This window comes from Microcoleus sp. Pol11C3, assembly GCF_036701485.1.
Lineage (GTDB): Bacteria > Cyanobacteriota > Cyanobacteriia > Cyanobacteriales > Microcoleaceae > Microcoleus.
In genome coordinates, this window is the sequence record NZ_JAUBQW010000009.1 from 1 (window position 1) to 81,511 (window position 81,511).

Annotated in this window: 69 protein-coding genes and 1 tRNA gene; 42 read left to right on the forward strand and 28 right to left on the reverse strand. The window is 45.1% G+C overall.

Annotated features, from left to right (window positions below; all coding sequences use genetic code 11):
* Positions 1-580 precede the first annotated feature (580 nt).
* On the forward strand, positions 581-781 hold the full coding sequence (locus QUA40_RS04180) for a hypothetical protein (RefSeq protein ID WP_333122124.1): 201 nt from the start codon (positions 581-583) through the stop codon (positions 779-781).
* On the opposite strand, the gene QUA40_RS04185 is transcribed toward QUA40_RS04180, so the two are convergent.
* On the reverse strand, positions 689-958 hold the full coding sequence (locus QUA40_RS04185; RefSeq protein WP_333122018.1) for a Mo-dependent nitrogenase C-terminal domain-containing protein: 270 nt from the start codon (positions 956-958) through the stop codon (positions 689-691). The two genes, QUA40_RS04180 and QUA40_RS04185, sit on opposite strands and share 93 nt — an antisense overlap.
* Before the next feature lie 324 nt (positions 959-1,282).
* Here QUA40_RS04185 and QUA40_RS04190 point away from each other — a divergent pair, with 324 nt between their 5' ends.
* Positions 1,283-2,098, forward strand: coding sequence for a cobyrinic acid a,c-diamide synthase (locus QUA40_RS04190; RefSeq protein WP_333122021.1), 816 nt, complete (start codon positions 1,283-1,285; stop codon positions 2,096-2,098).
* Positions 2,099-2,254: 156 nt separating this feature from the next.
* On the opposite strand, the gene QUA40_RS04195 is transcribed toward QUA40_RS04190, so the two are convergent.
* Complete coding sequence (locus tag QUA40_RS04195; protein ID WP_333122023.1) at positions 2,255-3,298, reverse strand: AI-2E family transporter; 1,044 nt, start codon at positions 3,296-3,298, stop codon at positions 2,255-2,257.
* Between the two features lie 420 nt (positions 3,299-3,718).
* On the opposite strand from QUA40_RS04195, the gene gshA reads away from it, so the two are divergent.
* The 7 genes from gshA (at position 3,719) to QUA40_RS04230 (ending at position 14,486) form a co-directional block, all read left to right on the forward strand.
* Entirely contained in the window at positions 3,719-4,870 is a 1,152-nt protein-coding gene (gene gshA / locus QUA40_RS04200; RefSeq protein WP_333122025.1) for a glutamate--cysteine ligase, read from the forward strand.
* A 241-nt stretch (positions 4,871-5,111) separates the two neighbouring features.
* Positions 5,112-5,573, forward strand: coding sequence for a tRNA (cytidine(34)-2'-O)-methyltransferase (locus QUA40_RS04205; RefSeq protein ID WP_333122026.1), 462 nt, complete (start codon positions 5,112-5,114; stop codon positions 5,571-5,573).
* Between the two features lie 582 nt (positions 5,574-6,155).
* On the forward strand, positions 6,156-8,633 hold the full coding sequence (locus QUA40_RS04210) for a peptidoglycan DD-metalloendopeptidase family protein (protein WP_333122028.1): 2,478 nt from the start codon (positions 6,156-6,158) through the stop codon (positions 8,631-8,633).
* Between the two features lie 138 nt (positions 8,634-8,771).
* Positions 8,772-8,844: transfer RNA gene (locus tag QUA40_RS04215), tRNA-Met, on the forward strand.
* A 126-nt stretch (positions 8,845-8,970) separates the two neighbouring features.
* Positions 8,971-9,570, forward strand: coding sequence for a peroxiredoxin (locus QUA40_RS04220; protein ID WP_333122030.1), 600 nt, complete (start codon positions 8,971-8,973; stop codon positions 9,568-9,570).
* A gap of 112 nt (positions 9,571-9,682) precedes the next feature.
* Positions 9,683-10,222, forward strand: coding sequence for a redoxin domain-containing protein (locus QUA40_RS04225; RefSeq protein WP_333122032.1), 540 nt, complete (start codon positions 9,683-9,685; stop codon positions 10,220-10,222).
* Between the two features lie 214 nt (positions 10,223-10,436).
* Positions 10,437-14,486 carry a hypothetical protein gene (locus tag QUA40_RS04230; RefSeq protein WP_333122034.1) on the forward strand — a complete coding sequence of 1,350 codons (4,050 nt, stop codon included), beginning with the start codon at positions 10,437-10,439 and terminating at the stop codon, positions 14,484-14,486.
* 108 nt (positions 14,487-14,594) lie between these two features.
* Here the strand turns inward: QUA40_RS04230 and QUA40_RS04235 are convergent, their stop codons facing one another.
* Positions 14,595-17,063 carry an ATP-dependent Clp protease ATP-binding subunit gene (locus QUA40_RS04235; RefSeq protein ID WP_333122036.1) on the reverse strand — a complete coding sequence of 823 codons (2,469 nt, stop codon included), beginning with the start codon at positions 17,061-17,063 and terminating at the stop codon, positions 14,595-14,597.
* Between the two features lie 443 nt (positions 17,064-17,506).
* On the opposite strand from QUA40_RS04235, the gene QUA40_RS04240 reads away from it, so the two are divergent.
* On the forward strand, positions 17,507-22,855 hold the full coding sequence (locus QUA40_RS04240) for an AAA family ATPase (RefSeq protein ID WP_333122038.1): 5,349 nt from the start codon (positions 17,507-17,509) through the stop codon (positions 22,853-22,855).
* Position 22,856: 1 nt separating this feature from the next.
* On the opposite strand, the gene QUA40_RS04245 is transcribed toward QUA40_RS04240, so the two are convergent.
* A complete protein-coding gene (locus tag QUA40_RS04245; RefSeq protein ID WP_333122040.1) occupies positions 22,857-23,423 on the reverse strand; it encodes a hypothetical protein in 567 nt (188 codons plus the stop codon).
* Positions 23,424-23,545: 122 nt separating this feature from the next.
* Here QUA40_RS04245 and QUA40_RS04250 point away from each other — a divergent pair, with 122 nt between their 5' ends.
* The 3 genes from QUA40_RS04250 to QUA40_RS04260 all read left to right on the forward strand — a co-directional run bounded on the left by QUA40_RS04250 (position 23,546) and on the right by QUA40_RS04260 (position 26,330).
* Positions 23,546-24,559 carry a hypothetical protein gene (locus QUA40_RS04250; RefSeq protein ID WP_333122042.1) on the forward strand — a complete coding sequence of 338 codons (1,014 nt, stop codon included), beginning with the start codon at positions 23,546-23,548 and terminating at the stop codon, positions 24,557-24,559.
* 150 nt (positions 24,560-24,709) lie between these two features.
* Complete coding sequence (locus QUA40_RS04255; RefSeq protein WP_333122043.1) at positions 24,710-25,810, forward strand: glycosyl transferase; 1,101 nt, start codon at positions 24,710-24,712, stop codon at positions 25,808-25,810.
* Positions 25,811-25,913: 103 nt separating this feature from the next.
* Positions 25,914-26,330, forward strand: a complete 417-nt coding sequence (locus QUA40_RS04260; RefSeq protein WP_333122044.1) for a secondary thiamine-phosphate synthase enzyme YjbQ — start codon at positions 25,914-25,916, stop codon at positions 26,328-26,330.
* Here the strand turns inward: QUA40_RS04260 and QUA40_RS04265 are convergent.
* Entirely contained in the window at positions 26,317-26,832 is a 516-nt protein-coding gene (locus QUA40_RS04265; RefSeq protein WP_333122045.1) for a heme-binding protein, read from the reverse strand. The genes QUA40_RS04260 and QUA40_RS04265 overlap by 14 nt on opposite strands.
* 419 nt (positions 26,833-27,251) lie before the next feature.
* On the opposite strand from QUA40_RS04265, the gene QUA40_RS04270 reads away from it, so the two are divergent.
* Together QUA40_RS04270 and QUA40_RS04275 are read left to right on the forward strand one after the other, a co-directional pair.
* Complete coding sequence (locus tag QUA40_RS04270) at positions 27,252-28,454, forward strand: EAL domain-containing response regulator (protein WP_333122047.1); 1,203 nt, start codon at positions 27,252-27,254, stop codon at positions 28,452-28,454.
* Positions 28,455-28,508: 54 nt separating this feature from the next.
* Complete coding sequence (locus tag QUA40_RS04275; protein ID WP_333122048.1) at positions 28,509-29,354, forward strand: prohibitin family protein; 846 nt, start codon at positions 28,509-28,511, stop codon at positions 29,352-29,354.
* A 119-nt stretch (positions 29,355-29,473) separates the two neighbouring features.
* On the opposite strand, the gene QUA40_RS04280 is transcribed toward QUA40_RS04275, so the two are convergent.
* Positions 29,474-30,406, reverse strand: a complete 933-nt coding sequence (locus tag QUA40_RS04280; RefSeq protein ID WP_333122050.1) for a LysR family transcriptional regulator — start codon at positions 30,404-30,406, stop codon at positions 29,474-29,476.
* 392 nt (positions 30,407-30,798) lie between these two features.
* Between QUA40_RS04280 and QUA40_RS04285 the strand changes: the two genes are divergently transcribed.
* From QUA40_RS04285 to QUA40_RS04325, 9 genes are all read left to right on the forward strand, one after another.
* Entirely contained in the window at positions 30,799-32,301 is a 1,503-nt protein-coding gene (locus tag QUA40_RS04285; protein ID WP_333122052.1) for an APC family permease, read from the forward strand.
* A 213-nt stretch (positions 32,302-32,514) separates the two neighbouring features.
* Positions 32,515-33,219, forward strand: a complete 705-nt coding sequence (locus QUA40_RS04290; protein WP_333122054.1) for a cadmium resistance transporter — start codon at positions 32,515-32,517, stop codon at positions 33,217-33,219.
* Between the two features lie 20 nt (positions 33,220-33,239).
* Positions 33,240-33,902 (forward strand): cadmium resistance transporter, encoded by a 663-nt coding sequence (locus QUA40_RS04295; RefSeq protein WP_333122055.1) that lies wholly within the window; start codon positions 33,240-33,242, stop codon positions 33,900-33,902.
* A gap of 539 nt (positions 33,903-34,441) precedes the next feature.
* On the forward strand, positions 34,442-35,107 hold the full coding sequence (locus QUA40_RS04300; RefSeq protein ID WP_333122056.1) for a hypothetical protein: 666 nt from the start codon (positions 34,442-34,444) through the stop codon (positions 35,105-35,107).
* 145 nt (positions 35,108-35,252) lie between these two features.
* On the forward strand, positions 35,253-35,675 hold the full coding sequence (locus tag QUA40_RS04305) for a DUF202 domain-containing protein (protein ID WP_333122058.1): 423 nt from the start codon (positions 35,253-35,255) through the stop codon (positions 35,673-35,675).
* Positions 35,676-35,714: 39 nt separating this feature from the next.
* Positions 35,715-36,137 (forward strand): DUF202 domain-containing protein, encoded by a 423-nt coding sequence (locus QUA40_RS04310; RefSeq protein WP_333122059.1) that lies wholly within the window; start codon positions 35,715-35,717, stop codon positions 36,135-36,137.
* Positions 36,138-36,156: 19 nt separating this feature from the next.
* Positions 36,157-36,393 (forward strand): hypothetical protein, encoded by a 237-nt coding sequence (locus QUA40_RS04315; protein ID WP_333122060.1) that lies wholly within the window; start codon positions 36,157-36,159, stop codon positions 36,391-36,393.
* 170 nt (positions 36,394-36,563) lie between these two features.
* Positions 36,564-37,067 carry a hypothetical protein gene (locus QUA40_RS04320; RefSeq protein ID WP_333122061.1) on the forward strand — a complete coding sequence of 168 codons (504 nt, stop codon included), beginning with the start codon at positions 36,564-36,566 and terminating at the stop codon, positions 37,065-37,067.
* A gap of 307 nt (positions 37,068-37,374) precedes the next feature.
* Positions 37,375-38,169: a sulfite exporter TauE/SafE family protein gene (locus QUA40_RS04325; RefSeq protein WP_333122062.1), complete on the forward strand. Its 795-nt coding sequence runs from the start codon at positions 37,375-37,377 to the stop codon at positions 38,167-38,169.
* 140 nt (positions 38,170-38,309) lie between these two features.
* Here the strand turns inward: QUA40_RS04325 and cysK are convergent, their stop codons facing one another.
* Both cysK and QUA40_RS04335 read right to left on the reverse strand, forming a co-directional pair.
* On the reverse strand, positions 38,310-39,290 hold the full coding sequence (cysK, locus tag QUA40_RS04330) for a cysteine synthase A (protein ID WP_333122064.1): 981 nt from the start codon (positions 39,288-39,290) through the stop codon (positions 38,310-38,312).
* A gap of 18 nt (positions 39,291-39,308) precedes the next feature.
* Positions 39,309-39,746 carry an Rrf2 family transcriptional regulator gene (locus tag QUA40_RS04335; protein ID WP_333122066.1) on the reverse strand — a complete coding sequence of 146 codons (438 nt, stop codon included), beginning with the start codon at positions 39,744-39,746 and terminating at the stop codon, positions 39,309-39,311.
* Positions 39,747-39,856: 110 nt separating this feature from the next.
* Here QUA40_RS04335 and QUA40_RS04340 point away from each other — a divergent pair, with 110 nt between their 5' ends.
* On the forward strand, positions 39,857-40,090 hold the full coding sequence (locus QUA40_RS04340; protein ID WP_333122068.1) for a hypothetical protein: 234 nt from the start codon (positions 39,857-39,859) through the stop codon (positions 40,088-40,090).
* A 220-nt stretch (positions 40,091-40,310) separates the two neighbouring features.
* Here the strand turns inward: QUA40_RS04340 and QUA40_RS04345 are convergent, their stop codons facing one another.
* On the reverse strand, positions 40,311-41,432 hold the full coding sequence (locus QUA40_RS04345; RefSeq protein ID WP_333122070.1) for a sulfate ABC transporter substrate-binding protein: 1,122 nt from the start codon (positions 41,430-41,432) through the stop codon (positions 40,311-40,313).
* Positions 41,433-41,585: 153 nt separating this feature from the next.
* Between QUA40_RS04345 and QUA40_RS04350 the strand changes: the two genes are divergently transcribed.
* Complete coding sequence (locus QUA40_RS04350; RefSeq protein ID WP_333122071.1) at positions 41,586-41,864, forward strand: hypothetical protein; 279 nt, start codon at positions 41,586-41,588, stop codon at positions 41,862-41,864.
* A 121-nt stretch (positions 41,865-41,985) separates the two neighbouring features.
* Here QUA40_RS04350 and QUA40_RS04355 read toward each other — a convergent pair whose 3' ends face one another.
* The 4 genes from QUA40_RS04355 to QUA40_RS04370 all read right to left on the reverse strand — a co-directional run bounded on the left by QUA40_RS04355 (position 41,986) and on the right by QUA40_RS04370 (position 46,734).
* On the reverse strand, positions 41,986-42,570 hold the full coding sequence (locus QUA40_RS04355; RefSeq protein WP_333122072.1) for a Crp/Fnr family transcriptional regulator: 585 nt from the start codon (positions 42,568-42,570) through the stop codon (positions 41,986-41,988).
* Positions 42,571-42,657: 87 nt separating this feature from the next.
* Positions 42,658-43,389, reverse strand: a complete 732-nt coding sequence (gene cysE / locus QUA40_RS04360) for a serine O-acetyltransferase (RefSeq protein WP_445301121.1) — start codon at positions 43,387-43,389, stop codon at positions 42,658-42,660.
* Positions 43,390-43,542: 153 nt separating this feature from the next.
* Positions 43,543-45,486: an ATP-binding protein gene (locus QUA40_RS04365; RefSeq protein ID WP_333122074.1), complete on the reverse strand. Its 1,944-nt coding sequence runs from the start codon at positions 45,484-45,486 to the stop codon at positions 43,543-43,545.
* 216 nt (positions 45,487-45,702) lie between these two features.
* Positions 45,703-46,734, reverse strand: a complete 1,032-nt coding sequence (locus QUA40_RS04370; RefSeq protein WP_333122076.1) for a sulfate/molybdate ABC transporter ATP-binding protein — start codon at positions 46,732-46,734, stop codon at positions 45,703-45,705.
* Between the two features lie 201 nt (positions 46,735-46,935).
* On the opposite strand from QUA40_RS04370, the gene QUA40_RS04375 reads away from it, so the two are divergent.
* The 4 genes from QUA40_RS04375 (at position 46,936) to QUA40_RS04390 (ending at position 49,883) form a co-directional block, all read left to right on the forward strand.
* Positions 46,936-47,307 carry a hypothetical protein gene (locus QUA40_RS04375; protein WP_333122078.1) on the forward strand — a complete coding sequence of 124 codons (372 nt, stop codon included), beginning with the start codon at positions 46,936-46,938 and terminating at the stop codon, positions 47,305-47,307.
* Positions 47,308-47,346: 39 nt separating this feature from the next.
* Entirely contained in the window at positions 47,347-48,831 is a 1,485-nt protein-coding gene (gene gltD / locus QUA40_RS04380) for a glutamate synthase small subunit (RefSeq protein ID WP_333122080.1), read from the forward strand.
* 108 nt (positions 48,832-48,939) lie between these two features.
* Entirely contained in the window at positions 48,940-49,338 is a 399-nt protein-coding gene (locus QUA40_RS04385; protein WP_333122082.1) for a hypothetical protein, read from the forward strand.
* 2 nt (positions 49,339-49,340) lie between these two features.
* Entirely contained in the window at positions 49,341-49,883 is a 543-nt protein-coding gene (locus QUA40_RS04390) for an Imm30 family immunity protein (protein WP_333122084.1), read from the forward strand.
* Positions 49,884-50,103: 220 nt separating this feature from the next.
* Here QUA40_RS04390 and priA read toward each other — a convergent pair whose 3' ends face one another.
* Both priA and QUA40_RS04400 read right to left on the reverse strand, forming a co-directional pair.
* Entirely contained in the window at positions 50,104-52,689 is a 2,586-nt protein-coding gene (gene priA, locus QUA40_RS04395; RefSeq protein WP_333122086.1) for a primosomal protein N', read from the reverse strand.
* A gap of 79 nt (positions 52,690-52,768) precedes the next feature.
* Positions 52,769-53,839, reverse strand: a complete 1,071-nt coding sequence (locus QUA40_RS04400; RefSeq protein WP_333122088.1) for an ATP-binding protein — start codon at positions 53,837-53,839, stop codon at positions 52,769-52,771.
* Between the two features lie 614 nt (positions 53,840-54,453).
* Between QUA40_RS04400 and QUA40_RS04405 the strand changes: the two genes are divergently transcribed.
* Both QUA40_RS04405 and QUA40_RS04410 read left to right on the forward strand, forming a co-directional pair.
* Positions 54,454-55,398: a fused MFS/spermidine synthase gene (locus QUA40_RS04405; RefSeq protein ID WP_333122089.1), complete on the forward strand. Its 945-nt coding sequence runs from the start codon at positions 54,454-54,456 to the stop codon at positions 55,396-55,398.
* 39 nt (positions 55,399-55,437) lie between these two features.
* A complete protein-coding gene (locus tag QUA40_RS04410; RefSeq protein WP_333041499.1) occupies positions 55,438-55,608 on the forward strand; it encodes a YqaE/Pmp3 family membrane protein in 171 nt (56 codons plus the stop codon).
* A 156-nt stretch (positions 55,609-55,764) separates the two neighbouring features.
* Here QUA40_RS04410 and QUA40_RS04415 read toward each other — a convergent pair whose 3' ends face one another.
* Positions 55,765-57,045, reverse strand: coding sequence for a lipid-A-disaccharide synthase (locus QUA40_RS04415; protein WP_333122091.1), 1,281 nt, complete (start codon positions 57,043-57,045; stop codon positions 55,765-55,767).
* Between the two features lie 36 nt (positions 57,046-57,081).
* On the opposite strand from QUA40_RS04415, the gene QUA40_RS04420 reads away from it, so the two are divergent.
* The gene (locus QUA40_RS04420) at positions 57,082-57,558 is read left to right on the forward strand and encodes an ankyrin repeat domain-containing protein (protein WP_333122093.1); all 477 of its coding nucleotides are present in this window, start codon (positions 57,082-57,084) and stop codon (positions 57,556-57,558) included.
* A gap of 217 nt (positions 57,559-57,775) precedes the next feature.
* On the opposite strand, the gene QUA40_RS04425 is transcribed toward QUA40_RS04420, so the two are convergent.
* The 6 genes from QUA40_RS04425 to QUA40_RS04450 form a co-directional block, all read right to left on the reverse strand.
* Positions 57,776-59,380 (reverse strand): hypothetical protein, encoded by a 1,605-nt coding sequence (locus QUA40_RS04425; protein WP_333122095.1) that lies wholly within the window; start codon positions 59,378-59,380, stop codon positions 57,776-57,778.
* A 119-nt stretch (positions 59,381-59,499) separates the two neighbouring features.
* Positions 59,500-60,597: a calcium-binding protein gene (locus QUA40_RS04430; protein ID WP_333122096.1), complete on the reverse strand. Its 1,098-nt coding sequence runs from the start codon at positions 60,595-60,597 to the stop codon at positions 59,500-59,502.
* A 30-nt stretch (positions 60,598-60,627) separates the two neighbouring features.
* The gene (locus QUA40_RS04435) at positions 60,628-61,677 is read right to left on the reverse strand and encodes a calcium-binding protein (protein WP_333122097.1); all 1,050 of its coding nucleotides are present in this window, start codon (positions 61,675-61,677) and stop codon (positions 60,628-60,630) included.
* A gap of 290 nt (positions 61,678-61,967) precedes the next feature.
* Positions 61,968-62,144: a hypothetical protein gene (locus QUA40_RS04440; protein WP_333122098.1), complete on the reverse strand. Its 177-nt coding sequence runs from the start codon at positions 62,142-62,144 to the stop codon at positions 61,968-61,970.
* 6 nt (positions 62,145-62,150) lie between these two features.
* Complete coding sequence (locus QUA40_RS04445; protein ID WP_333122099.1) at positions 62,151-63,002, reverse strand: calcium-binding protein; 852 nt, start codon at positions 63,000-63,002, stop codon at positions 62,151-62,153.
* A gap of 268 nt (positions 63,003-63,270) precedes the next feature.
* Complete coding sequence (locus tag QUA40_RS04450; RefSeq protein WP_333122101.1) at positions 63,271-64,257, reverse strand: calcium-binding protein; 987 nt, start codon at positions 64,255-64,257, stop codon at positions 63,271-63,273.
* 533 nt (positions 64,258-64,790) lie between these two features.
* Here QUA40_RS04450 and QUA40_RS04455 point away from each other — a divergent pair.
* From QUA40_RS04455 to QUA40_RS04475, 5 genes are all read left to right on the forward strand, one after another.
* Positions 64,791-68,786: a magnesium chelatase subunit H gene (locus tag QUA40_RS04455; protein WP_333122103.1), complete on the forward strand. Its 3,996-nt coding sequence runs from the start codon at positions 64,791-64,793 to the stop codon at positions 68,784-68,786.
* A gap of 97 nt (positions 68,787-68,883) precedes the next feature.
* On the forward strand, positions 68,884-69,159 hold the full coding sequence (locus tag QUA40_RS04460) for a type II toxin-antitoxin system HicA family toxin (protein WP_333122104.1): 276 nt from the start codon (positions 68,884-68,886) through the stop codon (positions 69,157-69,159).
* Positions 69,143-69,355 (forward strand): type II toxin-antitoxin system HicB family antitoxin, encoded by a 213-nt coding sequence (locus QUA40_RS04465; protein WP_333122106.1) that lies wholly within the window; start codon positions 69,143-69,145, stop codon positions 69,353-69,355. The genes QUA40_RS04460 and QUA40_RS04465 overlap by 17 nt, the downstream gene beginning before the upstream one ends.
* A 378-nt stretch (positions 69,356-69,733) precedes the next feature.
* Positions 69,734-69,994, forward strand: a complete 261-nt coding sequence (locus tag QUA40_RS04470; RefSeq protein ID WP_333122107.1) for a type II toxin-antitoxin system HicA family toxin — start codon at positions 69,734-69,736, stop codon at positions 69,992-69,994.
* A gap of 121 nt (positions 69,995-70,115) precedes the next feature.
* On the forward strand, positions 70,116-70,454 hold the full coding sequence (locus QUA40_RS04475; protein WP_333122108.1) for a type II toxin-antitoxin system HicB family antitoxin: 339 nt from the start codon (positions 70,116-70,118) through the stop codon (positions 70,452-70,454).
* A 158-nt stretch (positions 70,455-70,612) separates the two neighbouring features.
* Here QUA40_RS04475 and QUA40_RS04480 read toward each other — a convergent pair whose 3' ends face one another.
* The 4 genes from QUA40_RS04480 to QUA40_RS04495 form a co-directional block, all read right to left on the reverse strand.
* Complete coding sequence (locus QUA40_RS04480; protein ID WP_333122109.1) at positions 70,613-70,978, reverse strand: type II toxin-antitoxin system VapC family toxin; 366 nt, start codon at positions 70,976-70,978, stop codon at positions 70,613-70,615.
* Positions 70,979-70,981: 3 nt separating this feature from the next.
* Positions 70,982-71,245 carry a hypothetical protein gene (locus QUA40_RS04485; RefSeq protein WP_333122111.1) on the reverse strand — a complete coding sequence of 88 codons (264 nt, stop codon included), beginning with the start codon at positions 71,243-71,245 and terminating at the stop codon, positions 70,982-70,984.
* Between the two features lie 31 nt (positions 71,246-71,276).
* Entirely contained in the window at positions 71,277-71,549 is a 273-nt protein-coding gene (locus tag QUA40_RS04490; protein ID WP_333122112.1) for a hypothetical protein, read from the reverse strand.
* Between the two features lie 155 nt (positions 71,550-71,704).
* Positions 71,705-72,916, reverse strand: coding sequence for a glycosyltransferase family 2 protein (locus QUA40_RS04495; RefSeq protein ID WP_333122114.1), 1,212 nt, complete (start codon positions 72,914-72,916; stop codon positions 71,705-71,707).
* A 123-nt stretch (positions 72,917-73,039) separates the two neighbouring features.
* Here QUA40_RS04495 and QUA40_RS04500 point away from each other — a divergent pair, with 123 nt between their 5' ends.
* From QUA40_RS04500 to glcD, 3 genes are all read left to right on the forward strand, one after another.
* On the forward strand, positions 73,040-73,432 hold the full coding sequence (locus QUA40_RS04500) for a transporter (RefSeq protein WP_333122116.1): 393 nt from the start codon (positions 73,040-73,042) through the stop codon (positions 73,430-73,432).
* A gap of 92 nt (positions 73,433-73,524) precedes the next feature.
* Complete coding sequence (locus tag QUA40_RS04505) at positions 73,525-74,409, forward strand: DUF6671 family protein (protein WP_333122118.1); 885 nt, start codon at positions 73,525-73,527, stop codon at positions 74,407-74,409.
* A gap of 13 nt (positions 74,410-74,422) precedes the next feature.
* Positions 74,423-75,898, forward strand: a complete 1,476-nt coding sequence (gene glcD, locus QUA40_RS04510) for a glycolate oxidase subunit GlcD (RefSeq protein ID WP_333122119.1) — start codon at positions 74,423-74,425, stop codon at positions 75,896-75,898.
* Between the two features lie 204 nt (positions 75,899-76,102).
* Here the strand turns inward: glcD and QUA40_RS04515 are convergent, their stop codons facing one another.
* Entirely contained in the window at positions 76,103-77,995 is a 1,893-nt protein-coding gene (locus tag QUA40_RS04515; protein ID WP_333122121.1) for a PAS domain S-box protein, read from the reverse strand.
* 474 nt (positions 77,996-78,469) lie between these two features.
* Between QUA40_RS04515 and purH the strand changes: the two genes are divergently transcribed.
* Complete coding sequence (purH, locus tag QUA40_RS04520) at positions 78,470-80,017, forward strand: bifunctional phosphoribosylaminoimidazolecarboxamide formyltransferase/IMP cyclohydrolase (protein ID WP_333122122.1); 1,548 nt, start codon at positions 78,470-78,472, stop codon at positions 80,015-80,017.
* Positions 80,018-80,133: 116 nt separating this feature from the next.
* On the opposite strand, the gene QUA40_RS04525 is transcribed toward purH, so the two are convergent.
* Positions 80,134-81,333, reverse strand: coding sequence for an IS4 family transposase (locus tag QUA40_RS04525; protein WP_333122123.1), 1,200 nt, complete (start codon positions 81,331-81,333; stop codon positions 80,134-80,136).
* Positions 81,334-81,511: the final 178 nt, after the last annotated feature.

Genomic DNA, 81,511 nt, shown 5'->3' on the forward strand with positions numbered 1-81,511 from the left:
TTTAAGTGGGCTTTTAGCTGTTGTTGGTCTGATGGTGTCATTTTATTTACCTCATCTTTATTTGACGATTTTACTAGCTTTTTCATTTTAACTCTTTTGTGACACATTCGCAAAAGTGAGATGCACCCTGGTCAATTAAGTATTGTCAAGAAGAAACAAAATATTTGATTTCTTCTCTATCTGGACTCTATCCGAAAGCTAAATGTATCAATAACTACTACACGATGAGATTGCCATCTCATCGAATCAATCAGATTCCCATTGCTCAAAAACTGGGAATTACTATCCCTCCAACACTTGTAACTAATTCATACGAAGCAGCTTGCAAATTTGTGGCACAACACGGAAAGTGCATTGTTAAATCGATGCGTTACTCGGGATTCTTAAATGATGAAAAACAGTAGGTTTGCTATACTCGTTCCATTGATGTCGAAACACTTGAAGCATTTCGAGACAGTATTCGATTGGCACCCGTCTTTATTCAAAAACGCAGTCAAAAAAAGCAGAATATCGCGTTACATTAATTGGCAAGCAAAGTTTTGTTTGCCGCATTGATGCCGAACATACCAAGGATTCAGACGTGACCTTAGATTGGCGCGTCACTGAACCAGACAAACTCGTTCACGTTCCCGACAAGCTGCCGATGGATTACCTCAACAAACTTCATCAAATGCTTGACGAGTTGGGTTTAAATTTTGGTGCATTCGATATCATTCGCGACGAGGACGACAGGATTAAGCTTGCACATAGGCGGTATGTGGAAAAGATGGTGACCCAATAGCTGGATATCTCTCTCAAAAGGACACCGCGCGGGTATAAGTTGGCACAACCACCGAGCTACTTGCGGATCTCCAACTGTAATGTTATCAAGCCACTGGCGCAGTTGTTGGACGAGCCGATCGCAAAAAGTTAAGTCTGGGCACTGATTTCCCGGGAAAATACTTATAGTCAAGTTCATGATTGATCTCAGTAATCATTACTAACAAAAACTGATGAATCACTCGACTTAATCCTCAACGAAACCCACTGTTGCTCCGGTGACCTGAATAAGTTTTATGGGTGACACTCACAGTCGCAAAATGTGATGCGAAGAGCTAGCATTGGTGATTTAAAACTCACTAAAGTGTGAGACAGATCACCCCATCAGTTCCCTCCAGAATGTATATTTAGATAGATGGCAAGAAAATAAGACAGAATAAGTGGCAGCCCTCCCTCGCAGATCGCCTCTCCCATCATCTGCGATCTACTACTCTGTATACTTACTAATATAAGGTTTCAGGCAATGATTAAACAAAAACATAAATATGCCGACCTTGCTCAACTCCCCCACACAGATACCGTGCTCCAAAAACTGCCTCTAGAAGTTAAAGAATGGGCCCAAAGCTTGCCTTGGAACCAACGGCGCTATGTATTGTCCCTCTGCTACATATTGTGTGCATCTACTCCCGACTTGCAAGCAGAATTTTTAGATGATTATACAGCCGACGGTTTAGTCTCAAAAATGTTTGAAGATGTAGATACTCTACACCGAGTCAAAGAGTATTTAATCAGATTTCGAGTCAAAAAACAATTAAACGAATCAGATTTAAGAAGCTACATCAAACAATTTTATATCCACTCTGCTCAACAATCCCGCCGAGAAACTGACCAATATTTAGAATCTGCACTCCGCTTCGTCTTGAATACAGAAGAACGCAATAATGTTTTTAACTACATTTTGGGCTTTGAATTTATTAAAATTGTGTTTCAAATGAGCTGGTTGCAACACGAAAGATTAGCGAGACTGCAAAAAAATCAGTCCCAGTTTATTGAAACCTATATTAAGCCGATTCAACACGCACACAGAATTAATGGCATAATTCTACCGAAAGATGAGAGAATTTTTTTTGCCAGACGCACCTATTACGTTCAACTACCTAACATTTCCTACAGAAAGCTCATTGAGTTAGTCATGGCAACTTTTACTACAGAAATGGTGAGTAATTGCGGATTTTCTATCAGCCGCCACTCTCAAGCTCTGCGTTTTGACTGCGATTACATTTATGATCCAGAACCAGAAGAAGAAAGATTTCCTACTGACTTGCAATTTATTCATTGACGTGACGCAGTAATGTGTACCATACGTTGCTTTTTTCTCTTTACTTTTAGTTTGGCGTTGGGTACAGGAGAGTTTTTGAAACATGGGACTTGTAGTCGGTAAGTTAAAACCGAATTTTTCAGCCTGATTTGATATAAAATAGGATGGCTGTATCAATTAACCTTCCGCTTGCATTTCTTCAATTTCAAACCAGCTAACTATCACTCCCGCGAGCGGAATAGCCAGAAATATGCCTAAAAGTCCTGCCGCTCTCGCGCCTACTAACAGTGCAAAAAACACCACTACCGGATTGAGGTTAAGGGAATTTTGCATGAGTCTCGGATTAATAAAGTTGTCTCGAATTTGCTGCAAAACAATGCAAGCTGCCAATACTTTTAAAGCTAGCCACACATTTTGAGACAATACAATAAAACACACTAAGCTAATTCCCAGCGTCGCTCCGATCCCCGGAACTAAATCAAACAATCCGACAATAAATGCTAAAACTAAAGGAAATCTCACATCTAACAGCAGGAAAATTACAAAGCTTGCTGTTGTCAAAAATAACATTAACAGAATTTGTGCCTGAAAAAATCCTAAAAAGTTTCGCTCTATTGTTAAACTTAAACGTCTATGCAGGTGGCGAGGTATAAATTTGAGAACCAACAGCCACAGCCTCTCTCCATCAAGTAACATGAAAGAAGCCACCACCATAATTAATATTAAATTCACTAAATTAGTTAAAAGTACTTGTAAAAAAGCAAGACTCGAAACAACTCCAGCCAAAGCTTGATTTCGCAGTTGTTCCTCAATAACTCGCAGGTTAACTTGCAGGTTTCTCGCCCGCAGGAATGCTTCGATGCGCTCGGACAGAGGCCCCAGAGCATTCACAAATTCAGTCATGCTGTCAATTAATTGCTGTCCTTGAGATAAAAGAGTGACGCCTACAGTGACGGTGAGACAGCCCAAAACAAAAATGGTGAGCAAGACAACGAAGGCGACAGCTAAACTTCGCGGTAAAAATCTTTGGAGAGTTCGCACCGGATAGTTGAGCAAAAAAGCTACGAGTGCAGCAATGGTGAAAACCGCAACTGCTGTTTCAAAGTAAGCTAAAAGTTGCAGTCCAGCCCAACCAGAAGCAAATAAAAGCAAAAACCGGACTAAGGCTAAATTGCTTAGCATATTCCAAAAATTGGGAGGGGTTCTTTCTTGCTCTTTCACAGGGATTTTTAGGGGTTAATATTATAGCTCAAAAATATTGCAGAGCCTTCTTTTAGAATCCCACCCAAGATATATCTGCGGCTATCCTCCTCTAGGCAGAAAACAGATGTCGAACTGAGGCAGGAGTGGGTTCTATTCACCATAAGTTCGATCGTCACGAATGCCCTATGAAACACGCTCGCGATCGAACAAACAGCCTTTTTGAGTCTAAAACCGCCTTGGAAACTCTTTGCGAGGGAAGTATTTGTCGCTGCCGACCCGCAACCAACTAACACACAAACGCTCAAACTTGCCGGCGCCGAAAAATCGGGTTTCAGTGCCAGTCGCGAAAAATTTCAACTCTGCCTTGTGGAAGATAGTATGAACAGGTCAATTTTTGGGATACTTGAAACTAGCACTCAACTTAGCTGAGGAATAAACGTGCTGCTATCAAAAGGCTTTGAAGTAGAAATGTATACCGGCACTCCCGAAGGTGAGGTTGTTGGCCTCTCCGATCGCATAGTTGCCGATCTAGAGGGATTTGTCCGGGAGCCTGATAGCCGTAATGTGGAGTACACGACCGCCCCGCTGTGCAGCTACGATCGCCTGTTGTGTGCCTTAGTCAAGCCACGAGTCCGGCTGCGCGAGTATTTAAAACAATTGGGCGACTATACCTTGCTGCCGGGAAGTACCTTGTCTCTCGGAGGGAGCGATCGATTTTACCGATCCGATCCCAACAACCCCTACCACACCTACATCGAGCAAACCTACGGCACCAAAGTCGTCACCGCCAGCATTCACATCAACATCGGCATCTCCCAACCAGAAATGCTGATGCGGGCCATCCGCCTTGCCCGCGTCGAAGCACCGCTATACCTTGCCTTGAGCGCCTCTTCCCCCTTCCTCGACGGCGAAGTAACGGGCTATCATTCCACTCGGTGGGGTTTGTTTCCCAAAACTCCAGCCATCGTCCCCCTGTTTGAGAGTCACAAGCATTACATTCAGTGGACTGAAGAACAGTTAGAACTCGGCACCATGCAAAATGTCCGCCATTTGTGGTCTGCCGTGCGCCCAAATGGCGATCGTCGCCCCTACTGTCTCAACCGCCTCGAACTGAGAATTTGCGACCTCGAAGTCAATCCTCTGGCTTTGTTAGCCATCACTGCCTTACTAGAAGCTCGCATTTGGCAGATGATGGAAGACCCCAGCTTAGACCCCTTAGAACTCAGTACCTTACCGGCGGCCACCCGCAACGAAGACTTAGTTGCCCTCACCGACGCCAACGAAATTGCTGCATCCCGGCAAAGTTTGGATGCCGAACTCACCCACTGGCAAGACGGCAGAACTATTCTGGCACGGGATTGGATTGAGGAAATTTACCGAGAAGTGTGGCCTATAGCCAAAAAACGCGGCTTTAGCTGCTTTCTCTCGCCACTCAAAAAGATTCTCCGGGAAGGCAACACGGCCCAGCAGTGGTTGAAGCTACACGAGGGCGGTTCGGACACCCGCAGTATTATTCTGCAAGGGATTAATGGCATGGCGCACCAAGAATGGGAGCTAGAAGACAACTTGTGCGCCCAGTTAGTTGCCTGAAGTACCCGCCGTTATTATAACGGGGGCTTTCACTAGCCCCCTGAGTATGCGTACTCAGCCAATAATAAAAATAGCCGGAACCTCCCGCGAAAAATTTGCAGAGCGCCGCCCTTAAAACAAATCAGAATATTTAATCAATGGAGCTCGACAAAGGTTATAAATAAAAGCTATAAGGTATATCTACCTGTGGGTAGTTTTATAAATTTCCCAATAGCTGTATTCTTCGCTTTTAATTAGCTTCATGCCCCAACTTGTCTTGATTCACCCGCAAATCCCCCCGAATACTGGCAATATCGCCCGCACTTGCGCTGCCACAGGCACTGAACTGCATTTAGTGGGCCCGCTGGGGTTTGAAATTAGCGATCGCTACCTGAAACGGGCCGGCTTAGATTACTGGCCCTACGTCAATCTCCACTGCCACGAAGACTTAGCGGCTTTTCAGGCTTGTCGGCAGCAGCGCGGGGGACGATCGATCGGATTCAGCACTGGGGGGCGATGCAATTACGCGCAATTCCAATTTCAGCCCAGCGACTGGCTGATGTTTGGCTCGGAAACTGTAGGCATTCCCCAATTCGTCTTGGATGCCTGCGACGCCACAGTTTTTATTCCGATGAGCCAGCCTGGAGTCAGGAGTTTGAACCTCTCCGTCAGCGCCGCTGTGGGTTTATTTGAGGCTAAACGACAGTTGGGCGAGCTGGGATAAATCATTATCAACACATAAATATATAGATATTTAATAGCTACCGGAGGTGGCAAAATCTCCATTTTAATATAAGAAATTTGTATCAAAGGGGTAAAAATCTAGATAGCCGACATTAATATATTTTATTCATTCAAAAACAGATTGTTATCAGCAACACCAAATTACTCACAAGATGATTCAGCAACAAAAACCGAGGATTTTAGAGATTTAGGGCGTGAGCGAGCACCAGCTTGGGTCTGAACACTATATCTAGTAAATATACGGTTGTAGGCTGTCCGGAAATTAGCATAAAGTCAGATAATAGGTAAGAGTTCAGAACCTTACCGGAACGAATATTTTATGTATTCGTTCCAGCTATTACGGTGTAAGGCTTGTGGGGTTAATTGCAGCAGGTTTGACCGAGAATTTTAAAATTTCTGACGGTTTGAGCTTGTCTAAATTAAAAAAGCAAGGTAATCTGGCCTAAGCATGATAGCTGTCAACAATCAGAATATTTTTGCTTGTTGATTTAAACTCAGCGTCATGCGATCCCCTTGAGTGTTTCCAAGGACAGTTAGCGCTTCTCAGTAGGAGGTCGTTTTTTTGAAACGAACATATCCCCAAATTAAGCCTGTTCAGGCTAGTGAAATCGACAGAGACGGTTCTGCGGAACCATCCAAACAGACAACGCTCAGCACAGGCAGAGTTCGCTCTCTCGCCACGCTCGGGCTGGCAATATCGGTAGGTGCTTCTGGCATCCTGCTACCGAGAAATGGAGACAGCGCTCGCGCGTCTGAACTCGCACCGACATCTGAATCCACCGCTGAAGTACAGCCATTCTCGGCCAACGGGCCTGCTACCTCGGCACAAGTTGACGGTTCCAGGGCCGAACAGCCCGGATCACCTTCTGACCCGGTGGCGGTGAATGTGCAGCAGGGGCAAAGCCTTTGGGAGCTTTCTCGGGACTATGAAGTTGAACCGTTGGCACTAGCAACTGCCAACGACATTAAACCCGATACCCTACTCCAAGTTGGTCAAGAACTGACAATTCCTCTGGCTCCGGGAGCCGCGCCACAACAGAACGCCGCCGATACCGCCGTGGCATCGCTAGAGCGCGCAGCGGCGGTCAATCCCGAAGAAAAGTTAAATCTGACTGGCTCCGAGCCGTTGGATAGTGCTGCCCTGACAGCGCAGCCATCAACCGCAGCGACCCCGCTGGTCACGACGGTACCGGAACAAAGTTCGATCGACATCCCGAATGCAGACGGGGCGATCGACAGTTTGAAAAAACAGGAAAACCGCACCACAGAATCTGGTCGGGCCCTGTTAGGGTATGAAGGGGGAGCAAATTTATCTACACCTGCGGCATCTTTGCCGGAGTCAGCACCGACGCTGACATCCCCCGGATCTGCAACTGAGACAACTATTCCTGACCTCAAGGCCACACCTGTAATTCCCAATTCCGGGGTCGGTCAAGCAGCATCGCCCGATCGAGCATTCGAGTCAATTGAACAGTCTTTGGCAACACCCAGTTTGCCCTCGGCTGTGGTAGTCCCCCCTGCGGGAAGTACCGCCGCGCCGGCTGAGGCTCTCTACAGCGTGCGTTCGGGAGATACGGTAGATGCGATCGCCAAAGGTCACGGCGTATCGCCCAAAGATCTGATCTCCGTCAACAAGCTCGGCAACCCCAACTTGCTGAATGTCAATCAACGGCTCAAAATTCCCCAAGTTGGGTTTAAAAATCCAGGGGTGCAGGCGGCAGCCTCTTATTCTGCCTCCAACTCTACATCTGTCTGGGCGGCGAGTTCGGTTCCCGCATCTTTGAACCCCAGCTCGTCTACCTCGGAAATAGCCGGTGCTGGCGTTGCAGCTCCCGCGCCCACAGTGCCTGTTGTCTCACCCCTGGAGAACCTGGAAGGTCTGAACAATATTTCAGCGCCGATGGTTCCCCAAATTAACAGCATTCCGCTGACTCAAGTTTCCCAAACCATTAGCGATCCACGGAAGCTGGAGCTTCAAGGCGAACCAACATTTACAGGTGCAGTTGACACCAGTGCCCTGCCTGGGCCAGCCAGTGCCAATGCTACTACCGCCATCGCTACGGGAGCATACCCGCAGCAGATCAGCTTCGTGGCAAATACTAGCGCTCAGGGTTCAAATGCCGATCCAACTAGCGCTTTACCAGAGTCGAATTCGGAGACTCTCCCCACCGCAGAAGCTCTCAACCCTTATTCAGAACGCTTGAGAGCAGAAGTGGTCAGGCTGCGAGAGGAATATCGTGCGTCGCGCAGTTCGATCGGCGCCAATGCGGTGTCCCTGACTCCAACTGACGGGCCCTCGGTCAACCCGTCTGAGGATAGGCCAAGTGTCAATCCATATCTCTACACCCCCGACTATACGGAGGCGGTGCAGAATGAAATCAGCAGACCGCCATCGAGAGCCTGGTCTGAGCAGGTTCAGAAACAGCAGCAAGAGCGTTTAGACCCCGCTCGCGCAGCGGAACTACAACCGATCAACCTGACACCGACCTCTGCTCAGCAGGGGCCTGTGGTAGCAACTGCTCCTTTGGGAGCCGACGGTTACGATCCCCTAAGCAACCCGTCTTTGGGACGCATGGTTTCTCCGGAACTGCCTCCGCTTTCGGGCGCTGATACTTATCTGCCTAACGGCAAACAACAGTCGGCTAACGGGTTTATTTGGCCGTCTAAGGGCGTTCTCACTTCTGGCTACGGTTGGCGCTGGGGACGGATGCACAAGGGAATTGATATTGCAGGGCCGATCGGCACGCCAGTTGTGGCAGCCTCTGACGGGGTGGTTACCTATGCTGAGTGGAACGACGGCGGCTACGGCAATCTGGTGGAAATCACCCATCCAGACGGCACTGAGACTCTCTATGCCCACAACAGCCGGATTTTGGTGCAAAAGGGTCAGAAAGTCGCTCAAGGGGAACAGATTTCCGAAATGGGCAGCACGGGCTTTAGTACCGGGCCACACTTGCACTTTGAAGTCCATCCCGCCGGACAGGGTGCTATCAATCCAATGGCTTTTCTGCCAGACGATGCGTCCAGCGCTTCTCGGTAACGACTGGTCGGAAGTTATGGGTTTTGAATGATTACCAAAACTCATAACTTTTACTAGAAGTTATTAGAAATTCAGTTGTTTAAAAAGAAGACATAGCTCGCCCTACCGTGCTATGATAGTAAATCGTGAAGTAGATTTGGCTCAGTGGCGCAGTGGTTAGCGCAGGGGACTCATAAGCCCAAGGTCGCAGGTTCAAATCCCGCCTGAGCCATGATTTAATTAAAAAAACCGCGCTCTCAAATTTGAGAGCGTCTTTTTTTGATTGATCGAGAAGATACTTGTAGTCGTTATGAGTATGATATATTTGTAACAGTTCGTAAAAAAGGAAACAAAATCTATGACCAGTGAATGCCTCCGGGTTGGTCAAGCTGCACCTGATTTCGCAGCAACAGCCGTAGTGGATCAGGAATTCAAGACAGTTAAACTGTCCGACTATAAAGGAAAAAAGTATGTAGTCCTGTTCTTCTACCCCTTGGACTTCACCTTTGTGTGCCCGACTGAGATTACAGCATTTAGCGATCGCTTCGAGGACTTCAAGAAAATCGATACCGAAATCCTCGGCGTATCCGTTGACAGCGAATTCTCTCACCTCGCTTGGATACAAACAGACCGCAAATCAGGCGGTGTCGGCGACCTTAACTATCCCTTAGTTGCTGACCTCAAAAAAACAATTAGTTCTGACTACAACGTCCTCGACCCAGAAGCAGGCATTGCCCTCAGAGGTCTGTTCATCATCGACAAAGAAGGCATCATCCAACACTCTACTATCAACAATCTTGCCTTCGGCCGCAACGTGGACGAAACTCTCCGCACTCTGCAAGCTATCCAACACGTCCAGTCTCACCCCGATGAAGTTTGTCCCGCCGGCTGGCAGCCCGGTGACAAGACCATGACTCCCGATCCTGTCAAGTCTAAGGTATTCTTTGCTGCGGTTTAAGCAGATTATATTTGTATGGACACGGCGCTGCCGTGTCCGTACCCGCAGAGGCATTTATTTAACCGGATTTTTAATTACCAATTAGCAATTAGCCATTACCCAATTAGGAAATATGCTGACTTCTACTAATTTTAGCGGCTTGTTAAATCAGCGGTTTTTCCAAAATTTATTGCCTGTTCCGGCGACTAATGTTCTGAACATGGGACAGAGGACGCCAGATTTTGAATTGCCGGATATTAATAATGGCAAATTGGTGCGACTGTCGAATTATCGGGGCGATAAGCCGGTAGTTCTGGCTTTTACGCGGATTTTTACTGAAAAACAATATTGCCCTTTCTGTTTTCCTCACATTAAAGCTTTGAATGAAAACTGGGAAAAATTTGCCGATCGCAATATAGAATTATTGATGGTTGCCAGTACCGACGATCGCCAAAGCCAAATTGTGGTTAGAGATTTAGGATTGAAAATGCCTCTGCTGTCTGATCCAGGCTGTCAAGTTTTTCGGGCTTATCAAGTCGGTCAGGCTTTAGGTGCTCCTTTGCCCGCTCAGTTTGTTTTGGATACAGATGGAAAACTCCTCTTCAAACATTTGTTTTCTTTCATAGACCACAATGCTAGTGTGGACACTTTGTTGAAATATGTTGATCGGTAAGGACACCGCTGCTGTGTCCTAATTTGGAGTTTTTAGCCGCTGATGCACGCTGGTGTAGGCCCATCAGCGGGATTTTTTCATAAATTGACACTGGCTGCTACAGCTCTTTAGTCATAAATACTTATTGTGCCAATTTAGATGGCTGAATGTTGCCATCTTCGATCGACATTAATCTAGGCTATAGCTTAAAGGTACTGAGTACAAGTTTAAGCCAATGTCGTCTCCCAAAGATCGATCGAGCAAAATTGAATTGAGCGTCTTAGGGTCGCATCCTGAGTTGTTGACAGGTTTAGATGCGTGGCTGCGGCTAGGTTTACTTTCGCCCGCTGAGGTTGAGGAATTGTGCCGACAGTATTTAGTCTGCCCACTCAGAGATCCCGCTGTAGACCTTTCTGAAATAGAGAACCAGCCAGCTCCTATTGGCGAGCCAAAAGTACCTGCCTTATCAACGCCTCAAGCATTACGTAGCAGCAGAGAAAGCGTTGCTACGCCCACAGAAACTACTCAAACCCCTAATTTTATAGCTCAAATTTTGCACTCGCTAATGGCAGAAATTAGCGTGGTGTGGCTGTTGTTTTTAGGAGTGTTCATGGTAGTTGTCTCCTCTGGAGTCTTAGCTGCCAGTCAGTGGGAAAGATTTCCTGCCGCCGGACAATATGGAGTTTTATTAGCTTATACTTTAACCTTTTGGGCGATTAGCAGTTGGGCAAACAGACAGCATAACTTGCACTTGACTGCTCAAACTTTGCAAGAAGTGACGCTGTTGCTAGTGCCGATCAATTTTTGGGCAATGGATACTTTTGGATTGTGGCGGTATCCTTGGGATTGGGCGGTAGCAATCGCAGCGGCACTTATTTTGACTTGGATAACTGCCCGGATTATAAAAGATCAATATCAAAGCTTTTCAGGAAAAAACATCACTCGGTCGATCGCCCTAAATCACTTGGGATTGAGTTATTTGCACTGGGGGTGGGCATTTGGAGGCTTTTCCCTGGCTGCGGTTTATTTGGGTACAGTGGGAACTGCTGCTGCTACAGTTTATCAAGTTCAGCAACAACGATTGCAATCTCTCCAACGCGGAGGAAATACTGAAACATTCCCCGCTGCTTTCAGTTTGAGCAGAGATTTTCTGACTTACAAAAAAGCGGCTTTAGTAGCTTATTCGTTAGGGATTTTACTGGGCAGGGCGATATTTGTCAAGAATGTAAATATCGCTGAAATGGGTTTAGCTTTGGCGATTTGTGGCGTGCTTTTAGCATGGCTAGATTGGCAGCACCCCCTCGCATCTGAGACTCTTGAAAATAATATATCCGACCAGCCAAATCCCAGCAATTTTTTTAAATGGCAATTAGCGGGAATGGGTTTGGTGGGTTTGGGATATCTGGTTTGTTTTCGCGACATTCCGCTACAGGCGATCGCAGTTAGCGGATTGGCTGTTTGGTTTTTTTATAACCGTTTAGTGCGGTTTTGGCAAGAGTTTGATTTGCTAATGCTTGAGGCGGTGGGACTTCAGAGTATTTGGCTGTTTTGGCGAGTGCTTCCTTTAGGGATTAAAACACCATTTGTTGCATTTTTAACTCAGCTTACAAACTCTCAGCAAACTCCTTGGGCTTTTTGGGGTGTTCTGCTGTTGCCTTATTTAATTTTAATGGTAAGTGTGGCCCAATGGCTCTACCGCAAGCGAAAGTTTCAACTTGCCCGTTTTGGCGAAAACCTTGCTCTCGGTTTCGGGAGTGTTTTAACTGTTATTAGTTTTGTCAATCCGTTTTGGCAATCGCTCAATTTATTGGTATCTACTTTAACTTTAGGTTGGATCACTTGGAAATACGTAATTCCAGATAATTACCGCCGAGTTGCGAGGCCGGCTTATGCGGCTGAAAAACTGGGAAATCCGGCAATTTTGGTTCCCATAACTCACATTATTGGTTTAAGCGCGATCGCTTCGGCAATTGACTTATTTGTCCCAAACCTGACGCCCAATATTTGGTCGGCAATATTATTAATATTCATGGCTAGTGAATGGGTATTTTTTGTCTGGATGAAAGCAGCAAATTCCCGAGAAAACTCTGCCTTTTTACGCTGGCATCCTGCATGGTTTCAAAGTTCCTGGTATCTGGGATTAGTATTAGCAGGATTCAGCTTTATCTTGTTACAAAATTATTTAATTACGGGTACTGCCACTCATCGCCCTCAGTGGAGTTTGCTCTGGCTGGTGACTCCTTTGGCTTTGACTGGTGTTGCTAAATATACTGGGAGTCCTCACAAACAAGTTGCCAGTACCTTTAGTACGATCGCCTTAATATTTGCACAAGTTCTAATTTTTATTTTTCCGGGATATCGGTTAATTGGTCTGGGTTTTGCAGCCGGATTAATGTTGGTCAATACTTACTATTTAGTCGAGATACCAGCGGCTGCAATTGGAGTGGGGTTTGGCTTGAGTTTCGTAGCTGCGGTGATTTATCAATTAGGTTTTGTGTCGGGTTGGGATTGGGGAATTGCCGGGGCGATCGCTGTTTTGTCTCTGTGGTTGCTTCGCAGTATGATTGTTCGTTTTTCCAGCCGTTTACCTGAGCCTTCTCAATTAGCTCAAATTTACGATCGAGCTTTAGATGAGTGGGCAATCTTACTGGCAGGCTTACTGTTAACAACTATTACTTTTTATTCCTTTGAATTATACGCAGGCAGTAGCTTGAGTTCCCCGCCCTCTGCTGAAGTTTTGGCTGCTATTTTGGTGATAATGGCTGCGATTGTTTTCCGAAGTTTACGCCAACTTTCCATTCTGGGAATTTATGCCTTGGCTTGGAGTTTGGAGTTGTTGACAGCAGTTGGTTTGAGTTTTGTCGATCGCACTACGATTAATTTGGCAGTGGCTAATATCGCTCTCGGATTGTCTACGCAATTATTGGGCGATGTGTGGCGGCGTCGCCACCCCGATCCAACAATTTTACCTAGCATTCATTTTATACCTTTGGCTTACGGCGTATTGGGTTTAACTTTCCGATCGCACACTTTTGCGAATTGGACTGGTTTAACTGTGTTGGGTGCGTCTTTAATTGCGATCGGCATTGGTAGGCGGGAGTCAGAATTCAAACCTTTAGTTTATTTGGGATTAATTGGCGTGTCGGTTGCTGCTTACGAATCGCTACTATATCAACTTTTTCAAACACCGGGAGGAGCTTTGGGCGATGGCTTAATTGTCCTGGGCACTCTCGGCACAACTTTAACATATATCTATCGCATTTTATCTCCTTGGCTCAGCAATTATTTACATTTAACTAATGCAGAGTTAAAAATATTTGCTCACCTGCACTGGGTTTTGAGCAGTGTGCTGCTGATTTGGGCTTCTACCGATGATATTAAGTCCGGCCTAACTTTAGGATTAGTAACTGGTGCTTTATTAGTTCAATATGCTTTCTTGCAAGGGCGAAATAATCTCGATCGCCAATGGGCAGAAATTTGGATTTACTTGGGTTGGCTAGAAGCCTTTGGCATCCGGCTTTACTGGATAAATACACCTTTAGTTAAGTATATTTCCGGGCCGCTGGGGCCTTGGAAAGTTGCCCTCGCTTCTCTATTAGCCTATTTGATTTACATTTTGCCTTGGGACAACTGGGGCTGGTCAAAAAAACCTTGGCAGGTAATTGCTTGGCTGATTCCAATAGTTACTATTTTGGAAAGTCCAGCAAAGTTTTATCCGATTAGCTTGCTGATAGCTGCCACCTTCTATGTTTTCCTAGCTTGGGAAAGGCAGGAAGTCCGTTTTACCTATGTGAGTTTGGCGATAATTGACTGGATAATACTGCGGTGGTTCTGGCAAATAGGATTGACTCAGCCAGAGTTTTATGTTACTCCTTTAGGACTTTCTTTCCTTTACGTTGCTCAGTTCGATCGCACTCTCAAATTACCAGCCCAAAAACCGCTGCGCCACACTCTGCGAATGCTCGCAACTGCGCTGGTTTGTGGAATACCTCTTTTGACTGAGCAAAGCCACGGTTTAGTTGCGGGAGCTTTTAGTTTAGTGGCGATTGCAGCGGGTTTGGCGCTGCGAGTTCGGGCATTTTTGTTTGTGGGAACGGGAATTTTTTTAATCAATGTTTTCTATCAGTTGGTGGTTCTGATATTCGATTATCCGCTGATAAAATGGGCGATTGGTTTGGCTTTTGGGATTGTGTTTATCTGGATTGCTGCTACTTTTGAAACTCGGCGCGATCGCATTTCTGCTTTCGTGCAGCATTGGGTTGTGCAATTGCAATCTTGGGATTAGATTTATCGATAAGTTGCTTTTTTTTAACCAGTATTTTTTAATTAAAAACCCGGCTTCTTCGAGAAACCGGGTTTTTAATCAACAGTATTTACCCGTTGGTAGAGTGCATTAATGGCTCAATGCGAATTCGGGCAATTTCGGCTCAGATGAACCATCGGGCAAGACCTTAACCTGACCGTTTTCATCTACATCAACGATCGCCTTTTGGCCGTCTTTCAGCTTCCCAGACAGCATTTCCTCAGCCAGCACATCTTCCAACAACCGCATGATGGCGCGGCGCAAAGGTCGAGCACCGTAGCTGGGATTGTAGCCTTCTGTAACTAACAAATCCTTGAACTTGTCTGTCACCGACAAAGTAATACCCTGTTCGGTTAAGCGGCCGAAGACTTGCTGCAACATGATGTCTGCAATCTGCTTCACTTCTGGCTTGTTCAACTGACGGAAGACGATAATCTCATCCAAGCGGTTGATAAATTCGGGACGGAAGAACTGTTTCAATTCTTCGTTGACCAAGCTGCGAACGCGGTTGTATTGACCGTCTGCGGCACTTTCAGCAAACTCGAAACCGAGACCGCCACCACCTTTTTCAATCACTCGCGAACCGATGTTTGAGGTCATGATCAGTAGTGTATTCTTAAAGTCTACTGTCCGACCTTTAGCATCCGTCAAGCGGCCGTCTTCTAAGATTTGCAGCATCATGTTGAAGACATCCGGGTGAGCTTTTTCGATTTCGTCGAACAAGATGACTGTGTAAGGACGGCGCCGGACTGCTTCTGTGAGTTGGCCACCTTCGTCGTAGCCGACGTAACCCGGAGGCGAACCGATGAGTTTGGAAACGGTGTGGCGTTCCATGAATTCGGACATATCTAACCGAATCATGGCTTCTTCGGAACCGAAGAAATAAGTTGCCAGGGCTTTTGTAAGTTCCGTTTTGCCGACGCCGGTGGGCCCGGAAAAGATGAAACTGGCGATCGGGCGATTCGGATTTTTCAAACCTACCCGCGCGCGACGGATAGCCCTAGAAACCGCGCTGACAGCTTCTTCTTGACCGATCAAGCGCTGGTGCAAAGTATCTTCCATGTGCAGCAGCAATTCCGATTCGGATTCTGTCAGCTTGCTGACCGGTACTCCCGTCCAATTAGCCACGATGTGGGCGATGTCTTCTTCTGTGACGATGGGAGAAGTTTTGAGTTGGCTTTTGTTGATCGTAGCTTCGGCGATTTCGGCTTCAATTTCTAATTCGCGATCGCGCAATTTTCCAGCTTTGTCGAAGTCTTGCTCGCGCACTGCTGTATCTTTTTCTTTTGTTACTGCAGGCAGTTGCTTTTTGAGCTCTTTAACTTCGGGCGGGGTTTGTGAATTCATCACGCGGACGCGGGAACCTGCTTCGTCAATTAAGTCGATCGCCTTGTCTGGCAAAAACCGATCGTTAATGTACCTGTCTGACAGTGTAGCCGCTGCTTCTAAAGCTGCGTCGGAAATTGTCAGTCTGTGATGCTGTTCGTAAGCCGATCGCAACCCGTACAATATTTCTATTGTTTCAGCGACGCTCGGTTCACCGACTTTGATCGGTTGGAAGCGGCGTTCTAAGGCAGCGTCGCGCTCGATGTGCTTACGATATTCGTCCAAGGTAGTTGCGCCGACACACTGCAATTCGCCTCTGGCAAGGGCTGGTTTGAGCATATTGGAGGCGTCCATGCTGCCTTGAATTGCGCCTGCACCGACTAAGGTGTGAATTTCATCGATCACCAGAATGATGTTGCCGGCAGCGCGAATTTCGGCCATGATTTTCGTTAGCCGTTCCTCAAATTCGCCTCGGAACTTTGTACCAGCAATCAGCGAACCCATATCGAGGCTGATTACTTGTTTGTCTTCTAAAATTTCCGGGACGTTTCTATTAACAATCCGCTGGGCTAGGCCTTCAGCGAGGGCTGTTTTGCCGACTCCCGGTTCGCCTACTAACACTGGATTGTTCTTGGTGCGGCGCCCTAACACTTGGATCACGCGCTCGATTTCATTTTCGCGGCCCACCACGGGATCGAGTTTGCCTGCTGCTGCTAACTTGGTCAGGTTTGTGCCAAATTCTTCTAAAGTCGGGATTTTGCGATCGCCACTTTCTCCCCTACCTCCGGGTACCGCCGCGACTTCTCCCACGGCACGAATTACCTGCGTGCGGACTCTCTGGCGATCGATCCCCAAGTTTTGCAGCACCTTCCCCGCCACCCCTTCGTCATCTTGGATCAGCCCCAGCAGGATGTGCTCGGTGCCGATGTAATTGTGGCCTAACTGCCGCGCTTCGTTGAGCGCCGTCTCAAAAATGCGCTTGACGCGGGGCGTAAAAGGAATTTCCGGCGGGAGGAACCCAGAACCTCTACCGATGATATTTTCGATTTCATTGCGCGCCTCTTTCAAGTTAAGGCCCATATCCAGTAATACTTTTGCAGCGATGCCAGTGCCTTCGCCGACGAGTCCCAGGAGGATTTGCTCGGTGCCTACAAAATTGTGGCCGAGGCGCCGCGCTTCCTCTTGGGCTAGCATGATTGCTTTAATGGCTTGTTCTGTAAAGCGTTCAAACATATTGTTTCTATCCTACTGTCTTGGCGAGGGCTGTATCGCTGCTGGTGAGGAGCGATTTGGAACACTACACAAATTATAGATGTAAATTTTTGTGTATTTCCTTCTTTAACAATGTATCTTGCTAAAGGGGGAGAGACAGTGGGGAGACCCGAATAGTAGGGGTGTGGTTGCCGTCCGCTGTCGATCGGATATTAATTGAGAATAATAGTAGCAAAATGGCTTGATTGCATGAATACTATCATTTTATCTATAAATTATCTTCTTGTACGAGTAAATAAAGCTTGATTTTTGTTGCCCTAAGTACATGGTTGAATTAAGCATACAACAGTTGCCATGTCAAGACTTTTGACGGTTGACAGTGGTCGTGCCGTCAGCAAACAGCCAACAGTCAACAGCGAACAGCGACTAGAATCAGATATATTTTCAACTTTGAGCAGAACTCCATGCAATTTCTCTCGCAATACCAAATCAAGTCCACTCTCCACGAAGGTATCGAAACGATTATTTATCGAGGAAAAATCCCCACCCACCAGGATACAACCGTACTCAAAATTCTGAAAGCTGAATATCCTACCCTCGATGCAATTACCCGGATCAAGCACGAGTATCGCATTCGCCAACATTTAGATCATCCGGGCCTAGTTAAAGTCATTAGCCTAGAAACCTTTGACAACCGTCTCGGCTTGCTTTTAGAAGACTTTAATGGCGAATCTATCGATCGCCTCATGTCCAGACAAAAGCTCGAAGTCATCACCTGTTTGAGGTTTGCCGTCCAACTCATAAAAACCTTAGAATATATACACCTTCAAAAAATTATTCACAAAGATATTAAGCCGAGCAATATCATCATCAACAGCCAAACAGGAATTATTAAACTGACAGATTTCGGGATTGCTTCACGATTGTCCAAAGAAAATCCCCAAATTAATAATATTAACTCGATAGTCGGTACTTTTGCTTATATATCTCCCGAACAAACCGGGAGAATGAACCGCACCCTAGACTACCGCACCGACTTTTATTCTCTCGGGATTACCTTATATGAAATGCTGACAGGTCAATTACCATTTATGAGTAACGACCCGTTAGAGATAGTTTACAGTCACATAGCCTCTCAAGCAATTGTACCCCATCAAATTAATTCAGAGATTCCACCAGCTATCTCACAAATTGTGATGAAATTGATGGCAAAAAATGCCGAACATAGATATCAAACAGCAGGCGGATTGTTAGCCGATTTAGAAATTTGTTTAAATCAGTTAGAAACTACAGGCCAGATAGTCGGTTTTACCCCCGGAAACTTAGATATATTGAGTCAGTTGTTGATTCCTCAAAAGTTGTATGGTCGGGAAACACAAGTAAGCGAACTATTGGCAGCATTTGAACGTGTAGCTCATCCTTGCGAAGAAAATTCTTCCCCTTCCCAAATTGAACTGATCCTAGTGTCTGGTTATGCAGGTATAGGCAAATCGGCCGTAGTTAGCGAAATTCAAAAACCCATCACCAGACAGCGGGGTTATTTTATTTCAGGTAAATTTGACCAATTCAAGCGGAATATACCTTACGCATCTTTAATTCAAGCTTTTCAATCTTTGATCCAGCAGTTACTTGCCGAAAATAGCAAAAAATTACAAGATTGGCAACATCAGCTTTTAGCCGCATTAGGCGATGCCGGACAAGTAATTATTGACGTGATTCCCGAACTAGAATTGGTAATTGGCAAACAGCCTGCCGTTGCGGAACTTGCCCCCACAGAAGCACAAAACCGCTTTAACAGGCTCTTCAAAGAATTTATCCACGTATTCGCGCAAAAAGAGCATCCATTAGTCATATTTATCGATGACTTGCAGTGGTCAGATTCAGCGACCTTGAAATTAATGGAATTGCTAGCGACTGACCCCGATAGCAAATATTTACTATTAATTGGAGCCTATCGAGACCATGAAGTTAGCTCTACACATCCTTTAATGCAAACACTAGATCACCTTCAAAAAACGGGGATTATTTTCAACAATTTAGTGCTGGAACCTCTTTCTTTAGCCCAGGTGACTGAGTTAATTTCTGAGACATTGAATGACTCAGAAAGAATTCAACCTTTAGCGGAGTTAATTTGGAATAAAACGGGTGGGAATCCTTTTTTCTTGACGCAATTGCTCAACACTCTTTATCAAGAAAAACTTTTGAGATTTGACTTTACCCGGCTCCTGTCTCCCGGAAGAAGAGGGGAGTGGCAGTGGAACATTGAGGAGATTCACGCTATTGGCATCACAGATAAGAGTGTAGTTGAACTGGTAGCCAATCGGATTCAACAATTGCCAGAGACTACACAACAAGTTTTGAAATTGGCGGCTTGTGTTGGGGACAAATTCACTTTAGATGTTCTCTCTACTGTCAACGCAAAATCTCCATCCGTCACTGCGAATGAACTCTGGGATGCTTTGCAAGCGGGGTTAATACTTCCCTTGAATGAGAGTTACCTCATTCCTTTATTTTTAGATGGAGAAGCAGGAGCTAATTTAAATTTCGATTCTTCGCGAATCAGCTATAAGTTTTTGCACGATCGCGTCCAGCAAGCTGCATATTCGCTGATTCCTGATGATGAAAAGAAAGCCACTCATCTTAGCATCGGTAAATTGCTGTTTGAAAATACGCCAGCCGAGCAAGTAGAAGAGAAAATTTTTGAGATTATCAACCAGTTGAATGTAGGAAGTGATTATCTAAGCCTGCAATCAGAAAAAGATGAATTAGCAGGATTAAATTTAATTGCTGGACATAAAGCAAAAGCAGCTAATGCTTACGAACCCGCTGTTAAGTATTTGAATGCGGGAATATCGTTACTAGCACCGGATAGCTGGGACCGTAACTATAGCATGACGCTGCGCTTGTATGTAGAGACGCTGGAAGCGGAATATTTAAACACCAACTTTGAGCAAGCAGAAAAGTTGGCGGAAATGGTTTTGCGATCGGCTAAAGACCAGCTTGATATAGTGAAAGTGTATCAGCTCAAGATCCTTTTTTATCAGGCTAAAAGTCAGATGCTAAAAGCTGTTGAAACAGGTCTAGAAGTGCTGCAAATGCTGGGAGTAAACTTATTAGACAACGAAACCATTGCAGTGCCAAAATTGCCGCGAATTGAGGAATTAGAAAATCTGCCAGTTATGACAGATCCTTATCAACTGGCAGCTATGGAAATCCTGACAGCCCTCTATCCTCCTGCTTATATTGCCAAACCAGAAATTGTGTCCTCCCTCGTCTTGACTATGGTCAATCTTTGTATTGAGCACGGTCATTCAGCATTAGCTACTTTTCCCTATACTCTTTATGGAATGATTCTATGCGGAATCGAAGGCGACATCGAAGCTGGCTACTACGCTGGACTAATTTCTTTAAAGCTGCTAGAACAATTTAATGCTAGCCAACAGAAAGCTAAGGTTTATGTAATGTTTAATGGTCATATAAGAATCTGGAAAGAGTCTACTAAAAATACACTTGCTTCTTTTTTAGAAGGAATGAAAGTTGGTATCGAAACTGGCGATTTAGAATGGGCAGTTTATAATTGCAAGCACTATATTACCAGTTTATTTTTGGTGGGAAACTCGCTAGAATATGTCGAAGATAAACAAGCCGTTTATATGGAGTTTTTAATTAAAAATAAACACGAATTTGCCATAGGTTATGCTCAAATTTGGCAAGTAATTGCTTCAAGCTTAATAAGCCAAACAGCAGAGCAAGTACGATTAGTTAGCGACAGGTTGGATGAACCTTCTGTAATGTCGCGTTGGCAGAAAGAAAATAATCGAATGTCGCTGTTTGCAGCTTATGTTGCTGAATTGATGCTGCTTTATTTATTTAAAGATTATGTTGGGGCTGTTGCCCGCGGTAAATTAGCGGCAGAATACGCAGATGGGGCGATCGGCTTAATTACTGTTGCGGTACACAATTTCTACTATTCACTAGCCCTCCTCGCTCACTATTCTGACAGTGACAATCAAGAAGCATCCCTAGCTATTGTTAACTCTAATCAGCAAATTATGAAAAAGTGGGCCTACCATGCACCCATGAATTATCAGCACAAGTACGAGTTAGTTGAAGCGGAGAAAGCTAGAATTTTTAGCGATAAACTTGTAGCCATGGATTATTATGACTTAGCTATTAAAGGAGCGGCTGCTAACGGTTACATCCAAGAAGAAGCATTAGCTTATGAATTAGCTGGAGAGTTTTATGAATCTTGGGATAAAGAGATAATTGCTCGATCTTATCTGACAAAAGCTTATTATGCTTACATCCGCTGGGGAGCTACAGCCAAAGTTAAAGACTTAGAATCTCGTTATCATTATTTAGTTGAGCGCCATCAAGACGCAATGTATAAAAATGTTGTCACCACTGCCCAAACTACTATCAACAATAGTTTTGTGCTGGACTTGTCCACAGTTGTCAAAGCATCTCAAGCTGTTTCGAGCGAAATTATTCTCAGCCGCTTGCTAGAGAAACTCGTACAGCTTGTAAAGGAAAACGCCGGCGCTCAAAAAGTATTATTTCTTGCCAAGACAGGTAATCAATTATTCATAGAAGCTGGACTTACAGGTAAGTTTAATAATGTTACCGTGTTACAATCTGTCCCGATCGCCGAATCGGATATCCTCCCAATTTCCTTGATTAACTATGTAGAAAGAACCCAAAAATACTTGGTTTTAGATGATGCTCCCCGATCCGAGCAATTCCAATTTGACCCTTATATTGCGCTCAATCAACCCCTATCTATCCTGGTATTGCCAATTATCCATCAAGGCAACCTTACGGGAATTTTTTATTTAGAAAATAATTTAACCAAGGGTGCTTTTACTAGCGACAGGCTAGAAATTTTGGGAATATTGTCTGCACAAGCAGCTATTTCTCTAGAAAATGCCCGTTTTTATACTATTCTGGAAACGCGAGTAGCGCAAAGAACTGAGAAATTGCAAACTGCACTGGAAGAACTGCGTCACACTCAATTGCAGCTAATCCAAAGTGAAAAAATGTCCAGTTTAGGAGAAGTGGTAGGGGGAATTGCTCACGAAATTAATAACCCCATTAACTTTATTTATGGAAATTTACATTACACCAATGAATACGCTCAAAACTTACTAGATTTAATACGTTTATACCAAAATAAATACCCAAATTCCGAACCAGAAATAGTAAATAAAAGTGAGGAAATAGATTTAGATTTTTTGATGAATGATTTCACTAAAATGATTGATTCCATGAGAGTGGGTGCTGCGAGGGTTCGCGATATTGTGCTGTCGCTGCGAAACTTTGCTCGGCTAGATGAATCCGATAGAAAATGGGTTAATCTCCACGAAGGTATGGACAGCACCTTGATGATTTTGGATCACAAATTAATTGATATTCAAGTGATTAAGGAGTACGGCAATTTGCCTTTAGTGAACAGCTATCCGGGAGAAATTAATCAGGTATTTATGAATGTCCTGACCAATGCGATTGATGCTTTTTGTCGCGAAAGAGGGAGTGAAGTTGACTCGAAACAGACTCCGACAATTCAGATTTGCACTGAAGTCGCGGAAGGAAATCAAGTAGCGATTCGCATTGTTGATAATGGTGTGGGAATGAATTCGGAGGTGCTGGGTAAAATATTCGATCCGTTTTTTACTACTAAACCTGTAGGTAAAGGGACTGGTTTGGGATTGTCTATCAGTTATCAAATTGTGGTAGAACAGCATGGAGGAAAGTTAATTTGTAAGTCGGAACCTGGAGAGGGAAGCGAGTTTACTATACTGCTGCCTTATTCATGAATTAAAGCCATCGTGGAAGCAACTGTTCAACTACTTTCACAAAGCCGATCGCAATTTGAATCAACGGCCAACCCACAAAACAAATTAACACCGCCCAGCGAGTTTGAATATCCAAACCTTGGCGAACCGCCACAATTACAGCTAGCAAACTCCACACAGTTAATATCCGCTCTATTCCTTCTCCCAGCAAAGGAATTAACGTTAAGAAATTCAGCACTTGAGGGGCGTAGGCAAAGCCGATCGGGACCAGCAACTCCTCATAAGTTACGTGTCCCGGTTTCAGCCACTCCCCGATTTTAAAGATAGTGAAAGTCCAAAAATAATAACCCCCTACGACTGCCAAACCATCTATCCAAAGTGCTAAAAATAACACTGATAGCTCAGTTCGATTGATTAACAAAATGACGGCACTGCCCAAAACGCGGGACACCGCAGCTAAAATCACAATTGTTAAAGCTATCCGCTTAGTTCTGCCAGTGTAGGGAGTTTTTTCGTAAAAATTGCCGTTCAAAGAAAGTGCGTTCCAAAGCGTTGCGCCCAAACCTGCAATTGAATCTTCTCCCTTCACGTTGAACTCCTGCTCCTCAAGATAGTTGACAATTTTTACAAAATAAGGTCTAATACAGCAGAATCACCGAACTATTTCTACGTAATTAGGTAATTAATTGGCATTCTACCAGATTTTCTTAAATGCTAAGATTGATTTTACGGATACTTGCATGGCTGCGCGGGGGAAGTTTAAATTTGTTGCTCATCGCAGGTGTAATCCTGATAATTTGGGGTATTCTTTCGCCGGTGGGGACTGTTATATGGTGGCTGAATCAAAGTGCCGAAACTTTTGGTATCAAGAAAAATCCGCCGGAGATATTGCCCTCTAAGAAGGCCAATTTAGAAGCGCGTAAGTCTTCGCCACTCAATTGTTATATCATTTTTTTACCGGGAGTTGGCGATTTTTCTGGGGACGAATTAACCCCTGGTGAAGAGTTTTTTCTCAAGCGTTTAGTTAAAAGTCACCCGCAGTGCGTAGCAGTAGGCGATGTTTTTCCTTATTCCGCGTCTAACAAAAGTTTAGGAGGAGAGCGGTGGCTAGCTCCTTTTTGGCGGTTTGCAGAACAGGCAAAAAGCGGGCCGATTGCGGGGGATATATTCATCAAAATTCGCAATCTCTGGAGGTTTGCAATTTCTCTAGATTATCGCTACGGCTTTGCATACAATCAGGGAATTGCTAATGTAATTATCGATCGCATGAATGCTCAATCTCCCATTTCAATTAATGCTCAACAACCTTTGAAAGTTATTTTAATTGGCACTAGCGGCGGCGCACAAGTTGCTTTGGGTGCTACTCGCTATCTTAAAGAATGGCTGAAAGCAGAAATTACGGTTGTTTCGGTTGGGGGCGTGTTTTCGGGAGAGAAGGGTTTTGCAGAGGCCGATCGCATTTTCCACTTTCGCGGCACTCGCGATTCAATTGAGGATATTGGAGGCATAGTTTTTCCGAGTCGCTGGTACTGGTACGCGACTTCTCCTTTCAACCAAGCTCGTTTGCAAGGCCGCTATGCAGCAGCTTTCAGCGGCCCTCACAAGCACGACGGCGATGAGGGATATTTTGGGGAAAATCTAGCAGCGGATGGTAAAAAGTATGTAGATATAACGCTGGACAAGATTAATCAATTGCCTGTTTGGTCTGAGGGCGCGTCCGATTGATGAGTTCTTGCATATTCGATAGTCATTAGTTATTAATTTTGTCATTGTTCGTTCTGCGTCTCTTGAAGCTTGGCCTTGTTGCCTTCCAGTCTCTACCTCCTCTTCGCAATTCCCGATGCCCGATGCCCAATTCCCTATTCCCTATTATCAATGTCTCGACCAACATTATATATTGCCATCACAAATCACGGATTCGGCCATGCTGTCCGAGTCTCTTCCGTAGCTGCAAGAATTCAAGAATTAAATCCAGATATTTTACTAATTATCACAACAACAGCACCTCGCTGGCTGCTAGAATCTTATATTGGCGGCGACTTTATCCACCGTCCCCGCGCTTTTGATGTCGGAGTCGTGCAAGCTGACAGTTTGAATATGGATAAAGACGCGACGCTGGAAAAATTGCGGGAAATTCGGAAAAAGCAAAATTCCCTAATTGCCAGCGAAGTTAATTTTATCAAACAAAATCGGGTGGGTTTGGTGCTGGCAGACATTCCTCCTTTGGCAACGCGAATGGCGGCAGCGGCTGGGGTTCCTTGCTGGATGATGAGCAATTTCGGGTGGGATTTTATCTATCGCGATTGGGGCGGGGAATTTGTAGAAATGGCAGATTGGATTGGTGAATGTTTCGGAATGTGCGATCGGCTTTTTCGTCTTCCTTTACACGAACCGATGGCAGCTTTCCCAAATATTCAAGATGTGGGCTTGACTGGCGGCAATCCTCGCTACAGTAACGAAAAAATTCGGGAAGTATTCGGCATCGAAACACCGCTGGAAAAAACTGTATTGTTGACTTTCGGCGGATTGGGTTTAGAGGAAATTCCTTATCAAAACTTACAGCACTTTAGCGACTGGCAATTTATTACTTTTGATGCGGAATCTCCCGATTTGCCGAATTTGATTAATGTCAAAAATCAGGAGTTTGCACAATCTTTCCCGATTTTACCGCGTCCAGTTGATATTATGCCTGTCTGCGGGCGCTTAGTTTCTAAGCCGGGATACAGCACTTTTGCGGAAGCTTTGCGCTTGGAAATACCTGTTATTTCTATAATGAGAGAAGGTTTTGCAGAAGCTGCGGTGTTGCTGGAAGGGATTCAAAATTATGCGAAACATCAAATCTTGACGGAAACGGAGTTTTTTGAGGGGGATTGGGAGTTTTTGCGACAACCGCTGCATCCGCCGCGTTTGTCGAGTAAATTGGAGAAAAATGGTACGGAGACGATCGCCCAAGCTGTTGTAGACTATTTTTCATAAGTCCGATTAGAAAAGGATCTTACAAAAACAAAGTCTACCTCCACCAACAGAAGAGTTTGGCATCAGTCTCATCCAAAATCTAAAATCTAAAATCTAAACTCGAATGAATCACTATCAACAGATACTCAAGATTCAAACTACAGGGAAATCTCTGTGCAAAATCACTCCTAAGATAGAAGATGCGGTGACGAATTCAGGTATTAAAACGGGACTTTGTAGCTTATTTTTGCGCCACACTTCTGCTAGTTTGGTGATTCAAGAAAATGCTGACCCGGATGTACTTAAGGATTTGGCTAACTTTTTGGCTAAACTGGTACCGGAGGGCGATCGCTACATTCACGATGCGGAAGGCCCAGACGATATGCCGGCGCACATTCGCACTGCGCTGACTCATACTTCTGAACAAATCCCGATCGATCGCGGCAGGTTATTGTTAGGAACTTGGCAGGGAATTTACCTGTGGGAACACCGCCAGCGGGGCCACATTCGCGAATTAGTTGTTCACGTCAGCGGCACTTGATGGGAATTTGTACCTCGCTGATTTTAGTTGCTTCCGGCGTCATCGGGGAATTGTAAAAAAAACGGCGCGGCGGCCCGACTATTTCGTATTCAGGATGTTCTTGAAGCCAATCTTTGAGTTTTTGGAGGTTATTTTCGTAGCTTTCCCAAGTGTAGGCCCCGCGCACGCCGATGCTGACAACCGTCATCGGCGAAGTATCCGTGACTTCTACAGCGGAGTTAACGCTGCTGGGGGCGATATTTGGTGCGGGATAGAGGAACGAAACTTCTGCTTGGGGAACTGCATCGATTTCCCCGGAAGTTGCAGTGTAGCGCGCTTCTACTGGCGTTGTCATCGCAATTTGGTTGTTGCTGATGTGTTGAAATAAGGGATTGAAGGCGATGCCAGTGGCTTGTCGCAAATCGCCCGCGTGGGTGTAGGTGACAGCGCGGTAGTGAGGATATTGCTTAACTTCTATGACACCAATCTGTGCGGGTTCAGGGAATCCAGTAGGTAATACCATTTGAGATTTAAAAGTTTAGATTTTACATTGAATAATGGGGAAGACTGACTCCGCAAGGGTTTGGAACTTGCTTGCAGTTGCATTATTTTTGGCAACTGGTATAAATAGGCTGAGATTGTTTGCAGACAATCGTTCAGGTGGCACAATTAGTTTAGCAGTTATTTAAGGCGGTGCTAACTATCGATCGCCTAGAATTAGTTTAGAGATTATTAATTAACCTCGTAATAATACGGACGGCACTGAGTAAGCAGAGAAACATTAATCTAGTGGTGCTTGAAAAATTAGTGTTTTCAGGCGTTTGCTATTTGTGTCGGAAAATATTCGGCTGTTGGGCCGATCGAGCTGTGCGTTCTCAGTTATTGGGACGCTTATCGCGTTCAGTAACGCCTATCAATTATACCGCTTTCAGGGAATGACGTATGAAAAAGATTCTAGTGATTGAGGACGAGCAAGTAATTCGGGAGAATATTCTCAAACTCCTCAAAGCTGAAGGTTTCGACGTGACGGGTGCAGAAAATGGAGCAAAAGGTTTATATGCGGCGGCATCAAATCTTCCCGATGTGATTATTTGCGACGTGATGATGCCAGAACTTGACGGATATGGGGTGCTGGTGGCCTTGCGATCGAATCCTGTTACTGCTACAGTACCTTTTGTTTTTCTGACTGGTAAAGCCGATCGCTCTGAAATGCGGCAAGGTATGGAATTGGGAGCAGATGATTACCTGACTAAACCTTTTAGTAAAGCTGAACTTGTGGGCGCGATATCGAGCCGATTGAAAAAACAAGAAGCTGTGGCCGAACAGTACCATAATTTGCGATCGCAAGGCAGCGAATTTATCCAAAATACTGCCGACAAATTAGATCAGATAAAAACTGGTTTGTGCAACGCACTGGAACGAGAAGAATTCCAAGTTTACTATCAGCCGCAAGTCAATGTCCAGACAGGTAAAATTATGAGCGCAGAAGCTTTAGTGCGCTGGGTACATCCAGAAAAAGGGTTGATTTCGCCCGCAGAATTTATTCCCCATGCCGAAGAAACTGGCTTCATTGTACAATTAGGCGAGTGGGTTTTGCAGACAGCTTGCAAGCAAATGCAAGTTTGGCAAAATGCTGGTTTTTCGCTTCGGATAGCGGTGAATCTGTCGCCACGCCAATTTCACCAACCGGATCTCAGCACCAGAGTTGCCCAAATTTTAGCAGAAACTGGCTTGGAAGCGAGCAGTTTGGAATTAGAGCTGACAGAAAGTTTGATGGTAGAAGATGCCGAAAGTGCGATCGCCACTTTGCAACACTTGAAAAATTTGGGAGTTTGTATATCTCTTGACGATTTCGGAACTGGGTATTCTTCTTTAAGTTATTTGACGCAATACCCCTTCGATACTTTAAAAATAGACCGCTGTTTTATCACCAATATCACTGATGGTTGTACCAATGCAGCGATTGTGAAAGCTATTATTGAAATGGCGCACAGTCTCTGTCTTGAAGTAATTGCCGAAGGAGTTGAAACAGAAGCCGAAAAAGATTTTCTCTGGCGCTATAAGTGCGATATAATGCAAGGATATTTGTTCAGTCCTCCTTTGGCCGCGGCGGATTTTGAACAGTTGTTGATGGCAGGGAAATAAAATATTTATTAAGTCAATATTTAGCAGATCATTAAGTGTGATCGGGGGTCGAATATGGTTTTAGAATCCAGCAGTAACGTTGACTCACTCAAATCCAGCAATAAAAACAATAAGGAGTTTTACCTAGCTGTTCAATTAGCTATAGTAATAGTGTTTCTAGCTATTTTGTCCAAATTTTTTATCATAGTCAACGCTGGAGAACGGGGCGTACTGATGCAGTTTGGTAAAGTGCAAGAACAGGTACTCGGAGAAGGACTTCACGTAATATTCCCCACAGTTTATACTGTAAAAAAGTTGAGCGTCAGGGTGCAAAAACAGGAAAGTTCCGCTGAAGCTTCTTCAAAAGATTTGCAAGATGTTTTCACGGATGTAGCGCTCAACTGGCATATTATCCCAGAAGAAGCAAATGCTATTTTTCAACAAATAGGTGACCAGAAAGAAGTCATTACTCGCATTATTGATCCGGCTGTTGAAGAAGTATTAAAAGCAGTTATGGCAAAATACACGGCTGAAGAAATTATTACTAGACGGGGAGAAGTTAAAGCCGCAGTTGATGATTCTTTGACCTTGAGGCTGGTTACGTATCACATTGCCGTTGACGATATTTCTTTAGTACACGTTCACTTCTCTGAGCGGTTTAGCGAGGCAGTGGAGGCGAAACAAATTGCCGAACAGGAGGCAAAAAGAGGGGAGTTTTTAGCGCTGAAAGCAGCTAAACAGGCTGACGCTAAGGTGAATTTAGCCAAGGGAGAAGCCGAAGTGCAAAGGTTGCTGCGGGACAATTTGACTCCCGAACTTTTGGAAAGGCAGGCTATAGAAAAATGGGATGGGAAATTGCCACTGATTGTTGGTGATGGGGGTAAAAATTTATTGGACTTGAGGAAATTGGTTGAGAGATAATTATAATGCAGGACGCACCGGTGGCCAGAAACCGGGTTTCTTTACAAAAATACACCACGTTTAGCTTTTTACGTCGGTAAAAAACCCGATTTCTTGAGTATTCGTGCGTAAGTCCTGAATTACGAATTACCAGTATCTTGACTTAATATCTGTTCAAAAGCTTTAGTAATTCCCGTTTGAAAACGCTGTCGGTGCTTCAGTTTTAAAACTGGTTTAATTATTTCAAAACATACATTAGAACTTGGTTGGCTATCTATAATTTTAATCGATCGTAGTGTAGATAGCTGCAATTCTTTTTTTACCATCAATTCAGGAATAGCCGCTGCACCTGTCCCACTTTCCACCACTGCTTTTACCATTTCACTGCTGTTCAAAACTAAAGTTACATTCAATTCATCGGGATTAATACCCCAACTTTGCAAAGCTTGTTCCAACATTTGCTGAACTCCAGAACCAGCTTCTCGCATCACCCAATCCGTTTTCCCAATTTCCGCTAAACTCACATCGGTTCGTTCAAACCAAGGGTGAGATTTACCAACTACAATCAGCAAGCGTTCGCTGCCTACCACTTCTTCCTCCAGAGTGCTCTTAAGCGAAGCTTTGATGTCTCCCGTCACTAAACCCAAATCAAATGTTCCCGTCGCTGTGCCTGCACAAATTTCTTCGGCATTTGCCAGAGTACAATTCACGCAAATACCAGGATATTTCTGTTTGAATGTGCTAAGTTTATCAGGCAACCAATAATTGCCAATCGTCAGACTGCAACCCAATTTTAAATCGCCTCGCTGCAAGTCGTTCAACTCCCGCAAACCTCTCTCAGTCAAAGCAACTTGGTCAAGAATTTTCTGCGTTTCAATTTGCAGCAACTTCCCGGCTTCAGTGATTTCGATGTGGCGGCCGATGCGGTGAAATAGTTTTACTCCATATTGCGCCTCTAAGCTTTGGATTGTCGCGCTGACAGCGGGTTGGGTGATGTAAAGTTCCTCTGCAGCGCGGCTGAAGTGCAGGTGTTCCGCTACAGCTAGAAAAACTCGCAGTTGGTCAAGCGTCATTCCGGCCATTCTGAGCGTTCCTTTACTAAATACAGTTATTTTTTGAGATAAAAATCTATTGCTGCTAAGCTTTGACCTGAACTTTTCGATCGACTCTATTATACAGGTTGGAATTGACAAGAAAGCACGGTTGCCAGCCGCTATTTAAACTTTCCTTTTAACGTCAAGGGTTTGAACTTTTGGGGACAGATAGATCTCGTATTCCAACAGTTATTTTCGAGGCGGCACTGCATCACTTGTATTTATTAATTCGATAAAAAACAACATTTGATTCTACCCCAGAAGAGCCTTAAGGTGATACTTAAGCTTCTAACGCAGGGCCCAATGCTGAAGCAGCACCGACAAGTTTAAGCCGATCGCCAAAAGTTGATCGACAACAAGAGAGAAGATAAATGACTAAGAAAACGCCAAAAAATCAGAGTGCCCACGGCTTAAAGCCGGACTGCCTTTCCTTCGGGGAGGTTTTAGCTCAATCCTTTGCCGTCATTGCACCTACAACGATACCAGCCTCTAATATAGGGTTAATTGTCGCTCTTTCAGGTAACGGGGCTTGGCTGAGTTTTGCGATCGGCTTGATGGGCCTAGTATTTGTCAGCATCAATATCAACCAATTTGCCAGTCGATCGGCTTCTGCAGGTTCTCTTTATTCTTATATTGTTAAAGGATTAGGCCCGACTGCCGGCGTAATTTGCGGCTGGAGTTTGGTACTGGCTTATTTATTTACTGCGATGTCCGTTTTGTGTGGTTTTGCCAACTTTACGGGTATTTTCATCGGTCATTTAGGCATCCATCCGTCACCGATTACGCTGTTAGCGATCGGGGCGGGGGTTGCTTGGTATGCAGGTTATAAAGATATCCAACTCTCAGCTATGGCGATGCTATGGCTGGAGGGGGCATCAGTGGCAGCTATTTTTATCTTGGGAATCATCATCTGGGCGCACAAAGGTTTTGCCCTGGATATGTCGCAATTAACTTTGGAAGGCGTAACTCCGGGGAACATAGCGACGGGACTTGTATTAGTAATGTTTGGTTTCTCTGGTTTTGAAAGTGCTACATCTCTGGGCGACGAAGCGAAAAAACCCTTAAAAAACATCCCCAAGGCTGTCATGGGCAGTGCTGTCATGGCAGGCTTATTCTTCATTCTGATGACCTATATTGAGGTTTTGGGTTTTAGCGGTACTGGAGTTTCTATTACTAATAGTGAAGAACCTCTGACTTTTCTAGCGCAACAAGTCGGGATGGGTTGGCTGGGAGAGTTAGTGGCTTTCGGCGCTTTATTTAGCTTTTTTGCTTGCGTGCTCGGCAGCATCAATCCAGCGGCGAGAGTGTTTTTTATGATGGCGCGGCACGGTTTGTTTCACTCTTCATTAGGTGTAGCGCATTCATCTAATAGAACTCCCCACGTTGCAGTAACGATGTGTACATTTCTGACATTTTTGGTTCCGGCTGTGATGTCTATGTTTAACATCAAGCTGTTCGATTGTATGGGTTATTTGGGGGCAATTTGCAGCTACGGATTTTTAACCGTCTACGTCTTAATTTCGATCGCAGCCCCGGTTTACCTGCACAAAATTGGTAAATTGCGTGTGCGGGATGTAGCGTTCTCGGCTGTGGCGATCGCATTTATGATGATTCCCATTGCGGGCAGCGTCGGCATTCCAGGCAGCACTATGTTCCCACCTCCAGAAGCTCCTTACGATGCCTTTCCTTACTTGTTCTTAATGTACTTGGTGGCTACTTGCGGATGGTTTTTCTGGCAGCGGCTGCGTTCTCCTCAACTGGCGGGCTCGATGCAGCAGGGTATTGACGCAATTCATGCCAAGTTCGAGGAAGAAAATGCAATTTATGGTGGTGTTCGATTGAAAGCCGTTCCCTTTGACAGCGATCGTTTTTGATTAACAGCTACCAGTTCGCTGTTCGGAAAAAGAGTTTTTAAGCAACTGGGTTTTTACTGAGATATTGCAGCATTGTCGCTCGGCATTTCAAGGGGATTGCTCAAGTCAACAGCCCACAATAAAATTTAATTTTTGTGGAACGGGCTTCTTGCCAGTTCCGAAGATACGATACCAGCAAGTACAACCAAATAAACAATCTGAGGAGACACAGAAATGAATGAATTACTAACAGCAATTTCTACGGGTATGACAGCTTTTACAGCTACGAATCTTGACGATATTCTGATTCTGCTGCTGTTTTTCTCGCAGGTGAATGCAGTATTTCGGCGCAGACATATCGTCTTCGGTCAGTTTCTGGGCTTTACTGCACTGGTTTTGGCTAGCCTTCCGGGGTTTTTTGGCCGCTTAATTTTTCCGCCAGATTGGATCGGAATGCTGGGTTTGCTGCCAATTGCGATCGGGCTTAGCTGCTTGCTGAATCCAGAAACTGACGATTCGGAAGCTGAGGAAGAATTAGAGCAATCTGAGAGATCTTTTTTTAGAAGTTTTCTGTCTCCTCAAACTTATAGCGTAGCAGCGGTGACGGTGGCAAATGGGGGCGACAATATCGGGATATATGTGCCGCTTTTTGCTAGCAATACTTTAGAAAGTTTGGCGGTGATTCTCGGCGTATTCTTCACGATGGTGAGCGTTTGGTGCTACGCTGCTTATCGGTTAATTCAGATGCGGGCGATCGCGGATAATTTGACTCGCTACGGCAATCAGCTTGTGCCTTTTGTTTTGATCGGATTGGGAATGGCGATTCTGGTGAAAAGCGGCACTCTGGCCAGTCCAACTTTAAGTATAATATCTTTAGTGGGTTGCGGTTTCTGTTTGATAACTATGAGCAGAGGTAACGCCAGGGAAACTGAAGTCTAGAAAAATTGCAGGGACAGCACATGAATTGGATTGCAGCAGCGATTATTGCCGGGATTACATCTTTTGCCGCAACCAATATCGACGATATGGTGATTTCGATGCTGTTCTTCGCCCAGGTAAATGATACTTTCCGCCCCCGGCATATCTTTGTGGGTAAGTACCTCGGATTTGCAGCACTCATCGCTGCTAGTTTGCCCGGTTTTTTTGGCGGTTTAATTGTGCCTAAAGCTTGGATTGGCTTGCTGGGTTTGGTTCCGATCGCGATCGGCATCAGTCACTTAGTCAAGAGAGAAAATGAGGAAAATGACGTACAAGCAGTATCGGGCGAATTTAAGCGTCAATCTAACTCATCTGCTGTGTCAAAACTCGCGAATCTTTTCAATCCCCAAACTTTGAATGTAGCTGCGGTAACAGTGGCGAACGGGGGAGACAACATCGGCATTTATTTGCCACTGTTTGCTAGCAGCGATTTGCCGAGCTTGGTGGTGATTTTGGCAGTTTTCTTGGTGATGGTAGGTGTTTGGTCTTATGCCGCTTACTGGTTAACTAGCCACAGGGCGATCGCCCCTGTTTTGACTCGCTATACTCAGGCTGTTGTCCCTTTTGTATTGATTGGCTTGGGAATATTTATTCTGATTGAAAGCGGTACTTATCGCCTGCTCCCGCCCTTTCAATCTAACTAAAAATTAGCCCCGGTTCCGCTACTTACATCCCTCTATAGATAGATAATTTTTACGACTTCATAAGTTCTAACTCATCATTTTTACCTTACAAATTATTTTATTAAAATGGTGTTTAAATTACTTGCCATATATTACCAAATATGCTAATTTAATAATGAAGTAATTGACCGAGCTAAAAGCAGCTTCAAACTAATTTAGCCTCGAATTTTTACGAAAGTTCAAGCCATATTGTGAGCTAGCGAGTTGCCCGACTTAGGCAAGAATATACCTGTCATTTCACTAAATCCTGTAGTGGTGAATCCAACTCAGCTAAAAACTTGAGGAGGAATCCTTAAAATATCGCCCGAACAATTCGCCACTACCCTACCGAGATTGAATTTGACAAGAGGTAGAATGCTAAAAAACCAGATTTTTCGATGCAGCTAAATTTGGCCGCTCAGGCAAACAAGTTAAAGAGAGCTGGTTTTGGCCTAAGTCCTAAAATAGCAAGCGAACAGAAAGTTGAAAAAAACCTGACCATCGAGAAAAGGAGAAAAATTGTGAAAATCTTCAAATTTGTTTTAGTGCTCTTGGTAATGACCGCCAATTTAGTATTCGTTCCCCCATCCTGGGCAGACGCTCCAAAAACGCCGAAATATGCGAGCAATCCCGATTACATAGAGGTGACTCAAGCCCTGAACACTCTCAAGACAGCGAAAGATGCGCCCAATCTCGCCCAGACTTATACCCCTGAGCAACTTCAGCAAAAAATCGCTCAATTGGAGTTTCAAAAATACACTTTAGAAACTGGAAAACCTTGGGGTCAATGCCGCAACGAGACCGGGAAAACCCTGGCAGTCTACGGCCCGAAAGGCAAAAAAGCCGCTTCTTCTACTTACGAGAATGGCCTTTATTTTCTAGCTGATGGCCAAACAACTGAACATAAATGGGATTGCGATGGAATTTATCTACCCAGCGATATCAAAGCAACCGATTTAAGAACGACCGATCAACCTTCAGAAGAATTGACGGGGGGTCTAGCTGTTAAGATAGTTGACGGAACTCAAGTTGTAGCCAGAGCTAATCCCGATACGGGGGCTGTAGAATTCAACGTTCCTACTGCTAAAGTTTTCCAGCCTGGGGATGCGAATTGGTTTGTTCCTGATGTGACTCAGGCTTACATAGATACGCAAGTTCCCAACGCACCTACTGAGGAAAATGATTAGTTTTGGTGAAGTTGTAATGCGATGGGCTATGTAAAGCCCGTTGCAACGCAAAATCCGCCGGGTATAGATACCAGGCGGATAATCGTCCCAGCGAAAATATATCGGTTTACCTTCTCATTTCCCGTTAAAATTAAAATGTTTCTGTATGCTATTAAATTGGAAATCCACAAAAGTAATTACAGAAAAGATTAAGCGACCAAATCCGTCGCGGGTGCGGGATCACTTGGCAAACGAGCGCACTTATTTAGCATGGATGCGGACAGCAATATCGCTGATGGGTTTTGGCGTAGTTATCGTGCGCCTTCGCGCCTTCCATCCCCCTCTGCTGCCAACTCCGGGCAATGGTTGGAAGTTGGGTTTGCTTTTTTCAACAGTGGGTTTGCTGACGGTGCTATTATCAACTAAGCACTACTTCGGCGTCCGCCACGATATCGATTACGATACTTATGAACCTACCGATCGCTGGGTAATTCTTTTCAGCCTCGCGATCGCCATCCTAGGGGCTGGCGTAATTTATTATATGTTCACCATTCCTTCTAGCTTAGAAGGTTTGATGGCACCAGAATAATGGCGGTGTTTTTATATCAATCTTCAAGAGTTCGATCGCGTGCAATTATCGTTCCAACCGATGCAAGTAGATGATGAGAAACCAAACCAGCAAAATCTGTCGCGGGCGATCGATCGATCGGCAAATGAGCGCACCTTCTTAGCATGGATGCGGGCAGCGATCGCCCTCATGGGTTTTGGCGTCGTCATCATTCGACTTCGCGTCGTGCAAATGCCCGTACATTACCGCCAGGCGATGGGGTGGAAGTTGGGTTTAATCTTCTCTCTAATAGGTTGGGCGACAGTCTTAATCTCAACTAAGCATTACTTCACCGTTCGCCACCAAATTGACCATGATACCTACAATCCCCCAGACGCCATGGTTTTATTTTTCAGTTTTGCTGTGGGCTTATTGGGGATTGGAGTAATTTATTCGATTTTGGCAGTCGCCCTGGGCCCAAGTAGTTTTGTAATACCCGATTGATTGTCAACAGGAGTTAATCATGAACAGCGATACAGTTGCCACGATCGCTTCCATTATCATCTTATGTGCTGCTATCTGGGCAGCATTCGCAGTGCTGGAGACTGTCGCGAAAATAGTCCCTAAATTGCTGGGGGTGACAGTCGCGATCGGGCTTTTGCTCGTTTACCTGCAATTTTACTGGGGCATCGACACTGCCTATCTTTGGCAAACTGTCAAGCATTTGCCTGAAACTTTCAATTTCTCGATCGGCGCCTAAACTATCACTAGCCAGCATTCTCTACTACCTCTTCCGGATAGATATTTTTGTATCGGCAACAAAGTATATTTAGCCGATCCCACAAAATACGGTAACTTGATTGACTTACTAGACATAACCGATTTGGGCTGTTAAACTACGGTAAGTCGATCGAGTTATGAGCTATAAACGTGGAAAACGCTAAAAAAGTAATTGAAGAGTACCAGCTTCCAGGACAACCGGCCCAACAGTTGCCAGAAGCTAAGGGCTTTAACGAAGTGTGGTTTAAGAAAATCCGAGGCGGGTTGCTTCTAGCAATTGGATATTTGCTATCACCGCTGTGTTGGTGGAACGACATATTTTTCAATCTGCCAATTGCCTACGCCTTTGGGTATATCTGTAGTTGGCTTTCCCCAGATTTACTGTTTCCTTGCACAATTGTCGGCTACTGGCTTTCCAATATTGCCGGAATTCTGTTGATGCAGCTAGGAACTTTAGATGTTTTGGCCGACAAACCGAAGGAAAAAAGCCTCAAAAAAGAGTTATTGACGGGTTTAGTTTCCTCAACTGTCTTCACGGTTGTCATTGTGGCATTGATTCATTTTAATGTTCTCGAAACTCCCGATTTCTTTTCTGGCCAGCAGTCTGTTAACCTCAGCTCTGCTTTACCTATGACGATCGTCACTGCCAGGTAGAAAGCCGAATATAAACCCCTAAATAAATCGAGGGTTTTTAATCAGTTACACAGGTACATTTTAAAAAAATCAGGGAGTTTTTACACTACAATTTCTGTAGTTTTGTTTATTGGCATTTACTTACTTGATACCAAAAAATTGTTGTTGAAGGTGCAACAAATGTAAATCCTTCAAAAGACAATTTTTGGGTATAAATATTGAAATGCAAGTGAATTTTAGCCTGTGTAGCTGTGTTGCAGGAGCCACCCAAGCAAGTTATCTATTTGTTGGTTGGCAACGCTTAAATACACACTTTTTGGGCATAACAGTGAACTACTTCTTACTATCCTTTCTCAGCTTTTTTGTGGGTATTATCGTTGGTTTGACCGGAGTTGGCGGAGCCTCACTCATCACCCCAATGTTAATTTTTGTTTTCCAAATTCCAGCATCAATTGCTATTAGTTCTGATGTCGTAGCTGCTACACTGATGAAAGTTGTTGGCGGCTTCAAACACTGGCAGCAAAAAACCCTAGACTTGCAAGTAGTTAAGTGGCTGGCTTTGGGCAGCGTACCCGGTTCGCTGACGGGCGTGTGGATTTTACACTGCATCAAATCCAGCGGAAGTCAGGACTTAGACAGCATATTGCTGCGTTTTCTCGGAGTAGCGATCGCACTAATTGTCGCTTTATCGCTGAGCCAATTAGTGGTCAAAACATTTTTCCCTAAGTTTAAATTGCCTTCGCCCGCTAAATGGGACTTAAATACTAATTATGGCCGTATTTGTACTGTGAGTGCGGCAGCAATTTTAGGCTGCATAGTGGGAATCACTAGCGTGTCTTCCGGTTCGATGTTTGCACTGTTGCTGATTGCTTTTTTCCGCCTGGATACTTCTAAATTGGTGGGTACAGATATTTCGCAGGCGGCAATTTTGTTGATGTTTACATCTCTGGGACACCTCAGCCTCGGAACAGTAGACTGGAGTTTAGTTTTGCCAATTTGGTTGGGTTCGGTGCCGGGAGTTTTGGTAGGGGCTAAATTCTGCCAAATTATGCCTCAACGCCCGCTAAAGTTTGTTATTTACGGAATGTTGGCGATGGCTAGTTGGAAGTTGTATCAAGTCTGAAAAGTAGGGTAAATGTCAGGAGTATTGCTGTCAACAAATATGCGCTTTCCCAGCAGTCCGCCAGGGAATTAATTCCCTGGCGGTCTTTCGGGTTAAGCTGATAGCAATATCGCAGTAATGACGATCGCCTAACCTACAATTTAATAATTGCTGACTAATGCTTCGAGTTCGCTGACTGTAGGCAATTCTAAGTCTTTGAACAAGGCTGTACTGAGGTAGCGTTCGCCATAAGAAGGCTGGACAAAAACTATCAATTTTCCAGCATTTTCGGGACGCTTGCCGACTTGAATTGCGGCATACAAAGCGGCGCCTGCAGAAATTCCTGACAACAATCCTTCTTCTCTGGCTAGTCGGCGACTGTAAGCGATCGCATCTGCGTCGCTAACTGCGATAGTTTCATCAATTAACTCGGTTTTCAAAACTTCCGGGATGAATCCTGCACCAATCCCTTGAATTTTGTGAGCACCAGATTTGCCTCCAGAAAGCACGGGGCTGCTTGCGGGTTCAACTGCAATTACCCTAAAACTAGACTTTCGCGGTTTAATTACTTCAGCAACTCCCGTAATCGTACCGCCAGTGCCAACTCCAGCAACTAAAAAATCTACTTTACCTTCTGTATCTTCCCAAATTTCCTCGGCCGTTGTCTCCCGGTGAATTTTTGGATTAGCGGGGTTGCGAAACTGTTGCAGCATGAAAGCGCCGGGGGTTTCTTCTACAATTTCTTCCGCACGGGCGATCGCGCTTAACATTCCTTCATGTCCCGGAGTTAATTCCAACCGAGCTCCGTAAGCTTTCAGCATAGATCGGCGTTCCGTACTCATCGTATCCGGCATTGTTAAAATCAGACTGTAGCCTTTCGCCGCCGCGATCATTGCCAAAGCTATTCCAGTATTGCCTGAAGTCGGTTCAACTAAAATAGTTTTCCCCGGTTGAATTAACCCCGCATCTTCTGCCGCCTGAATCATGCTCGCTGCAATCCGATCTTTCACAGAAGCAGCCGGATTCATCCCTTCCAATTTGGCCACAATTTGAGCAACTACTCCTTCGGTTTGGGGAATTTTATTGAGCTGAACTAAAGGAGTTCTGCCAATTATTCCTGTAACATCCTTAGCAATTCTCATGGCTTAATTTCTCTCCCCTTAAATGTAGTACATGGGATGTGCTTGTTTGCGAACATCCCGCTGTTCGCACAAATCTTGTAATGTGTATTTCCCCAAAACAGCCCAAGATGCCTGTTGAGCTTCCTGCCATATTTCTAGCACCGCAGTTTTTTCTATTGTTACAGATTCCGAAACTTTTTGGGTCTGGCCACTGCCGTCGCCTTCGAGTGTCGAAAACACCTCTAGCAAAGTAATCTGCCAAGGCTCTTTCGCCAGCAAATAACCGCCTTTAGCACCCCGCAGACTCTGGACAATACTTGCACGCCGCAGCACGGCAAGAATTTGGTCTAAATAGCGTTCCGGTATGTCTTGAGAAGCAGTAAGTTCGTTTACTGTTAGGGGCGAATCCTTCGGGTAGTGGCTCGCCAGTTCCAAGAGCGCTAACAGGGCATATTGTACTCTAGAAGATAGTTCCACATTCCCCACTGGCGATCTAGTTTAAATTGTACATTATATCATAGTACACAATTCCGGTAGATGTACAGGTGTTAAGATATTTTTATTACAAAAACGGTTGGAGAAATCCCGTGAGCAACGTAAATGTAGGTTTAAGCTGTCGTCACTGTCGGTATTACGAACAGCACGGGCACAGGGGCGGAAACTGCCTGATGCTCGGCGTGGGGGTACAGGGTGGGTGGAAAGCTTGCTCATTCTTGGTTCCGCCCTTTGCACCGTCTTGGGAATACCCAGAAGCGGGTAGATCCCGAAAGTCTCAAATGTTGCAGGGAGCGAGTATATTAGAGGCAATACCGCCCCCTTAAAGTAACTGCTAAGTAGGTAGGCGGATATATGCTGTCTCATCGTTAAGTTTATTCATACTCACCTACTTAACGGCAGTTAACAGGTGCGAGATATCGCATCTGTTGGCAGTGAGAAGAAATAAATTCACATAAATAAAAAAGCAAGTGCGATCGTCGCACTTGCTTTTAAACTTATTGACGAGTCGATGAGAAAATTTAATTAACGCACATTCGCTACAAATTATCTGTTGCCCAGACCATTCTGAATTTGATCGAAGATTGCACCGTCAGCAAAGAACTTGCTTTGCGCCCCCTTCCAGCCACCCATATCGCTGACTGTAAACAGTTTGCCAATTTTGGGAAACTGACTGCTAAATTGTCCGGCTACCGTCGAGTTAACAGGCCGAAAACCCACCTTAGCAAATTCTTGCTGAGCTTCCGGCGTGTAAAGATATTTCACAAAAGCCTCCGCTACTTTAGTAGTTCCATGTTTAGCTGCGTATTTATCGACTACAGCGACGGGGTTGTCAATGGAAATATTGACTTGGGGGATGACGAAGGGTTCGGTTTCACCCTTCTGTTTCGCCAACAGAATTTCGTTTTCATAGTTGATCAGCACATCCCCTTGGTTTTGTTTGTAGAAGACATCTGACGCTTCGCGGGCATCTTTGGGAAGCACTGGCACGTTTTTATAAACCTGGCTGACAAAGGTGCGGGCTGCTTGTTCGTTTCCTCCGTTTCGAGTTACGGAACCCCACAAAGCTAAGAAGTTCCAGCGCGCGACACCAGAGGTTTTGGGATTAGCAGTAATTACTTTGATACCGGGTTTGGCTAAATCTGCCCAGCCTTGGATTTTTTTGGGATTTCCCGGCCGCGCTACTAATGCTACGACTGATTTGCTAACAATCCCGCTATTTGGCACTTCTCGTTCCCAACCCGGTTTAATTAGACCAGCTTGTTGGATGCGATCGGTATCGAAAGCCAGGGATAGATGCACTACATCAGCTTCCAAACCATCAATCACAGCACGAGTTTGGGAACCGGAACCGCCGTAGCTTTGGCTAAACTTGACATTCTGGTTATTTTCTCGTTTCCACTTCGCCACAAAGCCGGGAATGATTCTTTCGTAGGCGGATTTGGTAACAGCAAAGGAAACTAAGGTAAGTTCGACATCTTTAGGTTGCTGGCTGATTGCAGGCTGAGGGATTAACCAGCTCAAGCCTAAACCTATTGCAAAAAAGAAAGTAAAAACTTTGAACAGGGACGATTCCAACAACTTTGCTGGCTTCAGAGAAAAATCTGCCGCAGGATTCTTTTTTCCCGATGGCAACAAAATTCTATCTTTTCGACGATGATACCACATTAAGGAGAGTTCCTTTTGTTGTTTGAGTTTCTGGTGAATTGAGCGCAAAACTTAACGTAATGCGCTGGCAAGCAGTGCAAATGCAATCCGATTATATTTGCCAGGAATATCTATAAGATTTCGCTAGGGCACGAATTTTTGCCAATGGTAACAATGACACTATTGAGAGAGTTTTTTGCCCGCATTTGGGCTTCGCACTCAAGGAGTGAGCGCCAACTCTCTCTACTTTATTTAACAGACTACACGATTAAATACTTAATGTCTATAGGTGAACAGTATTTTGTTGCTTGCTTAATTCTGGAGTCGGAGGAGCGATCGCACTTTAACTCCCGTAACACTAGCCACTTCATCAGCAGCAATCGACAGCCCACGGTGTCAACTGATGGAAGCAATGCCGATAAAAAAAGCGCCGAGATTGCAGCCAAAAGCTAGCAGCGCTCCAAAGGCAATCAAAAATATGTCACAAACTCCATAGAAGTTTTTGTGAAATAAAGATGATACAATATCTGGGGTTGAAAAGGTTAACAGTTAACTCTTAAGAGTTAATAACCTTTTATATTTCGTAGTGCCAAACCTCGGAAGGTTGTAGAATAATCTGGTGGAGCGGCAGACGATCGATCAAGCCTTGCTGCTCAAAATGACCGAGGGTGCGAGTGACTGTTACGCGACTTGTACCGATGATTTCTGCAATGTCCTGATGGGTTAAAATCATATCGATCAGATGTCCTTGCTCTACCTCAGAACCAAACCTCTTAGCCAGCCAAGTTAATAGTTGATAGAGCATAAAATCAACTCTTTTGTAACCTCGCATTACCATGAAATTTTCAGCCTGCTGAATGTGATTTAGCAAAATATCTCTATTTAGCCAGCGATCGCCCGATAGTAAAATTGCTTCGACTTTAGTGAGGCATTCAATTTGAAAAGGATCGCATTTTGATATCGGTTTGCCGATCGTATCACCAGGCCCCCACAATCCCAAGGTGATAATTGTGCCATCTTCAAGCCATGTTACAGTTCGCACTACTCCTGTTTCAATTCGCCACAGAGCATTGCTCCTGTTGGGCAAGCGCGAGCGACGAGAAAATATATGTCGGCTCGTTTCATCAAAAGTTTTAGTCGAAAGAGAAGCAATAGTCATAGCCAGTTACTGAAAGAATAAAAGTTATTTTGTCCAATGACAGCAGGATAGTGTGGTTGGCAAAAATCTATATAAATTAAAGCTTTACTAGATTCCTGCGCCGTCTAAAAACTGTGTAATGAATAAATCAGAAGACAGAAATAATTCATGTTTTTTGACCTCTGCTGGCTCTGATTCAGTTGTTTTGAGCGGAGATAATTGAGATTTCAAAAAAGCAACCTGCTCTTCTAAATCCTTAATTCTATCGAACAAAGCTCGAATCGCTTGAGCTTCCAAGTCCGGTATTCCTTGAGAATTTAGAGCATCTTCCACCTGCTTTTTCCGAGGGATGATGCGACCGGGAATTCCCACAACTGTGCAATCGCTAGGGACATCCCGCAGCACTACCGAACCCGCACCAATCCGAACATTATTGCCAATTTGAATATTGCCTAAAACTTTAGCACCGGCTCCCACCACTACATTTTCTCCCAGCGTTGGATGCCGTTTTCCTATTTCTTTGCCCGTGCCGCCAATGGTCGCTCCTTGATAAATTACAGCATAATCTCCAACGATCGCAGTTTCGCCAATTACCACCCCCATGCCGTGGTCGATAAACACCCCTCTACCAATTTTCGCACCTGGGTGAATCTCAATACCTGTTAAAAACCGACTCAGTTGGGAAATCAAGCGCGGTACAAACGGCAGACCAGCCGAATAAAGCCAGTTTGCTGTCCGGTGCAAAAAAAGTGCTTGCAGTCCCGGATAGCAAAATAATACTTCCAGCCAGTTGCGCGCCGCAGGGTCGCGTTCGTAAATAATTTGCAAGTCACTGAACATATTTAGTCTCGCCGTGTTTGGGTTATACAGTATCGGCAGTGCGGACGGTTTAAGCTGCATAAAGCAGTATTGATTGTGGCATTATTACATATATTACTATAATCCGACCGAATTACAGTAGTTAATGAGAAAAAAATTTTTCCCCAGCCTTTTCTAAGCTGCCTCCGATATTTTCCGCGAAACAAACGGTACAGCTTGTCTGGCTTCTTGCTGCAGCGGAATCTCGATCGAGAATTCCGTCCCCAATCCCGGTGTCGAATCGCAGCGCAGCGCACCCTTGTGCTTTTCTACGATAATTTTATAGCTGATTGACAGTCCCAATCCTGTCCCTTTTCCCACAGGTTTAGTCGTAAAGAACGGGTCAAACAGCCGTTTTTTGACATTTTCTGCCATACCGGGGCCATTGTCGGATATCCGCACAATTATTTTATCGGGACTTGAATATTCTGTGGTTATTGCGATCGCGATCGGATTGCCTTTCGCTGCTTCGGGCCCGCGATCGAGGTTGTAACTCTCAAGGGCGTCGATCGCATTAGCCAGAATATTCATAAACACCTGATTTAATTGTCCGGCATAGCACTCTACTAAAGGTAAATGGCTGTAATTTTTAACAATCTCGATCGCCGGGCGATCGCCTGTAGGTTTCAGGCGACTTTGCAGAATTAGCAGAGTGCTGTCAATGCCTTCATGGATGTTGACAGGTTTCATTTCGCTTTCGTCTAAGCGAGAGAAATTACGCAAAGATTTGACAATTTGAACAATGCGATCGGCTCCTATTTTCATCGAGGACAGCAGTTGGGGCAAATCTTTACTGAGAAATTCAAAGTCAATATTTTCTAAATACTTTGAAATTTCCGATGGAGGGTATAAATAGTGTTTTTGGTAGAGTTTTACCAACTCCAACAAATCGCTACTATATGCGCTGGCGTGTTGAATATTGCCGTAAATAAAACTAATAGGATTGTTAACTTCGTGGGCTACACCAGCAACTAATAAACCCAAACTAGACATTTTTTCCTGCTGAATCAGTTGAGTTTGAGTTTGCTGCAATTCTTGCAACGTTTGCTCTAGCTGTTTAGATTTAGCCGTGCGTTCTGCTGCTACTTTTTCAAGTTTATCGGTATAATTCAACAAGCTCATTAGATAGAGTGTCACAGCAAAACTTAAGATAGTCCCTAATATTAAAACAGTCAAAGAGCGCCAAAATCTTAGAGGATTAATGTACTCTGGCGTTAGCCGCAGTTGCAGCAGCCACCTGCGATTTTCAATATTGAGAATTCGGGTGCAACTGCTGCCGTCCGGGCAGTAAGTTTTTTCCCCAATATAGAGTTGATTTTTAATGTTTTCGTCAGTAATTATTCTTTTAGTCTTCGCTTCGTAAAAAGCGAGAAATTTTTCGGCTTCAGGAGCCATAGCATCTTGAAGATACACGTTAACAAAGTTAAGTTGGGTTTCCTGTAAAGCCGATTTAAAAATAGCATCAATGAGCAAAATTCCCAGAGTAAAACCTTTCAAATTTTCTGGATTTCTCGTCGGTAAATTTTGCGACAATGCTGGGGTATCGCCAGGAGACGTTTGACTAAAAATTGGCAGAAAGACGAAGAAGCTTGGGGGGTTTTGTGATGGCAATTTTTGGCGGTCAGTCGCGGTAATTTCTTGTCTTTTTGTGGCGTTTTCTAACGCTACCCTATTGGCCGTTAAATCTAAACTTAAATCTATTTCCTCTGTCAGGAATTGCGGAGAGTCAGAAACACGGGGCAGCCAAGCGATCGCCTTCAGGCTCGGATGGCGGTAGAGGGCCGAACCAACAAATGTCTTAATTTCTGGTTTGTTAGAGCCGTCAACTACGCTATAAAATGCTCCAGCAGCACGAATTATTTCTAAATTGCCGCTAACATCTCTCTGAATGTCTGTAGCTATTTTGTCCAGCCGATCTTGCAGTTCGGCTTGCATGGATTTGTATTCCCAATTGTACGCAACTGAAGAGGCGATCGCAGACAGTCCCAATCCTGCACAAAGTGTTAATCCTGCCTGGAGGTAACGGCGATAACTAAGTAAAGTGCTAGTTGCTACATTCTTGAATTTGTTAGCAGTCATATTCTTCACCTATCTTTTTTTTAGTTCTTCCAGCCTCGGCCTGGGATTTCTCGTTTTTCTCGTTCTCAGGCTCTGCCTGGGAATGAATTTCAGGAGACTTGGCCTCCGATTTAGAGCCACGAGACAGCATTACCAGGCACGAGCCTGGTAACGATGTGGGAGGAGTGTTTTGTAGAAGATCCCGGATAGTATTTTGAGTAAGATGCAGTCGCTGATTTAAATTGAATAAGCAGGGAAAGTCATCGCGTGTTTGGGCTTGACGTAAACCTGCTGATCTCGCGTTAACTGTAGAGAATCGAAGCGCTCGCGACTCACGTAAGCTGTTACTACCTGCTCGGATTCTAACACTAACTCGGTTTGTATTTCCCGCCCTAAATGAATGATGCGGCTGACTGTTGCTAATGAAAAACCCGACTCCGGCTTAGTTTTAATTTCCACGTCGTGGGGGCGCAAAAACACTACTTCCGAATGAGCGGCTCCATTATGGCGAGGCGTTGTGGCGTTGCTGGCGAACAAACCCGGAGCATTCGACAGTACATTGACTGGTCCAATAAAACTCATCACAAAAGCTGATGCTGGTTTGTCGTAAATTTCAGCAGGAGTTCCAACTTGTTCCACTCTACCTTTGTTCATTACCACAATTTCATCGGCTACTTCCATAGCTTCTTCTTGGTCGTGAGTCACAAAAACTGTGGTGATGTTAACTTCTTTGTGAAGGTTGTGCAGCCACGAGCGCAATTCTTTGCGGACTTTAGCATCTAATGCTCCAAAAGGTTCGTCTAGTAGCAGCACTTTTGGTTGAACTGCTAGAGCTCTGGCCAAAGCAACCCGCTGCCGCTGGCCGCCGGAAAGTTGCGAAGGATAGCGATCGCCCAAACCGTTCAACTGCACTAAATCCAACAGTTCATCAACCCGCCTGCTAATAGAGCCTTTAGGAACTTTGCGAATCTCCATCGCAAAAGCTATATTTTTCCGAATACTCATGTGTTTGAACAAAGCATAGTGCTGAAACACAAAACCGATATGCCTATCCTGCACCGACTGATGAGTAGCATCTTCACCGATCAGGTAAATCTGACCGCTGTCCGGCGGTTCTAGCCCCGCGATCATCCTCAGCAGAGTCGATTTCCCCGAACCGGAAGGCCCCAACAGCGCGACTAAAGATCCCTTTTTAATTTCCAAATTCACGTTGTCAATTGCGTGGAACGAGCCGAAGTGTTTCGATACGTTCTGAACTGTAATGCTCATGAGTTTATTTACCTATTTTAGGAGCTACAGATGTTAACTCCGAATACCAGACAGATTTACAGTAGTATATCCTGAAAATTATATTTTGCAACACTTGTAACTTTTTGTATTGTATTTCGAGAGCCTACCGATGGGGACTGCGCTTGAAAGTAGACGCTGGCGGGCCCTCCGAGTTAACCCGCTAGCGTTAACGCTTTTTTTGTGATTGCGAGGAACGAATCAATCGCAGTATCTGTTTTCACTCTCGTTTTGCGTTCGGGACGGTCTGATCCCAACCGTATTGGCATCAGGGTTAGAATCGCGGCCCAGCAGTTGCATTTAACGGGGGAACTGGTGGGCCGCAATGGTGAAATTATGCAGAAACCGGGTTTTTTCCGAAAATACGGCATCAAAACCTTTAATTTTTGTAAAAAACCCGGTTTTTTTGCTGTCGATCGATATTCCCTGACTCCCAAAAATTCGCGAGTCCCGGCGATATTGAAGATTTCAGGTACAATTGCTCAATCTGAACTGCGATCGCCCACAATTTATATGACAATAGTTAGTTCAGAACCATACAGGCTTCAGCTTTGACAAACTACCAGAATAGTAAATTCTAACCAGAACACCACTATGGGAAAACCAACAGGCTTTATCGAATTCTTGCGCGAATTACCCTCAGAACTCTCACCAGTCGAAAGAGTCCACAACTGGGACGAATTTCACCTGCCAATGGATGAGGACAAACTCCGCAGCCAAGGCGCGCGCTGTATGGATTGCGGCATTCCGTTTTGCCACACGGGGACAATAATCAGCGGCATGGCAAGCGGCTGCCCGATTAACAACCTCATCCCCGAATGGAACGACCTAGTATATCGCGGACTGTGGAAAGAAGCCCTAGACAGACTCCACAAAACGAACAACTTCCCGGAATTCACCGGCCGCGTCTGTCCCGCACCCTGCGAAGGCGCTTGCGTGCTCGGCATCAACAACCCGCCAGTCACGATTAAAAACATCGAAGCCTCGATTATCGACAAAGGCTGGGATGAAGGCTGGATTACCGCCGAACCGCCAGCCAAACGCACCGGCAAAAAAATCGCCGTGATCGGTTCCGGGCCCGCAGGTTTGTCCGCCGCCGCGCAACTAAATAAAGCCGGTCATTGGGTAACAGTATACGAAAGAGCCGATCGACCAGGCGGCCTGCTAATGTATGGCATCCCCAACATGAAGCTAGACAAAGAACAAGTCGTCATGCGCCGCCTGAAAGTCCTCGAAGACGAAGGCGTGACATTCGTCTGCAACACCGAAGTCGGCAAAGACTTACCAGCGGAACAACTGCTAAAAGAATACGACTCCGTTGTGCTCTGTACCGGCGCCACCAAACCCCGCGACTTAGGCATCGAAGGGCGGGAATTAACAGGCGTCCACTTCGCGATGGACTTTTTGACAGCCAACACCAAAGCAGTTTTAGACAAGAGCACAAACGGCAACTTCATCTCCGCCGAAGGCAAAGATATCGTGATCATCGGCGGTGGCGACACCGGCACCGACTGTGTGGGCACCTCCATCCGCCACGGCTGCAAAAGCCTGGTACAGCTAGAAATCCTGCCCAAACCGCCCTCGGAACGCGCCGCCAACAATCCCTGGCCGGAATGGCCAAAAGTCTACCGTCTCGACTACGGCCAAGAAGAAGCAGCAGCCAAATTCGGCGATGACCCCCGCGGCTATCTCACCACGGCGACAAAGTTCGAGGGCGACGAAAACGGCAATGTCAAAGCTGTGCACACCGTTGAGGTTGAGTGGGCGAAAAACGAGAAAGGGCAGTTCATTCCGAACCAAATCCCGGGCACGGAAAAAGTGTTGCCGGCGCAGCTTGTGTTGCTAGCGATGGGCTTCCTGGGCCCGGAACAGCCCTTGCTGGATGCCCTGGGATTGGAACGGGACGCCCGCAGCAACGTGAAAGCCGAGCACGAAAAATATACAACCAGCATTCCGGGAGTTTTCGCCGCAGGGGACTGTCGCCGGGGACAAAGTTTGGTGGTTTGGGCGATTAATGAAGGGCGCGGCGTGGCGCGGGAGTGCGACCTTTATTTGATGGGGAGCACTGATTTGCCTTAAAGCAACCGGGTTGACGCATTGGTTTGTAGTAAGGACTTCAGTCTTTTCAAACTCGGATTTAAGGACTAAAGTCCTTACTACGAACTTATTACAGAATTAACCCCAATTATGCCAAATTCATTACTTTCGGGTGAGGGTGCTGTCGGTACTTATAGTGAATTACTCAAAAAAGGATGTAGAGGCGATAACCTGACGCCACATCACATACCATCAAATGCGTTTATGGAAGCAAAAGTGCCTGCTTACACCAGAAACAAAGGGATAGCAATGATGATGGAGCATTTGTCACCAGGAATGGGCGGTCGCCACAGAGAAACGCTATCCTATGGACAATCCCCTAACTTAAATATATTACCAAGACAGGCTCTCGCTCGTGAAGTTTGGGATGTGCGATCGATTTATCTCTGTCAAGGACTTTACACCCCAGAAATTAAGCGGGGTTTACAGCAAGTCATTCAGCAAAACAAGTTAGCGTGGCAAGGTGTTTTCGATAAATGGAGGGTTTGATAATGAGCCATAATTCATTAATTAACGTTTTAGAAACTAATAGATTGATGCGTTCCGATGAGGAAGTCGCTGCATTTGAGAATGCTCTAGCCGAACTTGCCAAAAACTCACCAATAGAAAATCTGCGAGAACTGCATCTAGTCTTAGATGACAAATGTCAGCACCCGGAAGTCATGTTTAGTCTCATCCATTTTCTAGAGTCTTTTGACGTAAAAAAGCAACTTCAAGCATTTATTAATGCGGTTCCGCAGTTAATCGTTTCCGCACCGGAATGGACGAAAATTATCCACGCTCGCATCCTAAATGATGAGTCGGCGCGTGCGTGTTATCAAGATATTTTGTCTGCTGTTGACAGCCAAAGCTCACTGATGAAACAAACTATTGAGCTACCAAAAGAATTAGCTGACCTTTTAGAACAATATCTTAAAGAAATTCCTCCGAATCAATTAATTGTCTATTTGCGGGAGCAATTAGGCTTAGTCAAACCAGAATTCCAAGACCTTTCTGATTTGCTAGCAGTAGCAGGAGTCGCTAAAGATAAGTAGGTCACTCTAATTAAACCAAGACTTACGCAAAAATTGGCTTTACACACTACCAATAGCGGTAAGGTGCGCCCATAAGCACCCTAAATATAGAGTAAGTGCGTCCAGGACTGTAAACGTAAAACGCTCTCGCTGTTATATCCCCGACTTATTAAAGAAGTCGGGGATATGGGTATTCTATTTTTTCCTACCAACTAAATTACAACACAGCCCATCAAATTTTTTAACCAAAATTCAAGGGATCGACATCAATAGTTAAACTAACAGAACGCGGCCTGCGTGAAGCGAAGCTATCCCGAAGGGAATCGCGCAACCCGATCAAATCCGACAAATCCACCGACTCATCCAAAGGCAACTTCAGCAAAATCTGCCAGCGATAGCGATTTGCCACCCGCATAATCGCCGCAGGTGCAGGCCCCAACAACTCACACCCCGGTACAGACAATCGATCAATATACTCCTGACAAATAGACGCCAATTGTACCGCCGTCACCGCAACTTCCGCCGCATCAGCACTACTTAACCGCAACAAAATCAGCCGCCCCGAAGGTGGATAATTCAGCGCCGCCCTTTCTGCTAATTCTGTTTCTACAAAATCTGTATATTCGTGCCGCCTAACTGCTTGAATAACCCGATGTTCGGGAGTGTAAGTTTGAATAATTACCCGCCCCGCATCGTCGCCTCTGCCCGCACGGCCCGCGACTTGAGTTAATGTTTGAAAAGCTCGTTCGCTAGCCCGATAATCCGATAAATTCAGCAACCCGTCAGCAGACACAACTCCCACCAATGTGACTCCAGCTAAATCTAACCCTTTCGTCAGCATTTGCGTACCCAACAAAATGTCCGCTTCCCCATTAGCAAATTGCGTTAACAATCGGCGGTGATCGCCCTTATTTCTAGTTGTATCGCTATCAAACCGAATTGCCCGCAATTCTGGAAACAATCTCGTTAATTCCTGTTCGACTCGTTGAGTGCCACTACCAAAGTTTTTGAAGTAAGGAGAACTGCATTCCGGGCAGTTTTGGGGGTGGCGTTCCGTGTGATTGCAGTAGTGACAGCGCAATATTTCTGCTGTTCCTTCGCCGACGTGGTGATAAGACAGAGAAACATCGCAGTTCGGGCATTCCATCACATAGCCGCAACTTCGACAAGAGACAAAGGTACTGTGTCCTCTTCTGTGAATAAATAGAATACCTTGCTGTTGTCTTTCTTGCAATTGTTCCAGGGCATTTTGTAGGGAAACGCTGAAAATCGAGCGGTTTCCTTGCCGCAATTCTTGGCGCATATCGACTACTTCCACAGGCGGCATCGGCCGGGAATAAATACGATCGGGCAATGATAAATAATGGATAGTTGGTAATGAGTAATAATCTCTTCGCGTCCCGACAAAAGTCTCTAAAGCTGGCGTTGCGGAACCTAAAATTAGGGGACAATTTTCTAATTCGGCGCGCCATTTGGCAACGGTGCGGGCGTGGTAGCAGGGGGCTGGTTGGTCTTGTTTGAAGCTGCTGTCGTGTTCTTCATCGAGGATAATTAAGCCGAGGTGAGGTAAAGGTGCGAAAATGGCCGATCGCGTGCCGATGACAATTTGCGGTGTTCCAGTCAGCATCTGACGCCATGTATCGTAACGTTCGCCGTCGGATAGGGCGCTGTGGTAGACGCAAATTTGCTCCCCAAAACGGGCTCGGAATCTGTCGGTAAGTTGCGGTGTGAGGCCGATTTCGGGAACGAGTACGAGGGCGGATTTACCGCTGGCTAAGATTGGGGCGATCGCCTGCAAATACACTTCGGTTTTCCCGGAACCTGTAACGCCGTGCAGCAGCACTTGACGGAATCCCGAAAAAGAGTTAATAAACGCTAAAGCTTGAGCTTGAAAATGAGTTAAAGTTTTGGGTGCATCGGGTAATTGAGCAATGCCACGATCGCCCCTGAGCACTTCCCTTTGATCGATAACAACGCTACCTTTTTGCTCCAAAGCTTTGACAACCGAGGAACTCGTACTGCAAATTCTCAGCAAATCGTTCAGCCACATTTCACCGCCGCCGCGCCGCAACACTTCCAATACTTCTTGTTGGCGCTTGGTTAAATCTGTGACAAATGCACTAGCAATTAATGTCACGGCAGGTTTAAGTTGTGGTTTGGGAGGATGGGGCGGTTCTAAATAACTTTCTACCCAACCGCGTTTCAATAAATCTCGCAATCCCCGATAGCTTCCCTTGACTTGCCCCTGGAGATATTTCCAAGTATAATCGCCGTTTTTTTGAGATTGCAGCAATTGCAAAATTTGATTGGCTGAGGGATTGAGAAATGTTTCGGCATTCGGAGAAATTGCGTCCTTAATTAAACGAATTCGGCGCACAGAACGGCTTAACAAACCGGGCGGCAGCGAGGCTCTAATTACTTGAATTAAAGGTGTGCAATAATAGGTGGCAGTGCGATCGAGCAATTCCCAATAATTAGGCGGGAAAAAACCCGCACTGACCACATCTTCGACATCTTTAACCCGCGCCGGATCTAAGTCGGGCGGCAGTTGAGAAATGAACCGAATCGCGATCGCCCCTACCTGTTGACTGCCAAAGGGAACACTCAAAATATCCCCTGGTTGCACGGTAAGTTCCGCAGGTAAGCGATAAGTAAATAATTTGTTTTCCTCCCCAGGAGAGTCCCCCGCACTCCTAAAAGGAGAGTCCACCAATACCTCGATCCACTCTGCCCGCACGGTGGGGCGCTGTGGCGGTTCGCTGCTGCCGTAGGATGCCCCGGGCTCTGCCGCTATAGGGGTTGACAAACCAAAAGTGACAGTAGACATAGGGTTGCACATCAAACTAGGAGGAGCCGCGGTCAAAGGGAGTTTTCATTATCCCTCAGTTTAGCTCGATCGATCGATCTTAGCTGCGGGAATTGGCGATCGGAATCTCGATCACGAATTCAGTCCCTTCTCCAATTGCGGAGATGCACTCCAACCTCCCGCCGTGTTTGTCCACAACAATTTGATAGCTAATTGACAGTCCCAATCCCGTCCCGTGACCGACTGGTTTTGTGGTGAAAAACGGATTGAAAATTTTCCCTTTTACAGATTCATTCATTCCCAGACCATTATCTTTGATGCTAATTTTTGCCCAATTTGCGCCCATACTAGAAGTAGTAATTACAATCTGGCTAGGATTGGCTTCTATCTCGCCTAGGGAACGATTGTGGTCTTGCTCCCGCAGGGCATCAACAGCATTCTTAATGATGTTCATAAATACCTGATTTAATTGCCCCGGATAACATTCAATTTTCGGTAATTCTCCATAAGTTTTAATAATCTTTAGAGCCGGATGACCGGGTTTTTCTTTAGTTAAACTTTGCAAAATTAACAAGGTGCTGTCAATTCCTTCGTGAATATTAACTGGTTTCTTTTCTGCTTCATCTACCCGTGCAAAGTTGCGTAAAGTCAGCACAATTTCACGAATGCGCTCGGAGCCCACTTTCATTGAGGAAAGAGTTTTCAACAAATCTTCGCGCAGAAAGTTGAGGTCAATTTTGTCAATAAAAGCTTCAATCTCTGCATCTGTTTCGGGATAGCGATCCTGGTACATTGCGAGCAATTTTAAAATGTCGCCAGCGTAGTCATTGACATAGGTAATATTGCCGTATATGAAGTTGACGGGATTGTTAATTTCGTGGGCGATACCAGCTACCAAAATTCCCAACGCCGACATTTTTTCGGCTTCGATCAATTTGAGCTGCATTGTTTGCTGGTTTTCCAGAGCTTTTTCTAGTGTAGACATTCTTGCTTTTAAAATATTTTCGGAATCTCTAAATTCCTCAGTGACTATTTTTAGCAAAGATTCTATTTTTTGATTAAGGGCTGCTAATTGGTTGCGTTCGCTTTCCGAAGTTTCGAGTTTTTTCCGCAGGATTCGATTTTCCTTTTCCAGCTCTTTGATTCGGTTTTCCCAGTCTGTTGGTTCCATCGGCTATTATTTTGAACCTAAAAATAGTGTCAGAATAGTTTTATTAGGAAATTTAGTTGCACCCTTTACTTAGTTAGAACCTCGGCGCACATTGCCTAGCCAATTGTGTCCGAAAATTTCAACAGTCCTTTTACTTCGGTCGATCTAAAAATTTTATCTAATATACATTCAAAATGTCAACATATTAATAACAAATCTGGTTAAAACCGATCGCTACTTGTATTCCCCGCTCTCGCATTTGCGGGGTTTTCATCCGATTATTGATAAATAAGCAGGGCGATCGCAAACTTATAAAGGCGGGCACAGCGCGAAAAATTGCCCGATTCAGACAAACGTTGTACAAAACCCGTAGGCAAGGCCAAGCGAAAATATTAAATGTGAGTGCGATCGACCGGGGGCGACGGGAAAAGTGCGATCAACTGGGCGTGCGATCGCCCACAAGGAATCTCAAGTAACAAGCTAATTGCTCTCTCCCAGAACGCAATCACACTATACCATTCCTCCGAAATCTCACTGCAATGTGTCGATCGTACTCACACACCCGCACCATTTTGTGCTAATAACTACTACTTGTGACAACATCGACACAGCAGTTTATATTTGGAGAGTAATTGATGTCAGGTAGCGAAGTTCGTGCCGACTTTTGGATGAGCGAGTACATTACCCCTTGGGATATTTACGTTCACGGCATCATCGCGGTGCTCGCTTACAAGAAAACAGCCTATCAAGAAATGTACGTAGTTCAGACCGGTACCTACGGCAAAGGCTTAGTTTTGGACGGCAAATGGCAATCTTGTACAGGCGACGAGTTTCTGTACCACGAACCCCTGGTACACCCAGCCATGATTTGTCACGGTTCACCCAAAAAAGTCCTCGTTCTCGGCGGCGGAGAAGGAGCTACAATTAGAGAAGTGCTGCGCTGGAAAACAGTTGAAAAAGTCGTGATGATCGACATTGACGGCGAAGTAGTAGAAGCTTGCCGCGAACACCTGCCAGAAATGCACCAAAATGCCTTTGACGACCCCCGCTGCGAAGTAGTAATCGGCGATGCTTTGGACTATTTAGACAACACAGACAAAGATTGGGATATTGTCATTTCTGACTTGTCCGATCCCATTGAAGAAGGCCCATCTTTCCAGTTGTTTACCAAGGAGTATTTTGAGAAAGTTCGCAGCGTAATGTCACCTAACGGATATTTCGTAGTGCAAGCCGGCCCCGTTTCTCCGGCAGAAATGAAAATGCACGCTCGCATTGTAAATACCCTGAAATCTGTTTTCTCCAATGTTCAATCCTGCACCAGCTTTATTTCTACTTATGGAGCTCCTTGGGGTTTTGCGATAGCTTCTAATCAAGAAATAAATACGCGGCCCGAACCCGAAGTTACTGACAAATTACTCGCCGAGAAAACAACTGGCGGGTTGCGGATGTTCGACGGAATTACACTGTTGGGGTTGATGCAAGTTCCCGGTCACTTGCGGCAGGTAATCGGTGCTGAAACCGAAGTTTACACTATGGCAGCACCGCCTAAGTTTTTCGGGAAAGGTTCAGTCGGTCAGTGAAGTTAAATTGAAAGAGAAAAGTAGTTTGGAGTAACTGAGATGGACAATTTAATTCGCATAGTCGCTGCAATTTTTCTTCCCCCTCTGGGCGTATTTTTGACTGTCGGCATCGGTACTGATTTTTGGATCAACCTGGTTCTCACATTTTTGGGCTTTATTCCCGGCATCATTCACGCTGTTTGGGTGATTGCTAAGCACGATCGAGCTTAACTTGAGGGCAAATCCAGTTTTTGGATAATAAACAGGCTAGAGAAAATTTATTTTCTTTTGCCTGTTTTCACCAATTAATCGGTATTAAATCTGCGTTAATCCGCGTACCCTTGGGGAAGGCGAAGCGCCTACATCTGCGGTTAAAAATAAAAAAATCTAATTCATCTCAGAACTAGATTGCACCTCAATTTCTTCACAAACCAATTCAGCAATTTTTTTCGCCGCCCCTGATTTTCCTCGAACCGCCCGCAAACGATCGCCCATTTGTGCTAATTTTTCAGGATGGCTCAAATAGTCGATCGCCAATTGAGCCACAGCATCGGGTTCCAGCTTCCCAATTAACTCCGGCACAATCTCCTCCTGTGCCCAAATATTCGGCCAAGCATAAAGCTTTCCCTTTCCTAATTGCCAGATTAGCCAATTAATCGCCGTAGCAAAAACTGAACCTACTAACGGCAAATTTGCCAGCAATCCCGGCAATCCGTCCCAAGCTTTCATCGCATCCAATTGCTGCGTCGGAATCAAAACAATCATCGGTACAGCTAACGAACCCAATTCGGCAGTATTCGCTCCCACAGTAGTTAAACACAGGCTGCATTCTGATAGCAAATCGTAGGCGGGCGTCTGCGTCCAAAGTTCTACTTGCAACTTATTTGCTGTCTGCAAAAACGGCCGTTCTGTTAAATGAAGTTCGGCGCTGGCGTTCTCAAATAAATGCAGGCAAGGATTTTGTTTGGGGTCGGCAAAACCTGCTAAAGTTTGCACATCTATGGTAGGAGCAACGGGAATTATAAAGCGAGTTTGAGGGCGGAGGCGGTGGATGGATTGGGCGATCGACAAGCATAACGGTACACCTAAAGCTAATTTGGCGGCTTTAGAACCGGGTAACAATCCAATTAGTTCTATTTTCCGTAGGGGCGGTGCCCCCGTGCCCGCCCCGCCCAATTTCCGATTGCCTACTTCCGCAATCAAATCTCCCACAACTGTAAATTTATTAGCATATTTTTGGGGAATTTTAGCAAAAACTTCAGGTTTCATCGCCGCAAATTTATCAATCCAGCGATACCACCGCGCGTCCCATTCAGCATAAGTAACAGTGCGATATTTGAGCCTTTTGCCAATAACAACCGTAAAAAATTGATCGCCGCCTAAAAACAAAACAACTCCTGTTTCATACCAATCCCAATTTTCAGCAGTTTTGCCCGATAATAAGAATGGCAAAAAATGCTCCGACGCCTGCACTCTGTCCACTTCTGGGTAGGAACGGGCGATTTCTGCTTCTTTCCCCGTGGCGTGCGGACAGGGGGACAGCACTACAGAGATTCGCGCTTGAGTGCCCGCGTTTCCCAATTGCTGGCGCAAAGCTTGCACGGCGGGACGCACCCAAGTTGCTAATTCTCCGGGGCCGTTGGAGAGGATTAAAATATCGACTGCCATAGGATTTAATATTTGAGAGGATGCAACGGAGATTTTATGACAGATTTAATTAATGCCGTCAAGACGGGTGATGTTGCGGCTGTAGAAAGTGCGATCGAACAGCGTGCAGATATCAATGCCAAAGATGAGGAAGGTGCGACGGCTTTGACGACTGCGGCTGAGGCTGGCAATTCTGCGATCGTCAAAAAATTGCTGGCTGCGGGTGCGGAGGCAAACAGCCAGGATAATGACGGCTGGACGCCGTTAATGAGTGCCGCTGCTGCAGGACATAGCGAGATTGTACAGCTTTTGCTGGAGGCGGGGGCGGATGTGAATGCTAAAACTAATTTTGGTTTGACGGCTTTGATGAGTGCGGCAGGCAGCGGGCGCACTCAAGTTGTGGAATTTTTAATCGATAAAGGAGCTGATATCAAAGCTAAGGATAATAATACTTGGACTGCGTTAATTTGGGCGTCTTCGGAGGGTCACAAAGATGCGGTTGAGGTTTTGAAGCTAGCGCGCGATCGATCTTAATTATTCACAGGAATTACGAATTAAGGCCAGAGAAACCGGGTTTTTTATCTAATCTGTGAACTATAACGAATGATTATCGTAAAAAAACCCGGTTTCTGATTACCCCATGCGTCCAGACATTCAGAAATTGGGTTGATTCAAGAAACCCGATTTCTGATTAAACCCGATTTCTGAAAGTCTGTGCGTAAGTCCTGTTAAAATTTCATCTACCAGGTTTCTAGCCTACCAGGAAAGGACTAGGCCCAAAGTCAGTGCTAGGAAATGTCTTAGGAAATGTCTGTTGTTTCAAATTTAATCCAGCACTTCCCTCAAGAATTGCAATTCTATCTCCTGCTTTTGAGATAACTAAATCTGCACCCACTGGAGATATTTGATAGTCACTGAGTGCGCCTGATAGCTGGAGTGCATCTCCCTGACTGGGATTGAAGCCGCGAATACGCGCCTCCCCCTGGCCTAAATACAATTCTTGAGTGCTGTTGACGAAGCTGCTACCAGGAGAACCCGAATTATTGTCATAAGCCAAAATAAAAGTATCAGCACCTTCGCTACCAGTCAACGTATCAAATTCGTTGCTACCGTCGCTGGAATAATTGCCATCAAAATCAACTCCAATAATTGTCGTTTTTCCCTTACCAAAAGCAGTAACAATATCATTCCCCGAACTCCCGACAAAAGTTGCCGATCGATTGGTTTCAAATTGCCCAACTTTTGTATACTGGTCGATACCTGAAGCAAAACTTCCTGCTTGAACCGCCGCAGCAACATCAGGATTGCTTGCTAAATATCCAGCTTCCAAAAAGTTATTCACTACAGAAACTTTATCAAAAGAAATTAGGCGATCGAGCCCCTGATTTACCAGAAACGGCATATTCGCACCGCCCTCGACTATACCTACCGGTGCAAAAGCCCTAATCGGCACCACGCTAATCCTAAAATCTCCATTAGGAGTATTGTTATACAGATAGTTGCCTCTCCTTCCCGCTAGGTCGATCTTATCGGCTTGCGGGTTAAAGTTTTTAATCGTAGCGTAGTTGCTGTTGCTAACCCCTCCGTAAAAATTACCCCCATTCACATCGGCAAAATCCCCAACACCGAGCACGAAGGTATCAGCACCTTGACCGCCAATTAGGGTGTCGTTTACGGGGGGGGTAAAGTTAAAAGGTTTTTCATAAACTCTATCGCCCGCTGCATTCAAAGATACTTGAACGCCAGTGATTTCAACTTTTCCTACACCAAATCCCGTCACAATGTCAGTGCCTTTAGTACCGACAAATGTAGCCGAGCGCGTTGGCTCAAATTGTCCAAATTTTCGGTAGTGTTCTCCGCCAGTTTTAAAAAGTCCCGCATTGACTGCTGCTGCTATATCGGGGTTTTTTAGTAAGTATTCTGGTTCAAAAAAGGTGTTCGCGTAAAGGTTTTGTTTTGCTCCGAATTGGACAAAATGATCTAATCCTGATTTAAAAGTTCCGTTCTGTACAAACGGCACAAGTACGGGGTATCGTTTTAAATAAATCGCTTCGTCGTAGTCAGGGGATACTCGCGTGCGACCTTCTTCGTAACCAAACTGAACAAAGTGGTCTAAACCAGAGGCAAAAGGCGCGTTTGGATTGTTTGCGGTACGGACAAGGGGAGCAATATCTGGATTTTGAGCTAGATAGGTTTCTTCGTCAAAGTAACGCGATACTGCGGTGATCCCGCCGGCTTGACCGAATTTTTCAAAGTGTTCTAGTCCCGATTTGATGACTCCTGCATCAATGGCTGGTTTGACCCAAGGATATTGAGCAAGGTAGTATTTTTCGTCAAAAATTGCATAACTAGCCATGTTTTCCTCCTGCGGCTTGAATGAGCTGTTTATGCAATTTATCAATCATCAGTAACTGACACAATACCCGATCGGGTGATTTTAGCCAACAGTCAAATCTCACTTAAGCTCTATGCTTTCTAGCCGAGGAAAGTGATACCGACTGGAGGACTAAATGGATTTATCATCTCAATCGGTTGCAGAGTTAGATTTGATCCGCCCTGAATTCTGGCAAGTGTATCTCCCGATTTTTGAATTAATAAGTCCACCCCTGAGGGAAATATACTCAGTCCATTAAAGCTTTCCACCAACTGAATAAAATCTTTTCCTTTTTCAAAATTGACAATCCTGGCCTCCCCACTGCCCGTATAGAAATCTACCCGGCTGATAAAACTACGTCGGTTGTTGGGAACAGCATCTCCGAGCACGAAGTAATCAATGCCAGAAGTGCCAATCAATGTATCGAATTCAGTGGTAGTCAGGAAAGGCTCTCTCGTGATGTCATCCGAGTTCAAAGCGTCATACTTATTCTTATTAATGCCAAAAGGTGGATTTGGGCCGGCGAAAGCTACTTGCAGTCCGATAATTTGATTTTTTCCGGCTGTAAATCCCGTGACGATATCATTACCGTTGGTTCCTGTAAAAAATCCGTATCGATTTGACTCAAATTGCCCAAATTTTAGATAGTGTTCTCGACCAGTTTTTAAACTTCCAGCCTCCACAACTGCCGCCACATCTGGGTTATCTCCCAAGTAACGTGGTTCAAAGAAACTTGTGCCGTACCTACCTTCTATTTTTCCGAATTTGATAAAGTGTTGCAAGCCGGATTTAAAAATTCCGTTCTGCACGAAAGGAGTTATCTCCGGATGGCGCTTTAAATAAAAAACTTCCTCGTAGTCCGGCGATACTCGCGTGCGCCCTTGTTCGTAACCAAACTGGATCAAGTGATCTAAGCCTGTAGCAAACCGTCCGTTTTGGTTGTTGGCGGTGCGAACAAACAGTGCTATATCTTGATTTTGAGCGAGATAGGTATCTTCGTCAAAATACCGCGATATTTTTGTCAAGTCGGCTGCTTGAAACTGCCGATAGAGCGCAGGAAAGAGCTGATGAATCACAACAAAGAGCTGAGGAAATACAACAGCAGCTTGCCAGATACCGCGATCGCTTTGGTGATTTGCCGGAATAGGAAAGTGCGATCGCACATTTTGCGAAGGTGCGATCGCACTCCCCAGCAGCAATCAGGCAAATCCCCAATAGCTTCGAGATTTCTAGCCAAGTAAAAATCTCGAAAAACCAGCTCCTGGTAATAGATTCAAACTGAGATTTCCGCCGCCTTCAATAACAGCGAGTGTGTCAAACGGAGCAGTTCCGGGAACATCGAAGGGTGAAGCTTTCCTTTGGATAGCTAAATCTCGATTGTTGTTGATGGGCAATATCAAGAATTGATCTGAGAAAGGTGATAAATCATCTCCTAGCTGGATGCTATCCTGACCTTTGGTAAAGTTCCGAATTGTAGCAAAACCCGGCCCGATATAGAAAGTTGCGATTCCGGCCGGGTTCCCCTTACTGCCTTCTATAAGGTCACCGATTACGAATTTATCGCGGCCGCTACCGCCAATGAGAGTATCGAATTCATTGCTGCCGTCACCTTCATACACTCGGCCCTCGCCAAAGCCATTACCTGTACCTAAACCTACTTCAGTTCCAATTAATTCGACATTCCCCACCCCAGCACCGGCAATGATGTCATTCCCCGAACTTCCGATAAAAGTCGCAGAGCGGCTTGGATCGTTTTTGCCGAAATTGAAGTAGTGTTCCCGACCAGTTTTCAACGCTCCCGATTCGACAAAAGGCCGAACATCGGGATTTTTTTGTAAGTATTCTGTTTCAAAAAATGAAGTCCCAAACTGACCGTCTTTGATGCCGAATTGAATGAAATGCTGGTAGCCGTTTTTAAAAGTTCCGTTCTGAATAAACGGCTGTAACTGTCGGTTATTTGCGAGATAAAACGCTTCGTCATACTCAGGCGATACGCGAGTGCGACCTTCTTCGTAACCGTATTGGATAAAGTGGTCTAGCCCGGTTGCAAAAGGGGCGTTTGGGTTGTTGGGGGTGCGGACTAAGGCAGCGATGTCTGGGTTGCCAGCGAGGTAAGTAGCTTCGTCAAAATACCGCGATACTTTAGTTAAGCCGCCTGCTTCACCGAATTTTTGAAAGTGTTCTAGTCCCGATTTGATGACTCCTGCATCAATGGCTGGTTTGACCCAAGGATATTGAGCAAGGTAGTATTTTTCGTCAAAAATTGCATAACTAGCCATGTTTTCCTCCTGCGGCTTTAATGAGCTGTTTATGCAATTTATCAATAATCCATAACTGAGACAATTACCCGATCGGGTGATTTTAGCCAACAGTCTTATAGCACTTCAGCTCTATGCTTTCTCGCCGAGGAAAGTGATAACTGCTGGAGGGTTAAAGGGATTTATCATCCCAATCAATTGCAGATTTAGATTGGCTCCTCCCTGAATTATGGCAATTGTATCTCCCGAGTTTTAAATTAATAAGTCTCCCCATGATGGACTAAGGCAAACCCTGAATAGCAGCGAGATTTCTATCCAAGTAAAAGTATCCAAAAAGAAGATCCTGGTAATTGATTCAACTTGAGATTTCCGCCACCTTCAATAACAGCCAGCGTGTCAAAGCGACTAATTTCGGTAACTCCATTTTTAACGACGGGCAAGCCGTTTGTTTGAATAGCTAAATCTCGATTATTGTTGATGGGAAACACCAATAATTAATCGAAGGAAGTCATTACTAGCTGAATGTTATCCTGACCTTGGGTAAAGTTCCGAATTGTCGCAAAACCCGGCCCGATGTAGAACTGTTGGAGGCTCGACAAGCCCCCCCTAGTGCCTACTGGGAACTCTGACAAGTCGCCGAGCACGAATGTATCGCGGCCGTTACCGCCAATGAGAGTATCGAATTCATTGCTGCCATCACTTTCATACCGTCGCAGGCCCCTAGGGGCTTCTACTTCAACTCCAATTAATTCGACCTTCCCCACCCCTACATCAGTGAGGATGTCATTGCCGGAAGTTCCGACAAAAGTCACCGGCCGGCCCGTCGGATCGAATTGCCCAACCTTGAAATAGTATTCGCGAGGGGTTTTCAAGGTTTCAGATATGATAAGCCCACCGGCCTCGTTATTGAAGAATTGCGGTTCAAAGAAAGAAGTAGGCAACCGACCGTCTTTGGCCCCGAATTGAATGAAATGCTGGTAGCCATTTTTAAAAGTTCCATTCTGAATAAACGGCTGCAAATCTCGGTTAGTTGCTACATAAAATGCTTCGTCATACTCAGCCGATACGCGAGTGCGACCCTCTTCGTAACCGTATTGGATAAAGTGATCTAAGCCTGTAGCAAAAGGCGCATTTGGGTTGACAGTGCGGACAAAGGGTTTAAGGTCTGGATTTCCCTCAAGGTAAGTATCTTCGTCAAAGTACCGCGATATTTTTGTGAGGCCCGCGGCTTGACCAAATTTTTCAAAGTGTTCTCTTCCAGATTTGATGATTCCTGCATCAATGGCTGGTTTCAGCCACGGATATGAGGCAAGGTAGTATTGTTCGTCAAAGATATCGTAATTCATTAGACCTCTTGCAAAAATCCTTTTCATCAATTGATGGGACGGGCTCTCCGGCCCATCCCACAAGAAAACATAACTCTTGTGGGATGGGCCGGAGAGCCCGTCCTAATTATTTTTGCAAGAGGTCTATTGTTGCTCTTTTAAGAACGTAAAGTGCGATCGTACTTTTTCCTAGCACATTACCCTACAACCAACAAAAAAGTCATTAATCATCAGCATTAGCTAATGACTGATGACTGATGACTAATGACTAATTACTGATGACTAATGACTATCCAATCAAGAAAGTACCGTTACCGTTAGATTCTTGGAAAGTCAAACCCAAGGTTGCTCCTCCTTCAATCACGCCGAGCACATCTCCAAAACGTTGGATTGACAAATTGTTGCCAACCGGAGTCAGGCTGTAGCCGTTTAAAGAAGTTCCTTGCAGTTGGATAAAATCGTTTTCGATGTCGAAGTTGCGAATCGTAGCTTGACCGTTACCCAAATACAGCGGTGTCGGGGTGACATTCCCGGCTGTAGCAGGAACTCCCAGTACGAATATATCAGGTCCCGGACCGCCAATCAGGACATCGAACTCATTGGTACCAAAGCTTTCATACTGCCGGTTGCGGCTGGGATCGATACCTACTTCCACTCCAATCAGTTCGGTATTCCCCACACCAACACCAGTGACAATATCGTTGCTGCGGCTACCAACAAAAGTTGCCTTGCGACTTGGCTCGTTTTTCCCGAAATTGAAGTAGTGATCCCGACCAGTGTTCAAGGCTCCAGAGTTGACAAACGGTACAATGTCGGGGTTTTCTTTTAAGTATTCGGGTTCAAAAAACGAAGTTCCAAAACGACCTTCTTTTGAGCCGAATTGAATGAAATGCTGGTAGCCTGATTTGAAAGGTGCATTGGGGCCGATAAACTGTACCAGATCTGAGTTATTTTTTAAATAAAAATCTTCGCTGTACTCAGGTGATACTTGGGTGCGGCGCTGTCCTTCATCGTAACCGAACTGGATAAAGTGATCGAGGCCGGTCGCAAACGGTGCGTTTGGATTAACTGTGCGGACGAACGGTGCAATGTCTGGGTTGGCGGCAAGGTAAGTAGCTTCGTCAAAATAACGCGATACTTTAGTTAAGCCGCCTGCTTCACCGAATTTTTGAAAGTGTTCTAGTCCCGATTTGATGACTCCTGCATCAATGGCTGGTTTGACCCAAGGATATGAGGCGAGGTAGAATTGTTCGTCGAAAATTGCGTAGTTAGCCATGTTTCCCCTTCAGGTTTGGATGAGTTTGAGAGTTTATAGCAATTAGCTTTCCATGAACTAGATCGCCGATCAGGAATTTACACAAAACAGACATTATTAAATGGTTTTAAGTTCCTGGTAAAATGTCAACTTTTGTGACTCGGCAATTATCCGAAGGCTACATTATGCCTTCACAAATTATGCCTTTTTCCCATCAGTTAATTGGTGAGCGCAAGTTTGATATATTCTACAAAACTTGGAACTTTTTTCAGGATTTCTTCCTCAATGGTTGGTTAATTTTTAATTATTTTTATCCAATCCATTAATTCTATGCACATTATAAATTTATTGTCAAGTAAAATTTTGTAAATAAAATATGGAGTATTTGCTCAAGGAATTTATAAAAAAATGTAACGAAAAGTTGGCCTAAATTTGTCGAATTGTGTCATGTGCAGGCTCAAATCGCCTAATGGCAAGCATTTTCTGGTAAAAATGCTTATGGGATAAAAAAATTCCCGATTCCCGAAAACAGCATCTTAAAGGAGCCTAACCGGATGTTCACTCACGTCAAGCCCACCATTCGCCACGTCGTGCCGGAAAACTTGCAGGGGCGATCGCTCATGAAGGTGGTCTATGTCGTACTAGAACCGCAGTATCAAAGCGCCCTCTCCGCAGCGGTTCGAGCGATAAATAACAAAAATCCGAATCTGGCAATAGAAATCAGCGGCTACCTGATCGAGGAACTCCGCAGCCCGGAAAATTACGAGGCCTTCAAGCGGGATGTGGCGGATGCCAATGTATTTATTGCTTCTCTAATTTTCATTGAAGATTTGGCCGAAAAAGTGGTAGCGGCGGTGGAACCGCTGCGCGACAGCTTGGATGTCGCCGTTGTCTTCCCGTCGATGCCAGGGGTGATGCGACTCAATAAAATGGGCAGTTTCTCGATGGCACAGTTGGGACAAAGCAAAAGTGCGATCGGCGAATTCATGAAAAAACGGAAGGAAAAATCCGGGAGTTCCTTCCAAGACGGAATGCTGAAACTGCTGCAAACTTTGCCGAAAGTGCTGAAATATTTGCCCATCGACAAAGCCCAAGATGCCCGCAACTTCATGCTGAGTTTCCAGTATTGGCTGGGCGGTTCCCAAGAAAACTTGGAAAACTTCTTGCTGATGCTGTCACATAAATATGTATTCAAAGGCCAGGAACAGCTAACTTTTCAAGAGCCCGTTGTCTACCCGGATATGGGAATTTGGCATCCTTTGGCACCGTCGATGTTTGAGGATGTAAAAGGATATCTCACCTGGTATAATGCCCGCAAAGATATTTCCGCAGACCTCAAAGATCCCCTCGCACTTTGCATCGGTTTAGTGTTGCAGCGGACTCACTTAGTCACCGGAGATGACGCGCACTACGTAGCAATGGTGCAGGAATTTGAGGCAATGGGCGCGCGGGTTCTACCGATTTTTGCCGGCGGTTTGGACTTCTCGAAACCCGTTGAAACCTTTTTCTTGGAAGTTGGGGCGAAAGGTGTGACACCGCTGCCGATCGTTGATGCGGTGGTTTCTCTGACTGGTTTTGCCCTGGTGGGCGGCCCGGCGAAACAAGATCACCCGAAGGCGATCGAGACTTTGAAAAAGCTAAACTGCCCTTACATGGTGGCTTTGCCGTTGGTTTTCCAAACGACGGAAGAGTGGGAAAATAGTGATTTAGGATTGCACCCGATTCAAGTTGCTTTGCAAGTTGCCATTCCTGAGTTGGATGGCGCGATCGAACCGATTATTTTGTCGGGAAGAGATGGCGCAACTGGAAAGGCGATCGCCCTCCAAGACCGAATCGAGGCGATTTCCCAGCGCGCCTTGAAGTGGGCAATGCTGCGCCGTAAACCAAAATTAGATAAAAAAGTTGCGATCACAGTTTTCAGTTTCCCGCCCGACAAAGGCAACGTTGGAACAGCAGCTTACCTCGACGTTTTCGGCTCGATTTACGAAGTATTGAAAGCCCTAAAAGGCAACGGTTACGACTTGCCAGAATTGCCGGATTCCGCCGAAAAACTGATGCAAGAAGTCATCCATGACGCAACAGCCCAATACCAAAGCCCGGAATTAAATGTTGCTTACCGGATGTCCGTAGCTGAATACGAAGAATTCACTCCTTACTCGGAACGCTTGCAAGAAAATTGGGGTCCGCCTCCGGGACATTTGAACAGCGACGGACAAAATTTGCTGATTTTTGGCAAACATTTTGGCAATGTGTTTATCGGAGTGCAACCTACTTTTGGATACGAAGGCGATCCGATGCGGTTGTTATTCTCTCGTTCTGCTAGCCCGCACCACGGTTTTGCTGCTTACTATACATATTTGGAGCGCATTTGGGGTGCGGATGCGGTGCTGCACTTTGGCACTCATGGTTCGCTAGAATTCATGCCCGGTAAGCAGATGGGAATGTCTGTCGATTGTTATCCTGACAGTTTGATCGGCAAGATTCCTAACCTCTATTATTACGCTGCTAATAATCCGAGTGAGGCAACAATTGCTAAGCGCCGCAGTTATGCTGAAACAATCAGTTATCTGACTCCTCCGGCGGAAAATGCTGGTTTGTACAAAGGTTTGCAGGAACTCAGCGAGTTGATTGCTTCCTATCAAACTTTGAAGGATACGGGCCGGGGTGTGGCGATTGTTGATGCGATCGTCGAAAAATGCCGTTTGGTGAATTTGGACAAGGATATCGCCTTACCTCCCGAACAAGAAAGAGGGGTTGCTGCGGGAATGACTTCGGAGGAACGAGACAATTTAGTTGGCTTGGTTTACCGCAAGTTGATGGAGATTGAGTCGCGGTTGTTACCTTGTGGTTTGCATATTATTGGTAAGCCGCCGACTGCGGTGGAGGCGATCGCAACTTTAGTAAATATCGCCAATTTAGACCGCGAAGAAGACAACCTGATCAGCTTGCCGCGAATTATCGCTAACAGTCTGGGACGCGATATCGAAGAAGTTTATACCAACAGCGACAGAGGCATTTTAACAGATGTCGAATTGCTGCAAAACATCACCTTGGCCTGTCGGGATGCCGTTGGCGCTTTGGTGAAGGAACAAACCGATGCTGAGGGTAGAGTTTCCCTGGTTTCCAAGTTGAATTTTTTCAACATGGGCAAGAAAACACCTTGGATTGAAGCTTTGCACGCCGCCGGTTACAAAAAGGTCGATCCAGAAGCGATTAAACCGCTGTTTGAGTATCTGGAATTCTGCTTGCAGCAAGTTTGTGCCGATAACGAATTGGGCGCTTTGTTGCGCGCGTTAGAAGGCGAGTTTATTGTGCCTGGCCCCGGTGGCGATCCGATTCGCAACCCGGATGTTTTGCCGACGGGCAAGAATATGCACGCTTTGGACCCGCAGTCAATCCCGACGACGGGGGCGGTTAAGTCTGCTAAGGTTGTAGTCGATCGGCTATTAGAAAGACAGCGCCTTGATAACGGTGGCAACTATCCCGAAACCATCGCCGTTGTGTTGTGGGGAACCGACAACATCAAGACATACGGCGAATCACTCGCGCAAGTAATGTGGATGGTGGGAGTGAAGCCAGTTCCCGACGCTTTGGGCCGGGTAAACAAACTCGAATTGCTTTCTTTAGAAGAGTTGGGACGCCCTCGGATCGACGTAGTAATTAACTGTTCCGGCGTATTCCGCGACTTGTTCATCAACCAAATGAATTTGTTAGATAAAGCTGTGAAAATGGCAGCGGAAGCCGACGAACCGTTAGAAATGAATTTCGTCCGCAAACACGCCTTGAAGCAAGCGGAAGAAATGGGAATCAACCTGCGACAAGCAGCAACCCGGGTATTTTCCAATGCCTCTGGTTCCTATTCATCTAACATCAACTTGGCGGTGGAAAACAGCACCTGGGAAAGCGAAGCTGAGTTGCAGGAAATGTACTTAACTCGCAAATCCTTCGCCTTTTCTTCCGATAATCCAGGAACAATGGAACAAGACAGGAAGATTTTTGAATCCTCCTTGAAAACTGCGGAAGTCACCTTCCAAAACTTGGATTCTGCGGAGATTTCGCTAACCGACGTGTCGCACTATTTCGACTCCGATCCGACTAAATTAATCGGCAGTTTGCGCGCAGATGGGAAGAAACCGACATCCTTTGTTGCTGATACGACGACAGCGAACGCGCAGGTACGGACGCTATCAGAAACCGTGCGTTTAGATTCGCGGACTAAGCTGCTGAATCCGAAGTGGTACGAGGGGATGTTGTCGCACGGCTATGAAGGCGTGCGGGAGATTTCTAAGCGTCTGGTGAACACGACTGGATGGAGTGCGACTGCTGGCGCTGTGGATAATTGGGTGTATGAGGATGTGAACTCTACGTTTATCGAAGATGCGGAGATGCAGAAGCGTTTGCTGAATCTGAATCCTCATTCGTTCCGCAAGATTGTCAGCACTTTGTTGGAGGTGAACGGCCGGGGTTATTGGGAGACTTCGGAGAGTAATTTGGACAGGTTGCGTGAGTTGTATCAGGAGGTGGAAGACCGGATTGAGGGGGTAGACTAAGGTTCCGAATTAGTGTAGAATGGTGTCAGGGTAAGCAATTACCCTGACACTTATTTTTAGAGTATTAAAGCAAAGACAATAATGAAAATTTTAATTAATGGCTCAAACAGACAAACTAATAGCTAAGCTGATGCTTGGGGCATCGGATGCTAACTTTTCCTTTAGCGATTTATGTGAAGTTCTCCAGATTTTAGGATTTGAGGTAAGGATTAAGGGAAGTCACCATATTTTTAGTAAGGAAGGTGTCGAAGAAATTCTAAATCTCCAACCACAAAAAGGAGATAGCTCAAAAGCTAAGCCTTTTCAAGTTAAGCAAGTTCGTGCAGTAGTTTTGAAGTATAAACTGGTCAATCAAGATGATAATGAAGTATGAAGTAATTATTTACTGGAGTCAGGAAGACCAGACTTTTATTGCCGAAGTGCCTGAATTACCTGGCTGCGCCGCCGATGGTGAAACTTATCAAGAAGCTCTGCAAAATGTAGAGGTGATTATGCAGGAGTGGATTGAGACTGCTCAGGAATTAGGGCGAATTGTCCCTCAACCGAAAGGTAGATTGCTGTTTGCATAGGATTTGTGCTAAATCTTGAGTCGGTTTGCTAAAGTGCGATCGGGCTTACAGAATTAGCAGCAAAGTTAAATTAACCCGCTACGGTACATTTTTGCGGTCAAGGTGGTGTTTACTCCTGTCACAGGCGCTGAGATTACCTCGATAGCTTGACACTGATATCATATTATGATATCATATCAGGATATTTGTGCCTAAACCAAGTGTGATATGGTTGTTGACAAACCAGTAGAATCCTTTGCCAAACTGAATTATAGCCTCTCAGATTTCTGCTTCGAGGCGAGTAGAAGTTATGCTGTCAGTAGCTCCGCTGGCGCGCTGCAACTTATGCCGCACTTGGTTGAGTCACAACTCAGCATTAACATAACTAAGGAGCTATTTATGGAGCTGAATAATAAACAGCGCAAGATTTTAGAAGCAATTTTTACAGACCCTATACTCACTAATATTAATTGGCAAGATATTGAAAATCTATTTATAGCTGTAGGTGCTACTATTACTCAAGGACAAGGTTCGCGGGTTCGAGTTTTATTAAATGATTTTAGAGCAGTTTTTCACGAGCCACATCCTCAAAAAGAGACAGATAGAGGAGCGGTTAAATCTGTTAGGGAATTTTTGATTAAGGCAGGGGTTGAACTATGATGACTTAGCTGTTAAGGGGGCAATCCTGATTAATTGCCCCAAGTTAAGAAGGCTACATTTAATCGAAGATTCATCTACCATAACGTTCCCAAGTGTTTAGAGAGCAATAATTATTACAGCCATGATGACTTATAAAAGTTACACAGCCCATGTTGAAGTAGATTTAGAAGCGGAAATTCTTTTCGGGCGAGTGCTTGACATTAATGACGTAGTGACTTTTAAGGCGAAAACTATTGAACAAGCTCGCCAAGAATTCCAAAATTCGATCGACGATTATTTAGAGTTTTGCAAAGAATTAGGACAGGAACCGGATAAACCTTTTTCAGGTAAACTTCCCTTCCGCACTACTCCCGAAAATCATCGCAAAATCTTTATTGCTGCAAAGAAAGCTGGTAAAAGTATTAACAATTGGATGGATGAGGTTTTAAGTAGAGCAGCCGATCGAGCAATTAATACTTAATTAGCTAAGGATAATGAATGCTGTGCTGCGATCGTATGTTGAACATCACATCAAGAGCGGTCAATAAATGTGCGATCGCCCTTTTTTTCCCAAGTCCGCGCGAGCAAAGCTATCTTCCCGCATGGGTTCGGTGAAGGGTAGGGAATCGCCCATCTTTATTAAGCCTCAAACGGGTTAATCAGTGTGAGTTCAGCAATCCACTGAAAATCCCCTATATTTCTTGTTACTAAAGTTCTGTCATATACCAAAGCTGTTGCCGCAATAATAGCCTCCCCAAGTGTCATTATCCTTATCTGTCGCAACAGGACTGCGCGATCGAGTACAGCGTTAGAAATTGGTAGAACCTCCACCACACCAAAGAATTCCTCAAAGTACAATCTATACTCTTCAGTTAGCCGATGATAACCCAAGACTTCAAGGTAACTTATTGCCGATACAACTATGTCATTTTCGCCAATAAAATGCCTAATCTGCGAGTTTTCTGGCTGGGAAGCGTAGATAATAATATCACTGTCTAGCAGCATTCATTATTCATCCCTACCTGGAAGTGGACGGTCTTGACGCAAATCTCGCTGCCATTCCACTGGATCGCTAATATCAGCAAAGACATTATTTGCTGCAATTTTTTCCAATATTTCAACTATTCTCTGACGGCGAAACTCCGCACTTAAAGTCGATCGCTCTTCTTGTAAAGTAACGTAAACTCTGACAAGGCGATCGCCTTGTCTTGGAACCTCATTAGCCCATTCTAAAAGGTTTCCCTTCAATATAGCCTCGAATATTCGTTGCATAGCTAATATCAACTATTATTTATTTTTACTATTATAGCCCTTGGATTACTGGCTCGCCCTTTTCTTCCCTATCTGACTCATCCCATTCTGCTCTAAGTTGCAACTGTAATTCCAAAGCATCTACTCGTTTAGACAAAAAACCTCCCCATCTCTTTAAATTTGTCCTGGGCAATCTTTCACTACTACCCTCAGTCTGGGTTGTTACCCGATCGCGAACCAATGCTGACAATACTTCTAACAGTTGCTGTTGCTCTTCAAGAGTGAGATTTTGAGCCTGACTCAGTACCTCGCTATAAGTAGACATAGGCTTTATGTTGAAATTTTTTGGCTGATTGTTATTATAGCAATTTAGGATTGAGGGAAGTGCGATCGCCCTTTTCTTCCCAAAGTACGATCGCCCTGAGCTTCCCCTGCAGGGCAGTTTATTTTTGAGAAATATTGGCAGTAACTTTAATGTTATCACCTGCGCTTCAACCCCAGCACGCTGAGAAAAAAGCTCGACAAAACCATCTGCAAACCGACAGTAAGGCAAGTGAGCGAGGGAATAACCAAACGCAGAGTTTTAGAAGGGTAGAGAGTACCGAAAGCCGTTTTGCTCCAGATAGTTAATGACAAGAACGAGCCAACTATTCCGATTAAAATCAGCGTGACTCCGACAATCAATCCTGTCTCTAACGTGACATAGCGAAATATTTTGTTGAGTTTGGGGTCTTCGGGCAGGAATTTCTCGCTGATGGCAAAAATCTTGGTGAAAAAAGCGAAAGTTACTGCTTGAAAACCGATGATAATTGCGATCGCACCATACAGCAGCGTGTGCACATCAAAGCTGATACTCCCAATCTTTTGAGTACCGGGTAACAGCCAAACCACGATAATTAGACCCCAAATCATCAGCGCAGTACCCGGATACAAAAACAGCCACCGAGGACTGTAAAGCAGCAAAAATCGCAGGTGCCGCCAGCCATCTCGCCAAGTTCGCAAGTGCGGCGGCCGGCTGCGGCCGTCGGGAGAAAGTACAGTTGGGATTTCAGTTATCCGCAGCTTGTATACAGAAGCCTTGACTACCATTTCGCTAGCAAATTCCATCCCCGTTGTTTGCAAGTCGAGTTTCAAAATAGAGTCTCTCCTAAAACCCCTGAGTCCGCAGTGAAAATCGCCGACGGGACTTGCAAAGAATAGCCGCCCAACCCATGTCAGCACCGGATTTCCTAAATATTTGTGCAGCGGCGGCATTGCACCCGGTTTGATGCCCCCTTGAAAGCGGTTTCCCATTACTAAGTCGAAACCTTCTCGCAACTTGTTGACAAAAGCGCCGAGGTTTGAAAAATTGTAGCTGTCGTCAGCATCGCCCATGATAATATACACTCCGCGCGCTGCGATGATGCCTCCCATCAGGGCGCTGCCGTAGCCCTTGGCTGCTACGGGCACAACTCTGGCTCCCATTCGGGTAGCGATATCTTGAGAACCGTCAGTGCTGCCGTTGTCTGCTATGATGACCTCGCCGACAATATCAAGTTCGCGCAGGAACTTCTGTGCCTTCTCGATGCAGATTTCTAAAGTTTCGGCTTCGTTCAAACAAGGCATGAGTATCGATAGTTCTAGAGTGTATTCTCCGCTTTGGTTGGTCTGCTCTGCCATATATTTGTTTGACTCTCGATCGCGATCGACCATACTTGATTTTCCCGTATCTCTGCTTAAAATATTAGTGGTGAATAAAACCTAATAAAACTTAACTAAAGTTTTTCTAGTTCTTGGAAACGGCAATTCTTGATTGTACTATAGGTTAGTAAACTTATGAATAGAAGCGTTTTTCTGTTATTGCTTGCTGCAATATTGTGCGGCGTCGCAGGTCAATTCAGCCTGAAGGCAGGGGCTAAAATATTAGGGCCGATTGGCGCTGCTAATTTAATGGAAAAAATTATAGCAATGGCTACTCAGCCGTTGATTGTAGGCGGTCTTTCTTTGTATGCAATTTCTTCGATCGGCTTTATTGTAGTTTTGTCGCGGGCAAACCTTAGCATAGTCTCGCCTTTACTGTCAATTAGTTACCTGTTTACTGTTTTAGGCGGCAAACTTATATTTCACGAGCCTTTGCCACCGCTGCGGTTAGTAGGCGTGGGGCTAATTATGACGGGAGTAATTTTTGTACTCAGAGGTCAAGTAGGGGGAGTGAGCGGGGGCAACTAGCGATCGCTTTTAAGATTGACGCTTGAGTGCTTAATTGATAACTTAGGTCAAAGGGTGTATTTGAGCCTTCTGTTATGAAATGATGCTGCTGTATGTCTAATATTTCTGAGCCTGTGAATCCCCATCAATTATTGAGCGATCGCACCGCAGTTCTTGCTACCATGCACCAAAAAGAACGCGTGATGGCTCCCGTTTTGCAACGAGAATTGGGCGTAAAAATCCTAGTACCTGCGGAGCTTGACACTGACACTTTCGGCACCTTCACCAGAGAAGTTAAACGCTTAGGAACACAAATAGAAGCGGCTCGCCAGAAAGCACAAAAAGCTCTAGAAATTGCGGGCGAAACTCTTGCCTTTGCCAGCGAAGGTACTTTCGGCCCTCACCCAATGATGCCGTATCTACCAGCGAACAGAGAAATCGTAATTTTATTAGATCGAGCCAACAATCTAGAATTAATCGGCGAATCTTTGTCCGTGGAAACTAACTACAGTCACCAGTTAGTTTCCAGTATAGAAGAAGCAGATGATTTTTCTAAAAAAGCAGGATTTCCCGAACACGCACTGGTGGTTATAGTTGGCGATGCTGCACTCGGTAACGGCGAAATTGTCAAGGGCATTAGGACAGAAAAACAACTTTTTGACGCTGTGACAACAGGCTTAAAAAAATCGTCAACCGGTCGAGTTCACGTCGAAACAGATATGCGGGCGATGTACAATCCAACTCGGATGAAAAACATCGAAAATGCAACTCTCGATTTAGTTAAAAAATTCAAGCAATCCTGCCCGGAGTGCGGTTGGCCGGGATTCGATATTGCTGAGACGAAAATCGGATTGCCCTGCGGACTTTGCTATTTTCCGACTCAGCTAGTGCGATCGGCAATCTATAAATGCAAAAAGTGCGGTTATACTAAAGAAGAACTATTTCCAGACGGTCGAGAGACTGCCGATCCTTCTCTCTGTCAGTATTGCAACCCTTAAAAATAAATTACTAATGATAGCCGTAGAAACAGAACGCAATTGGAAACCCGTTATTAAAGAATTTGAAACTGTAGTCGGCAAAAAAGGCGTTGTACAGCGCCGCGAAGAATTGATTGTCTATGAGTGTGACGGACTCGCCAGCTACCGCCAGCGCCCCGCCCTGGTGGTATTGCCTCGAACTACCGAGGAAGTGGCGCAAGTTGTCAAAATATGCGATCGCAACTCAATTCCCTGGGTGGCTAGAGGCGCAGGAACCGGCCTTTCCGGCGGCGCTTTACCTGTAGAAAACTGCGTGCTGATTGTCACTGCCCTGATGCGAAAAATCCTGAAAGTAGACTTAGAAAATCAGCAAGTTGTTGTGCAACCGGGAGTAATTAATAACTGGGTAACGCAAGCAGTTAGCGGCGCCGGTTTCTACTACGCGCCCGATCCTTCCAGTCAAATTGTTTGTTCGATTGGCGGCAACGTTGCGGAAAATTCTGGCGGGGTTCACTGCCTCAAATACGGAGTTACAACGAATCACGTTTTAGGATTAAAATTGGTACTTCCCGACGGTTCTATTGTCGATGTCGGTGGCGAAATTCCCGAAATGCCCGGTTACGATTTAACTGGTGTATTTGTCGGTTCTGAAGGCACTTTAGGAATCGCCACAGAAGTTACTCTGCGAATTCTCAAAGCGCCAGAATCGATTTGCGTTCTCCTAGCGGATTTTTCCAGTATAGAAGCAGCGGGCGAATCGGTTTCCGATATTATCAGCGCGGGCATTATTCCCGGCGGCATGGAAATCATGGACAACATCAGCATCAATGCTGTGGAAGATGTGGTGGCAACTGGATGTTATCCCCGCGATGCGGCGGCTATTCTCCTCGTAGAAATCGACGGTTTAGAAGTGGAAGTTGCCACTAACAAACAGCGGATAGCTGATATTTGCAAGCAGAATGGAGCGCGAAATATCACAACGGCTCATGACCCGGAAACGCGCCTAAAAATTTGGAAAGGGCGGAAAGCTGCTTTTGCGGCGGCGGGTCATCTCAGCCCGGATTATTACGTGCAAGATGGCGTAATTCCACGAACCCAAATGGCTTATGTTTTGAAAGAAATTGAGGGTTTGAGTGAGAAATATGGTTATCGAATTGCTAATGTATTTCACGCGGGAGACGGGAATTTACACCCGCTGATTCTGTACGATAACTCGGTAAAAGGTGCGCTGGAAAAGGTGGAAGAATTGGGCGGAGAAATTCTCAGGCTTTGCGTGAAAGTTGGGGGAAGTCTTTCGGGGGAACACGGCATCGGTGCTGACAAGAAGTGTTTTATGCCGGATATGTTTTCGGAGGTAGATTTGGAGACGATGCAGTGGGTTCGTCAGGTGTTTAATCCGAAAGGTTTGGCGAATCCTGGGAAGATGTTTCCGACGCCGAAGACTTGCGGGGAAGCGGCGAGGGCTAAGGTTGAAACTTTTAAGAAGTTGGAGGGTGCAGAGGTTTTTTAATTCGCTATTTATGCGGGTAAGGTGAGCCGAAAAGCACCTGATAATTGTCTCTACAATGGGGAGGAAGAGCCTCTAAATATGCGTTCCCAGCCAGAGTCGGGGAACGAGAAAAAACGATTTTTATCGTTTTTGAGGAGTGCGAGCGTCCCGATCGCTTGTTTGCCTATATATCAAGTTGGTAAGGTGCAGATTGCACATTCCGTGCTAATGTGCGATCGGCATTTTGATAGTAAATTCCGTGCCCTTCCCCAATTCCGAAGTACAATATAATTCGCCTTTGTGTCTTTCTACAATAATTTGATAGCTAATTGACAAACCCATTCCCGTGCCTTTACCAATGGGCTTGGTAGTAAAAAATGTATCAAATATCTGCTGTTTGACTTGCTCAGTTATTCCCGGGCCGTTGTCGGCAATTTTAATTTCTACAAAATTGCTGGCTACTTCTGTGCAAATCCTAATTTGGCTGGGATTATCTCGCATTTCTTCACAAGTTCGCCTAGTGTTCGCATCTTCTAAAGCATCGATCGCATTGCTGAGAATATTCATAAAAACTTGATTGATCGGCCCAGCAAAACACTCAACAGTCGGCAATTCTCCGTATTGTTTTACAATTTGAATGGGCGGCTTTTCTCCGTTCCCTTTCAAACGGTGATTTAGAATTAACAGCGTGCTATCAATACCTTCGTGGAGGTTAACGAGTTTCATCTGTGAATCGTCATGGCGCGAAAAGTTCCGCAGCGACTGCACAATCTGGCAAATCCGCTCGACACCAACGCTCATTGAAGACAGTATTTTAGGTAAATCTTCTGCTAAAAAATCGAGCTCATTTTCTTCTCTTTTCTGTTGAATCTCCGCGACTGGGTTAGGATAGTGCTGTTGATAAAGTTCGAGGTGTTCAAACAAGTCTTGAGTATAATTTGTGAGATGAGCGAGATTGCCGTAAATGAAGCTGACTGGGTTGTTAATTTCGTGAGCGACGCCAGCAAGTAGCAATCCCAAACTAGACATTTTTTCGCTTTGAACTAATTGGGAATTAGTGGCTTTGAGTTGGTTAAGTGTGGCGGCTAGTTGAGCGGCTTGTTCTCTGCTTTGCGCTTCGGAATTATGCAAGGCTTCTTCGGCTTGTTTGCGCTCAGTGATGTCTCTCTGCACGCCAATAAAATGAGTTAATTTGCCCATGCGATCGCGCACGGGAGATATGGAGAAACAATTCCAGAAAGCGGTTCCGTCTTTGCGGTAATTCTTTAATATTACCTTGCATTCGCTTTCTGTTTGCAAGGCTTGGCGAATTATTTCTACTGCCGCCGGATCAGTATCGCTTCCGTGCAAAAATCTGCCGTTTTTTCCGATAATTTCCTGCCGCCGATAACCTGTCATGCTTTCAAATGCGGGATTGCAATAAATAATTGGATTTTCGGGGTGAGTGGCGTCATAAATCGTAACTCCGGTGCTAGTAGCTGCTATAGCCCGATCGTACAACCAAAGCATTTCTTCTGCCCGCTTGCGATCGGTAATGTCCCGCAGCGTAGCTAAATAAGCCATTTCTCCCTCCCATTCCGTTTCCACCAGCCGCATTTCTACTACAGCATTTGCTTTCTGCTTGCGAATAGCTTCAACTTCTGTTTGCACGACGCGCATTCCTGCTGATTCTGTTTCTCCAACTTGGGGAATCATATCCGTGTCCATCTCAATGTCGCAAGCTGAAGCTTCTACTACCAAATTGCCAAAAAATTCTTGACCTAAAAGTTCCTCTGCTTTGCAGTTAAACAGCGCTTCTGCTGACGGGTTGGCAAAACATACAAGTCCTCGCTTGTTAACGATTGCGATGCCGTCAGCATTTTTTTCGATCGCATTCCGAAACCGAGATTCGCTAGCTTTCAAATCCAGCTTTAGCTGTTCTATTGCTCGTTCCATCTGCTGCATTTCGCACAGACTAAGACTATAAGCTTCGGAAATATTGGCGTGTGTCGAGTTCTCGGCTGATTTTTGGGGCATCTGTTGGTAGCCTGTTCTAGTGGTCAGATTTGGAGCAGTTTTTTTATGGTTCCTGCTAATATTACTGAGCTTATTTTCTGGATCGGCTTCTTGAAAAAACATATTTCTACCCTACCAAATTCTTGTTTAGATTAAAGTGTTGCGATCACCCTATTTTCCGGGAAATTTAGGGATAGAGCAATTTACACCCGATGCTAGCACATGACTTTTAGAATTCATCATAAAACATCATTAAAATTCAACAGCTATCGCCCTATAATTATCTATTAAGTTTTATTAAGTAATTTCAACAACATTGACACTTACGTAGCGACACAAACTGTGAAAGCTGGATATGGCTTCAATCCCTCTCGCACTCATAAAATAATCAGTTCCACGCAAAAGTCGTAAATATTTAGAGGCCACTGGTCAGTATAAAATATTATATAATTTTGACAACAAATATACTTTATATTAGCGGACTCATCCTTAAATGTGCAAAAATAATCATAATTAGCCATTACCAAATCCTCTCCCTGCAGGCAGATGTGATATAGAATATAACCTGTCTATTTTTGCGATCGCAACTTCAAACCAATGGCACGTCTAGCACTTCTGAGCGTATCCAATAAAACCGGGCTAATCGACTTAGCGCGCAGTCTAGTAGAAGAATTTGAATTTGACATAATTAGCAGTGGCGGGACAGCAACGGCCCTCAAAGAAGCTGGGATTCCAGTCACCAAAGTTGCGGAATATACTGGTTCTCCTGAAATTTTGGGAGGGCGAGTCAAAACACTCCACCCGCGAATCCACGGTGGCATTTTAGCACGCCGCGATGTACCGGAAGACCTCGCAGATTTAACCGCCAATCAAATTCGGGCGATCGATCTAGTTGTAGTCAATCTTTATCCATTTGAACAGACAATTGCTAAACCGGGAGTAACGCTTGCAGACGCAATTGAACAGATAGATATCGGCGGGCCAGCGATGCTGAGAGCTTCCGCCAAAAACCACGCTCATTTGACAGTGTTGTGCGATCCAGAACAGTACAATACTTATTTAAAAGAATTGCGGGAAAATGGCGGCGAAGCATCCTTAGAGTTTAGGCAAAGATGCGCCCTAGAAACCTTCAAACATACAGCAAACTACGATCGCGCGATCGCAACTTATCTCAGCAGCAGCCAATCCGCTGAAGAATCTTCGCTACCCGAAGAGTTTAATTTATTAGGAAAAGAATTGCAAACTCTCCGCTACGGCGAAAATCCCCATCAAGCCGCCACCTGGTATCAAAGCGGAAGTACACCGACAGGCTGGACGACTAGCACCATCCTGCAAGGCAAAGAATTAAGCTACAATAATTTAGTAGATTTAGAAGCAGCTAGGCGGCTAATCGTAGAATTCCCAGACACACCAGCCGCCGCTATTCTGAAGCATACAAATCCTTGCGGCACAGCCTTGGGAACAACTATTTCTGAAGCTTATCAAAAAGCCTTCGACACCGATTCAGTCTCAGCTTTCGGTGGAATTGTCGCCCTCAACCGCCCGATTGATGCTGCTACGGCGACGGCGTTAACTAAAACATTTTTAGAATGTATCGTCGCGCCGGGGTGCGAACCAGAAGCAGAAGAAATTATCAAGAAAAAGGCGAAAGTGCGAGTATTAATTTTGCCAGATTTGACTCAAGGGCCGCCACAAACAGTTAAAATTATTGCAGGCGGTTTGCTGGTGCAAGACTCAGATCATGTAGTAGAAGAAACTAGCAAATGGCGGATTGTTACCGAGAAACAGCCGACGGCGACAGAGTTGGAAGAATTGCTGTTTGCTTGGAAAGTAGCGAAACACGTCAAATCAAATGCGATCGTTGTGACGCGCGATCGCACTACAATCGGTGTGGGCGCCGGACAAATGAATCGCGTGGGATCGGTTAAACTAGCATTGGAACAAGCAGGAGACAAAAGCAAAGGAGCGATTTTGGCCAGCGACGGTTTCTTCCCCTTCGATGATTCAGTCAAAACTGCGGCTGAGGCGGGCATAATTGCGATCGTGCAACCGGGCGGAAGTATGCGCGATCGAGATTCCATCGAAGCCGCCAACCAACTCGGAATCACAATGGTTTTCACTGATATTCGGCACTTTTTGCATTAGGAATAATACCTAGACCAATTCTCCAGTGTGTACCATATTGTAGGGATACAATAGTGTTTGTTGGTGTCAAAAAGCGCGTTCAAACCTCAGTCCGCCCTTAGCGGGTGACAACGTACCTATAATGCTTGCTGCATAAAGGATAGAGCCAAGAAGCCGCGCTGAAAATAGAGACGTTTATGGGGTTTGAGCGCAATTAGACTTGTTACCCAATCGTTCCATAATTCCATCCCATAGATCCACCGTTGTCCATAGAGGCTCAGACTAAATTCACTTTGGCGTGGGGTTTTGTCTTGATGCTCCTTGATCCGTCCAGCATAAATTTCTATCCCTAATTTCTTGATCCATTGCCCGTGAATCGTCGCCAAACTATAAGCTATCGCAATCAACAAGACTAAGGCTAAAAAGCGAGCTTCATTGACCTTGGTATTTTCTAAATTATAACCACCACTTTTGTAATCTTTGAACATCTGTTCGATACCCCACCGACAACAATAAACATCTAAAGTAAGCTTCAGATTGGGGAGATTGGTCAGAATATACCAAGGTTCTTTTTGCCCTGGCTTACGATATTTTCTTTTCCAATATACAGCCAGATTAAATGGTCCTAAACCGTCTCCTTTATTTGCCAAAATATTCTGATAAAAATTGGACATCCCAGGTTGAAAGCCAAGCTTTTTGAGCACTTGATAGTCTTCACCTAAATTCTCTTGAAATTGGAAGTCCTTTTTCTGACGTAGTGCAAAGGATACGCCCCTGGAATCAAGCCATGATGCGAGTTTGGGGCTATGGAACTCTCGATCACCTAAGACCAAGACGGGATAGTTCTTAAACAGAAGAAGGACTGTACCTAAAAGTCGTTTTTGAGTCTTGAGGTCACTGTTACCTGACTTCTTTAAGACTTCCCAATATATCGGAAGAGCATGAGTTCCCCAGACCAGACTAACCATAAATATATTGTGTCCTTTCCACTGTGTTCGGTCGATTGCAATGATCCAATAGCCATACTTTTGATGCTTGAGTTTTCGTACACAACGACGTTGTTCTCGGTTTAAGCGCTTTCCCGTTTGCTCTTGACGAATCCAATATTTAATCAGGGGAAACCACAACAGTTTGACGCACAACTGAGGCAACACTAAAAAGCGTTGTAAGTTTCGTTTGCGGCTTTGATATTGAATCGGTTGAGGAAAGACACTGGCTAATACCGAGAGTTTGACCTGACGATGAGCCTGAAGCAATAACAACAGCAGTTGCAAGGTTAAGTATTGGCTTTCATTGAGATGAGGGAGCAGAATTTTTTGGTATAATGGTGGCAACATTTTGTTTTTTGGGGAGCCCGTGTGGCTCCTTATTTTTTTACCTTACCATTCTCTCAAACCTTTGTCCTGTTTAGACTAGAGGTGCCTTGTCACCCGCTAAGCGAAACTAAGGGCGAGAGCTGTTACTGGAAAGACTATAAAGCCGTGTGTTTAGATAATGTTTATTCGGGAGCATTTT

Bases quoted from the DNA above. Each gene is read 5' to 3' on its own strand.
- QUA40_RS04185 (WP_333122018.1), bottom strand. From the start codon at position 958: ATGAACTTGACTATAAGTATTTTCCCGGGAAATCAGTGCCCAGACTTA.
- QUA40_RS04190 (WP_333122021.1), top strand. From the start codon at position 1,283: ATGATTAAACAAAAACATAAATATGCCGACCTTGCTCAACTCCCCCAC.
- QUA40_RS04205 (WP_333122026.1), top strand. From the start codon at position 5,112: ATGCCCCAACTTGTCTTGATTCACCCGCAAATCCCCCCGAATACTGGC.
- QUA40_RS04220 (WP_333122030.1), top strand. From the start codon at position 8,971: ATGACCAGTGAATGCCTCCGGGTTGGTCAAGCTGCACCTGATTTCGCA.
- QUA40_RS04225 (WP_333122032.1), top strand. From the start codon at position 9,683: ATGCTGACTTCTACTAATTTTAGCGGCTTGTTAAATCAGCGGTTTTTC.
- QUA40_RS04230 (WP_333122034.1), top strand. From the start codon at position 10,437: ATGTCGTCTCCCAAAGATCGATCGAGCAAAATTGAATTGAGCGTCTTA.
- QUA40_RS04235 (WP_333122036.1), bottom strand. From the start codon at position 17,063: ATGTTTGAACGCTTTACAGAACAAGCCATTAAAGCAATCATGCTAGCC.
- QUA40_RS04240 (WP_333122038.1), top strand. From the start codon at position 17,507: ATGCAATTTCTCTCGCAATACCAAATCAAGTCCACTCTCCACGAAGGT.
- QUA40_RS04250 (WP_333122042.1), top strand. From the start codon at position 23,546: ATGCTAAGATTGATTTTACGGATACTTGCATGGCTGCGCGGGGGAAGT.
- QUA40_RS04255 (WP_333122043.1), top strand. From the start codon at position 24,710: ATGTCTCGACCAACATTATATATTGCCATCACAAATCACGGATTCGGC.
- QUA40_RS04260 (WP_333122044.1), top strand. From the start codon at position 25,914: ATGAATCACTATCAACAGATACTCAAGATTCAAACTACAGGGAAATCT.
- QUA40_RS04265 (WP_333122045.1), bottom strand. From the start codon at position 26,832: ATGGTATTACCTACTGGATTCCCTGAACCCGCACAGATTGGTGTCATA.
- QUA40_RS04270 (WP_333122047.1), top strand. From the start codon at position 27,252: ATGAAAAAGATTCTAGTGATTGAGGACGAGCAAGTAATTCGGGAGAAT.
- QUA40_RS04275 (WP_333122048.1), top strand. From the start codon at position 28,509: ATGGTTTTAGAATCCAGCAGTAACGTTGACTCACTCAAATCCAGCAAT.
- QUA40_RS04280 (WP_333122050.1), bottom strand. From the start codon at position 30,406: ATGACGCTTGACCAACTGCGAGTTTTTCTAGCTGTAGCGGAACACCTG.
- QUA40_RS04285 (WP_333122052.1), top strand. From the start codon at position 30,799: ATGACTAAGAAAACGCCAAAAAATCAGAGTGCCCACGGCTTAAAGCCG.
- QUA40_RS04290 (WP_333122054.1), top strand. From the start codon at position 32,515: ATGAATGAATTACTAACAGCAATTTCTACGGGTATGACAGCTTTTACA.
- QUA40_RS04295 (WP_333122055.1), top strand. From the start codon at position 33,240: ATGAATTGGATTGCAGCAGCGATTATTGCCGGGATTACATCTTTTGCC.
- QUA40_RS04305 (WP_333122058.1), top strand. From the start codon at position 35,253: ATGCTATTAAATTGGAAATCCACAAAAGTAATTACAGAAAAGATTAAG.
- QUA40_RS04315 (WP_333122060.1), top strand. From the start codon at position 36,157: ATGAACAGCGATACAGTTGCCACGATCGCTTCCATTATCATCTTATGT.
- cysK (WP_333122064.1), bottom strand. From the start codon at position 39,290: ATGAGAATTGCTAAGGATGTTACAGGAATAATTGGCAGAACTCCTTTA.
- QUA40_RS04345 (WP_333122070.1), bottom strand. From the start codon at position 41,432: ATGTGGTATCATCGTCGAAAAGATAGAATTTTGTTGCCATCGGGAAAA.
- QUA40_RS04350 (WP_333122071.1), top strand. From the start codon at position 41,586: ATGACACTATTGAGAGAGTTTTTTGCCCGCATTTGGGCTTCGCACTCA.
- QUA40_RS04355 (WP_333122072.1), bottom strand. From the start codon at position 42,570: ATGACTATTGCTTCTCTTTCGACTAAAACTTTTGATGAAACGAGCCGA.
- cysE (WP_445301121.1), bottom strand. From the start codon at position 43,389: ATGTTCAGTGACTTGCAAATTATTTACGAACGCGACCCTGCGGCGCGC.
- QUA40_RS04365 (WP_333122074.1), bottom strand. From the start codon at position 45,486: ATGACTGCTAACAAATTCAAGAATGTAGCAACTAGCACTTTACTTAGT.
- QUA40_RS04370 (WP_333122076.1), bottom strand. From the start codon at position 46,734: ATGAGCATTACAGTTCAGAACGTATCGAAACACTTCGGCTCGTTCCAC.
- gltD (WP_333122080.1), top strand. From the start codon at position 47,347: ATGGGAAAACCAACAGGCTTTATCGAATTCTTGCGCGAATTACCCTCA.
- QUA40_RS04385 (WP_333122082.1), top strand. From the start codon at position 48,940: ATGCCAAATTCATTACTTTCGGGTGAGGGTGCTGTCGGTACTTATAGT.
- QUA40_RS04390 (WP_333122084.1), top strand. From the start codon at position 49,341: ATGAGCCATAATTCATTAATTAACGTTTTAGAAACTAATAGATTGATG.
- priA (WP_333122086.1), bottom strand. From the start codon at position 52,689: ATGTCTACTGTCACTTTTGGTTTGTCAACCCCTATAGCGGCAGAGCCC.
- QUA40_RS04400 (WP_333122088.1), bottom strand. From the start codon at position 53,839: ATGGAACCAACAGACTGGGAAAACCGAATCAAAGAGCTGGAAAAGGAA.
- QUA40_RS04405 (WP_333122089.1), top strand. From the start codon at position 54,454: ATGTCAGGTAGCGAAGTTCGTGCCGACTTTTGGATGAGCGAGTACATT.
- QUA40_RS04410 (WP_333041499.1), top strand. From the start codon at position 55,438: ATGGACAATTTAATTCGCATAGTCGCTGCAATTTTTCTTCCCCCTCTG.
- QUA40_RS04415 (WP_333122091.1), bottom strand. From the start codon at position 57,045: ATGGCAGTCGATATTTTAATCCTCTCCAACGGCCCCGGAGAATTAGCA.
- QUA40_RS04420 (WP_333122093.1), top strand. From the start codon at position 57,082: ATGACAGATTTAATTAATGCCGTCAAGACGGGTGATGTTGCGGCTGTA.
- QUA40_RS04425 (WP_333122095.1), bottom strand. From the start codon at position 59,380: ATGGCTAGTTATGCAATTTTTGACGAAAAATACTACCTTGCTCAATAT.
- QUA40_RS04435 (WP_333122097.1), bottom strand. From the start codon at position 61,677: ATGGCTAGTTATGCAATTTTTGACGAAAAATACTACCTTGCTCAATAT.
- QUA40_RS04445 (WP_333122099.1), bottom strand. From the start codon at position 63,002: ATGAATTACGATATCTTTGACGAACAATACTACCTTGCCTCATATCCG.
- QUA40_RS04450 (WP_333122101.1), bottom strand. From the start codon at position 64,257: ATGGCTAACTACGCAATTTTCGACGAACAATTCTACCTCGCCTCATAT.
- QUA40_RS04455 (WP_333122103.1), top strand. From the start codon at position 64,791: ATGTTCACTCACGTCAAGCCCACCATTCGCCACGTCGTGCCGGAAAAC.
- QUA40_RS04460 (WP_333122104.1), top strand. From the start codon at position 68,884: ATGGCTCAAACAGACAAACTAATAGCTAAGCTGATGCTTGGGGCATCG.
- QUA40_RS04465 (WP_333122106.1), top strand. From the start codon at position 69,143: ATGATAATGAAGTATGAAGTAATTATTTACTGGAGTCAGGAAGACCAG.
- QUA40_RS04470 (WP_333122107.1), top strand. From the start codon at position 69,734: ATGGAGCTGAATAATAAACAGCGCAAGATTTTAGAAGCAATTTTTACA.
- QUA40_RS04475 (WP_333122108.1), top strand. From the start codon at position 70,116: ATGATGACTTATAAAAGTTACACAGCCCATGTTGAAGTAGATTTAGAA.
- QUA40_RS04480 (WP_333122109.1), bottom strand. From the start codon at position 70,978: ATGCTGCTAGACAGTGATATTATTATCTACGCTTCCCAGCCAGAAAAC.
- QUA40_RS04485 (WP_333122111.1), bottom strand. From the start codon at position 71,245: ATGCAACGAATATTCGAGGCTATATTGAAGGGAAACCTTTTAGAATGG.
- QUA40_RS04490 (WP_333122112.1), bottom strand. From the start codon at position 71,549: ATGTCTACTTATAGCGAGGTACTGAGTCAGGCTCAAAATCTCACTCTT.
- QUA40_RS04495 (WP_333122114.1), bottom strand. From the start codon at position 72,916: ATGGTCGATCGCGATCGAGAGTCAAACAAATATATGGCAGAGCAGACC.
- QUA40_RS04500 (WP_333122116.1), top strand. From the start codon at position 73,040: ATGAATAGAAGCGTTTTTCTGTTATTGCTTGCTGCAATATTGTGCGGC.
- QUA40_RS04505 (WP_333122118.1), top strand. From the start codon at position 73,525: ATGTCTAATATTTCTGAGCCTGTGAATCCCCATCAATTATTGAGCGAT.
- glcD (WP_333122119.1), top strand. From the start codon at position 74,423: ATGATAGCCGTAGAAACAGAACGCAATTGGAAACCCGTTATTAAAGAA.
- QUA40_RS04515 (WP_333122121.1), bottom strand. From the start codon at position 77,995: ATGTTTTTTCAAGAAGCCGATCCAGAAAATAAGCTCAGTAATATTAGC.
- purH (WP_333122122.1), top strand. From the start codon at position 78,470: ATGGCACGTCTAGCACTTCTGAGCGTATCCAATAAAACCGGGCTAATC.
- QUA40_RS04525 (WP_333122123.1), bottom strand. From the start codon at position 81,333: ATGTTGCCACCATTATACCAAAAAATTCTGCTCCCTCATCTCAATGAA.